At 60.3% G+C, this 115,343-nt stretch carries 99 protein-coding genes and 5 tRNA genes (1 of these 104 running past the window's edge); 28 read left to right on the top strand and 76 right to left on the bottom strand.

Annotation, left to right across the window (positions count from 1 at the left end):
• Positions 1-665, top strand: partial view of a thioredoxin-disulfide reductase gene (gene trxB / locus NPX02_RS02335; protein ID WP_260291563.1) — the 3' portion only. Its footprint begins 298 nt before the window's first position; 665 of the gene's 963 nt are visible here — the last part of the coding sequence; the start codon falls outside the window, past its left edge; the stop codon is at positions 663-665.
• 203 nt (positions 666-868) lie between these two features.
• Here trxB and NPX02_RS02330 read toward each other — a convergent pair whose 3' ends face one another.
• Positions 869-1,540, bottom strand: coding sequence for a flagellar brake protein (locus NPX02_RS02330; RefSeq protein ID WP_260291562.1), 672 nt, complete (start codon positions 1,538-1,540; stop codon positions 869-871).
• 70 nt (positions 1,541-1,610) lie between these two features.
• Here NPX02_RS02330 and aat point away from each other — a divergent pair, with 70 nt between their 5' ends.
• The 3 genes from aat (at position 1,611) to infA (ending at position 3,407) form a co-directional block, all read left to right on the top strand.
• Positions 1,611-2,315: a leucyl/phenylalanyl-tRNA--protein transferase gene (gene aat, locus NPX02_RS02325; RefSeq protein ID WP_260291561.1), complete on the top strand. Its 705-nt coding sequence runs from the start codon at positions 1,611-1,613 to the stop codon at positions 2,313-2,315.
• A complete protein-coding gene (locus tag NPX02_RS02320) occupies positions 2,305-3,045 on the top strand; it encodes an arginyltransferase (protein ID WP_260291560.1) in 741 nt (246 codons plus the stop codon). The genes aat and NPX02_RS02320 overlap by 11 nt, the downstream gene beginning before the upstream one ends.
• Before the next feature lie 143 nt (positions 3,046-3,188).
• Positions 3,189-3,407, top strand: a complete 219-nt coding sequence (gene infA, locus NPX02_RS02315) for a translation initiation factor IF-1 (protein ID WP_029134356.1) — start codon at positions 3,189-3,191, stop codon at positions 3,405-3,407.
• Between the two features lie 37 nt (positions 3,408-3,444).
• On the opposite strand, the gene clpA is transcribed toward infA, so the two are convergent.
• Both clpA and clpS read right to left on the bottom strand, forming a co-directional pair.
• Positions 3,445-5,703, bottom strand: a complete 2,259-nt coding sequence (clpA, locus tag NPX02_RS02310; RefSeq protein ID WP_260291557.1) for an ATP-dependent Clp protease ATP-binding subunit ClpA — start codon at positions 5,701-5,703, stop codon at positions 3,445-3,447.
• Between the two features lie 89 nt (positions 5,704-5,792).
• The gene (gene clpS / locus NPX02_RS02305; protein WP_029134354.1) at positions 5,793-6,113 is read right to left on the bottom strand and encodes an ATP-dependent Clp protease adapter ClpS; all 321 of its coding nucleotides are present in this window, start codon (positions 6,111-6,113) and stop codon (positions 5,793-5,795) included.
• 526 nt (positions 6,114-6,639) lie between these two features.
• On the opposite strand from clpS, the gene cspD reads away from it, so the two are divergent.
• A complete protein-coding gene (cspD, locus tag NPX02_RS02300; protein WP_260291556.1) occupies positions 6,640-6,852 on the top strand; it encodes a cold shock domain-containing protein CspD in 213 nt (70 codons plus the stop codon).
• A gap of 441 nt (positions 6,853-7,293) precedes the next feature.
• On the opposite strand, the gene icd is transcribed toward cspD, so the two are convergent.
• From icd to NPX02_RS02255, 9 genes are all read right to left on the bottom strand, one after another.
• The gene (gene icd, locus NPX02_RS02295) at positions 7,294-8,550 is read right to left on the bottom strand and encodes an NADP-dependent isocitrate dehydrogenase (RefSeq protein ID WP_260291555.1); all 1,257 of its coding nucleotides are present in this window, start codon (positions 8,548-8,550) and stop codon (positions 7,294-7,296) included.
• Positions 8,551-8,641: 91 nt separating this feature from the next.
• Positions 8,642-9,307 (bottom strand): endonuclease III domain-containing protein, encoded by a 666-nt coding sequence (locus NPX02_RS02290; RefSeq protein WP_260291553.1) that lies wholly within the window; start codon positions 9,305-9,307, stop codon positions 8,642-8,644.
• Entirely contained in the window at positions 9,304-10,143 is an 840-nt protein-coding gene (gene rluB, locus NPX02_RS02285; protein ID WP_260291552.1) for a 23S rRNA pseudouridine(2605) synthase RluB, read from the bottom strand. The genes NPX02_RS02290 and rluB overlap by 4 nt, the downstream gene beginning before the upstream one ends.
• A complete protein-coding gene (scpB, locus tag NPX02_RS02280; protein WP_335342503.1) occupies positions 10,133-10,942 on the bottom strand; it encodes an SMC-Scp complex subunit ScpB in 810 nt (269 codons plus the stop codon). Before scpB ends, rluB begins: the two co-directional genes overlap by 11 nt.
• Positions 10,943-11,034: 92 nt before the next feature.
• Positions 11,035-11,868 carry a segregation and condensation protein A gene (locus NPX02_RS02275; RefSeq protein WP_260291548.1) on the bottom strand — a complete coding sequence of 278 codons (834 nt, stop codon included), beginning with the start codon at positions 11,866-11,868 and terminating at the stop codon, positions 11,035-11,037.
• Positions 11,869-11,947: 79 nt separating this feature from the next.
• Positions 11,948-13,165 carry a tryptophan--tRNA ligase gene (locus NPX02_RS02270; protein ID WP_260291547.1) on the bottom strand — a complete coding sequence of 406 codons (1,218 nt, stop codon included), beginning with the start codon at positions 13,163-13,165 and terminating at the stop codon, positions 11,948-11,950.
• Between the two features lie 13 nt (positions 13,166-13,178).
• Positions 13,179-13,862: a site-2 protease family protein gene (locus tag NPX02_RS02265; RefSeq protein ID WP_260291546.1), complete on the bottom strand. Its 684-nt coding sequence runs from the start codon at positions 13,860-13,862 to the stop codon at positions 13,179-13,181.
• 38 nt (positions 13,863-13,900) lie between these two features.
• Complete coding sequence (locus NPX02_RS02260) at positions 13,901-14,524, bottom strand: L-threonylcarbamoyladenylate synthase (protein ID WP_260291545.1); 624 nt, start codon at positions 14,522-14,524, stop codon at positions 13,901-13,903.
• Positions 14,525-14,575: 51 nt separating this feature from the next.
• Entirely contained in the window at positions 14,576-15,433 is an 858-nt protein-coding gene (locus tag NPX02_RS02255) for a PHP domain-containing protein (RefSeq protein ID WP_260291544.1), read from the bottom strand.
• 379 nt (positions 15,434-15,812) lie between these two features.
• Here NPX02_RS02255 and NPX02_RS02250 point away from each other — a divergent pair, with 379 nt between their 5' ends.
• Both NPX02_RS02250 and NPX02_RS02245 read left to right on the top strand, forming a co-directional pair.
• Entirely contained in the window at positions 15,813-16,370 is a 558-nt protein-coding gene (locus NPX02_RS02250; protein ID WP_260291543.1) for a septation protein A, read from the top strand.
• Positions 16,371-16,670, top strand: coding sequence for a YciI family protein (locus NPX02_RS02245; protein WP_260291542.1), 300 nt, complete (start codon positions 16,371-16,373; stop codon positions 16,668-16,670).
• 128 nt (positions 16,671-16,798) lie between these two features.
• Here NPX02_RS02245 and moaA read toward each other — a convergent pair whose 3' ends face one another.
• The 8 genes from moaA to napF form a co-directional block, all read right to left on the bottom strand.
• A complete protein-coding gene (moaA, locus tag NPX02_RS02240) occupies positions 16,799-17,779 on the bottom strand; it encodes a GTP 3',8-cyclase MoaA (RefSeq protein ID WP_260291541.1) in 981 nt (326 codons plus the stop codon).
• Between the two features lie 211 nt (positions 17,780-17,990).
• Entirely contained in the window at positions 17,991-18,554 is a 564-nt protein-coding gene (locus NPX02_RS02235) for a NapC/NirT family cytochrome c (protein ID WP_260291540.1), read from the bottom strand.
• A 188-nt stretch (positions 18,555-18,742) separates the two neighbouring features.
• Positions 18,743-19,171 carry a nitrate reductase cytochrome c-type subunit gene (locus tag NPX02_RS02230; protein ID WP_260291539.1) on the bottom strand — a complete coding sequence of 143 codons (429 nt, stop codon included), beginning with the start codon at positions 19,169-19,171 and terminating at the stop codon, positions 18,743-18,745.
• Positions 19,172-19,228: 57 nt separating this feature from the next.
• Complete coding sequence (gene napH / locus NPX02_RS02225; protein WP_260291538.1) at positions 19,229-20,143, bottom strand: quinol dehydrogenase ferredoxin subunit NapH; 915 nt, start codon at positions 20,141-20,143, stop codon at positions 19,229-19,231.
• Positions 20,143-21,009, bottom strand: coding sequence for a ferredoxin-type protein NapG (napG, locus tag NPX02_RS02220; protein ID WP_260291537.1), 867 nt, complete (start codon positions 21,007-21,009; stop codon positions 20,143-20,145). Before napG ends, napH begins: the two co-directional genes overlap by 1 nt.
• An 89-nt stretch (positions 21,010-21,098) precedes the next feature.
• Positions 21,099-23,660 (bottom strand): nitrate reductase catalytic subunit NapA, encoded by a 2,562-nt coding sequence (napA, locus tag NPX02_RS02215; protein ID WP_260291536.1) that lies wholly within the window; start codon positions 23,658-23,660, stop codon positions 21,099-21,101.
• Positions 23,657-23,914: a chaperone NapD gene (locus NPX02_RS02210; protein WP_260291535.1), complete on the bottom strand. Its 258-nt coding sequence runs from the start codon at positions 23,912-23,914 to the stop codon at positions 23,657-23,659. Before NPX02_RS02210 ends, napA begins: the two co-directional genes overlap by 4 nt.
• 23 nt (positions 23,915-23,937) lie before the next feature.
• The gene (gene napF, locus NPX02_RS02205) at positions 23,938-24,456 is read right to left on the bottom strand and encodes a ferredoxin-type protein NapF (protein WP_260291534.1); all 519 of its coding nucleotides are present in this window, start codon (positions 24,454-24,456) and stop codon (positions 23,938-23,940) included.
• Between the two features lie 238 nt (positions 24,457-24,694).
• Here napF and mfd point away from each other — a divergent pair, with 238 nt between their 5' ends.
• The 4 genes from mfd to NPX02_RS02185 all read left to right on the top strand — a co-directional run bounded on the left by mfd (position 24,695) and on the right by NPX02_RS02185 (position 31,117).
• Entirely contained in the window at positions 24,695-28,186 is a 3,492-nt protein-coding gene (gene mfd / locus NPX02_RS02200) for a transcription-repair coupling factor (RefSeq protein WP_260291532.1), read from the top strand.
• Positions 28,187-28,271: 85 nt separating this feature from the next.
• Positions 28,272-29,021, top strand: coding sequence for a peptidoglycan binding protein CsiV (locus tag NPX02_RS02195; protein WP_260291531.1), 750 nt, complete (start codon positions 28,272-28,274; stop codon positions 29,019-29,021).
• A gap of 23 nt (positions 29,022-29,044) precedes the next feature.
• The gene (locus NPX02_RS02190; protein ID WP_260291529.1) at positions 29,045-29,986 is read left to right on the top strand and encodes a bile acid:sodium symporter; all 942 of its coding nucleotides are present in this window, start codon (positions 29,045-29,047) and stop codon (positions 29,984-29,986) included.
• A gap of 120 nt (positions 29,987-30,106) precedes the next feature.
• The gene (locus NPX02_RS02185) at positions 30,107-31,117 is read left to right on the top strand and encodes a DsbA family protein (RefSeq protein ID WP_260291528.1); all 1,011 of its coding nucleotides are present in this window, start codon (positions 30,107-30,109) and stop codon (positions 31,115-31,117) included.
• An 85-nt stretch (positions 31,118-31,202) separates the two neighbouring features.
• Here NPX02_RS02185 and NPX02_RS02180 read toward each other — a convergent pair whose 3' ends face one another.
• Complete coding sequence (locus tag NPX02_RS02180; protein ID WP_260291527.1) at positions 31,203-31,838, bottom strand: pyridoxamine 5'-phosphate oxidase family protein; 636 nt, start codon at positions 31,836-31,838, stop codon at positions 31,203-31,205.
• Between the two features lie 86 nt (positions 31,839-31,924).
• On the bottom strand, positions 31,925-33,445 hold the full coding sequence (exaC, locus tag NPX02_RS02175) for an acetaldehyde dehydrogenase ExaC (RefSeq protein WP_260291526.1): 1,521 nt from the start codon (positions 33,443-33,445) through the stop codon (positions 31,925-31,927).
• A 199-nt stretch (positions 33,446-33,644) separates the two neighbouring features.
• On the opposite strand from exaC, the gene NPX02_RS02170 reads away from it, so the two are divergent.
• Entirely contained in the window at positions 33,645-34,559 is a 915-nt protein-coding gene (locus NPX02_RS02170) for an AraC family transcriptional regulator (RefSeq protein WP_260291525.1), read from the top strand.
• Between the two features lie 115 nt (positions 34,560-34,674).
• On the opposite strand, the gene NPX02_RS02165 is transcribed toward NPX02_RS02170, so the two are convergent.
• A tRNA-Glu gene (locus NPX02_RS02165) sits at positions 34,675-34,750 on the bottom strand.
• Positions 34,751-34,815: 65 nt separating this feature from the next.
• A tRNA-Ala gene (locus NPX02_RS02160) sits at positions 34,816-34,891 on the bottom strand.
• Positions 34,892-35,224: 333 nt separating this feature from the next.
• On the opposite strand from NPX02_RS02160, the gene NPX02_RS02155 reads away from it, so the two are divergent.
• Entirely contained in the window at positions 35,225-37,855 is a 2,631-nt protein-coding gene (locus NPX02_RS02155) for a PAS-domain containing protein (RefSeq protein ID WP_260291524.1), read from the top strand.
• A gap of 119 nt (positions 37,856-37,974) precedes the next feature.
• Here NPX02_RS02155 and NPX02_RS02150 read toward each other — a convergent pair whose 3' ends face one another.
• The 11 genes from NPX02_RS02150 to gltX all read right to left on the bottom strand — a co-directional run bounded on the left by NPX02_RS02150 (position 37,975) and on the right by gltX (position 51,822).
• On the bottom strand, positions 37,975-40,509 hold the full coding sequence (locus tag NPX02_RS02150; RefSeq protein ID WP_260291523.1) for a molybdopterin-containing oxidoreductase family protein: 2,535 nt from the start codon (positions 40,507-40,509) through the stop codon (positions 37,975-37,977).
• Between the two features lie 18 nt (positions 40,510-40,527).
• Entirely contained in the window at positions 40,528-41,460 is a 933-nt protein-coding gene (nrfD, locus tag NPX02_RS02145; protein ID WP_260291522.1) for an NrfD/PsrC family molybdoenzyme membrane anchor subunit, read from the bottom strand.
• Positions 41,461-41,462: 2 nt separating this feature from the next.
• Positions 41,463-42,230: a sulfate reduction electron transfer complex DsrMKJOP subunit DsrO gene (dsrO, locus tag NPX02_RS02140; RefSeq protein WP_260291521.1), complete on the bottom strand. Its 768-nt coding sequence runs from the start codon at positions 42,228-42,230 to the stop codon at positions 41,463-41,465.
• 23 nt (positions 42,231-42,253) lie between these two features.
• Entirely contained in the window at positions 42,254-42,865 is a 612-nt protein-coding gene (locus tag NPX02_RS02135; RefSeq protein ID WP_260291520.1) for a NapC/NirT family cytochrome c, read from the bottom strand.
• Positions 42,866-42,950: 85 nt separating this feature from the next.
• Positions 42,951-44,252, bottom strand: coding sequence for an ethylbenzene dehydrogenase-related protein (locus tag NPX02_RS02130; RefSeq protein WP_260291519.1), 1,302 nt, complete (start codon positions 44,250-44,252; stop codon positions 42,951-42,953).
• Between the two features lie 380 nt (positions 44,253-44,632).
• Complete coding sequence (locus tag NPX02_RS02125; RefSeq protein ID WP_260291518.1) at positions 44,633-46,018, bottom strand: sigma-54-dependent transcriptional regulator; 1,386 nt, start codon at positions 46,016-46,018, stop codon at positions 44,633-44,635.
• Positions 46,015-47,778, bottom strand: a complete 1,764-nt coding sequence (locus NPX02_RS02120) for an ATP-binding protein (RefSeq protein WP_260291517.1) — start codon at positions 47,776-47,778, stop codon at positions 46,015-46,017. The genes NPX02_RS02125 and NPX02_RS02120 overlap by 4 nt, the downstream gene beginning before the upstream one ends.
• A 253-nt stretch (positions 47,779-48,031) precedes the next feature.
• Positions 48,032-48,107, bottom strand: a tRNA-Glu gene (locus NPX02_RS02115).
• 70 nt (positions 48,108-48,177) lie between these two features.
• Positions 48,178-48,253, bottom strand: a tRNA-Ala gene (locus tag NPX02_RS02110).
• A 416-nt stretch (positions 48,254-48,669) separates the two neighbouring features.
• Positions 48,670-50,358: a glutamine--tRNA ligase/YqeY domain fusion protein gene (locus NPX02_RS02105; protein WP_260291516.1), complete on the bottom strand. Its 1,689-nt coding sequence runs from the start codon at positions 50,356-50,358 to the stop codon at positions 48,670-48,672.
• A gap of 51 nt (positions 50,359-50,409) precedes the next feature.
• Positions 50,410-51,822: a glutamate--tRNA ligase gene (gltX, locus tag NPX02_RS02100; protein ID WP_260291515.1), complete on the bottom strand. Its 1,413-nt coding sequence runs from the start codon at positions 51,820-51,822 to the stop codon at positions 50,410-50,412.
• Between the two features lie 121 nt (positions 51,823-51,943).
• Between gltX and NPX02_RS02095 the strand changes: the two genes are divergently transcribed.
• Positions 51,944-52,018: transfer RNA gene (locus tag NPX02_RS02095), tRNA-Val, on the top strand.
• Between the two features lie 58 nt (positions 52,019-52,076).
• Here NPX02_RS02095 and NPX02_RS02090 read toward each other — a convergent pair.
• From NPX02_RS02090 to NPX02_RS02080, 3 genes are all read right to left on the bottom strand, one after another.
• Positions 52,077-53,183 (bottom strand): hypothetical protein, encoded by a 1,107-nt coding sequence (locus NPX02_RS02090; RefSeq protein ID WP_260291514.1) that lies wholly within the window; start codon positions 53,181-53,183, stop codon positions 52,077-52,079.
• A 188-nt stretch (positions 53,184-53,371) separates the two neighbouring features.
• Positions 53,372-53,617 carry a DUF2249 domain-containing protein gene (locus NPX02_RS02085; RefSeq protein WP_260291513.1) on the bottom strand — a complete coding sequence of 82 codons (246 nt, stop codon included), beginning with the start codon at positions 53,615-53,617 and terminating at the stop codon, positions 53,372-53,374.
• 29 nt (positions 53,618-53,646) lie between these two features.
• Positions 53,647-53,973, bottom strand: coding sequence for a metal-sulfur cluster assembly factor (locus NPX02_RS02080; protein WP_260291512.1), 327 nt, complete (start codon positions 53,971-53,973; stop codon positions 53,647-53,649).
• A 100-nt stretch (positions 53,974-54,073) separates the two neighbouring features.
• On the opposite strand from NPX02_RS02080, the gene NPX02_RS02075 reads away from it, so the two are divergent.
• Entirely contained in the window at positions 54,074-54,511 is a 438-nt protein-coding gene (locus NPX02_RS02075; protein ID WP_260291510.1) for an RrF2 family transcriptional regulator, read from the top strand.
• Positions 54,512-54,843: 332 nt separating this feature from the next.
• Complete coding sequence (gene efpL, locus NPX02_RS02070) at positions 54,844-55,410, top strand: elongation factor P-like protein EfpL (protein WP_260291508.1); 567 nt, start codon at positions 54,844-54,846, stop codon at positions 55,408-55,410.
• A 62-nt stretch (positions 55,411-55,472) separates the two neighbouring features.
• Here the strand turns inward: efpL and NPX02_RS02065 are convergent, their stop codons facing one another.
• From NPX02_RS02065 to NPX02_RS02005, 13 genes are all read right to left on the bottom strand, one after another.
• Positions 55,473-57,272 (bottom strand): DEAD/DEAH box helicase, encoded by a 1,800-nt coding sequence (locus NPX02_RS02065; RefSeq protein WP_260291507.1) that lies wholly within the window; start codon positions 57,270-57,272, stop codon positions 55,473-55,475.
• A 199-nt stretch (positions 57,273-57,471) separates the two neighbouring features.
• Positions 57,472-58,767 carry an adenylosuccinate synthase gene (locus NPX02_RS02060; RefSeq protein WP_260291505.1) on the bottom strand — a complete coding sequence of 432 codons (1,296 nt, stop codon included), beginning with the start codon at positions 58,765-58,767 and terminating at the stop codon, positions 57,472-57,474.
• Between the two features lie 44 nt (positions 58,768-58,811).
• On the bottom strand, positions 58,812-59,990 hold the full coding sequence (locus tag NPX02_RS02055) for an ATP phosphoribosyltransferase regulatory subunit (protein WP_260291504.1): 1,179 nt from the start codon (positions 59,988-59,990) through the stop codon (positions 58,812-58,814).
• Between the two features lie 12 nt (positions 59,991-60,002).
• The gene (locus NPX02_RS02050) at positions 60,003-60,188 is read right to left on the bottom strand and encodes a DUF2065 domain-containing protein (RefSeq protein ID WP_260291503.1); all 186 of its coding nucleotides are present in this window, start codon (positions 60,186-60,188) and stop codon (positions 60,003-60,005) included.
• Positions 60,189-60,421: 233 nt separating this feature from the next.
• On the bottom strand, positions 60,422-61,306 hold the full coding sequence (gene hflC / locus NPX02_RS02045; protein WP_260291502.1) for a protease modulator HflC: 885 nt from the start codon (positions 61,304-61,306) through the stop codon (positions 60,422-60,424).
• Complete coding sequence (gene hflK / locus NPX02_RS02040) at positions 61,306-62,454, bottom strand: FtsH protease activity modulator HflK (RefSeq protein WP_260291501.1); 1,149 nt, start codon at positions 62,452-62,454, stop codon at positions 61,306-61,308. Before hflK ends, hflC begins: the two co-directional genes overlap by 1 nt.
• A 118-nt stretch (positions 62,455-62,572) precedes the next feature.
• Complete coding sequence (hflX, locus tag NPX02_RS02035; RefSeq protein WP_260291500.1) at positions 62,573-63,859, bottom strand: ribosome rescue GTPase HflX; 1,287 nt, start codon at positions 63,857-63,859, stop codon at positions 62,573-62,575.
• Between the two features lie 325 nt (positions 63,860-64,184).
• The gene (gene hfq / locus NPX02_RS02030; RefSeq protein WP_260291499.1) at positions 64,185-64,439 is read right to left on the bottom strand and encodes an RNA chaperone Hfq; all 255 of its coding nucleotides are present in this window, start codon (positions 64,437-64,439) and stop codon (positions 64,185-64,187) included.
• A gap of 115 nt (positions 64,440-64,554) precedes the next feature.
• The gene (miaA, locus tag NPX02_RS02025; RefSeq protein ID WP_260291662.1) at positions 64,555-65,466 is read right to left on the bottom strand and encodes a tRNA (adenosine(37)-N6)-dimethylallyltransferase MiaA; all 912 of its coding nucleotides are present in this window, start codon (positions 65,464-65,466) and stop codon (positions 64,555-64,557) included.
• Positions 65,467-65,513: 47 nt separating this feature from the next.
• Positions 65,514-67,319 (bottom strand): DNA mismatch repair endonuclease MutL, encoded by a 1,806-nt coding sequence (gene mutL, locus NPX02_RS02020; protein ID WP_260291498.1) that lies wholly within the window; start codon positions 67,317-67,319, stop codon positions 65,514-65,516.
• 367 nt (positions 67,320-67,686) lie between these two features.
• The gene (locus tag NPX02_RS02015) at positions 67,687-68,988 is read right to left on the bottom strand and encodes an N-acetylmuramoyl-L-alanine amidase (protein ID WP_260291497.1); all 1,302 of its coding nucleotides are present in this window, start codon (positions 68,986-68,988) and stop codon (positions 67,687-67,689) included.
• Positions 68,989-69,094: 106 nt separating this feature from the next.
• Positions 69,095-69,574, bottom strand: a complete 480-nt coding sequence (tsaE, locus tag NPX02_RS02010; RefSeq protein WP_260291496.1) for a tRNA (adenosine(37)-N6)-threonylcarbamoyltransferase complex ATPase subunit type 1 TsaE — start codon at positions 69,572-69,574, stop codon at positions 69,095-69,097.
• Positions 69,575-71,077 carry an NAD(P)H-hydrate dehydratase gene (locus tag NPX02_RS02005; protein WP_260291494.1) on the bottom strand — a complete coding sequence of 501 codons (1,503 nt, stop codon included), beginning with the start codon at positions 71,075-71,077 and terminating at the stop codon, positions 69,575-69,577.
• Positions 71,078-71,372: 295 nt separating this feature from the next.
• On the opposite strand from NPX02_RS02005, the gene queG reads away from it, so the two are divergent.
• Positions 71,373-72,434: a tRNA epoxyqueuosine(34) reductase QueG gene (queG, locus tag NPX02_RS02000; protein ID WP_260291493.1), complete on the top strand. Its 1,062-nt coding sequence runs from the start codon at positions 71,373-71,375 to the stop codon at positions 72,432-72,434.
• A gap of 88 nt (positions 72,435-72,522) precedes the next feature.
• On the opposite strand, the gene orn is transcribed toward queG, so the two are convergent.
• Positions 72,523-73,095, bottom strand: a complete 573-nt coding sequence (gene orn / locus NPX02_RS01995; RefSeq protein ID WP_260291491.1) for an oligoribonuclease — start codon at positions 73,093-73,095, stop codon at positions 72,523-72,525.
• Positions 73,096-73,377: 282 nt separating this feature from the next.
• Between orn and NPX02_RS01990 the strand changes: the two genes are divergently transcribed.
• Genes NPX02_RS01990 through rsgA form a run of 3 tightly spaced genes read left to right on the top strand, consistent with a single transcriptional unit; the run spans position 73,378 to position 75,963 of the window.
• The gene (locus NPX02_RS01990; RefSeq protein WP_260291490.1) at positions 73,378-74,652 is read left to right on the top strand and encodes a M48 family metallopeptidase; all 1,275 of its coding nucleotides are present in this window, start codon (positions 73,378-73,380) and stop codon (positions 74,650-74,652) included.
• Positions 74,649-74,936: a cytochrome c gene (locus NPX02_RS01985; protein WP_260291489.1), complete on the top strand. Its 288-nt coding sequence runs from the start codon at positions 74,649-74,651 to the stop codon at positions 74,934-74,936. The genes NPX02_RS01990 and NPX02_RS01985 overlap by 4 nt, the downstream gene beginning before the upstream one ends.
• A 10-nt stretch (positions 74,937-74,946) precedes the next feature.
• The gene (rsgA, locus tag NPX02_RS01980; protein WP_260291487.1) at positions 74,947-75,963 is read left to right on the top strand and encodes a small ribosomal subunit biogenesis GTPase RsgA; all 1,017 of its coding nucleotides are present in this window, start codon (positions 74,947-74,949) and stop codon (positions 75,961-75,963) included.
• A 195-nt stretch (positions 75,964-76,158) separates the two neighbouring features.
• Here the strand turns inward: rsgA and gorA are convergent, their stop codons facing one another.
• On the bottom strand, positions 76,159-77,511 hold the full coding sequence (gene gorA / locus NPX02_RS01975) for a glutathione-disulfide reductase (RefSeq protein WP_260291486.1): 1,353 nt from the start codon (positions 77,509-77,511) through the stop codon (positions 76,159-76,161).
• A gap of 155 nt (positions 77,512-77,666) precedes the next feature.
• Between gorA and NPX02_RS01970 the strand changes: the two genes are divergently transcribed.
• On the top strand, positions 77,667-78,731 hold the full coding sequence (locus tag NPX02_RS01970; RefSeq protein WP_260291485.1) for a DUF2333 family protein: 1,065 nt from the start codon (positions 77,667-77,669) through the stop codon (positions 78,729-78,731).
• A 160-nt stretch (positions 78,732-78,891) separates the two neighbouring features.
• Here the strand turns inward: NPX02_RS01970 and NPX02_RS01965 are convergent, their stop codons facing one another.
• The 13 genes from NPX02_RS01965 to NPX02_RS01905 form a co-directional block, all read right to left on the bottom strand.
• Positions 78,892-80,115, bottom strand: a complete 1,224-nt coding sequence (locus NPX02_RS01965) for a type II secretion system F family protein (RefSeq protein ID WP_260291484.1) — start codon at positions 80,113-80,115, stop codon at positions 78,892-78,894.
• A gap of 34 nt (positions 80,116-80,149) precedes the next feature.
• Positions 80,150-81,892 carry a GspE/PulE family protein gene (locus tag NPX02_RS01960; protein ID WP_305792712.1) on the bottom strand — a complete coding sequence of 581 codons (1,743 nt, stop codon included), beginning with the start codon at positions 81,890-81,892 and terminating at the stop codon, positions 80,150-80,152.
• 7 nt (positions 81,893-81,899) lie between these two features.
• A complete protein-coding gene (locus tag NPX02_RS01955) occupies positions 81,900-83,201 on the bottom strand; it encodes a tetratricopeptide repeat protein (RefSeq protein WP_260291483.1) in 1,302 nt (433 codons plus the stop codon).
• Complete coding sequence (locus NPX02_RS01950) at positions 83,198-84,091, bottom strand: ExeA family protein (protein ID WP_260291482.1); 894 nt, start codon at positions 84,089-84,091, stop codon at positions 83,198-83,200. Before NPX02_RS01950 ends, NPX02_RS01955 begins: the two co-directional genes overlap by 4 nt.
• Positions 84,092-84,094: 3 nt before the next feature.
• On the bottom strand, positions 84,095-85,744 hold the full coding sequence (mshL, locus tag NPX02_RS01945; protein ID WP_260291479.1) for a pilus (MSHA type) biogenesis protein MshL: 1,650 nt from the start codon (positions 85,742-85,744) through the stop codon (positions 84,095-84,097).
• 95 nt (positions 85,745-85,839) lie between these two features.
• On the bottom strand, positions 85,840-86,217 hold the full coding sequence (locus tag NPX02_RS01940) for a general secretion pathway protein GspB (RefSeq protein WP_260291476.1): 378 nt from the start codon (positions 86,215-86,217) through the stop codon (positions 85,840-85,842).
• Entirely contained in the window at positions 86,210-86,914 is a 705-nt protein-coding gene (gene gspM, locus NPX02_RS01935) for a type II secretion system protein GspM (RefSeq protein ID WP_260291474.1), read from the bottom strand. The genes NPX02_RS01940 and gspM overlap by 8 nt, the downstream gene beginning before the upstream one ends.
• Positions 86,911-87,525 (bottom strand): hypothetical protein, encoded by a 615-nt coding sequence (locus NPX02_RS01930; protein WP_260291473.1) that lies wholly within the window; start codon positions 87,523-87,525, stop codon positions 86,911-86,913. The genes gspM and NPX02_RS01930 overlap by 4 nt, the downstream gene beginning before the upstream one ends.
• Positions 87,526-87,528: 3 nt before the next feature.
• Entirely contained in the window at positions 87,529-88,374 is an 846-nt protein-coding gene (locus NPX02_RS01925; RefSeq protein WP_260291472.1) for a type IV pilus biogenesis protein PilM, read from the bottom strand.
• A 211-nt stretch (positions 88,375-88,585) separates the two neighbouring features.
• Positions 88,586-89,935 (bottom strand): ATP-binding protein, encoded by a 1,350-nt coding sequence (locus tag NPX02_RS01920; RefSeq protein WP_260291470.1) that lies wholly within the window; start codon positions 89,933-89,935, stop codon positions 88,586-88,588.
• A complete protein-coding gene (locus NPX02_RS01915; protein ID WP_260291469.1) occupies positions 89,935-90,618 on the bottom strand; it encodes a response regulator transcription factor in 684 nt (227 codons plus the stop codon). Before NPX02_RS01915 ends, NPX02_RS01920 begins: the two co-directional genes overlap by 1 nt.
• A 9-nt stretch (positions 90,619-90,627) precedes the next feature.
• Positions 90,628-90,936, bottom strand: a complete 309-nt coding sequence (locus tag NPX02_RS01910) for a PepSY domain-containing protein (RefSeq protein ID WP_260291468.1) — start codon at positions 90,934-90,936, stop codon at positions 90,628-90,630.
• 35 nt (positions 90,937-90,971) lie between these two features.
• Complete coding sequence (locus NPX02_RS01905) at positions 90,972-91,514, bottom strand: glycine zipper 2TM domain-containing protein (protein ID WP_260291467.1); 543 nt, start codon at positions 91,512-91,514, stop codon at positions 90,972-90,974.
• 369 nt (positions 91,515-91,883) lie between these two features.
• Here NPX02_RS01905 and NPX02_RS01900 point away from each other — a divergent pair, with 369 nt between their 5' ends.
• Both NPX02_RS01900 and NPX02_RS01895 read left to right on the top strand, forming a co-directional pair.
• Positions 91,884-94,214: a DUF1631 domain-containing protein gene (locus NPX02_RS01900; protein ID WP_260291466.1), complete on the top strand. Its 2,331-nt coding sequence runs from the start codon at positions 91,884-91,886 to the stop codon at positions 94,212-94,214.
• A gap of 21 nt (positions 94,215-94,235) precedes the next feature.
• The gene (locus NPX02_RS01895) at positions 94,236-94,574 is read left to right on the top strand and encodes a PilZ domain-containing protein (protein ID WP_260291464.1); all 339 of its coding nucleotides are present in this window, start codon (positions 94,236-94,238) and stop codon (positions 94,572-94,574) included.
• A 27-nt stretch (positions 94,575-94,601) separates the two neighbouring features.
• On the opposite strand, the gene NPX02_RS01890 is transcribed toward NPX02_RS01895, so the two are convergent.
• On the bottom strand, positions 94,602-95,354 hold the full coding sequence (locus tag NPX02_RS01890) for a lytic transglycosylase domain-containing protein (RefSeq protein WP_335342502.1): 753 nt from the start codon (positions 95,352-95,354) through the stop codon (positions 94,602-94,604).
• Between the two features lie 447 nt (positions 95,355-95,801).
• On the opposite strand from NPX02_RS01890, the gene NPX02_RS01885 reads away from it, so the two are divergent.
• The 5 genes from NPX02_RS01885 (at position 95,802) to NPX02_RS01865 (ending at position 100,386) form a co-directional block, all read left to right on the top strand.
• On the top strand, positions 95,802-96,248 hold the full coding sequence (locus NPX02_RS01885) for a GNAT family N-acetyltransferase (RefSeq protein ID WP_260291463.1): 447 nt from the start codon (positions 95,802-95,804) through the stop codon (positions 96,246-96,248).
• An 11-nt stretch (positions 96,249-96,259) separates the two neighbouring features.
• Complete coding sequence (locus NPX02_RS01880; RefSeq protein WP_260291462.1) at positions 96,260-96,787, top strand: DUF7931 domain-containing protein; 528 nt, start codon at positions 96,260-96,262, stop codon at positions 96,785-96,787.
• Between the two features lie 38 nt (positions 96,788-96,825).
• A complete protein-coding gene (locus tag NPX02_RS01875) occupies positions 96,826-97,647 on the top strand; it encodes a secretin N-terminal domain-containing protein (RefSeq protein ID WP_260291461.1) in 822 nt (273 codons plus the stop codon).
• A 505-nt stretch (positions 97,648-98,152) separates the two neighbouring features.
• A complete protein-coding gene (locus NPX02_RS01870; protein WP_260291460.1) occupies positions 98,153-99,004 on the top strand; it encodes a mechanosensitive ion channel family protein in 852 nt (283 codons plus the stop codon).
• Positions 99,005-99,111: 107 nt separating this feature from the next.
• Positions 99,112-100,386 carry a bifunctional O-acetylhomoserine aminocarboxypropyltransferase/cysteine synthase gene (locus NPX02_RS01865; RefSeq protein WP_260291459.1) on the top strand — a complete coding sequence of 425 codons (1,275 nt, stop codon included), beginning with the start codon at positions 99,112-99,114 and terminating at the stop codon, positions 100,384-100,386.
• Positions 100,387-100,486: 100 nt separating this feature from the next.
• Here the strand turns inward: NPX02_RS01865 and NPX02_RS01860 are convergent, their stop codons facing one another.
• From NPX02_RS01860 to NPX02_RS01820, 9 genes are all read right to left on the bottom strand, one after another.
• Positions 100,487-100,858: an SEL1-like repeat protein gene (locus NPX02_RS01860; protein WP_260291458.1), complete on the bottom strand. Its 372-nt coding sequence runs from the start codon at positions 100,856-100,858 to the stop codon at positions 100,487-100,489.
• 357 nt (positions 100,859-101,215) lie between these two features.
• A complete protein-coding gene (gene sat / locus NPX02_RS01855) occupies positions 101,216-102,403 on the bottom strand; it encodes a sulfate adenylyltransferase (protein WP_260291456.1) in 1,188 nt (395 codons plus the stop codon).
• Positions 102,404-102,922: 519 nt separating this feature from the next.
• Positions 102,923-103,654, bottom strand: coding sequence for a nucleotide-binding protein (locus NPX02_RS01850; protein ID WP_260291455.1), 732 nt, complete (start codon positions 103,652-103,654; stop codon positions 102,923-102,925).
• Positions 103,655-104,008: 354 nt separating this feature from the next.
• A complete protein-coding gene (gene recD, locus NPX02_RS01845) occupies positions 104,009-105,844 on the bottom strand; it encodes an exodeoxyribonuclease V subunit alpha (protein WP_260291454.1) in 1,836 nt (611 codons plus the stop codon).
• Complete coding sequence (gene recB / locus NPX02_RS01840; protein ID WP_260291453.1) at positions 105,841-109,488, bottom strand: exodeoxyribonuclease V subunit beta; 3,648 nt, start codon at positions 109,486-109,488, stop codon at positions 105,841-105,843. Before recB ends, recD begins: the two co-directional genes overlap by 4 nt.
• 1 nt (position 109,489) lies before the next feature.
• Positions 109,490-112,723: an exodeoxyribonuclease V subunit gamma gene (gene recC, locus NPX02_RS01835; protein WP_260291451.1), complete on the bottom strand. Its 3,234-nt coding sequence runs from the start codon at positions 112,721-112,723 to the stop codon at positions 109,490-109,492.
• 177 nt (positions 112,724-112,900) lie between these two features.
• Complete coding sequence (pyrF, locus tag NPX02_RS01830; protein WP_260291450.1) at positions 112,901-113,620, bottom strand: orotidine-5'-phosphate decarboxylase; 720 nt, start codon at positions 113,618-113,620, stop codon at positions 112,901-112,903.
• Positions 113,621-113,673: 53 nt separating this feature from the next.
• Positions 113,674-114,837 carry a lipopolysaccharide assembly protein LapB gene (gene lapB, locus NPX02_RS01825; protein WP_260291449.1) on the bottom strand — a complete coding sequence of 388 codons (1,164 nt, stop codon included), beginning with the start codon at positions 114,835-114,837 and terminating at the stop codon, positions 113,674-113,676.
• Positions 114,838-114,915: 78 nt separating this feature from the next.
• Positions 114,916-115,317, bottom strand: coding sequence for a LapA family protein (locus NPX02_RS01820; protein ID WP_260291448.1), 402 nt, complete (start codon positions 115,315-115,317; stop codon positions 114,916-114,918).
• Positions 115,318-115,343 lie beyond the last annotated feature (26 nt).

The raw sequence follows: 115,343 nt of genomic DNA, 5'->3' as shown, positions 1-115,343 counted from the left end.
ACCAGGGCAGCTACACCTGCGACGCGCTGATTATTGCCACCGGCGCATCGGCCCAGTACCTGGGGCTGGAATCGGAAGAGAATTTCAAGGGGCGCGGCGTCTCGGCCTGCGCCACCTGTGACGGTTTTTTCTACAGAAACCAGAAAGTGGCAGTCATTGGCGGCGGCAATACCGCGGTTGAAGAGGCGCTCTATCTCTCCCACATCGCCTCCGAGGTGGTGGTAGTTCACCGCCGGGACAAGTTCCGTTCCGAGAAGATCCTGTCTGACCAGCTGATCCAGAAGGCGGAAAACGGCAATGTCACCATCGAATGGGATCATGTACTGGATGAAGTCCTGGGTGACCAGAGCGGCGTGACCGGCATGCGAATCAAGAACGTCAAGGATGGCAGTACCCGGGAGATCGACCTGATGGGGGTCTTCATCGCCATCGGCCACAAACCCAATACCGACCTGTTCAAGGGGCAGCTGGAGATGCAGCACGGCTACATCATCATCAAGGGCGGACTGGAGGGCAATGCCACCCAAACCAGCCTGGAGGGCGTGTTCGCCGCCGGCGATGTGGCCGACCACGTCTACCGCCAGGCCATCACCTCGGCCGGCAGCGGCTGTATGGCGGCACTGGATGCGGAGCGTTACCTGGACGCGAAAGCGGCCGCAAAATAAGCGTGGCCGGACACCGGGCGGATTCACCGTCCGGTGTCCGGTTAGGGTCGCGGTGAAAATAAATCATCCCAAGATCGCACAGCCATCGGTCTGCTCACAAGGCGTGCAAAGGGGCGCATAGCGGGCCTATGTAACCCTTTGCACAACGCCGTGAGCGGGTCGAGGGCGAAGCGAGATGGGATGATTTATTTTTTCCGCGGCCCCTAATTACTCACCCCATTCTTCAACTGCAGTACACAGTTGTTGAGCAGTACTTCCTGAAGGCGGTTGACCTGCAGAAACGAGATTCCGCAGCAGTATCGGTTATCCTCGGGATCACCCTTGTGACTGACCACCGAACGGTTGCAGATCTCGGCCAGCACCCGGATCTGCTCGTTCTCCCCACACACATCGATATCCAGCTTCATCACCAGCCGCTCGCTGGTGCGACCGAGCGGCTCGATGCTCTCCAGCCGTGCCCCGGTCATACTGAGGTCCTTGACCAGCACCGGCTGCCAGGCATCATCGTTGTCCGGATGCCGGGTGTTTCTCACCACCGCCGGCAAATTGGTGCCGACCCGTTCGGCATTGCGTATGGCCAGACTCTCGATCTCTGACGGATAGCTCATATGCAGATGCGGATATGGCCGGGTGGCGGAGCGGGTCACGGTGGAGACGAACCCCAGCACCTTACTGCCGTGCAGCAGGCGGACCGCAAAACGTGCCCCCTCTTTGATAAACTGCACCTTATCCTGGACCTTTGGCGTGGTCACTATCACCCCCTGTCCCGGCAGAAAGCCGATCAACATGACAGTGTAGCGATCATTGTACTCGGGCGAGATGCGTTGCAACTGGAGCATCTTGCCAACATGCAGATTGAGGATATTTTCGGGCATGGAATTTATTTTAAGGTACCTATAATGTTCATATCGCAGAGATTAGGCAAAAAGGCAAGCACCCGTCACTATGATATCACTGCTTGATCCAGACAATCCGGAAGAGCACTTCCCACCGGTCGAGTTTGCGGAGCAGGAGCCGGACGGGCTCCTGGCAATCGGCGGCGACCTCTCCCCCACCCGGTTGCTGAATGCTTACCGGCAGGGGATCTTCCCCTGGTATTCCTCCGAACAACCGATACTCTGGTGGTCGCCAGACCCCAGAACGGTGCTGTTTCCGGAGCAGATCAAGATCTCCAGGAGTCTGGGAAAGAGTCTGCGCAACCGCAATTACCACTGCTCCTTCGACACCGCCTTCAGCGACGTGATCAACACCTGCGCCATGCCGCTACCGGGCCGTGAAGAGACCTGGATCACCGATGAGATGAAACAGGCCTACATTCATCTCCACCGACTCGGCTTCGCCCACTCGGTGGAGGTTCGGGAAGGCGAACGGTTAGTCGGCGGACTCTACGGTATCGCCATTGGACGGGCGTTTTTTGGTGAATCCATGTTCAGCCTGGCGCGCGATGCCTCGAAAATCGCCCTGGTGCATCTGGCGCGCACCCTGGCCGCCAGGGGATTCGGACTGATTGACTGCCAGGTGTATACCGCTCACCTGATCTCCCTGGGTGCCGAGGAGATGGAGCGAAAACGGTTCTGCGAACTCCTGCAACACTACTGCAACCAACCGGGAGTTACCGGCCGCTGGGACGGGGGTATCGATGCGCCCTGACACCCGGCAGTCCGGCACGATACAGCTCTACCAGTCGGCAGAACACCGCTGCGCCTATCTTGACGGCAAACGGGCAAGGAGCCTGTTTGTTGACCCCTATCGGGCCAAATCCATGCCGCTCTACGAAGCGCTGATCGACCAGGGGTTCCGGCGCAGCGGGGAGTTCATCTATCGCCCCAATTGCCCCGACTGCAGGCAATGTATCCCGCTACGGATCGCAGTGGATGAGTTCAAACCACGGCGCATTCAGCGGCGCATCTGGAACCGGCAGCAGGCCCTTTTCCGGGTGACCGAGCAAGCGGCCGGATTTGACCCGGCCCACTACGACCTGTTCAGACGCTACATCCAGTCACGTCACCCGAACGGGGAGATGGCCGCCACCACCGAGGACGGGTATGCACAGTTTATCTCCAGTAGCTGGTCCCTCAGCAGCAGCTTTGCCTTTTACCAGGACGACAAACTGATCGCCGTCGCGGTCACCGACATACTTCGACAGGGACTGTCCGCTGTCTATACCTTTTTTGATCCGGAACTCGCGCGGCTCAGCCTCGGCGTGTTCTGTCTGCTCTGGCAGATCGAGGAGTGCAAAAGACGCCGACTCCCCTGGCTGTATCTAGGTTACTGGGTCCCGGAGTGCCGGAAAATGTCATATAAGAGCCAGTATCTTCCTCACGAGATATTCATCAATGGGAAGTGGGTCAGGGTTCAGGAGACGGATAAGAGTGAATAGCCCGGCACCCGGGGTTAATAAACAGCCGACAATCGGGATAAAGTACTTGCCTTATACTGGTTTTCACTCATAATTGCCCGCTAAATTTGGCTGGCATTGTGCTATAATCCGCGGCCAGCAACTTAGGGTAACCAGGAAACCGAATGGCAAAAGAAGATTTTATTGAGATGGACGGCACGGTTATTGAGACCCTGCCCAACACCATGTTCCGCGTCGAGCTGGAAAACGGTCATGTCGTTACAGCCCATATCTCCGGCAAGATGCGCAAACACTATATCCGCATTCTCACCGGAGACACCGTCACTGTTCAGTTGACCCCTTACGACTTGAGCAAGGGCCGTATCACCTACCGCGCGCGCTGATCGGAAATCGAAATCGGCGCTGCGTCGTCAGTGGCCATCAGTGAATGGCGCAGCCCTCCATCTCCAGCACCAGCTCACCCTCGACCACCGTCACCCGTATGTGACCGCCCTCCGACAGGGATCCGAACAGCAGCTCCTCCGCCATCGGCTTTTTGATCTTCTCCTGGATCAGGCGTGCCATCGGCCGGGCGCCCATGGTTGCGTCATAGCCGTGTTGCGCCAGCCAGGCCTTGGCCTCGGCATCCAGGGTCAGGGTCACGTGCTTGTCTTCCAGCTGACCTTCGAGCTCGAAAATAAACTTGTCCACCACGTTGCTGATCACATCGAGCGGCAGTGACTTGAACTGGATGATGGCATCGAGCCGGTTGCGGAATTCCGGCGAGAACATCTTCTTGATCGACTCCATACCATCGGTGGTGTGATCCTGGGGGGTGAAGCCGATGGAGGCCCGGGCCATCTCGCCGGCACCGGCGTTGGTGGTCATCACAATCACCACATTCCTGAAATCGGCTTTCCTGCCGTTGTTATCCGTGAGTGTGCCGTGGTCCATCACCTGCAGCAACAGATTGAACACATCCGGATGCGCCTTCTCTATCTCGTCCAGCAACAGCACCGAGTGCGGGTGTTTGCTGATCTCCTCGGTCAATAGGCCGCCCTGGTCGTAACCGACATAGCCGGGAGGCGCACCGATCAGCCGCGAAACCGTGTGGCGCTCCATGTACTCGGACATGTCGAAGCGGATCAGTTCGATACCGAGGATCCGCGCCAACTGCCGGGTGACCTCGGTCTTGCCCACGCCGGTCGGCCCGGCAAACAGGAAAGAACCCACCGGCCGCTGCTCATTGCCGAGACCCGAACGGCTCATGCGAATGGCCGCGGTCAGGGTAGCAATGGCCTCGTCCTGACCATACACCACCATCTTGAGGTTTCGATCCAGGCTCTTCAATGCCTCGACATCGGAGACAGAGACACTCTTCGGCGGGATGCGTGCCATCTTGGCGATGATATTCTCGATATCCGCCACCTCGATCCGCTGCTTGCGATGGTCGGCATCCTGCAACTGCACGCTGGCACCGGCCTCATCGATCACGTCGATCGCCTTGTCCGGGAGATGCCGGTCGTTGATATAACGCTCCGAGAGTTCGGCCGCGGTCCGCAACGCCTCATTGGAGTAAGTGATGTGGTGATGCTCCTCAAAGCGACTCTTCAAGCCCTTGAGGATCTCAATGGTCTCTTCCACCGAGGGCTCTTCCACATCGATCTTCTGGAAGCGCCGGGCCAGGGCGCGGTCTTTCTCGAAAATACCGCGAAACTCCTGGTAGGTCGTCGAACCGATACAGCGCAGTTCGCCCGAAGCCAGTACCGGTTTGATCAGGTTCGAGGCATCCATTACCCCGCCGGATGCCGCACCCGCACCGATGACCGTGTGGATCTCATCGATAAAGAGTATGGTGTCCGGCTCCTTTTTCAGTTGCGCCAATACCGCCTTGAGCCTTTTCTCAAAGTCACCACGGTATTTGGTGCCCGCCACCAGACTGCCCAGATCGAGAGAATAGATGGTGCATTTGGAGAGGATCTCCGGGACTTCCCGGTCAACAATCTTCTTCGCCAGTCCTTCGGCGATGGCCGTTTTGCCGACACCGGCCTCACCCACCAGCAGCGGATTGTTTTTCCTGCGACGACAGAGAATCTGCACGGTCCGCTCGATCTCGAGGGCACGACCGATCAGTGGATCGATCTTGCCCAGCCGCGCCTGCTCGTTCAGATTGGTGGAGAAGTTATCCAGCGGATTGGAAGCCGGTGAATCAACCTCGATCTCCTCGCTGCTGCGGCTGATCTCATCCCGCTGCTCCGAATCGCCATGCACCTTGGAGATACCGTGGGAGATGTAGTTGACCACATCAAGCCGCGCGATATCCTGCTGATGCAGAAAGAAAACCGCCTGCGACTCCTGCTCGCTGAAAATCGCCACCAGGACATTGGCCCCGGTCACTTCGTCCCGCCCGGAGGACTGCACATGATAAACGGCACGCTGGAGTACCCGCTGAAAACCCAGGGTCGGCTGGGTCTCGTGTTCGGTGTCATCCGGCAAAAGCGGCGTGGTCTCCTCAATGAACTGGTCGATATCGCGCCGCAAAACCTCGGTATCCGCGCCACATGCCCGCAGAACATTGGCGGCGGTCGGATTATCCAACAGGGCCAGCAGCAGATGCTCTACCGTCATGTACTCATGATGCCTGTCACGGGCCTCCATAAAGGCCTGGTTCAGGGTGAATTCTAGCTCTTTACTTAACATGGCTGACTGGCTTCCTGGTAACAAGAGTGACTGAAATGGGTGCTACAGCAATTGACTACCGAACAATCTGACAGTTCGACCATAGGGCATCAGGCTTCCTCCAGGGCACAGAGTAACGGGTGCTGATGGCTTCGGGAAAATTCGTTTACCTGGGCCACTTTTGTCTCCGCCACATCCTTAGTGTAGACCCCACAAACCCCCACGCCACGGGTATGCACATTCAGCATAATCTGGGTGGCTTTCTCACGGTCCATCTTGAAAAACGACTCCAGCACCAGGACCACAAACTCCATCGGTGTGTAATCATCATTCAGCAGCAGGACCTTGAACATCGGTGGTCGCTTGAGTTTCGGCTTGGAAGTCTCAACCGCCAGTCCGCCATCATCATAAGGATTGGTTTTATCCGTCATAGCCTAATTCTAGTAAAAAAAATGTCCGTGAATAGCGTCCGGGCAGAAGATATGAGCGGAATTTTCATTCCTGCATTCTGGCTTCTCCCAAGCCGTGATTATCGCCTATTTCGCGACAAATTAATCCCTCGCAAATACCCTGTAATATTATCCGGGCACGGCTAAGGGCTCGCGCAAAAATAAGTTCCGGGATTCGGTCGCCATCGGGCTCCGCCGCCGGTGTTATGCTTTTTGGCAAGGGCGCGGCCCTTGCCTGCAAAACGTGCCTTGCCGGCGTGACCCGGTGACGCCCGCGGTACTACGGAGTTATTCTTGCGCGAGCCCTAAAATTTGACCAAATGTTCCGAATCGCTATACTAATTGGATTGAGGGGGGTAGAAATTTAATTTATGATCGCCTTGGGATTTCTACCCGCTTCATCTTCGTGATCTGCATGATCCACTGGGCACCAATTTTATAACAACAGCCCTGCCACCTATGCAGAGATGAACTGAGTCTGTACTGGAGTACTGGAGGAGTACGCGTTATGGCAACTGGCACCGTAAAATGGTTCAACAACGCTAAAGGTTATGGGTTTGTAACACCGGATCAGGGGGAACAGGATATTTTTATCCATTTCTCGGCCATCAGCATGGATGGCTACAAGACACTCAAAGAGGGCCAGAAGGTTCAGTTTGAACTTGAAGAAGGTCCGAAGGGTTTGCACGCCGCCAACCTGCAGTCCATCGCTGACGCCTGATTCCCTTTCCTGGTAAAGCACCGCACCGCCTGGAGCCTGTCAGTCAGGCGGTGCCGGTTCTGGATGAGCGCCACAAAGGCGCCGCAACACCCCGCACTACCCTGGCCCACCCACGGCGGCCGAATAACCTTCCGTACCCAAGGCGCCCTCCGGTCCCGGATCGGTAAAGGATCATTACTCTCGCCAAGACGCCAAGCACACGAAGTTTAAAGGCAGTGATTGGTATTTCCTGGCGTGCCTGGCGTCTTGGCGAGAGTTCATTTGCCACCTGTCAGTCAGGGGCACTCGACCGAAGCATTGGTCAAACTTGACGAGTCCCCCGCCGGAGCCGAGGGATTACCCAGGGGATTCGTGGCGCGCGATCACGCGCCTGACCGCCACAAAGTAAAAAAGCCCGAGGCGAATGCCGCCACGGGCTTTTGTAGGGGACGAATGCTTCGATCACATATTGTCGATCATGGCGTCACCGAACGCCGAACAGCTCAACAGAGTCGAACCCTCCATCAGACGCTCGAAGTCATAGGTCACGGTCTTCGCCTTGATCGCCCCGGACATGCCCTTGACCACCAGATCGGCCGCCTCGACCCAACCCAGATGACGCAGCATCATCTCCGCCGACAGGATCAGGGATCCCGGGTTCACCTTGTCCTGTCCCGCATACTTGGGCGCGGTACCATGGGTGGCCTCGAACATCGCTACGGTATCGGACAGGTTGGCGCCCGGTGCAATACCGATGCCGCCCACCTGTGCGGCCAGCGCATCGGAGATGTAATCGCCATTCAGGTTCAGCGTGGCGATCACGTCGTACTCGGCCGGACGCAGCAGGATCTGCTGCAGGAAGGCGTCCGCGATCGAGTCCTTGACGATGATCTCGTTGCCGGTCTTGGGATTCTTGACGCTGCACCAGGGGCCGCCATCGATCTCAACCGCGCCGAATTCCTCCCTGGCGATCTCATAACCCCATGTCTTGAAGGCACCTTCGGTGAACTTCATTATGTTGCCCTTGTGCACCAGGGTGACCGAGCTGCGATCGTTGTCGATGGCATACTGCAACGCCTTGCGCACCAGGCGCCGGGTGCCGTCACGTGAAACCGGCTTGATGCCGATGCCGGAGCACTCGGGGAAGCGGATCTTGGTCACGCCCATCTGACCCTGGAGGAAGTCGATCACCTTCTTGACGTCATCCGTGCCCTCTTCCCACTCGATACCGGCATAGATGTCTTCCGAGTTCTCGCGAAAGATCACCATGTCCGTCAGGTCGGGGCGCTTCAGCGGGCTTGGCGTACCTTCGTAGTAACGGATCGGACGCAGGCAGACGAACAGGTCCAGCACCTGACGCAACGCCACATTCAGCGAGCGCATGCCCCCGCCGACGGGGGTGGTCAGTGGTCCCTTGATGGATACCGTGAACTCCTTGACGGCCTCGAAGGTCTCTTCCGGCAACCAGGTATCACCGCCATAAAGATTATTGGCCTTTTCGCCGGCAAAGATCTCCATCCAGGCAATACTGCGTTCGCCACCATATGCCTTTTCCACCGCCGCATCGATCACCTTTACCATCACCGGGGTGATGTCGACACCAATACCATCGCCTTCAATGAAAGGGATGATCGGGCAATTGGGGACACTGAGGGAGAAATCGGGATTAACGGTAATTTTTTCGCCGTTGGCCGGAACTTTAGTCTTATCGTATGCCATACGTGTTTCCATCGTTGTCCAAAAAAAATAATTCTAGCATCGGCCCCTGAGTTAGGCGAAATTTTTTTTGTTTTTTTATAGGATATTCATACTATTTAGCCGCGTATGCACATCCGGCACCTAAAACACACTCGCTACAGGCCGGTTTTACCCGGCAAGCGCTCTTTGCATGCCGCACTATCAGGGCATGATATTCATTATAAATTGCTGCACTCGCGTCAACCGCCCCTTCAAAGCGCTGCCTCAGCGCTTCATAGCCCTCATTACCGGACACTAATCCAAATCTGGAAAAGATTCGGCGTGTATAGGCATCGATCACAAACACCGGCCGTTCAAAGGCATAGAGCAGAATGGAATCCGCGGTTTCCGGGCCCACGCCATTTACTGCCAGAAGCTGCCGGCGCAGCTCACCGGTAGGCAACTCCCGCAGCCGCTCGAATCCGGACGCCTGCAAGAAACGGCAGAAATTTTTAAGGCGCGTTGTCTTGATATTGAAATAGCCCGAGGGTCGCAGCAGTTGCGCCAGCTGCGCATCCGGGCAGTTGACTATCTTGTCGACGGCCAGGAGATTGTCCCCCTTCAGGTTATTGATCGCCGCCTCCACATTCCGCCAGGCGGTATTTTGGGTCAGGATCGCCCCGACCATCACCTCGAATGGCGTCTCGCCCGGCCACCAGTGTTGCGGTCCGTAGCGATCCAGCAGGCTATGGTAGATTTGACCGAAGGGGCATTCGGGAGAGATGGTACCGGCATTCATCGCTTGGGGGCTGCTTTTCTCCGTGGCGCTTTCCCCTTTCCTGAATGGCCGCGTTTTTTCGCTGCGGGTTTCGGCGCGGCGCCGGTGGCGCTCAGCAGATCACTCAATTCCTGTTCGGTCAGTTGCCGATGCCGCCCGACGGCCAGGCTGCTGTCCAGAAACAGTGGTCCGAAGCGCACTCTTTTGAGACGGTTCACCTTGAGTTCGACCGCCTCCCACAAGCGCCGCACCTCCCGGTTCCGGCCCTCCATGATCACCACGTGAAACCAGCGGTTGCGCCCCTCCCCACCTGATTCGACGAGATCCTCGAAGCGGGCAAAACCATCATCCAGTTCCACGCCCTTCACCAATTGCTGCAGCTTTTCGCTGGTGACTTCGCCGTTGACCCGGACCGCATATTCCCGCTCGATCTGTTGCGAGGGGTGCATCAGTTTGTTGGCCAGCTCGCCATCCGTGGTGAAGATCATCAGACCACTGGTATTGATATCCAGCCGGCCGACCGCTATCCAGCGACTGCCGACCAGCTTCGGCAACCGGGCAAATACCGTGGGGCGCCCCCCGGGGTCATCCCGGGTCACCAGTTCACCCTCGGGCTTGTTATAGAGGATGACCTGGGTCTCCTGCTTCTTGAGCCGCCAGGCCCCGACCTTGGTTCTACCGATATAGATGGTATCCGCCGGCGTCACCCGGTCGCCGAGTTTAGCCGTCGTGCCGTTGACCGAGACCTCACCCGCTTCAATCTGGCGCTCGATTTCACGGCGCGAACCGAACCCCGCGTTGGCCAGCACCTTCTGCAAACGTTCACCCGGTTCAGCAGGCTGTGGTTTATTCTTCATGTTTTATCTCATTTGCGGCGGTCTGTTCCAACGGGGACGCGGTATCCGGCCCGCCGGTTGATTCCTCCGCGTCAGTCATTTCATCCGGCACTTCATCCGGGTGGATTGCGATGACCTCCGCCAGGTGGGGGTCTGCCCGATCAGGTTCCTCCGCGTCATCTTCGTCGGACTGCTCGCCCACGACTGAAGCCGCCGATTGCGCCAGGCTGGCCAGCGCCTGATCAGCGACCGCCTCACTGCCGGGTTCCGCCAGCTCCAACTCCCGATTGATGGAGTCCAGATCGCGTATCTGTTGCAGGGTGGGGAGTTCATCCAGGCTTTTCAGGCCAAAATAGTTCAGGAACTCCCGGGTGGTGGCGTAGAGCGAGGGTTTTCCCGGCACATCGCGCGTACCCACGACACGGACCCATTCGCGCTCCAGCAGGCTCTTTACGATGTTGCTGCTGACACTGACACCACGGATATCCTCGATCTCGCCCCGGGTGATCGGTTGCCGGTAGGCAATCAGTGCCAGGGTCTCCATCAGCGCCCGGGAGTAGCGAGGCGCCCGCTCTTCCCACAGGCGGGAGACCCAGGGGGCATACTCCTCGCGCACATTGATGCGGAATCCGCCGGCTACTTCCGCAATCTCGATACCGCGGCCGGTATAATCCTCACCGAGCGCCGCGATCACCTTGCGCAGCTCCTGTTTGTCCGGTCGCTCCTCTTCCAGGAACAGCTCCTGCAGCCGTTCGATCGTCAAGGGACCACCGGCGGCCAGCAAGGCAGCCTCCACAATCTGTTTCAGTTTATCCATCATCGACATTTCAACCGATCTGATCTCGCTATGGGTTATCCGCTGATTTGTTGTAATTGGCGGCCACTGCCTGCTGATCGACAGCGGATGCCGGTTCAGTGTTCCGCCTGGGAGACAGCCTTGACATGGATCGGACCGAAGCTCTCCGCCTGAATGATATCGATCAGCGATCCCTTGATCAGCTCCAGGACTGCCAGGAAGGTCACCACCACCCCGAGGCGTCCCTCACTGGGGTCGAACAGCGAGGTGAACTCGGTAAAACTCTCGGCATTGATACGCCCCAGGATGCCGGACATCTTCTCCCGTACCGAGAGCGCCTCCATCTGCACCTGATGGTGGCTGAACATATCCACCCGGTGCATGACCTCTTTCAGGGCAAACAGGATCTCCCGCAGGTCCACATCGGGGGGCCGTCGCTGAATGATCCGCTCCGGCACATCGGCCTCGGCCTGGAACAGGTCGCGCCCCAGCCGTGGGAGATTATCGATGTCTTCGGCCGCCTGCTTGTAGCGCTCATACTCCTGCAGTCGCCTGATCAGCTCGGCCCGCGGATCGCCCTCCTCATCCTCCAGCTCCTCCTGCCGGGGCAGCAGCATCCGCGATTTGATCTCCGCCAGCATGGCCGCCATCACCAGATACTCGGCCGCCAGTTCCAGGCGGATATCCTTCATCAGATCGACATACTCCATGTACTGGCTCGTGATCTCCGCGATGGGGATTTCCAGAATATCCAGATTCTGTCGCTTGATCAGGTAGAGCAGCAGATCCAGCGGCCCTTCAAAGGCATCCAGGAACACCTCCAGCGCATCCGGCGGGATATAGAGATCCTTGGGGATGGTGGTCCAGGGGGCTCCCTGCACCACGGCAAAGGGCATCTCTTCCTGCGCGGGATGCGAATGCAGGGGCAGATTCAGTTCCTTATTGGGCATTTTGTTCCTGACCGTGGGATTTCCGACACTTATTCTTCATACCCCGGATCATACCCCGGGCTCATCCGAATATTAGCCGCTATCGGTAGTTGAGGCACATGGCATGGCGAACCTCGACCATGGTTGACTGGGCCATATCCCGCGCCGCTTCGACCCCTTCCGCAATGATATTACGCACCAGCTCCGGCTGGGCCTCGAACTCCCGGGCACGCTCCTGGATCGGCTTCAGCTCCTGCAGCACCGCATCGATCACCGGCTGCTTGCACTCGACACAGCCAATCCCGGCACTACGGCAGCCTTCCTGCACCCACACCTTGACGGGCTCGCTGGAGTAGATCTGATGGAACTCCCAGACGGGACAGCGAGCGGGATCACCGGGGTCCGTGCGGCGCACCCGGTTGGTATCGGTCTGCATGGTCCGCAACGCCTTTTCGATCACCTCGGGATCGTCCCGCAGGGCAATGGTGTTGCCATAGGATTTGGACATCTTCTGGCCATCCAATCCGGGCATTTTCGAGGCCCTGGTCAACAGCGGCTGGGGCTCCGGCAGAATCACCCGGCCACTCCCCTCCAGGTAACCGAACAGCCGATCCCGGTCATTGACGGTGATGTTCTGCTGGCTGTCGAGCAGCGCCCGGGCCGCAGCGAGGGCGTCCTGGTCACCCTGTTCCTGATAGGACTTTCGGTAACGGCTGTACAGCTTGGCGTTCTTTTTACCCATCTTTTTGATCGCCTGCTCCGCCATGTCTTCAAACCCCGCCTCCCGGCCATAGATGTGGTTGAAGCGGCGCGCCACTTCCCGGGTCAGTTCGACATGGGCCACCTGGTCCTCGCCCACCGGGACCAGGCCCGCCTTGTAGATCAGGATGTCGGCCGCCTGCAACAGCGGATAGCCGAGAAAACCATAGGTGGCCAGGTCCTTCTCCTTCAGTTTCTCCTGCTGATCCTTGTAGCTCGGTACGCGCTCCAGCCAGCCCAGCGGGGTGATCATGGAGAGCAGCAGGTGCAGTTCCGCATGCTCCGGCACCTGGGACTGGATAAAGATCTTGGCCTCCCCCTGATTGACCCCGGCGGCCAGCCAGTCGATCACCATCTCCGCGACGCTCCCGGGAATGATGGTGGGATCCTCGTAGTGGGTGGTCAGGGCATGCCAGTCGGCAACGAAGAAGAAGCACTCGTATTCATGCTGCAGCTCCACCCAGTTTTTCAGAACGCCATGATAGTGACCGAGGTGGAGACGGCCGGTCGGTCGCATACCGGAAAGTACACGCGCATGTTGCGCAGGAACAGAGTTCAAGATTTACCCCTTTTCATGAAACAAAAAGATCTCTAAAGACCAGATTAACGATATTGGATTCGGGTAGTAAGTTAATTGTGATAATAAACAACGGCCAAATAAGAAAACCCAAGACCCCACTTACCAGTAGGCCGACGAGAATAAAAAGCCCGAACGGCTCCAACCGTGCAAAGTAACTTGCATAAGGCGCTGGCAACAATGAATACATGATTCGCCCACCATCCAAAGGCAGTATCGGCATCAGATTCAGAGCCATCAGCAATACGTTAAACAGGACACCAGCACCTCCCATATATACAAGGAAGAACGCAGGCAACTCGGCGACACCAATAAGCAATACCCCTATCTTTATTATCAGGGTCCAAAAAATGGCCATGGTGAGATTTGCAGCAGGCCCTGCCAAAGCTACAAGAGCCATGTCACGGCGAGGATTACGGAGCTTGCGCCAATCAACAGGTACGGGCTTTGCCCATCCAAATATAAAACCACTCAATATGTAGGAAAGCACAGGAATTAATATCGTACCGATAAGATCTATATGTTTGAAAGGGTTAGCGGTAACCCTACCCAGTATAGAAGCCGTTTGGTCACCCAATCTCTTAGCGACCCATCCGTGTGCAGCCTCATGCAAAGTGATCGCGAATAACACGGGAATTATCGAAACCACCACCTTCTGAATTGTGTTCAGACTTTCCATCGAGCGATTATACCTGTCTCATCTCGGTTGACATCTTCTCAGGGCTCAAACAGGGAGATATCGCCCTTACCGGCACGTACCACCACCGGAATATCCTCCTCTATATCGACCACCGTCGAGTCCTCGATGCCGCAGTAACCGCCATCAATGACCAGATCCACCTGATGACTGAGGATATCCCGCATCTCATAGGGATCGGTCAGCGGCAGCTCATCGCCCGGCAGAATCAGGGTCGAACTCATCAACGGCTCATCCAACTCGGTCAGCAGCGCCTGGGCGATGGCATTATCCGGCACCCGAATCCCGATGGTCTTTTTTTTCGGATGCTGCAAGCGCCGCGGTACCTGCTTGGTGGCCATGAGAATGAAGGTGTAAGGTCCGGGGGTCAGGTTCTTCAGCATCCGGTAGTGGTGGTTCTCGACCTTGGCATAGACGGCGATCTCCGAGAGATCCCGGCAGACCAGGGTGAAATTGTGCTTGTCGTCCAGTCTGCGAATGGCGCGGATCCGCTCCATCGCCTCCTTATCGCCGATATGGCAACCCAATGCGTAACTGGAATCCGTGGGGTAAACCACCACGCCGCCCTGGCGAATGATCTCCACCGCGCTGCGTATCAGCCGCAACTGCGGATTGTCGGGATGAATTTGAAAAAACTGAGCCATGAATATGAATCGCGATAATAGATGGGTTATAGGATGGGTTGATGGGATAGATCAGGCGGAAGCCGCCGCGGCGAAGGCGGGCCAAGCGTGCCAAATGGGGACGGTGTTAGCCGGTAGCGGGGAGAGCCTGCCCAGTTCTGCCCAGGGGGTCTCGGGTCCGTGATAATCGGAACCCAGGGAGGCCCGCAGTGAGAAATCACGGGTATGCTTCGCCATGGTGAAGGCCTCGTCCTTGCTGTGACTGCCGGAGACCACCTCAAGGGCCTTGCCACCGGCCTCCCGGAACTCGCCGATCAGGCGTCTGAGCCGGGTCCGGGTCATGCCGTAGCGCGCCGGATGGGCAATGACCGCCTCCCCGCCGGCATCACGGATCCAGGCCACCGCCTGGCCCAGATCGGCCCACTCGCCGGCTACATGGCCCGGCTGTCCCCGAGTCAGATATTGCTTGAACACCTTGCGCATATCGGGGGAGTAGCCGCGCTCGACCAGAAAACGGGCGAAATGGGTGCGACTGATGAGATGCCCGTTGGAGTAGCCCCGGGCCCCTTCATAAGCACCTGATATCCCGTGCTTTTCCAACCGCCTGCCGATCTCCTCGGCACGCCATGCCCGAAAGCGCCGGAGACCGGCCAGGCCGCGCTGCAGATTCGCGTCCTCCGGCTCGAACCCCAGGCCCACGATATGCACCACCTGACCACCCCAGGTGACCGAGATCTCCACGCCGGCCACCAGGTGCAACCCGGCGCCCGCCGCCGTCACCGCGGCCTCCGCCAGACCCTCGGTGGTGTCATGGTCGGTCAACGCCAGCACATCCACCCCCGCGGCGGCGGCGCGGGTGACCAGCGCACCGGGGCTGAGGGTGCCGTCGGAAGCGGTCGAGTGGGTGTGGAGGTCATAACAGAGATTCATCCGGGTATTGTACCCCAAAGCCCTGTGGATTGTTTCACTGCGGATGTGACGATCACCACCATCCGGCGCGACCATGGCGGATGATCGAAGGTAACCACTCACGGGGTAAGGATGTAGGGTGGATAAGCCGGTAGGCGCATGCCATCCTCAGGTCCGTAAACGGTACATCCATGTACCACTCCTCGCCAATGCTCACGGGGTGATTGGCCTGCCTTGCCGGCCTCACACGATGGCTGGATCAAGATCGGCCAGCAAGGCAGGCCAATCACTTACAGACCGGGTGAGTAGTTACGATCGAAGAATGCGGTATCCCTGCCGGATCCGCGGAAACTTGTGCTATCCTGCAAGGAATATCGGCCGGGCCTTAGCTTAAAAAATCATGAAGTTTCTCAGCGATCTGTTTCCCGTCATACTCTTTTTTATCGCCTACAAGATGTATGACTTTTATGTGGCGACGGTAGTGATCATCGTCGCCACCCTTGCTCAAGTCGGATACAACTGGATCAGGCACCACAAGGTGGAGAAGATGCACCTGGTCACCCTGCTGCTGGTACTGCTGTTCGGTGGCCTGACGCTCTACCTGCAGGATCCGCTATTCCTCAAATGGAAACCGACCGTCGTCAACTGGTTGTTTGCCATAGCCTTTGTCGGCAGCCATTTCATCGGCAACCGGCCGCTGGTTGAACGGATGATGAGCAAAAGCGTGACCCTGCCCGCCCCCGTCTGGAGCAGGCTCAATGTGGCCTGGTCCCTGTTCTTCATCACCATGGGCGCGGTCAATCTGTATGTCGCGTTCAATTTCTCGGAAGCGGCCTGGGTCAACTTCAAACTCTTCGGCATGATGGGGATGACCTTCCTGTTCATCATCCTGCAGGCCTTCTACCTGGCCAAATACATTAGCGAAACAGAGCAGAAAACCACACCAGAGGAGAGTTGAGTGTTCTACGCAATCATGGGTACCGACCGCGAAGACAGCCTGGAGGCCCGCTTGCAGGCGCGCCCCGAGCATCTGGAGAGGATCAAGCAGTTACAGGGCGAAGGCCGGCTGTTGCTGGCCGGTCCGCATCCGGCCATCGACAGCGAGGACCCGGGGCCGGCAGGCTTCAGTGGCAGCCTGATCGTCGCCGAGTTCGCCAGCTTGGACGAAGCCAGGGCGTGGGCCGATGAGGACCCCTACACCCGTACCGGCGTCTACGCGCAGATATCGGTCAAACCCTTTAAGAAAGTGCTGCCCTAATTCTACTTTGTCAGATTCCGGTGCTGTGCGGATGGCTTCCGGGTGAAAGGATTCCAAGCCACGCCGTAAACCCTGGGGGCTCGGCGGTCCCGGGTTCGGGCGCCGTCACGGACAATCCGCCCGCCCGTTCAGCCGCCGGTCATGGACATGACGCGAACCACCTGATCGGGATTGGTATTGAATTCATGTTTCTCCGGTTTGCGCTGGATCGCCGCCAGGATCTCCTCCTTCAGCTGATCGTCGGAGAGTCCCTCGCGCAGCAGCGGTTTCAACTCCAGTTTGTCCTGCTGTCCCAGACAGAGGTAGAGCGTGCCCTCGGAGGAGAGCCGCACCCGGTTACAATCCTCGCAGAAGTGCTGGGACATGGGGGTGATGAAACCGAGTTTGATACGCTTGTCGACGATCTTGAAATATTTGGCGGGCCCGGCCCCTTTCATCCGGGCCGGCTCCAGTTTGAAGCGCTGCTCCAGGAGCTGCTTAACCTCGTCCAGCGGCACATAACGATCCCGCGCCTCCTGTCCGGCCGCCCCCACCGGCATGGTTTCGATAAAGCGCAGGGTGAAGCGGTTTTTGATACAGAAGTCCACCATATCGCCCACTTCATGGAGATTCAGATCCCGCATCACCACCATATTGATCTTGATCGGATAGAGATCGACCCGCTTCGCCTCCATCAGCCCGTCGATAACCTTGTTCAGGTCGCCCTGGGTAATCTGACGAAATACCTGCGGATCCAGGGAGTCCAGACTGACATTGATCCGCCCCACCCCGGTCTCCTTGAGCATCCGGGCATGTTGTGCCAGATGGGAGGCATTGGTACTCATGGAGAAGTCTTCGATACCCGGCAGCGCGGCGATGCCCCGCACCATCGCCTCGATGTCCTTGTGGATCAGCGGTTCCCCGCCGGTGAGCCGCACCTTGCTGACACCGAGTTCACTGAACACCCGGATCAGGCGGATGAACTCATCCAGTTTCAGCCGATCCTCCACCTCGGTAAACCCTTTAAATCCTTTCGGAATACAGTAGAAGCAACGGAAATCGCAGCGATCCGTCACGGAGAGCCGCAAATATTCTATTTTCCGGTTAAAACGATCGATGAGTGCAGTCATGCTATCAATCCCACGGGGGTGAGCCGCAATTGTTTCCTGTTATCGGTTAAAAGACAATAGCCCGTTGGTCTAATCCAACGGGCTATTGCTCAGGCCAAACCCTAACTGTGATCACATCGCCCGGGCACCGCCCCGACCAGGGGCACCGCTGGCGCCACGGCGGCGGAATCTTGGGGAAGCGGCTCCCTGCTGATTACCTGCCGCGCCGGGGTCAACCCTCGCCGGGCATGTCTTCCGCCGGGTCATAGCCTTCCGGCAACGCGTGGGCGATACCCTTATGACAGTCGATGCAGGTATAGCCCTTCTCGATGGCTTCGTCATGGGCGTCGGCACTGCGACTCTCCTGGCGACTGAAGTCCATGGAATCAAAATTATGACAGTTCCGGCACTCGCGGGAATCGGTATCCTTCATCGCCTTCCATACATTCTGCGCCAACTGCAGCCGCTTGGCCTCGAACTTTTCCGGTGTATCGATGGTACCCAGGAGTTTGTGATAGATCTCGTTACTCGCCTTTATCTTGCGGACCACCTTATGTACCCAATCCTTTGGCACATGGCAATCAGGACAGGTCGCGCGCACTCCGGTTCGGTTGGTAAAGTGAATGGTATCCTGTAGCTCCTGATAGACATTCTCTTCCATCTCGTGACAGGAGATACAGAACTGCTCCGTATTGGTTGCCTCCATGGCGGTATTGAAGCCACCCCAGAGGACAATACCCAGAACAATGCCGACCACCAGTAAACCGAGCACTCCGCGTTTGGCACCACTTTTCATTTTACGACTCCGCTAGCTTCTTTGTTATTGCTTGTCCCGCATCATATCGACACAGCACATTCAGGTAATTGCCTATGATCAAGAAATACTGTAACTACTCGCCCGGTCTGTAAGTGAGTAGTTACGAAATACCCCCGATTCAGCGTTGGCTGAATCGGGGGAACTGGTTCCACCGCCAGTGCAGCGGCTTACTTGGCACCTTCAAAACGATTTGTCACGATCGGTTCGGCATTCAGCTCAGGCGCATGACACTGATTACAGAAGTAACGCCGCGTTGAGACGGTTTCCAGTACCTTGCCATCCCGCGCAACGTAGTGTGAATCGCCAACCTTGGGCGCCTTCTTCTGCTCATAGGTCTTTTCAGAATGGCACTTCATGCAGGTATTGGTCTTCAGATTGATGGTCTCTTTGTCAATCTTATGCGGAATCACCGGTGGCTGGATCTTGTAACTGCGCTCCACGCCGCCCTCGGTGATGACCTGCTTGCGCATGGGATTTTCATCCGCATCCGCCGTCAGATCCTTATCCCCCCGAAGCGAGGTGACTCCAGAGAAGGCGCCCCCGGCGAACACGAGTGTCACCATGGCAACCAGCAGGGTTACGATTACTTTTTTCATCTCGATCTCCATAAAGCTCTAAATCATGATATCCGGATGCTTGACGGTTCAAGTCATCTAAGGCTGGACGGTATGTTGTTTTCCGTCATCAACTGATTTTCCGGATGCGTTCACCACCAGGTTGTTAAAACGGGTACCAAACTGGAATACATCTTTTGCACAGACATCGATACAGCGACCACAATTGGTGCAGTTGGCAGAGAGGATAACCGGCCCAATCCCCTTGTCCGCCCCTTTCAATGCGGGCCTGATCACCTGCTTCTCCGGGCAGACCACAAAGCAGTCCATGCAGTCGTTACAGCGTTCCCTCTCAGCCGCAACGATCCTGATTGCGCTCCCGACGCCCAGCAGACTGTAAAACGCGCCTACCGGACAGAGTCGTCCACACCATCCATTCTTGGCGATGAACAGATCGAACAGGAACACACCCACAATCAGAATCCATGCCATGCCCATTCCGAACACAATGCCACGAAACAGCATCGATACCGGATTGAACAACTCCCAGACCAGCGAACCGGTTACCAGAGGCAGGACCAAAGTCAGTCCCAACATCCAGTAACGGGTCGACAACGCCAGCTGTGAGGCGGATTTGATACCGAGTTTTCGACGTAACCAGGCGGCGGCATCGGTCACCATGTTCACCGGGCATACCCAGGAGCAGTAGACCCTTCCTCCTACCAGCAGATAGAAGGCAATCACAATGACCACACCGACAATAGCCGACAACTCCGGCACCACACCCGACAGCACCGACTGCAACAGGACATGGGGATCGGTCAGCGGCAGAAAATCCAGCGTCATACTGGCGGCCAGATTACCCTTCACTATCCACACCCCTGCCAACGGACCCAGCAGGAACAAGGCTAAAATAGACAACTGGCTTACACGACGCAGAATCAACCACTGATGTGCCTTCCACCAGCCCTTGCCGGCAATGGCGTCGGCGCCTGCAACTGATTTATCAGCCATTATTGATTCTCCAGTCCACGGTTGAGCCTATCCAGCGGATTGGAGGGAAGCGGCATCGGTTGCCCCCCCTCGGGTTCCACGATCAGGCCCTTACCCTGCAGGTCGTAGCGCACCCCTTCAGGAAGGTTGTAACGGTGCTCCACGTCCGGTGTTACCAGTGACTTTCCTGCCTTCTCCTTCTCTTTCCATCCGAGTCGATAATGTCCGCCCAGTTCTCCCTTCGCCAAATGGGTCGGAAAGACCTTGATCGCCGCCTCCTCGAGGATGCAGGCTTTCTCACAGAGTCCGCAGCCGGTACAGGCGTCGGAATGCACGATGGGTAGAAACCTCGCGTGTTTTCCCGAACGCACGTTGTGCTCGTACTCCAGTGAGATTGCCTTCCCCCGAATCGGACAGACATTGAAACAGACTTCACAGCGCAATCCCTGAAAGGCGATGCAGGTCTCCTGATCAACCAGCACGGCGAGACCCATCCGGGCATCGTTTATGTTGGTCAATCCATGGTCCAGGGCATTGGTCGGGCAGGCGACCACGCAGGGGATGTCCTCACACATCTCGCACGGGTCCGTCCGTGCATAAAAGTAAGGTGTGCCGGTAGCCACCTCATCCCCCAACTGCCCCAGCGACAGAATGTCGTACGGGCAATCCCGCACACACAGACCACAGCGAATGCAGGCACCGAGAAAATCCTTCTCCGACAGTGCCCCCGGTGGCCTGATCGCCATCGCCGGCAGGGACTCGGCCTGTTTGGCATAAAAGCCGAGTCCCATGCCCATAAGACCCACCCCGCAGGCCGTCTTGAGTGTTTGACTCAAAAACTGCCGGCGGTTTACGCCTTTGCCTTTGCCATCACCTGAATCTGACATCTCGTTACTGCTCTGTTATCGATCCGGTATTCCACTCTTCCAGTTTGTCGGTTCAACCGGTTGTTGCCGGCTGAACCTGCAACTACCTATTACGCCTTGATGATCTTCACCGCGCACTTCTTGTAGTCCGTTTCTTTGGACAGCGGATCGGTGGCATCCAGGGTCAACTTGTTGACTAGACGGCTCGCATCAAACCAGGGGATAAACACCAGCCCCTCGGGCGGACGGTTGCGTCCCCGGGTCTCGACACGTGCCAGCAGTTCACCCCGCCGGGTCTGCAGCTTGGCCATTTGACCGTCACGCAGTTTGCGTTTCTTGGCGTCCTTCTTATGCATGAACACCACCGCATCCGGCACCGCGCGGTGCAACTCCGGAACCCGCCGGGTCATGGAACCGGAGTGCCAGTGTTCCAGTACACGACCGGTACAGAGCCAGAGATCGAACTCCTTGTCCGGGCTCTCGGCTGCCGGCTCGAAAGGCGCGGTAATGATGTTGGCCCTGCCATCCGGCTTGCCGTAGAACTTGACGCCTTCACCCTTGGCCACATGCGGATCGTAACCTTCACGGAAACGCCACAGGGTCTCCTTGCCATCCACAACCGGCCAGCGCAGGCCACGCGCCTGATGGTAGGCCTCGAAGGGTGCCATCTCATGGCCTTTCTTGATGATGTTGTCGGCCGAATTGAACATCCGGTACTCTTCAAACAGACCCTTCTGCGGATAGAACCCGAAGTGCGCCATCTCGTCGTTGTCGTAGACGTTGCCCTGGCTGTCCTTGACCTCCTGAAGCGGGAATTTATCCACCTGGCCATTGACATAGAGCACATCGAACAGGGTCTTGCCTTTGTATTCGGGTACCTTGTCCAGCAGTTCGGCCGGCCACACCTCTTCCATCTGGAAGCGCTTGGCAAACTCCATCAGCTGCCACAGATCGGACCTGGAATCACCGGGTGCCTTCACCTGCTGACGCCAGAACTGGGTGCGCCGTTCGGCATTACCGTAGGCGCCCTCTTTCTCAGCCCACATGGCGGTCGGTAGAATCAGGTCAGCCGCCATGGCGGAGACCGTGGGATAGGGATCGGAGACGGTGATGAAGTTGGCCGGATTGCGCCAGCCGGGATAGGACTCCTCATTCAGATTGGCGGCCGCCTGCATGTTGTTGTTGCACATCACCCAGAAGGTGTTCAGCTTGCTGTCCTTGAGCATGCGATGCATCAGCACCGCGTGGTAGCCGACCTTGCCGTTGAGGGTCTCTTCCGGCAGTTTCCAGATCTGCTCGGAGAACTTGCGATGAGCCGGGTTGGCCACCACCAGGTCCGCCGGCAGGCGGTGACAGAAGGTACCCACTTCGCGGGCGGTACCACAGGCGGAGGGTTGGCCGGTGAGCGAAAACGGACTGTTGCCCGGCTCGGAGATCTTGCCCATCAGCAGGTGGATGTTGTAGACCAGACCGTTCATCCAGACACCGCGGGTGTGCTGGTTCATGCCCATGGTCCAGAACGAGGAGACCTTCTTGTTGGGATCAGCGTAGAGCTTGGCCAGACGTTCCAGATTCTTCGCCGGCACACCGGAAAGCTCGGAGGCCTTCTCCACGGTATAGGGTGCGACCGATGCGGCATACTCTTCGAAGCTGATCTTGGACAACTTGCCCTTGGCGGCATTTTTGGCCGCCTTCTCCAGCGGATGCTCGGGACGCAGACCGTAACCGATATCGGTCGGGGTCTTGGTGAAATTGACGTGTTTGCCGATGAACTCTTCGTTGTACGCCTTGTTCTGGATGATGTAGTTGGCGATGTAGTTGGCGATCGCCAGATCCGACTGCGGATGGAACACCATTCCGTTGTCGGCCAGCTCAAAACAGCGATGCTCGTAGGTGGAGAGCACATGCACTTCGCAATCCGCTCGGGTCAGGCGGGTATCCGTCAGACGCGACCAAAGAATCGGGTGCATCTCCGCCATATTGGCGCCCCAGAGCACAAACGCATCGGCATGTTCCAGGTCATCATAACAACCCATCGGCTCATCAATGCCGAAGGCACGAATGAAGGCACCCACCGCTGAAGCCATGCAGTGACGGGCGTTGGGGTCGAGGTTGTTGGAACGGAAACCGGCCTTCATCAGTTTGGAGGCGGCATAGCCTTCCCAGACCGTCCACTGCCCCGAACCGAACATGCCCACCGAGGAGATCATTTTGTCCACCGGCTGACCGGCATTTTTCTCCATGTCCTTCTTCAGTGCCACTTTCCACTTCTCGGCCATGACATCGAAGGCCTCATCCCAGGAGACAGGCTCAAACTTGCCGTCCTTGGCAAACTGCCCGCCTTTTTTGCGCAGCAGCGGCTGAGTCAGGCGATCTGCTCCGTAGAGGATCTTGGGCAGGAAGTAACCCTTGATGCAGTTCAGCCCCTTGTTGACGGGTGCATCCGGATCGCCCTGGCTGGCTACCATCTTGCCGCCCTTGGTGCCGACCAGGACAGAACAGCCGGTACCGCAGAAGCGGCAGGCTACCTTATCCCAACGAATACCGTCGGCATCCACGCCGTCGCCGGTGGCGGCATTGGCCACCTGGATGGCCGGCAGCGTCACACCCGCTGCCACGGCCGCCGCTGCAACCGCATTGTTCTTTACAAAGTCACGCCTGGTTAGTTTCACTTCATTACCTCCTTATCAGCAGGTTCTTCCCCGCAATAGTGATAGATCATCACCGTATTGATTACACCGGTTACTTCATTGAATTTGGCCATGGTGTCGGCCAGCGCGTCATCGCCCTGCCCCTCCAGGGTAACGATCAGCTTGCCGGCATCGGCTCCACCATGGACTTCGACACCCTCGAACGCTTCTAAACGTGCCTGCACGACGCTAGCCACCTCGGGTCTGGCGTGTACAATGGCGCTGCAAATATTCATCTTGGTTATTCGCTCCTTAAAATTTACGCGGCTTGATTGCGCGATTCGTTCGTTGAAGAAAGGGTTACTGCCTGAATGGGACAGACGGCAAAGCAGGCACCACAGCCGCTACACAGACCGGAATCCAGTAGCGGTATCGCGACACCACCGGTCGCCAGTTTGAAGCGAATGGCCCGCTCATCGCACACTTCGCCACAGGATCTGCAGATGATGGCATTCAGGGATAGGCAGGCCGGTTGGATGGTCGCCTTGATGCGCCAGGGAGACACGATTGAGGCCTCGCCCGGAACCAGCGCCCCGACTTTGCAGACGTCCACGCATGCCGCACAGAAATCGCAGCCGCCACGGACAAACTCCATCTGTGGCAGTCTGCCGCGCCCGGCAACAATCAGCCCATCGGGACAGGCGCTGATGCAATCCCCGCAGCCGTTGCATCGATCGACAAAATCCACCTCGGTCAGCGCCCAGGGAGGTCGAAAAGGGACCGACTCCCCTTCCAAGTCTCCGCTCAACAGTTGCGCACGACTGACGTTATGTTTCATAAGTTGAAGCTTGAGCTGATAATCACTTACTTGATTAAGGGGCTTTATAGACCTGCCCCCCGAGGCTATCGTTGACCTACATCAAGTTATTCCGGCACCCTCCGGTATTGTTGACCTACGTCAACAAATTCCTTTAATGGGAAAATAAGTGATTTTATATCTGCCTGGAAATATGCCTTCGATACCTTCGCCAGCTATGCGAAAATTGCCCACTTGGATTACCTGAACGACTGGTGACATGACCGATCCGCAATCCCCCGACACCGCCACGCGGTTTGAACCGCTGCAACCACCGCTGCCCGCCCGGCAAGATGAACGTATCCAGTGGGGGCGTCTCTATGGCATGAGTGATGCCTTGGCGATCTCAGCTGCCGCAAGGGCCTTTTCCGGCGTCACCATGGTGATCGCCGATGACGCCCAGGCGGCGGCAAAACTGGAGGACGGATTGCGGTTTTTCCTTCATGGCGAGGCAATTCCGGTCTTTGGTTTTCCCGACTGGGAAACCCTGCCGTACGATATCTTCTCGCCGCTGCCCGAACTGGTATCCCAGCGGCTGCTGACGCTCTACCAGCTGGAGCGGATGAACCGGGGCGTACTGATCGTTCCGGTCAGTACGCTGCTGCAACGACTGCCACCAAAGGGCTACCTGCAGGCCAACACCCTGATGCTGAAACCGGGGGATACCCTGTCACTGGAGCAGATGCGGCGTCAGTTCGAACAGACCGGTTACCGCGCTGTGTCACAGGTGGTGGAGCATGGGGAATACACCATTCGCGGTTCGCTCCTGGACATCTACCCCATGGGTAGCGGCATCCCCTACCGGATTGATCTATTTGATGAGGAGGTGGAGAGCATCCGGACCTTCGATCCGGAAACCCAGCGCACCCTGCAGCGTGTCGACGCCATCGAGATGCTGCCGGCGCGCGAGTATCCGCTGGACGAGGCCGGGATTGCCCATTTTCGCCAGGCTTATCGCAACACCTTTGAAGGCGACCCGCAACGTAGCCTCATCTACAGGGAGGTATCCAACGGCAACACGCCGGGCGGACTGGAGTACTATCTGCCGCTCTTCTTTGAGCAGACGGCCACCCTGTTCGACTTTTTACCCGACCAGTTGCTGACCATCCGCAGTGCGGAGACCCGGGATTACGCCACGCAGTTTCTGCAGCAGGTCCAGACGCGTTACGAGCAGCGCAGATATGACCCGGAACGCCCCCTGCTGGCACCCGAACGGCTCTATCTGGACAGCGATCACCTGCTGGCAAACCTGAATCGGGGGATGTCGATCTCACTGCGGCGGACAGAAATCGAAACCCGCAACAAGGGCTACAGCGACTTCTACAACTTTGCTACCCGCGCCCCCGAGCCGCTCAGTTTTCAGGCACGGGCCGAACGCCCCGCGGCGGCGTTGCAGGCGTTCATCGCGCGTGCCCCGGGGCGAATCCTGTTTATCGCGGAGAGTGCCGGGCGCCGGGAGATGCTGAAGGAGACCCTGGCCGGATACGGTATCCGTCCCAGCCCGGTGGAGGGCTGGCAGGGGTTTCTCGATGCCGATCAGCCGCTGATGCTGACCGTCGCCCCGCTGGAACAGGGGATCTGGCTGGATCACGCCGGGCTGGTGATCATCACCGAAAGCCAACTGCTGGGCGAACGGGTCCGCCAGGAACGGCGCCGCAAGTCCAGGCAACGCGATGCCGACCAGATTGTCCGCAACCTGACGGAATTGCATATCGGTGCACCCGTGGTCCATGAAGACCACGGCGTAGGCCGCTATCTCGGTCTGCAGGTGCTGGAGGTGGGCGGCATGACCACCGAGTTCCTGGCCCTGGAATATGCCCGGGGCGACAAACTCTATGTTCCGGTCTCGTCGCTGCACCTGATCAGCCGTTATGCCGGTGCGACCCCGGAAAATGCGCCGCTGCACCGCCTCGGCGGTGACCAGTGGGAGCGGGTCAAGCGCAAGGCGGCGGAGAAGGCACGCGATGTCGCGGCGGAACTGCTGGAGATCTATGCCCGCCGGGCGGCACATCAGGGTTACGCCTTCCCCCCGCCCGATGAGGAGTATGCAGCCTTTGCCGCCTCGTTCGAATTTGAGGAGACCCCGGATCAGCAGCAGACCATCGAATCGGTGATTGCCGACATGACCTCCCCCCACCCCATGGATCGGGTGGTGTGCGGCGACGTCGGCTTCGGCAAGACCGAGGTGGCCATGCGCGCGGCCTTCATGGCGGTACAGGGGGGAAAGCAGGTGGCGGTACTGGTGCCCACCACCCTGCTGGCACAACAACACTATGAGAATTTCTCCGACCGCTTCGCCGACTGGCCGGTCAAGGTGGAAAGCCTCTCGCGCTTCCGCAGCGCCAAACAACAGAAGACGATCACGGACGGCTTGGCGACCGGCCTCGTGGATATCGTGGTGGGGACCCACAAACTGCTGCAGGAGAGTATCTGCTATAAAAATCTCGGGCTGGTGGTGATTGACGAGGAGCACCGCTTTGGGGTGCGGCACAAGGAGCGACTCAAGGCGCTGCGCAGCGAGGTGGACATGCTGACGCTCACCGCCACCCCCATCCCCAGGACGCTGAACATGGCAATGTCGGGGATGCGCGATCTCTCCATCATCGCCACCCCGCCGGCCGCGCGGCACCCGATCAAGACCTTTATCAGCCAATGGAATGAGGCGCTGATCGTCGAGGCGTGCCAGCGCGAGATCAAACGCGGCGGCCAAGTCTATTTCCTGCACAACGAGGTCAGCACCATCGAGAACACCGCCCACAAGCTGGAGCAGCTGCTGCCCGGCATCCGGGTGCGGGTGGCCCATGGACAGATGCGCGAGCGCCAGCTGGAAGAGGTCATGCGCGACTTCTATCACCAGCGCTTCAACATCCTGGTCTGCACCACCATTATCGAAAGCGGTATCGATGTCCCCAGCGCCAATACCATGATCATCAACCGCGCCGACAAGCTGGGGCTGGCGCAGCTGCATCAGCTGCGGGGACGGGTCGGCCGCTCCCATCACCGGGCCTACGCCTATCTGATCACACCGCCGCCGAAGATGCTTACTACTGACGCGAAGAAACGCCTTGAAGCCATTGAATCACTTGAAGATCTAGGTGCAGGATTCACCCTGGCAACGCACGACCTCGAGATCCGCGGCGCGGGCGAATTGCTGGGCGAAGGTCAGAGCGGCCAGATACACGAGGTGGGCTTCAGCCTCTACAGCGATCTGCTGGAACGCGCCGTCAAGGCGCTCAAGGCCGGCGAACATCCCGACCTGGACCGCCCGCTGGACCACGGCGCCGAGATCGACCTTCAACTCCCGGCCCTGCTGCCGGAGGATTATCTGCCCGACGTCCATTCGCGCCTGGTACTCTATAAACGCATCGCCAGTGCCGGCTCCGATGCCGAGTTGCGTGAACTGCAGGTCGAGATGATCGACCGTTTCGGCCTGCTGCCGGAACCGACGCGGAATCTGTTCGGTATCACCGGCCTGAAGCTGAAGGCCAACCCGCTGGGCATCCGCAAGATCGAGGCCGGGCCGGCTGGCGGCCGCATCCTGTTTGACGGACAGCCGAAGATCGACCCGGGCCAGATCATCCGCTTGATCCAGACCCGGCCCCGGGTGTACAAGCTGGACGGCGGGGAGAAGCTGCGCTTCTTCAAGGATCTCAGCGATCAGCAGGGGCGTATCCAGCAGGTGGGGAATATCCTGGATGAGGTCTGTGGCTAATAACAAAATACCCCTATACATTTTTTCCCGTGAAAGGGACAATCACTGGCTGTTTATAAATGGTTCATCCGCACGTGTAATCTTTATGAAACTGGTCCGATACTTCGTGGCAATCGTATTGAGTCTCTCCGCCCTGGCACACCCCGTGCAGGCCGCGGAAGAGCCTCCCTGGTATGACATTGAACTGATTCTGTTCAAACAGGGCTCCTCCGGCGGCGCGGCGACAGAGGTGTGGTCGGAAGACCCGGGCAGCCCGGACTGGTCGGACACCGTGACACTGCTGCCGCCGGCGGATGCTCCGTTGCAGCCCTACGCCCTGCTGCCCAGCTCGAGCTGGCGACTGGCCGCGCAGTTCGATGCCCTGCAGCGGACGCGTGGCGCCATGGAGCCACTGTATCATCAGGCCTGGCGTCAACCGGTAGCCACCAACGCGGGGGCCGAGGCCATCTATCTGGGGCCGGGCCCACAGCACAGCGACGCGGGTCCGCTGCCCCTGTTCGAGGGGTTGATCAGGATCAGCGTCAACCGCTACCTGCATGTCGACCTGGATATCCTGTTGCGGGGCGCGAACAGCGCGCTCCCGCCGGCCAGCCCCGATGCGCTTCCCAGCCCCACCCGGGGCAGTATCCGGTTTCAGGCCAGCCGGCGTATGCGCAGCGGCGAACTGCACTATATCGATCACCCCCGGCTCGGGGCGCTGATCCTGATCAGCCGGGTCGAGCTGCCGGAACCGAAGACCGAGACGGCCGCTGAACCCGCGGTAACGGATGCCGTCGCCCCGCCAGCCGAGCCGATACCTCCGGTGACGGAAACAGCCTCCCCGGCGCCCAACTGAATCGGGCGCCGAGCTTTAGCCCCATGAACGGCTATTTTCTCCCGGTAGGCCTGTTGCTGGCGTTTCTCACGGCCTGGCTTGCCCCGGCGCCGGGTATGGCGCTTCAGGCGATGGGGATGATTCCGTGGATGGTGGTCACTATCTTTCTGATCAACGGCTACCAGACGGTACTGAGTCAGATGCCGCTGTCCGGAAAACTCTGGTCCACCGCGCTGATCGCCATCCTGATCAATCTGCTGATCAGCCCCTTTCTCGGACTGGCGACGGCTACCCTGCTGGCACTGCCTGCCGGCGCCGCCCTCGGCCTGATCGTGACCGCAACGGTCCCGGCCACCCTCTCCTCCGGGATTGTCATGACCCAGCTGGCGGAGGGCGACAGATTCAAGGCTCTGTTTCTGACCATCCTGCTCAATCTGCTCGGGGTCTTCACCATCCCGTTTCTGCTGCCGGTGGTACTGGAAAACGTCGGGGACCTCACCCTCTCCCCCTGGCCACTGCTTCAACAACTGCTGATCATCGTCCTGATCCCCTTTGTAACGGGGATGCTGGGCCGCCGGATCATACAACTCCCGCCACGCCACTGGCTGATCCGCTATCTGCCCTCCAGTTGCGTGGTTCTCACGGTCTGGATGTCGGTCTCGGCATCCAGTGACACCCTCAGGGAGATCAGCCTGTCGCTGATCGGCAGTATGATAGCCGCGGCGCTGTTGCTGCATGGCGCACTGTTGCTGCTCTGTCTTGGTTCACGCCGGATCAACCGGCCGGAGCGCGCTGAATGGATTGCCCTGCTGTTCACCGCCTCGCAGAAAACCCTGCCGGTTGCCGTCGGCGTGCTGGTGGCACTCAATCAGTCGGTCGGGGTGGCCCTGGTGGCCTGCATCCTGTTCCATTTTCTGCAGCTGTTTGTCGATTCGATGCTGGCGGCCAGGCTCGCCCGCTCCGCGGTCCGGCCGAATCCCGTATGATGAGGGACAACCAAAGGACCCGCAGGGGATGGCCGATCCCCCGGAACTCGCTTCGGGGCACGCTGTCCGAGCTATACAGACCAAAATGCCCAGCGGGCTTACCCTCACCAAGGATTATCAATGAAGCCAATCAAGTTGATCCCATTCACCCTGGCCCTGTTCGCGGGAGCGACCACCGTTCACGCCGCCGCCGACGCCCTGCTGACCGAGGGCAGTGTCGTCGGTACGGTGAGCGGCAAATCCATCCAGCTGTCGGATATCGAGAACCGCAAGATCAATGAACTGCGCATCCAGCTCCATGACGCACTGCAGGAAGCCTTCATCCAGCACGCCGTCACCCAACTGACCACCGATTCGTCGGATTATCCGGCAGCCGCGCCCGCCGCCATCAGCGAGGAGCAGATCGAGGCTTTCTATCTCAACAACAAGCTGCAGAGCCGCGGCCCCCTGGAGCAGTTGGCGCCGGCGATCCGGGAATACATGGAAGGCATGGCCAAGGCCCGGCACGACATCCAAATCTATCAGCGCGCGGCGATCAAGGGCGATATCACCTCCCGCCTGGTCAAGCCGAAGGAGTTGCTGCTTAAACTCGCCGTCGACAGCGCCTTTATGCGCGGAAACGACCAGGCCGGGGTGATGGTCATGGAGTTCTCCGATTACCAGTGCCCATTCTGTAAACGGGCCCAGGGCACGGTCAAGGAGCTGATCGGACAGTATGGTGAGCGGGTCGCTTTCGGTTACCGCCACTTCCCGCTCGCCTTTCATAAGGAAGCCGATGACGCCGCCATAGCGGTCGAGTGTGCCCGCGACCAGGGGAGCTTCGAGGCGATGCACGAGGTCCTGTTCAATCAGCCGGACAACCTGTTCAGACCCGAGCTGAAAGCGATCGCCCAACGCATCAATATCAAGGACCTGGAGCGGTTCAACAGTTGCCTGGATAACGACACCTATGCCGGCCGGGTGGCCAACGACATGGCAGCCGGCCAGTCCGCTGGGATCACCGGGACGCCCGGGTTTATTATCGGCTACCACGACCCGGACAAGGGCACCGTTGAGGGCGAACTCATCTCCGGTGCACAGCCCGCCAATGTCTTTGTCAGCGCCATCGAAAAGTACCTGAAAGGCCGTTAAGACACCCGCCTATTCTTTAACATCGCTTATAAAGGAAGATGCCCGGTCGATTGACCGGGCATCCTGGTATTTCTTGTGTCTGACACTACCGGCGCAGTTTATCGCACTCCTCCTTGAGCGAGGCATTTTCACTCTCCAGTTCCTCGATCCGTGTCTCAAATCGCTTGCATAGCTTGGATACCTCTTCCATGGGGACCATGGTCGGTATATGCCTGGGACAGTTGACATCCCACGCCTTTACAGTGAACAAGACCACCTGCTCCGCATCGGCGGGGTAACTTTTTATCAAAAGACGGTCACTGAGGGCCAGGTCGTTCTCCACAATGCGAGCCGTGCCCCAGAGTTTCACCCGACGATTGCGGGTATAGTCCATTAGAAAAAGGAAGGCGCGGGGATTTTCATCAAGGTTACCGGTGGTCACGTATTGCCGGTTCCCCCTGAAATCGGCGAAGCCCAGGGTATGGGGGTCCAGCACTTGCAGAAAGCCCGGAGCCCCACCCCTGTGTTGCACATAGGGTTGGCCCTCCGCCGTGGCCGTTGCCAGATAGCATGTTCTGACTTGTGAAATAAACTCAGCCAGACTGGGTGTAATGGTCGTGGCCCAGCCCCCCTCCGCTTCCTGGTCGAGAAATTCGATACGTGAACCCTTGCGTTTTTGCACCGCCTTGACCGACGGGGTAAATGCGATATCACTTGATGGTTGATCCTGCTTTTTAGTCATCTGAACCTCCTAATTGGCATCAGGGAGCGACCTGCCATTATCGTAATGGCAGGTCGCTCCCTGAATCGTTTAGAACTAATCAGTGATTAAAAGAAGCCCAGCGGGTTGATATCGTAGCTGACCAGCAGGTTTTTGGTCTGTTGATAGTGATCGAGCATCATCTTGTGGTTCTCACGGCCGATGCCCGACTTCTTATAACCACCAAAGGCGGCATGAGCCGGATAGAGGTGGTAGCAGTTGGTCCAGACACGACCGGCCTCGATACCTCGACCCATGCGATAGGAGGTATTCATGTCACGGGTCCAGACGCCGGCACCCAGGCCGTACTCGGTGTCGTTGGCGATAGCCAGCGCCTCGGCCTCATCCTTGAAGGTGGTAACGGAAACAACCGGACCGAAGATCTCTTCCTGGAAGACGCGCATCTTGTTGGTGCCCTTGAGCAGGGTCGGCTGAATGTAATACCCCTCACCCAAGCCCTCTTCAACATTCTCAATACCGCCGCCGATGAGTACCTCGGCGCCTTCGTTCCTGCCGATCTCCATGTAGCTGAGGATCTTGTCGTACTGTTGCTGGGAAGCCTGGGCACCGACCATGGTCTCGGTGTCCAGCGGATTGCCGCGTTTGATCTGCTTGGAGCGCTCAATTACCTTGGCGATAAACTCCTCGTAGATATCTTCCTGGATCATCAGGCGAGAGGGACAGGTGCAGACCTCACCCTGGTTGAAGAAGGCCAATACGGCACCCTCCACACACTTGCTGACAAACTCATCTTCCTGATCCAGCACATCCTTGAAGAAGATGTTGGGGGATTTACCGCCCAGTTCCACCGTGGAGGGGATCAGATTTTCCGCGGCACACTTCAGGATGTGTGTACCGACGGGGGTGGAGCCGGTGAAGGCCAGCTTGGCGATGCGGGTGCTATTAGCCAGCGCCTGGCCCGCTTCGCGACCGTAACCGTTAACAATGTTCAGCACGCCGGCGGGCAACAGGTCCTCGATCACTTCGATCAGTTTCAGGATCGATACCGGTGTCTGTTCGGCCGGCTTGAGCACAATGCAGTTGCCTGCTGCCAGCGCCGGTGCGATCTTCCAGGCCGCCATCAGCAGCGGGAAGTTCCAGGGAATGATCTGGCCCACCACACCCAGCGGCTCATGGAAATGATACGCCACGGTACCGTTGTCGATCTCACTTATCCCTCCCTCCTGGGCACGGATACAACCGGCAAAATAACGGAAATGGTCAACGGACAGAGGGACATCAGCCGCCATGGTTTCACGTACTGCCTTACCATTGTCCCAGGTCTCGGCAACCGCCAGCATCTCAAGATTCTGCTCGATACGGTCGGCGATCTTCAGCAGCAGGTTGGAGCGTTCGGTCACCGAGGTCTTGCCCCAGGCCGCCTTGGCAGCATGCGCTGCATCCAGCGCCAGTTCAATATCCTCGACGCCGGAACGGGGAATCTCACAGAATTTCGCTCCCGTAACGGGGGTAAGGTTATCGAAATAGTTACCTTTGACCGGCGCGACCCACTCACCGCCGATAAAGTTTTCATAGCGGGATTTAAATGAGACCACAGCGCCTTCTTTACCCGGTTGTGCAAATATCATACTTCCTCCTAGGGTGTTTTCGAGTAATAGTTCGGACGCTTAGGCTAACTCCACACCAAAGGGAAAACTTGACTGAAATTCCACATCACTTGACTCAGCATCCAGTCCCAACGCATGCTATCGGGTACAAAAGGGGCGTAAGACCTCTGAATTTAAGTTAATTAAATTCCTTATAACACATAGGAGCGAGGAGCCGAAGATGCGTTCTGCGGAGTTGAGTGCACTCAGAAAACCACAAAGGCTGGTGGAAAACCGCGTCAGTTTCGCGGGTCCGGAGGCGGAGCTGAGTATCTATGACACTTACCAGGCCGCCTCTCGCGTGGGACTGGATGCCGATCAGTTGCTCTACTGCGGCATGATCCAGGGCCGCAAGATCATGCATGATGCCCATCACCCGAGAGAGCAGATCTTCCTGCCCCATGAGTCCTTTGTGATGGCGCCCGGCGAACATGTCGACATCGATTTTCCCGATGCCACGACCCAATCCCCCACCACCTGCCTGACGATAGAAATCTCCAAGGAGAAGGTGGCAAAAATCTCCGAACGCCTGAGTGATCTCAATCCGATCGAGTCCGGGCTGGAGGGATGGCAACACAGCAGCACCATACTGCACACCCACCACACCACGGCCACCCAGCACCTGTTGACGCGGCTGGTCTCCTGTTTCACCGAAAATCACCCGGACCGTGACGTGCTGGTGGATCTCGGCGTCTCCGAACTGATCATACGGATGCTGCGTCATCAGGAGCGCGAGTTGCTGCTCAGCTACTGCCGTGATGAGCCGAATTCAAGTGGCATCACGGCGGCCCTGAACCATCTGGAAAAGCATCTTGCAGAACCGCTCGATATCGACCAACTCTCGCGTGTTGCCTGTATGAGCCGCAGCCGGTTGTATGCCGAGTTCAAGACCCAAATTGGCTGCTCTCCCAGTGAACTGCAGCAACAGCTTCGCCTGAAGCTGGCATCCCGGAGACTCCGGCGCGGTGAGCCGGTCACCCGCGTCTGCTATGACCTGGGTTTCAACAACCCCAGTCACTTCAGTCGACGCTTCCGTGACTTTTTCGGCTGCTCACCGCGGGAGTACCATAAGCGGGGCGTGGCCGGCATGCAGTGATACCGGCTATTTTTCAATACAGGCGCTCCCCCGCCAACGTCGCTCCCAATCACCCGTGAGTAGTTACCCTGGACAAAAAAAGCCCGACCGGTGACCCGGCCGGGCTTTTTTGGATTGGCGTCCCCTAGGGGGTTCGAACCCCTGTTACCGCCGTGAAAGGGCGGTGTCCTAGGCCTCTAGACGAAGGGGACTTGGACTCTATCCATTGCATGACTGTGCTGGTGTCAGTCACTCAGGCCTCCTGCCCTGGAGTGTTTGGTGGAGCCAGGCGGGATCGAACCGCCGACCTCTACACTGCCAGTGTAGCGCTCTCCCAGCTGAGCTATGGCCCCGTAACAAGGCGCGCATGGTAAGGTATCCGCTCGCATTTGTCTAGGAGTCTGTGGGGCTTGATCGGTCGTAGCGGCAGTAGATCAGTGTTTGGTCCGACACACGCCATACCGATGGCAAATCCTGGATTTCCGGCGTCGCCTGACGGGCACCCCGGACCGCACCGATACACTCCCCGGATCCACAGCGACAAGGGACATTGCCGGCGGACGATTTTACCTCTTGTGAAACTATCGCTACACTGGAGCCATGGAGCGCCCGGGTCGCGGGTGACCCCGCGAGGGTGTGCAGATGGCGCGACTCTATTAATAACCAGAAACACCTTGTGACGGCGAATGACTACATTAATCACGCTCGTTTTGCTGGTCGCCCTCGCTGCCGCCCTGTGGCGCCTGCGCCAGCTGCAGCGCCATATTCAACGGCAGCGGGATAACACCGCAACAAGCGCGGCCGACAGCCTCCCGGCGGCCATTCCGCAAGCCCAGGCGGCCACCGCCCGGCACCAGGTCCACTACCTGCAATCCATTGTCGATCACATGCCTCAGGGCATCTCGGTGTTTGATGATCAACTGCACCTGCGCTGCTGGAATGCGGTACTGGCGGATGTACTGGAACTGCCCCCGGAAAGCCTCTATGACGGCGTGCCGTTCGAAGATCTGATCATGTACCCCGCCAGGCGGGGAGAGTATGGACCGGGCGACCCGAAAGCGCTGGTGGCGGCACGGCGGGACCTGGCACTCAAGTTCCTGCCGCACCGTTTTGAGCGCACCCGGCCAAACGGCAGAACACACCTGGTGGAAGGCAAGCCGATGCTGCTGAACGGCGAGGTGGTGGGATTTGTCACCAGCTATACCGACATAACCGATCGCAAGCATGCCGAAGAGGCGATGCAGAGCAAAAACGCCCTATTGCAGACCCTGGTGGACAACATGCCCGGCGGGGTCACTGTGTTCGGGCCCGACCTGCGGATGATCCTGTATAACAACGAGGTGCTGCGTCTGCTCGACTTCCCCGCCGAGTTGGCCGGGCAGCATCCCCATTTTTCCGAGGTCATCCGAACGAACGCGGAACGTGGCGAATATGGTGATGTGGACGTAGAAAGCAAGGTGGCGGAAATGCTCCACCTGGCACAGAATCCCAAGCATCACCGCGTGGAGCGCATCCGCCCGGACGGCACCGCCATCGAGATCCGCGGCGCACCCATTCCGGGGGGCGGCTTCGTCACCATCTATTCCGACATAACCGAACGCATTGAAAAAGAGCGCGAACTGACCAAGCGTAATCAGATCTTCAGCACCCTGATCGACAACATACCGGGCGGGGTCACCCTGTTCGACAGCGAATTCCGGCTGGTTACCAGCAACAGGGAGTACCGCCGCCTGCTTGACTTTCCGGATCATCTGTTCGAAGACACGCCCACCCTGGAACGTTTCTTCCGCTTCAATGTGGAACGCAGCGAATATGGTGATTGCGATGACCGGGAGGCCAAGGTCGAGGCCCTGATGGAGACCGCGCGACAGTCCGTTCCCCACGTATTCGAGCGCACTCGGCCCGACGGCACGGTGTTGGAAATCCGCGGCATGCCACTGCCGGATGGTGGCTTCGTCACCATCTATAGTGACATAACGGAACATAAAAGGGCTGCCGAGGCAATCGAGAAACTGGCCCATGAAGACGCCCTCACCGGCCTGGCGAACCGCTATACCCTGGAGGCGCGCCTGGATCAATCGCTGGCCGATATGCAACGCCACCACAAACGGCTGGCTCTGATTTTCATCGACATGGACAACTTCAAGGCGATCAACGACTCCCTCGGGCATGCCGTGGGTGATGAGTTCCTGATCGAGATTGCCCAGCGTCTGTTGCAATGCGTGCGCGGCAACGACATTGTCGGTCGGCCCGGGGGGGATGAGTTTGTCATCGCCATCACCGATCTCGAGGAGAGTACCAGAGCCGCCATCCTGGCCAGCGAAATACTCCAGGCCCTGGCGTTACCGCTGCAGCTCGGACCGCATCAGGTGGTGCCTTCCGCCTCACTCGGCATCAGCATCTATCCCGATGACGGCAGAGAGCGGGTCACCCTGATGAAGAACGCCGACATCGCCATGTATTCTGCGAAATCGGCCGGACGCAACCGTTTCCGTTTCTTTGATGCCCGAATGACCCAATCGGCGGAAACGCGGCTGCGGCTGGAGGGTGAGTTGCGCCAGGCGCTGGAGAGAAAGGAGTTGGTACTCCACTATCAGCCGCAGATCCGCGCGAGTAACGGCCGGATTATCGGCTTCGAGGCGCTGGTGCGCTGGCAGAAAGCGGATGGTGAGCTGGTGGCGCCCATGAAGTTCATCCCCCTGGCCGAGGAGACCGGGCTGATCGTGCCGATCGGCCAATGGGTCCTCAGAACCGCCTGCCTGACCCTGGCCGCCTGGCACAAAATCGAGTGCATGCAGGAGCTCTCCATTTCGGTCAACCTCTCCGCCCGCCAGCTTATAGACGAGACATTCATCGATCAGGTGGATGATATTCTGACCCAAACCGGCATCCACCCGCACCTGCTGGAACTGGAGATCACCGAGAGCGTGGCGATGGAGAATCCGGTTGCCACGGTGGAGACACTGTTGGAGCTGAAGGCGCTGGGGGTGAAGCTCTCGATTGACGATTTCGGTACCGGCTACTCCTCCCTCGCCTACCTCAAGTTGCTGCCGATCGACAGGCTGAAGCTGGACCGTGCCTTTGTCATGGATATCGAAACCGATCCCAATGACGCCGCCATCTGCACCGCCACCATCGGCCTGGCACATAATCTGGGACTTGAGGTGATCGCCGAGGGGGTCGAGAGCCGGGCTCAGTCGGACTACCTCTCGGCGCTTGATTGCGACTACATGCAGGGCTACTACTTCAGCCCGCCCCTGACCAGCGGCGATGCGGCGGCATTCGCCACCACCTATGACGGGATCATCAGGAGATAGCCGTATTCAGAGCGCGGCAGCACAAGGAGTATCAGCCAAAAACAGACCCGGTTGTCACCCTGACAACCGGGTCGTCACATGACGCCGCATGGGTGAAATTCACTCCCGGCCCTCAGCCGTTACCCGGACTTTGGCGAGAGACTGACCACGGTATCCATCCAGCACTGTTGCCCCGCCACCGGCTCGGTGCTGTCAGCGATCAGATAATTGGGATGCACCCCCACGCCCTGCCACCACTTGTAGGCATCATGATGCCGGTCATCAATGGCTTGCGGCGCCCGCTGGTCGCTCGCATAGCGTCCGCCTTCCCAGCGCCCCGAGTGGATCGAGATGGCAATCGCACCGGGCATAATCCCCTGGGTCAGGCGGGCAACCGCCTCCACTTCACCCACTGACGATTTCAGGCTGATCCTGGCGCCCTCTGTCACCCCCTGCGCGGCCGCACTCAGCGGATTGATCCACACTTCGCTGTCGTGATGAATCTCACTCAGCCAGGCGGCATTGCCCGTAGCGCTGCTTGCCTGCACATTGACCTTGAAGGTACTGAGCATGAACTGCCCCGGTTCGAGCTGCTGGTGCGAGGGAATCGCCTGATAGCTCGGGAGTCCGGGCAGCCCCGCGGCCGCCAGAATCGGCGAGTAGAGTTCCAGATAACCGCTCTTGTCCAGTTGGCCGGGGGCAAAACCGCGATAGACCTTGTCACCGATCCGCTGTCCAAGATACCCCCTGCCGGCACCCGCGGTGCCGCTATAGCCCTGGCGTTCCGCCGCTGCGGGATCCGTAACGCCGGCCAGACGCCAATCCCAGTAGACCCCGGTCGTCTCATCGAACAGCACCGTTTCACCCTGCAGCAGATCACCCGGCACCTCCACCTGGTGAGCATTAAATTGCGGCTGGAGTTTCTTGTCATGCCAGACGCCGCCCTTGGTCAAACCGCGAAATCCCCGAGCCTTGCGCTTGACCACGGGCGTCTCCTTGCAGGCCGCCTCGACAAACGCCTCATGGCTGCTGAAACCGATATTCAATCCCAGCTTCTCCCCCAGCTCGCAGCATACATCGACAAAATCCCTGGCCTCACCCTGTGGCGCGACCATCGGCTGACGCAGACCGTATTCAGCGATCCGGCTGGGCGAAATCCCCAGTTCAATCCCGTAACACTCGAGCGGTGTGGTATCCGGCAGGATCAGGTCGGCCAGGGCGGCCGACTCATCATATACGGAGGTGACCGCGACCGTGAAGGGTAGCAGCGACTCATCTTTCAGAATCTTGCGCATCGCCCCGGTATCGGCATTGGCGAAGAGCGGATTGTGATGATACCAGAGATAGAGTTCAGGCCGCTCCCCCACCTCCTTGATCCGTTTCAGCACGTTATCCCCGGCACCGAACATCTGCAGCCTGGCACCCCGTTCCGCGTTGCCAAGGAAGCCCAGCCGCCGCGCCGGTTGCCCGCCTTCGGGGCCTTGCGGAAACTGCCACTCCGGCAGGACCGCCTCGGAGCGTCCCCCCGGGTTATTGATATTGCCGCTCAAGGCGGCCAGCAACATCAGCGCCCGCTCGGTCTCCACGCCATTGTAACGGGCGGTGGCGCCGCGCGAACTGAGGAAACAGGTCGGTCCGGAATCCACGATCTCGGCGGCCAAGCGGCGAATCAGCTCCGCATCCACACCACTGATCTGTTGCGCCCACTCGGGGGTGTAGGACTCGAGATGCGCACGCAGATGGGCAATCTTCTCCTCCACCGTGGCGGTAGCCTGCTCACTCACCTGGCAGAACTCCAGGAAACGCTCACCCGCCCCCCGATAGCCCTTCTCGGCGACCAGTTGATGACACATCGCCAGTATCACCGCCAGGTCGGTCCCCGGTTTGACCGGCACCCACTGATCCGATTTTGCCGCCGTATTCGACAACCGCACATCGAAGGTAACCATCTTCATGCGTCGATCAACCTGCGACAGGGCCAAGCGCCTGGCCAGAGCGACCATATTGGTATCGGCCTCCAGCAGATTGCTGCCAAAATTCACCACCAGACGTGCACGTTCCAGATCCGGGCCATCGAGAGCCCCACCCCAGGTCAGTTGCTGGGCGACGCGTCTGGCGCTGAGGCTGTTGCATCGCTGGTCCAGGATTGAGGCACTGCCGAAGGCCGGCATGAAGATACCGTCGATCAGCTTTTCGGCACTGCTGGATATCCAGCCGTGCTGGAACAGGAAGCGTTCCGGTTTTCCCTGATCACGCAGACGCGCCAGGCGCTCGCGAATCTGCTCGATTGCGGCCTCCCAGGAGATCGTCTGCCACTTCCCCTCACCACGCTTACCGGTCCGATGCATCGGCTGCAACAGCCGATCCGGATCGTACACCTTGGTCATGCCGGCCTGGCCCTTGGAACAGATCCGGCCCAGATTGCGGATGGAGCTGGGGTTCCCCTCAACCTTGACCAGTTGGCCCTCGTCACGATAGCCGATAATGGCGCAATGACTGGGACACTCCCCACAAATTCCGGGCACCGCCTCCAGTTCGGCACCGCTGAAGGTGGAGTATTCCACGCCCCCTTCGGTCATGGGAGGGCTTTTTTCCGCCGCCTCGGCCGTCGCCGGCAGCAGCGGCGCCGAGATGGCCGCAGTGGCGGAGAGCAGGAATTTTCTGCGGTTAATCATATCAGCCTCCAATCAAACCTATAGGGTGGTCGGACCGGTGACTTGACCCGCGACCACAATGATGTAGCGCAGGGCGAATCCACCCGCCAGGACCGATAAAGCGACAGCCACCTCAAGCACCAGACTACTCCTGAAGGTCCGTCCATAAAGCAGTTTCGGTACCACCTGAAACAACTCCATAACAAAGGGGAACAGGATCCCGATCAGTACCACACCCCACCAAAAGAGCGACGCCAGGGAGCCGCCGGGCAGGATCACCTCAACCGCATGGCGTACATCACCGATGGTCAGGTGGGCAAACATCAGGAACAGGAAGATCACCAACATCTCCCCACCCAGCAGGAGGGCGTCCGATGAAACCAGCAGATACTGATCATTTTCACGGCCTTCCCGATGTTCGGCACTCTTTTCCCCGAACAGCGCCACCGTCAACATGATCGCCGCAGTTCCGGTAGAGAGCGCCGACAATACGAACAGCCCGGCCAGGATAGGTGAATTCCAGAACGGCCGCGCCGGCATGGCCCCGAGCAACACCCCGGTATAGATCGCCACACTGATACCCAAGGGCACGCAGAGCCACGCCAGCACACGGCGGGCCTTGCCGAGCCATGGCCAGGTGGCCTGGCGTGGAATGAAGCAGATGGCATAAAGTCCGCTCAGGATGATAAACAGCGCCAGTGCCCAGGTGCCGATAGACATCGGTGAGAGGTTGATCATCTTGAACAAGTTCAGGGCGCGAAACGGCTGCCCCAGTTCAAAGACAATCAGGAAGGTGCCCAGCATTACTGGTATCGGCCCGATCAGTGCGCCATAGCGGGCAATGTCCATGCGGCTGTCATGGAAGCCCCCTTTGCGCAGCAACACCGAGCCACTGACAGTGACGGCACCGGCACCCAGACCGGCGAGAAACAGGTATAAGATGACCGGCAAACCCCAGTTGAGTTCATGCATGACTATCGCCTCTCCTTGATTGATCGGTGAGTGGTGACGCGTACCCGGTAGCTGCCATCGCTGTTCTCGGCCTGCTCGGTGATATCCGCCTCGATATAGTAGACATTGGGTTCGGTCCCCTTGCCTGGCCGTAATACGGTCACCGCATTGGCGGCGATCTGACGGGAGATCTCACTCTCGGGGTCATTCACATCACCGAAGATCCGTGCGCCACCGATACAGGAGTTGACGCAGGAGGGCAGCAGCCCCTTGGATACGCGATGGATACAGAAGTCGCACTTGTCGGCAAAATTGGTCACCGGATTGAGGAAGCGCGCATCGTAGGGACAGGCCTGGATGCAATATTTGCAGCCGATGCAGAGCCCGCTGTCGACCACCACGATGCCATCCTGCGGGCGCTTGTAAGTGGCCCCGGTAGGACAGACGGCCACACATTGTGGTTCGCTGCAGTGATTGCACAGGCGTGGCAGAAAGTGGCGGTTAACATTGGGGAAGGTACCCTTCTCGGTATACTCAACCCAGGATTTGTTGACGCCCAGCGGCACATCAAACTCCGCCTTGCAGGCCACCGAACAGCTGTGGCAACCGATGCAGCGCCGGGTATCGATCAGCATTCCGTACTGTATCCTGGATTGCTTTGCGGTTGATTCCGCGCCGCCGGCCGGGGCCAGGCTGCCTAACGCAGAGGCCGCGGTCGCAGCCACCGCACCGCCGGCCAGCAGCTGGACGAATCCCCTGCGGCTGGTGTCCGGTTTTTCTTGATCATTCATAACGAACTCCCACTGACTCTGGTTCAACCCTTGGGCGCGTCTGAGACGTCCGCCTTCTTGAATGCATCCTTGCGCGGTTCTACATAGCGATGCACCAGGCTGGTGTGGCACTCAATACAGGTCTTGTCCTCGTCCTTGGCCAGCTTGTGTGCATTCACGCCACGTGCCCGTTTGGGTTTGATCTCGTCCTCGATATGGCAGCCCCGACAGGTGTTGCTGTCATACTCAAACAGGCGATCGCGAACCCGGTAGGCGGTGGCCGCGCGCGCTGGTATCCAGTCTCCCGCCCGTTCCCCGTCGCGGTCACGAAAGTGGCCAAACAGGTCGGTGATACTGAGAAAATGGGTATAGGCGTATGTGGTATTCCACCACCCTTCTGGCAGGTGGCACTCGACACAACGGGCCTGGGCCTGTTGCTCCTGCTCCTTCGAGGCGGCCGGGTGGGGTCGTGTCGCGGTCAACCGCTCGTCGGGATTGAACTCCCAGGGCAGATGGCAGTAGTTGCACAAGCCATCACTGGCAATCAGGTTGCGTGTCACCGGTTCGTAGGCGATTACCCAGGCCAGCATCACCACCAGTACCAGGATGCCGGCGGCGGAAACCAGCGGGTGCTTCTTTAAAAGGGAGATGTTCACCAGCCCCTCCACTCTGTGACGTTACTCGGAGATGATCCCGGATCATATCGGCATTGGTCGATATGATCCGGGTAGCTGTTACCGATCAGTTAAGCTTGGTCGCCTTGATGGTTGCATCGGCGCCAAAGCCCACCGTCACCGGGAAGGAGACGAAGTGACCACGCGTGGTGATGTTGTCATCGTGCGTGGCGAAGCCGAAGTTGTAACTCTTACCGGCGCTCAACGCCTTGTCATCGGGGTTAGCCAGGTTGAGTTTGCGTGCCCAGACCACGGTCCACATGCCATCCTTCCATTCACCCTTCGCCTGGCTGTTATCGGCGGCCGAACCCTTGGCATCCTCACGACTGACCACGTACTCGGGAATCAGATCCCCCTCCTGCCAGCCGGCATTCGGATCGAAGGGCATGGCGTTCTGCTCACGGATCAGCGTCGTCGGCATCTTGCGGATGTCCTCGAACTTGACCGACTTGTTGCCGAACTTGGCCGGGTCGTACATGTATTTCGGCTGCTTGGCCTCCTTGTCCCAGTTCTTGGCGAAGGGATTCTTGCCCGCGTCGCCGAGGCGATACTCCATGACGTTGAAATCATCCGCCATGCCGACCGGGTTGGAGCGATGACCGCGCCACTGCATCAGATCGAGGAATACGCCATCCGCCTTCAACTGGGCGATCTCTTCCGGGGTCTTGCCCATGTCCCAGGAGGCGTCCTCGTCGGTACGGCTGGAGGGTATATACTTGCGCACGTCTTTTTTCTTCAGGTGCTTGAACAGCGGATTGTCCTTGACGTCGGCGGTTTCCGGCAGGTCGGGATTGTCGCGCTCGCCATTGTGGCAGGTCAGCCAGCAGCCCTGCTCCTTGAACATCGGCACCTTGCCGTCATCGATAATGATGGACATGCGGTCCTCGTAGATCCCCGGCTGCTCACCGTTCTGCACCACCTCGTCGAGCTTCGGGTGTCCAAAAACTTTCCACTCCTTGCCGTCATAACGCCAGTAGGGATGGGCGGTTCCCGCATAGTTGTTCAGGGTCTTCCACTGGAAACGGAAATAGGCGTTTTCATCGTCGTAGGCCACCTGGAAATTCAGATCGATCGAGCCGTTCTTACCCTCCACGGGGGTCGGTTCCAGACGCCCCTCCTTGACCAGTGTATCGCCCAATACCTTCTCTTCATTCAGATGGCAAGCGACACAGGCCTGGCCGTCCTGGGTTTGCATGAAGGCGCGCTTGTGATCTTTTGAGCGCAGCCATTGATAGGTCGACTGACCGGGGTAGAACAGGACCAGCTCATTGGCCGGAACCTTGCTCCAGTCTACATCGGCCGGTTCCATGGCGAATACCGGGGCGGCGGTCAGCAGCGAGACGGCCATTGCAATTGCGGTTTTTTTCATGATTCCCCTCCAACGATTAACGAACTTGATTGACGATACACCAGGACAGGTGCAGTACCCGTGCCAATTAAATGGTTATTGGCACTAAGCCTGTTGATTCAATTGATTGAGATCACTGAAAGGTTAGACCATGGGTATGATCGGTTGGGATAGCGGCAGATCTTCCTAAGTCCAGGAAAACTTATCCTAAAAATGGGAATTCCCCCGTTAGGGTATTTTAAACTTATTTTTCAAAGCGATAGATGTGTTTTTCGACACGCTTCCGGGACGTCAGCGGGGAACGACAGCCGGTACCGGAATCAGCGGTTCGGTCAAGGATTGGCCTTGCCGGGTGCCGGGACCTGTGAAAGTGTCATAAAAATACGACAACTGTCTGGTTTTTACGACTCTCCCCAGCGTTTCATCCGCACATAGAGGTTCTGTCGTGGTATGCCGCTCAGCCGAGCCGCTTCAGAGACATTGCCTTTGGCCTGCTCCATCAGCCGTTCCAGGTAGTCCCGCTCAAAGTTCTCCCGGGCCTTCTGATAGGAGAGCAGCGCATCCTCCGTCCCCTCCCCCGCATCGGCTATATCCTCTGCCAGGCAGGCCAGGTCGGCAGCGCTGATCGGGCCGTCGCCGTGCAGCGCCACCACCCGCTCAATGGCGTGCTGCAGCTGCCGTACATTGCCGGGCCAGGAGAAGTGCTCCAGCACGTAGAGAGCCTCGGGGGTCAAGGGGCCGGCCCGCTTGCCAAACTTCGCATTGAAATGGTCGAGAAAGTGGACCGTCAAGGGCACGATATCCTCACGCCGTTCACGCAACGGCATCGGCTCCAGGGAGACCACATTGATGCGGTAGAACAGGTCTTCCCTGAAGCGGCCGGCGCGCACCTCATCGCTCAGCCGCTTGTTGGTGGCACAGACCAGGCGGAAATCGCTGGAACGCAGCTCGGTACTGCCGATGCGTGAAAAGGTGTGCTCCTGCAGTACCCGCAACAGGCTGCTCTGCAGCTTGGTGCTCATATCGGCGATCTCGTCGAGGAACAGGGTGCCGCCGTCGGCCTCTTCCAGGTAGCCCCGGGTCATCTTCACCGCGCCGGTGAAAGCCCCCTTTTCATAACCGAACAGGGTACTTTCCAGCAGCTGCTCGGAAAGCGCACCGCAGTTGATCTCCATGAAGCGGCCACTTTCGTTCCTTGGGCTCTGGGCGTGCAGGCTTTTCGCCACCAACTCCTTACCGGTACCGCTGTCACCCTCGATCAACACGGTGACATCCAGTGCAGCCACTTGGCTGATCTGTTTCTGCAAGGCGATAGTCGACGGCGATTGTCCGATATAGACGGGCTGAGACGAGCGGCTATCCAGCGTCTGCTTGAGATCGTTGATCTCCCGATAGGCCCGATCCAGTTCCAGTGCCTTGGCAACCACCGCCTCCAGCTCTTCCAGGTTCTCAAACGGCTTGGTCAGGTAGTCGAACAGTCCCTCGCGTACGGCGCGCAACGCGTCACGCACATCGGCATAACCGGTGATCAGGATGGCCATCTGCTGCGGTTGGATCTGGCGTATCTCACGCAGCAGGTCCAGTCCGTTACCATCGGGCAGGCGCTGGTCCATGATGATCAGGTTGAAATCCTCGTGTTCGAAATACTCCCGTGCCGTGGCAGCATCCTCCGCCACCGTCACCTCAACCGGCCCCTCGGAAAACAGCTCCTGGAGCAGGGTACGTACATAATGATCGTCATCGACAATCAGGATCCTCGAACGCTTCAACAGATCATTTGTGCTCATTCCGTAACTCCACCTGTTTGCGGTAGCCAGAGGTGGAAGACCGCCCCGCCCTCCTCGGCGTTTTCAGCCCAGACCTCTCCCTCGTGCAATATGGCCACATGCTGCACTACCGGTAAACCCAACCCTGTGCCATCAGGCCGGGTGGTAAAAAACGGCGTGAATATCTTCTCAAACAACCCCTGGTCGATCCCGGAACCCTGATCACGGACGGCTAGACACCAGCCCGGCAACCCTCCCTGCGTGTGAGGAAACAGACCCATCTTCACCACGCTGCCGGCCGGGCTTGCCTGAATCGCATTGGCCAGCAGGTTGAACAGCGCGTGCCGGATCAATACCGGATCCACGGTGAGGATTGTTGGGCTTTCCGGCAACTCGGCCTCCAGTTTCACCTGACGGCCAATGCTGCGCTGACTCAATAACAGGGTCTCGTTCACCAGGTTGTTCAGGTCACTCTCCTTGAGTTCAAAACAGGAGATCTTGGTAAAATCCAGCATCCGTCGCACAAAGGCGTGGCAATCCTTGCCGGCCCGGCCGATTTCCCCGAGCAACCCCCTGAGCTGATCCGGGGCATCAAGCTTGCGCTCAGCCAGTTGGGCCATGTTGACCACCCCCACCAGGGGATTGTTCAGCTGATGGGCGATCTCCCCGACCATCAACCCCATAGCGGACAACTTTTCTATCTGTACCACCTTCTGATGTTCGGTGTTCATCCGGGTCAGTTTCAGCTCCACCTCCCGCTGGCGCAAGGCGTCCCTCTCGACCCGCCCCAGGATGATATAGAAGATTATAAACACCACCCCACTGGCCGCCACCGAGAGCAGCGTCACCATCCCCAGTGCCTGATAGAGGTTGTCCTGGACGCCGGATACATCGTGGACCACCACCAGTCGGCCCACCACCCGCTGGGAGATATCGGAGAATGGGAGCAGGGTGACATGGAACTCCTTGTCCTCTTCCACAATCCGCAGGGTCTCGTGGTCCTTGGCAGCGCCGTCACGTAATCGCTGCAACAGCGCCTCGGGCATCTGTTCGATCGATTTTGCCACTATTACCGAACTACCAATCCGCTCGGGGATATTGAAGTGTCCCTTGATTCTCTTCGTCGGGTCGCGTAGGGGCGGTCCCAGCAACTCACTGTCCACCATCACCAGCACCCCGACCCCCAGAATACGGCGGATTTCGTCGGTGATATTTTCTATCTCCTCACCCAGTTCCAGATAGCCGATCAACTGATCGCCGCGGTACCAGGGAAGCACCACACGCAGGGTCAGCGTTCCCAGGGGACCGAGTTCAACCCCCCGGACCGCGGTGCGTTGCGCGGCGGCCTGGCGCGTGGTCGCCCGGTCGATGGTGTCACCAAACTGGTCCGGTTGATGGACGCGCAGAAAATTGACCCGGTCCGGTTCGGTGATATAGAAATGGGTGACGTTATTAGTCTCTCGCAAGGTGTCGAACAGCGGCCAGGTTTGCTGCAGCAGCGCCTCCCGGTCGCGACGCATGAAGGAACGCTGAATAGCCTCATTACGCGAGATGGCGATCAACGCCGCCTGCATCATCGACGCGTTGCTCTCAATCTGGCGAGCGAGCAGCTTCTCCATGTCCCCGACCCGATTTGCCAGCTCCGCCTCCTGTTCACGCCCCCCCACCACGTAGGTGGCAAGGACAAAGGCCCCGATCACAAACAGCAACACCAGGGTGAATGGCAGCAGGATACGCGCACGCACACGCTCGCCCTGTTTCAATGATCTGACCGCCTGCATACTGCTCCGCCTCACCCCAATGAAATCTCCAGACTCAAGGGTACGGTCTTGAAACGAATCATTCCATAGGATTTTCAGGACACGGGATACTCGCCCACCCGCGCTGCTGTGAATGCCGAAGCCTCCATGGGGGATCCGGAATCACCGTAGCAAGTCGAGAACGCCGTTCCCTGCCGTCCGACGCCTCAGCGGCATAAGTCCATCCCCGATCGACAAAAAAGCCCGATCAGTCACCTGATCGGGCTTTTTTACATGGCGTCCCCTAGGGGGTTCGAACCCCTGTTACCGCCGTGAAAGGGCGGTGTCCTAGGCCTCTAGACGAAGGGGACTTGAATCGTCTCCATTACATGACCGGGCTGCTGGCTGCCGGTCCGATGGGCTCCCTGCCCCCGCGTTGTTTGGTGGAGCCAGGCGGGATCGAACCGCCGACCTCGACACTGCCAGTGTAGCGCTCTCCCAGCTGAGCTATGGCCCCAAACGAGGCGCGAATATTAAGGTAACAGATGCCTTTTGTCCAGTACTGACTCTCCGGGCAATTTTTCCCCTTTAGGGCTCGCGCAAGAATAATTTCGCAGTACCGAGGGCGTCACTGGGCCACGCTGGCAAGGCACGTTTTGCAGGCAATGGCCGTTCCCTTGCCAAAAAGCGTAACGCCGGCGGAGGGGTCCAGTGGCGACCGAATACCGGAACTTATTTTTGCGCGAGCCCTTAGGGCGTGGAAAGAAACAACTGCTACGTATTGCGCCGGATTCGAGGAGAAAAGCGATCGTGTGAGGCCGGCAAGGCAGGCCAATCACCCCGTGAGTAGTTACGTTCTATGTAAGTCTTGCCGAAACGCCGAAGGCGGACGAAAAGGCCAGCAAGACGTTGTAGTTATTTATTGACAGGCCCTTAGCTATCCTGCTCGGCAATTTTCGCCCAGGTATCGCGCAGGCCGACCGTGCGGTTAAAGATCATCCGCTCACGGCTGCTCGCCGGATCGACACAGAAATAGCCCTCCCGCTCGAACTGGAAGCGGTCGCCCGCGACCGCCTGGCCCAGGCTTGGCTCGACCACCGCCTCGACCACCCGCAGGGAGTCGGGGTTGAGGTGCTCCAGGAACGAGCCGACCGTCTTGTCGCTGTCCGGCGCCGGGTGATTGAACAGCCGGTCATAGAGGCGCACCTCGGCGCGCACGCCGTGGCTGACCGAGGCCCAGTGGATCACCCCGCGCACCTTGCGCCCCACCGGGTTGGCGCCCAGGGTCTGTGAATCGTAGCTGCAGCGCAGCTCGACGATCTCGCCTGAATCATCCTTGATCACCTGCTCGCACTTGATCACGTAGGCGTTGCGCAGCCGCACCTCGCCCCCGCTCACCAGGCGTTTGTACTTCTTGTTGGCCGCCTCGCGGAAATCGGCCCGGTCGATGTAGAGCTCGCGGGTGAAGGCGAGCTGACGGCTGCCCATGGTCTCATCCTTGGGATGGTAGGGGGCGTCAAGCATCTCCACCCGATCCTGGGGATAGTTCTCGATCACCACCTTGAGCGGGTCCAGCACCGCCAGGGCGCGACGGGCGTGCTGGTCCAGATCCTCGCGGATACAGGCCTCCAGCATGCCCATCTCCACCGAGTTGGCGGATTTGGTCACCCCGATGCGCTCACAGAAGGTGCGGATCGCGGCCGGTGTGTAACCGCGCCGGCGCAGTCCCGCGATGGTCGGCAGGCGCGGGTCATCCCAACCCGCCATCAGCCCCTCGTCCACCAGTTGGGTCAGCTTGCGCTTGCTCATCACGGTGTATTCGAGATTGAGCCGGGAGAACTCGATCTGCTGCGGATGGCAGTCGATGCTGATGTTGTCCAGCACCCAGTCGTAGAGCGGCCGGTGGTCCTCGAACTCGAGGGTGCAGAGGGAGTGGGTGATCCCCTCCAGGGCGTCCGAGATCGGGTGGGTGTAGTCATACATCGGGTAGATGCACCACTCCTCGCCGGTCTGATGATGAATCACCCCGTGGCGAATGCGGTAGAGGGTGGGATCACGCATATTGATGTTGGGCGAGGCCATGTCGATCCTAGCCCGCAGCACCCGGCTGCCGTCGGCGAACTCGCCGGCGCGGATGCGCCGGAACAGGTCCAGGTTCTCCTCCACGGAACGAGTGCGATAGGGGCTCTCCCGGCCCGGTTCGGTCAGGGTACCCCGATACTCGCGGATCTGTTCGGCATTCAGGTCGCAAACGTAGGCCTTGCCCGCCTCGATCAGCTCCACGGCGTAGCCGTAGAGCTTCTCGAAATAGTCCGAGGCGTAGTAGAGCCGCTCCTCCCAGTCGAAGCCCAGCCAGCGTACATCCTCCTGGATGGCGTTGACATAGTCCTCGTTCTCCTTGTGCGGGTTGGTATCGTCGAAACGCAGGTTGCACAGCCCCTGATAGTCCCGGGCAACGCCGAAGTTGAGGCAGATCGACTTGGCGTGCCCGATATGCAGATAGCCGTTGGGTTCGGGCGGGAACCGGGTATGTACCCGGCCCTGGTTCTTGCCCGCCGCCAGGTCGCGCTCGATGATCTGGCGGATGAAGTGAGTCGGTGCCGTCGTTTCGTTGTTGCTCATAACCTGTTGCGCCAAAGAGTTGCTGTTGTTCTGGTGATCATAACGCCCGGATCAGGCGTTCGCTTCCCGTTTACCGATGTAATCCAGCGCCCGGTCGATACGTCGCAGGCAGGCTGCCTGCCCCACCAGACTGAGGGTGATATCGATACCGGGCGAGGCGGCACGTCCCACCACCGCCACCCGCAGCGGCTGGGCCACCTTGCCCATCTTCAGGTCGAGGTCGGCGGAGACGTCCATCACCAGCTGATGCAGCACCTCCGGCGACCAGTCCGCCTGGGACTCCAGGGCGGCGCGCATCCGCTCCAGCGGTTCCCGCGCCACCGGGCGCAGGTGTTTCTTTGCCGCATCCTCGTCGAATTCATCGAAATCCCGGTAGAAGAAGGCGCTGATCTCGGCCATCTCCACCAGGGTGCGCGCCCGCTCCTGCTGCGCCTTGACCACCTCGACCAGATCCGGGCCCTGGGATGGATCGATCCCCAGGTTACCCATATGGTAGCTCAGCAGATGGGCCAGATGGGCCGGATCCCCCGCCTTGATATAGTGCTGGTTCAACCACAGCAGCTTTTCCGTGTTGAAGGTGGAGGCGGCCTTGTTCACATCCTCGATATCGAACAGCTGGATCAACTCATCCACCGAGAAGATCTCCTGGTCGCCATGAGACCAACCCAGGCGCACCAGGTAATTGAGCAGCGCCTCCGGCAAAAAGCCGTCCTCCTTGTACTGCATGACGCTGACCGCACCGTGCCGTTTGGAGAGTTTGGCTCCATCGTCACCCATGATCAGTGCGACGTGGGCATACCGGGGGATGTCCCAGCCCAGCGCCTTGAAGATATTGATCTGCCGCGAGGCGTTGCGCTTGTGGTCGTCGCCGCGGATCACGTGAGTGATCCCCATGTCGTGATCGTCCACCACCACGCTCAGATTGTAGGTGGGGGCGCCGTCACTGCGGCGGATGATCAGGTCATCCAGCTCCGAATTGTTGACCAGCACCTTGCCGTGGACCTGGTCATCGAATGCCACCACACCGATCTCCGGGTTGCGGAAACGCACCACGTGGGGCTCATCGGGGCTAACAAACTTGTCCCGGCAGTGGCCGTCATAGCCGCGCATGCCGCCGCTCTTTTCGGCCGCGGCGCGCAGGGCATCCAGCCGTGCCTTGCTGCAATTGCAGCGATAGGCGTGGCCGCTCACCAGCAGTTCGTCGATCACCTCGTTATAGCGTTCGAAACGGTGCGTCTGGTAGAAGGGCCCCTCCTCGTACTCCAGTCCCAGCCAGGTCATCCCTTCCAGGATGGCATTGACCGCCGCCTCCGTTGAGCGTTCCAGATCGGTATCTTCGATGCGCAGGACAAAGGCGCCGCCGTGATGCCGGGCATAGAGCCAGGAGAAGAGCGCGGTGCGGGCACCTCCCAGGTGGAGGTAACCTGTCGGGCTGGGGGCAAAACGGGTACGGATGGTGGTCATAACTCACTACCAGGCGGCCAATATCGGAAAGAGGCGCATTCTAGCAGATGTGTATGGATCTGCGTATGGAGCATTTGACCTGGCGGCGACAAATCTCTAGAATTGCGCTCCTCCACTCAGGGGGCGCGTAGCTCAGCGGGAGAGCACTACCTTCACACGGTAGGGGTCCCTGGTTCGATCCCAGGCGCGCCCACCAATTCCCACCGCAATTCATACCCGCCGCCGGCGGAACGGTCCCGCCGTGCCGGACCGCTTCAGGAACCGGCGACCCGCCGACCCCGCCGACCCCACTGTCCCCGCAATATACTCCCCACCAGGGTGAGGATAAACAGGCCCAGGGTGAGCGCATTCAGGTGACCGCCGTGGATCAGCAGGCCGGCATGACCGCCGAGTCCGCCAGCGACGCGCAGCAGCAGCGACAGCTGCAGCAGCAACAGGGGCAGGTAGAACAGCGGCGAGTAGGGAATCTTCAGGCGCGTCACCGCGGGGAAGATGATCAGGGCATGCCCGATCACCATGGAGAAGACGAAACCGAGGAAAATGGCGTGCAGCGCCGCATCCCGGCCGACACCACTCTCGCCCAGGGCCAGACCCAGGAACAGCAGCGCGGAGAGCAGCAACCAGCCGTAGCCGGCCAGCATGCAGACCGCGGTGAAGCGGGTCAGCCCGTCGAGGCGCACGGTACGCCGGGCGATATCGAACAGCAGCAGCCAGACCCCGATACCCGCCAGCCCCAGGGCAAAAAGGAGCAGCCCGATCGAGGGGCTGAGCGTGCCGATGGCGGCACCGGCCAGCGGGATCGCCGAGAGCAGCGCGAGCCCCAGGCGTTTGCGTGGGTCCCGAATCACCAGGCGACTCAGCTCCAGCCGCTCGCCGGCAATGGTCAAGACCAGGAAGGCGATCCACCAGTACAACAGCTGGCTCACCGCCTGGCCATTCAGCAGCAGCAGATTGCCGATGAACAGACCACTTGCACCACCAAGCAGGATCCAGTTATGGACTGCCTGCTGAATCCGCAGCACCTTGATCGAGGCGATTAAAAACACCAGACTGCCGAAGGTCAACAGGGCAATCGCCATAGCGGGTGGCGCACCCAACAACAGCACCACACCGCCGACACCGGTCAGCAACGGCGCCGCATAGGCCCAGCGCTGGCCAATCGCCACCGCCCGCTCCAGCCCGATCACCGTGCCGAAGAAGGCGGGAATCATCAGCACCCCATGCTGGGCGGCCTGCTGCAGGGCAATCTCGGGCACCAGCGATCCCAGCCGGGCCAGGCCGGCGAGCGTACCGATTACCAGTGACAGCATGCCGAGTATCAGGATCGGATAACGATAAACAGGCTTGAGATCACTCCACATCGTACTTTCCCCGAGCACCGGCGCCACTTTGTCAGCCGATGTTTTAAATTCTATTACAAAGCTTGCGCCCCCCCTTGCTTACGTCCCTGTAAGCAAATACAACAGGGCGGTGAAGGAGATCCGCAGCATGCCGCTCCGTCGCCCCTGCCCCGCCCTCGCGTGCCCAGGCCCGGGTAAATCCGGATTCGCTAGGCGGCCTTCTTGGTGATATGCACCTGCCACACTTCGGGCCCTTGCTCGATATATTCCCAGTCGAACTGGTTGGCCCGTTCCGCCTCGAACTGATAGCGCAGGGGGGCCGGATCGTGGTCATTCACCAGCAGCAGAAACTCTCCCGGCTGCAGGTCCTCAAAGGTGTTGAAAATCATCGGATGGCGAAATCTCGGCTCAATGGTGCGGACGTCCACCGTGCTCTTTGCGGTTTGGGTACTCATATCATCGGTCTCCAGTCAGATTAAACAGTTCAATTCCAGCCCAATAGCCTTTTGGCCTCATCCGACATCATTTCCGGATTCCAGGCCGGCTCCCAGGCCAGCCTGACATCCACACCGACCCCCGCCGGCACCATGCCCTGAATCGCCTGCCGGCCCTCCTCGGCGAGATGTGCGCCCATCGGGCAGGCGGGAGACGTCAGGGTCATGGTCACGGCAACCCGGTCGGCCTCGGTGACCACGTCATAGACCAGTCCCAGCTCCACGATATTGATCCCGACCTCGGGATCAATGACACCTCGCAAGGCATCATAGACGGCCTCACGGGAAACGCCTTCGCGGCTGGGGTTGTCGTTCATGTCGGATATTTCCATAAGCTATATTTTATTTGCATGTTTAATCTAGCATGGCGATCTGAGATAATCAATATACTAAATACATATTAATGGACGGGCCACAATGCGGCTGACCACCTTCACAGATTACACCATCCGGGTGCTTGTTTATCTCGCGCTGGATCGGGAAAAACTGGCGACAGCGGGCGAACTGGCAAACAGCTACGGCATCTCCCACAATCACCTGACCAAGGTAGTCCATTACCTGGGTCAACAGGGTTATATCGAGACGATCCGCGGTAAAGGCGGCGGCATGCGCCTCGCCCTGAGCCCCGAGGTGGTCAATATCGGGGTGTTGATCAGGCAGACGGAGCAGAACAGCATCCTGGTGGAGTGCTTCAGCCCGGAGAGCAGTCAGTGCCGGATACTGCCCGCCTGCCGCCTGGCAGGCGTGCTGGGCGAGGCCCAGGAGGCGTTCTTCAAGGTGCTGGAAAAATACACGCTGGCCGATCTGATCAGTAACGCCAGCGCCCTGGATCACCTGCTTTCCGGCCACGCCTGATCAGGCATTTATCTCTTCACGGATCACATGCAAATAGAACGATTTATCCTGTTGGGGGAATAGCGGCTTCATCCGGGCGATGGTGCTTGCCGGCAAGGTAGGATGCCGGTGAGCTTGCGAACCGCATCATTCGCGGCAAGGCTTGATGCGGTTCGTGCCTCACCGGCATCCTACCCCGGGCATCCTGGTCTGGAGCCCTTTGGGTTGAGCCTGCGAACCCAAAGGGCTTATTCGTGTTCATTTTTGGCTACTGATTTCCAACAGTAAAACCGATCCCACAGACCTGCCGTCTGATATAATCGCCGCCCCGAATCTATTTGCGGAGCCGTGCCGTGCCGAAAGCCTGTGATTTAAAACGAGGCGTCATTGTCGAGATCAATGGCGCGCCCCATGTGGTGAAACAGGTGGAGGCGAAAAGTCCCTCATCGCGGGGTGCCGCGACCCTGTACAAGATCCGCTTCACCAATCTGCAGACCCATCAAAAGCTGGACGAGTCCTTCAAGGGAGATGATATGCTGCAGAGTATCGACTGCCTGCGGCCGCAGGTGCAGTACTCCTATCTGGATGGGGATCAGTATGTCTTCATGGATACCGGGGACTACAGCCAGTACGCCATCAACCGGGAGGATATCGAGGATCAGACCGGCTACCTGACCGAAGGGCTGGAGGGCATCACCGCCTTGATCGTGGACGGGAAACTGCTGGGCATCGAACTGCCCCAGTCGGTCTCCCTCACCATCACCTACACCACCCCCGGGATCAAGGGCGCCACGGCCACCGGGCGCACCAAACCGGCCACCCTGACCACCGGCCTGGAGATCCAGGTGCCCGAGTACCTGGAACCTGGCGAGACGGTCAAGATCAATACCGGGACCGGCAAGTTTATCTCCCGCGCCTGATCCGACACCGATGCTGCTGGAAGGCCGTGCCCGCCGACGGCGCCCATGGGGCGCCCTATTAATTAGCCTTCGGCGGCCGGCGGCATGGCCTTTTTGTGCTTCGGTTTCTTATCGCGCTTCTTGACCATTTTGGCCTTGTCCGGCTGAGATTTCGCCCCCGCCTGATGCGGCTTCACCGGTTTAAGTCGCAACGGCTGGTTACAGACATAGACCCGCTGCAGGTGCTTATAGACATCATCCGGCATCCCCTCCGGCAGATCCACCAGGGTATGATCCTCGGCAATCTGAATCTGGCCGATATGGGCTCCGTCCAGCCCCGCCTCATTGGCCAGTGCACCGACCACTTCACGGGGCGTCACCCCATGCTTCGAGCCCACCTGCAAGCGATAGGTCTCCATGGGGACATCGCTCTTGCGGGGACCGCGCTCGGTCTTGGCCTTGGGTTTATGTTTTGTCTTATCCTGCGAACCTTCAGCCCGATAGGTCCCTGGCTCATTTTTGCTCTTGGCCCTGGCGCGTTTGGCACCGGAATCGGCCACCTCCCGGACAATAAACGGCCGCTCCTTCTGTCCCAGATAGGTGAGCGCCGCGGCAATATCCAGCTCGCTCATCTCCTGTTCCTGAGCCATACGCTGGACCAGCTGATAGTAGTAATCCAGGTCCTGTTGAGTCAGGGTTTCCCGGATCAGGGTGGTGAAACGGTCAATCCGGTGCTCGCTTAGGTCACCGGCGGAGGGCAGCTCCACGGCCGGAATCTGTTGTCGGATCGAACGCTCAATGGCCTTCAGCAGGCGATTTTCCCGGGGCTGCACGAACAGCAGCGCCTTGCCCTTGCGGCCCGCCCGCCCGGTTCGCCCGATACGGTGCACGTAGGACTCCGGGTCATTCGGGATATCGTAATTGACCACATGGCTGATGCGCTCCACATCCAGTCCGCGGGCCGCCACATCGGTAGCCACCACGATATCCAACTTGCCCTGCTTCAACCGGTCCACGGTGCGCTCGCGCATCGCCTGGTTCATGTCGCCGTTGAGCGCCTCGGCGGCAAAGCCGTGCGCTTCCAGCTTATCCGCCACCTCGACCGTGGCCAGCTTGGTGCGGACGAACACGAGCATGCCGTCAAACTCTTCCACCTCCAGAATGCGCGTCATCGCATCCATTTTATGGTCACGACTGACCACGTAGTGCACCTGGTCGATCGCCGTCACCGTCTCGGTTTTCGATTTGATCTTGATCTCGACCGGATCACGCAGATATTTCTTCGCCACCTTGCGAATCGCGTCCGGCATGGTGGCGGAGAAGAGCGCGACCTGGCGCTGTTCCGGGGCCTGCTCGAAGATCCATTCGACCTCCTCGCTGAAGCCCATCTTGAGCATCTCGTCCGCCTCGTCCAACACCAGGCATTTGATGTTCTCAAGCTTCAGGGTGCCCCTTTTCAGGTGATCGATCACCCGCCCCGGCGTGCCCACGATCACATGGGCCCCGCGCTGCAACTGGCGCAGCTGCAGACTCATCCCCTGACCGCCGTAGACCGGCAGGACATGGAATCCGCCCATATGCCGGGCGTAACTCTTACACGCCTCGGCCACCTGCAGCGCCAGTTCCCGGGTTGGGGTGATAATCAGGATTTGTGGATCCCGGGAACCGAGGGTGAGCTTGCTCAACAGCGGCAAGGCAAAGGCGGCGGTCTTCCCGGTTCCGGTCTGGGCCTGTCCGAGCAGGTCACGACCGGCCAGCAGTTCGGGAATACAGGCCGCCTGGATCGGCGTCGGGGTCTCATACCCCTGATCCTGAATCGCCTTGAGTACGGCCGGCGACAGGCCAAATGTGTCGAAACCTGCGGTAACGGGTACGGAGTCCATGGAGATTACCTCTGGCGGGTGTTGGATCCACCGAAGAAGCTCAATGGAGTCAGGATATGAGGAAGGCGCGGGATTGTACAGGCTAAACGGCAGGATAGATAGCTTTATCGCAGCCACGACCTCGCCGTGGTCCTTCCAGGAAGCGAACGGCAAACGGGGCCCACGCGAGCCCCGTTGCGCACGCTAGGAGTCTGTCACCTCAGGCATCGAAGGGGTGACGCACCACCACGGTCTCTTTACGATCCGGGCCGGTGGAGATCACGTCGATCGGCACACCGGTCAACTCTTCGATCTTGTGAAGATAAAGGCGGGCGTTCTCTGGCAACTGCTCGATACCGGCAACCCCGATGGTGGATTCGCTCCAGCCCGGCATCTCCATATAGACCGGCTGGCACTTTTCGAAGCCGTCCGCGCCGACCGGCGGAACGCTGACTTCGCTGCCGTTGAGTTTATAGGCGACACAGATCTTCAGGGTCTCCAGCTCATCCAGGACATCCAGCTTGGTGATACACATGCCGGTGACACTATTGATCTCCAGGGAGCGCTTCAGCGCCACGGCATCGAGCCAGCCACAGCGGCGCTTGCGCCCGGTGGTGGCACCGAACTCATGCCCTTTCTCCCCCAGACGGTCGCCCACGGCGTCAAACAGCTCGGTGGGAAACGGTCCCGCGCCGACCCGGGTGGTGTAGGCCTTGACGATGCCCAGCACGTAATCGATATGGCAGGGTCCCACACCGGTGCCGCTGGCCGCGCCCCCGGCGGTGGTATTGGAGGAGGTCACGTAGGGGTAGGTGCCGTGATCGATATCCAGCAGTGCCCCCTGGGCCCCCTCGAACATGACGTTGCGGCCTTCGGCCCGCATCTGGTGCAGGGTACCGGTCACATCCTCGATCAACGGGGTGAGGATCTCCGCCTGGGCCAACGACTCATCCAGCACCTGGTGATAATCGACCGCATCCGCCTTGAAGTAGTTGACCAGGATGAAGTTATGGTACTCCATCACCTCGCGCAGCCGCTCCTTGTAGAGCTCCACGTCACACAGCTCGCCGAAGCGGATACCCCGACGGGAGACCTTATCCTCATAGGCGGGTCCGATGCCGCGCCCGGTAGTGCCGATCGCTTTCGAACCGCGCGCGGACTCACGGGCCTGATCCAGGGCGATGTGGTAGGGCAGGATCAGGGGACAGGACTCGCTGATCCCCAGCCGCGCCAGGACCGGCACCCCGTTCTGCTTCAGCACCTCCATCTCTTCCAGCAGTGCGGTGGGACAGAGCACAACACCATTGCCGATGAGACAGCGGACATTCTCCCGCAGAATCCCGGAGGGAATCAGATGCAAAACCGTTTTTTTGCCGTCAATAACCAGGGTATGGCCGGCGTTGTGCCCCCCCTGGAACCTGACAACAGCCTCGGCCCGGTCGGTCAGCAGATCGACGATTTTACCCTTGCCTTCATCACCCCATTGGGTGCCGATTACTACTACATTTTTACCCATGTTCGTACTCATCAATACGTGATTCCACGAGTCTGCCAGAGGCCTCAGAGCGTCTTGACAACCCAGTTATCACCCTGCTTTACCAGGGCCTCCCCACAACACATTGTGCCCGCATCGCCCGTCTGTCCAGGCAACGCAACAACCACCCGGCGCCCTTCGGCGCGCAGTTCATCCACCCGCTGCCGCAAGGCCGGGTCATCCTCTGCCGGGGCAAATACCCCGGTTGTCTGTTTCAGGTTTTCGGCCTTGCCCAGCCGCATCAGCATCTTCAGGTCGGCGCTGAAACCACAGGCCGGACGTGCCCGGCCAAACAGCTGGCCGATGTCATCATAGCGCCCGCCACGGGCAATCTCCTGCCCGAGCCCGGGCACAAAAGCCGCAAATACAACCCCGGTATGATAGTGGTAACCGCGCAGTTCGGCCAGATCAAAATGCACCGGCACGTCCGGTCGCTGTTCCACCAGCAGCGCCGCCAGCCGTTCCAGCTGGGCCAGGGCCGACTGTACCGCCGGGCCGGCACCGGCCAACAAGTGCCGCGCCCGCTCCAGGGCATCGTCGCCGCTCAGGCTGGCCAGCGAGGTGAGGCGCCGATGCGCGTCGGCGCCCAATCCATAGCTGTCCAGCAGTGCATCGATCTCCGACACCGCCTTGCGTTGCAGGGCATCGAACAGGGCCAGCTCCTGCTGCTTGTCCAGACCACTCTCCTGTGCCAGGGCGCGAAAAATTCCCACATGGCCGAGATCGAGATAGACGTTGTCGATACCGGCCCGCTCCAGGGTCTTCAGCATCAGACAGAGGATCTCGTGGTCACTCTCCTCGCCCGCATGGCCGTAGAGTTCGGCACCGATCTGCACGGGTGAACGGGAACCGGCAAAACCGTCATTGCGGGTATTCAGCACTGTCCCGACATAACAGAGGCGCGTAGGCCCTTCCCGCCGCAACTGGTGGGCATCGATGCGTGCGGCCTGGGGGGTGATATCCGCCCGGATGCCCAGGGTTCTGCCGGTAATCTGATCCGTCAGTTTGAAGGTGCGCAGATCCAGATCCCCGCCGGTCCCGGTCAGCAGCGATTCCAGATATTCAATAAAGGGGGGTGATACCAGGTCGTATCCCCAGCTATTGAACTGGTCGAGAAGATCCCGGCGCAGCATTTCCAGCTGGAGTGCCCTGGGGGGAAGCAGTTCATCAATTCCCTCCGGCAACAACCAATGTGCATTGTTCATGGTTTTCTCAATCTAATTCACAAGATAGAGTGTCAACACGCCCAGGATCATACTGACCAAGCCGCTGATCCGTAGGGATTTGTCGTCCATCTTGGCAATAGTCAACATCATGCCCTTGGTTGCACCGGGACTGAGAAAGGGAACAATCCCTTCGATCACCATCACCAGCGCCAAGGCAATCAACAAGTCGTGCCACATATCACTGTCCGCATACGCTCCCGCGCAATATCGTGCTTCGCGTTATAAGTCCATCCCTGGCAAAGCCGCTCCCGGCCATCCATGGCCTCCGCGGCATAAGTCCATCCCTGGACAAAAAAAGGCCGGGGGAATAACCCGGCCGGAATATTCTGGTTTGTTTGGACAGGGGGGCTGATTCTGCCAAACCAGGCCCCACTTGTCCATTTCTGCCGCGAGCGGCAGGTGGATACACCTCAGTTTTCTATTTTTCTACCTTCCGCGTTTTTGAAGTAGCGGAAGAATTCCGACTCCGGATCCAGCACCATCATATTGCCGCTGTTGTTGAAGGTCTTGTCATAGGCGTTGAGACTGCGATAGAAGGAATAGAACTCCTCATTTTCGGTAAATGCCCCGGCATAGATTTCCGCCGACAGGCCATCCCCCTCACCACGGGTCTCTTCCGACTCCTTGTAGGCGTTGGCCAGGATCACGATCCGCTCGGCGTCGGCGTTGGCACGAATCTTCTCCGCCTCCTCGGCACCCTGGGCACGCAGCTCTGAAGCGACCCGCTCGCGCTCGGCGCGCATGCGGTCATAGACCGACTGACTCACCTCTTTGGGCAGATCGATCTGCTTTACCCGCACGTCCAGGACTTCAATTCCCAGCTCCGCGGCCTTTTCATCGGCGTCCTTGGTCAGCAGGGCCATGATCTCGGCACGTTCGCCCGATACCACCTCCTGGATGGTGCGCTTGCCGAATTCATCACGCAAACTGGTATTGATCCGTTCCGACAACAAGCGTGTGGCATTGGCCTCATTGTCACCGGTGGCGCGGAAATACTGCGCCGGATTGATAATGCGCCACTTGGCGTACGAGTTGACGATCACATCCTTCTTCTCGTTGGTCAGGAATCGCTCCGGATTTGAGTCCATGGTTTGGATGCGGCCATCAAACTTCTTCACGTTCTGAATAAAGGGAATCTTGAAATGGAGTCCGGGTGAATAGTCGGAATCGACAATCCGGCCAAACTGCAGCTTGATTGCCATCTCCCACTGATTCACCACAAACAGGGTTGAGAGGGCCAGCCCGATCAGCAGGACAACGCCGACAAAAAAGATACCAATCTTTCCACTGTTCATTAGCGAACCCTCCTGCTGCGGCTATCATCAAGCCGCGAGGTATCCACGGACTCGCTCACAGACGGTGTCTGTGCGCGGGTGTTGCTTCTGCTGGTCTCCGGCCTTGCCTCGATCAGTTTGTCGATAGGCAGATACATCAGGCTGTTCCCGGCCTTCACATCCATAATCACCTTGTTGGTACTTCCCATAACCTGCTCTATTGTCTCCAGGTAGAGGCGTTGCCGGGTGACTTCCGGCGCCTTCTCGTACTCTTTCAGCACTGCCAGAAAACGTGAGGTTTCACCCTCGGCCTCTGCGATCACCTGCTGCTTATAAGCCTTTGCCGCAGCGACCACACGTGCAGCGGCACCGCGCGCGCGCGGCACCACATCGTTGGCGTAGGCCTCAGCCTGGTTCTCCTGCCGGGTCTTGTCCTCGCGCGCCTTGATCGCGTCGTCAAACGCACTCTTTACCGGCTCGGGCGGTTTTGCCGGCTGGGTATTCACACTGGTCACGACGAGGCCGGTTTTGTAAAAGCTGATCAAATCCTGGGTACGCTGTTTGATATCGTTGGCGATCGAACCACGCCCCTCGGTGAGGATGAAATCGAGCTTGCTCTTGCCGATGGTTTCACGCAGTGCCGTCTCGGTTGCGTCACGAATGGTCTTGTCCGGTTCACGATCCTGGAACAGGTATTCCACCGGGTCCTGCACCCGGAACTGTACCGTCAGTTCGATATCGACAATATTCTCGTCCCGGGTCAGCATGGTGTCTTTCAACGGAAACGTGGAGATCCGATCCACGTTCACCTTGATGACGTCGTCCACCACCGGAACAAGGAAGTTGAGACCCGGCTGAGTCACGTCATGATAGGCACCGAAACGCAGCACCACCCCGCGCTCGGCCGGGGCAACAGTATAGAAGCTCTTGAAACCGAGCAGCACGATCAGACCCAGCAGCACCAGACCGATGATCCCTTTGGTGCCCGCGGGACCGCCCATCGACCCCCCGCCGGAACGGTTACCACCGTTTCCGCCCTTGCCGCCGAACAGCCCGCCCAGCTTGTCCTGCATCTTCTTGACCACTTCATCCAGATCAGGCGGGCCTTGATCACCACCCTTGCCACTCCAGGGATCTTTATTGTCTCCCCCGGGTTCATTCCAGGCCATTGATAACTCCACTCTTCTCGTATCAAACAATACACCCGGAGGATACTTCACAAACATCCGGGCAGCGAATTTCTCTTAACTTAACATTCCCAGGGCCAACAGCGAATCATTTTATCGCTTATCTGATCACCAGGCGGCTTTCCAGGGCCGACTCCTGCTGCAGCAGACGGTCATAGGCGACTTTCGGCAGATCGATTTCCATATCCCAGCCGCCCGTATCGGTAACCTGTTCCGAGATGACCCCGCCCAGCTCGAAAAGTCGCGCGCGAAGGCGGCCATCGGCTGGTTGCAGTTGCAGCAACCTGTGCACATGCTCCTGATGATAAAACTCGGCCAATGCCTCCAACAGCAGTTCCACGCCTGCGCCACTGAGCGCCGACAACCAGACTCGTTTGACCAGACCATCTTCACTGCGTTCGATTCGCGGCACCTCCGTGTCCAGGAGGTCTATTTTATTGTAGATTTCGATCTGCGGGATCCTCGCCGCACCGATCTGTTTCAGTACGTCATTCACCTCCGCGACACAGACCGCCCGCTGCGGGCTGGCCGCGTCGATCACATGCAGCAACAGTGAGGCTTCGGAGGTCTCCTGCAGGGTCGACTTGAAGGCGGCAACCAGTTCATGGGGAAGGTGGGAGATGAAGCCTACCGTATCCGCCAGGATGCAGCCACCCTCGCCCGGCAGGTCCAGGCGGCGCAGGGTCGGATCCAGGGTAGCAAACAGCTGATCCTGCGCATAGACCTCGGCGTCGGTCAGCATGTTGAACAGGGTCGATTTACCGGCGTTGGTGTAGCCGACCAGTGAAACTGTCGGGATCTCGGCCTTGCTGCGGGCCTTACGGCCCTGATTCCGCTGGCTATCCACTTTTTCCAGTCGCCTGCGGATCTGGGCGATGCGGTGATTGAGCAGGCGCCGGTCGGTTTCCAGCTGGGTTTCACCTGGACCACGCAGCCCGATACCGCCCTTCTGTCGTTCAAGGTGAGTCCAGCCGCGCACCAGACGGGTGGAGAGGTGCCGCAACTGTGCCAGTTCCACCTGCAGCTTGCCCTCGAAAGAGCGGGCACGCTGGGCAAAAATATCCAGGATCAGTCCCGTTCTGTCGACCACCCGACACTTGAATTCCCGTTCCAGGTTACGCTCCTGGCTTGGCGAGAGCTGATGGTTGAAAATCACCAGCTCCGCCTCCTCGGCCTGGATCAGATCCCTGATCTCATCCGCCTTACCACTCCCTACAAACAGACGCGGGTCCGGCGACCGCCTGCTGCCGGTGATCAGGGCGGCGGGCGTCGCTCCGGCGGAAACCACCAGTTCACGGAACTCGTCGAGCTCCTCAGGATCGGCCTTGACCTGCATGTCCAAGTGCACAAGGATCGCCTTCTCGCCTACTTTTGGACGTTCAAACACGGCAAACCTCACACGAACCTGGAGCTATGAACCGATCGGCCCTGCAGCCGGGCGAACACTTTTTTAAACCTGGGGAACAAATGATCAAGGGCATAATGTCTGAGGACGATAGATGGGCGCTTTCTTGAAGAGCTGAAGACCGGCATCTGTTCTGAACAGGGCTTGGACCGCATCGCCTTTAACCACAGAACGAGATGGAGAAAATGGCATCACAAATTATAACTGAAATTCAGCGGCGGCGGTTGGATTCGGCGCGGGTGTGTTGCGACGCCTGCCGTTGACGCCTTCGCCAAAACGGCAGGTCATCGTCGCTTTGCCAGGTTGATCAGCTGTTACCAGGTTCTACCGGTTCATCACCTGTCGGCATCTGCAAACGCACATTCCTGGCGGGAACCACCGTCGAGATGGCATGTTTATACACCATCTGGCTGACGGTGTTCTTCAACAAGACCACAAACTGATCAAATGATTCAATCTGCCCCTGTAGCTTGATTCCATTCACCAGGAAGATCGAAACGGGTATACGCTCTTTTCGCAGCGTGTTGAGGAAAGGGTCTTGTAGACTTTGCCCCTTGGACATCGGAATTCTCCTTATTGTAATATCGCGTCGGTATTTAAAAAATAGCTTATGGTACAAGCTTGTACCAGAAAAAAGTCCAATAATTCGCCAGTATTTTCACACACAGCTCACACTGTTAGCCCAAACTGAGGCCTGAACGGACTATTTTCAAGGCCTGCTGTAAAATATTCCCCGCCTCTTCATCCAGCCAGTGCACATCCGGATAGGAGCGCAACCAGGTGAATTGGCGCTTGGCCAGCTGGCGGGTGGCGATAATGCCCCGCTCGATCATGGTTTCCCGGTCCCACTCCCCTTGCAGGTAGCGGATCATCTGGCGGTATCCCACCGAACGCAGGGAGGACATCTCCGGCCGCAGGTCATCCCTTTGCAGTAGCTGCCGCACCTCTGCCTCGAACCCCTCGGCAAGCATCTTGTTGAAGCGTTCGGCAATCCGTTGATGCAGCACCGCCCGCGATTGGGGCGCCCGAACCAGTTTGACCAACCGATAGGGCAATACGTTCCGCTCCGCCTGCCCCTGCAACCGGGACAGGGGCTGCCCGGTCAGACGATAGACCTCCAGTGCCCGCTGGATTCTCTGCGGATCGTTGGGATGGATCCGCGCCGCCGCCGCGGGGTCAACCCGCATCAGCTGGGTATGCAACGCCTCCCATCCCGATTCCCCCGCCTCCCGCTCCAGGTCGGCGCGGATGCCAGGATCCGCTTCCGGCAGTCGCGAGAGTCCGTACTCCAACGCCCTAAAATAGAGCATGGTGCCCCCCACCAGCAGGGGAATGCGCCCACTGGCGCTGATTTCGGCCATTTCGGCCAGTGCATCCTCGCGAAAGCGGGCCGCCGAGTAGGCCTCGGCGGGATCGCAGATATCGATCAGGCGGTGTGGGGCCTGGGCCAGCTCGGCGGCGTCCGGCTTGGCCGTGCCGATATCCATGCCGCGATAGACCAGCGCCGAATCGACACTGATGATCTCACAGGGCAGATGCCGGACCAGCTCGATGGCCAACGCGGTCTTGCCGGACGCCGTGGGGCCCATCAGGAAGATGGCCGGCGGTAGTGGCCGGTCGGTGGTCCGATCGGTCACTATTGGCCCCGCAGAAACAGCTTATCGAGCCGGGCCATATCCAGTTGCACCCAGGTGGGACGCCCGTGATTGCACTGATCGCTGCGCTCGGTGCGCTCCATGTCCCGCAGCAGGGCGTTCATCTCCTCGACGGTCAGGCGTCTGTTGGCCCGGATCGAACCGTGACAGGCCATGGTGGCCAGCACCTGGTTGATCTCGTCGCGGATGCGCTCGCTGCTGCCGTGCACCACAAGGTCCGAGAGGATATCCCGCAACAACTTCTCCGCGTCCGCCCCCTGCAGCAGCACCGGTATGGCGCGCACCACCAGGGTCTCGGCGCCGAGCCGATCGACCTCCATGCCCAGTTCACTGAACAACGACCGATGGGTCTCCGCCAAGTCGCCCTCCCGGGCACTCACCGCGACCGAGACAGGCACCAGCAGCGGCTGGCGACTGATACCCCCTTCGAGCACCGCCCGCTTGAAGCGTTCATAGGTGATCCGCTCGTGTGCGGCATGCATGTCCACCAATATAAGGCCAGTGGCGTTCTCGGCGAGGATATATATTCCCTTCAGCTGCGCCAGGGCGAAACCGAGGGGAGGGACTTCATCGGCCGACTCCTCCACCGCGGCCAGCGATGCCGGGGACGGCCGCTGCATTTCAAAACTGGACTGATAGCCCGGCTGATAACCGGCCTGGCGCTCCTGTACCTGAAAACCCAGCGGGCGCTGGTAGGCCACCGGAGCGGTGCCGGATACCGGGGTCGCCGACCGCTCCACCTCCAGCAGGCGGATCTCCCCGGTGGTCCGGTCGACCTCCTGTCCCGGTCGGGTATCCGCCAGCACCTGGTGCAGCGTGCGATAGATAAAGCCATGCACCATTCGGCCGTCACGGAAACGCACCTCATGTTTGGCCGGGTGCACATTCACGTCCACCTGCAGTGGATCGAGATCGAGATAGAGCACATAGGCCGGGTGGCGACCATGAAACAGCACATCCTGAAACGCCTGACGTACGGCATGGGTCACCAGCTTGTCCCTGACCATGCGTCCGTTGACATAGAAATACTGCATATCGGCCTGGCTGCGGGAAAAGACCGGACGGGCCACCCAGCCACGCAGGGCAAGTCCGGCCTGATCCCGTTCGAGATGAATCACCTGTTCCAGGAACGCACCCCCCAGCAGACCGGCAAGCCGCCGCTCCTGTTCCTGCAGCTGCGCGGCCAGCGGGAGGGTAAACAGCTCTTTGCGGTTGTGCGAGAGCGTGAACGAGACATCGAACCGGCTCAGGGCGAGCCGCTTCAGCTGGGTCTCGATGTGACTGAACTCGGTCTTCTCCGCACGCATGAACTTGCGCCGTGCCGGGGTGTTGTAGAAGAGATCCCTGACCTCCACCGTGGTGCCCTGGGGGTGGGCGCTCGGCACCGGGTCGGCGATCCGCTCCCCGCCATCGCCGCTGACACTCCAACCGCTCTCCTGCCCGCTGGCCCGGGAGGCGATGGTGAGGCGCGAGACGGAGGCGATGCTCGGCAGTGCCTCCCCCCGGAACCCCATGCTGCTGACCCGTTCCAGCTCTTCCAGTGTGCCGATCTTGCTGGTGGCATGGCGCGACAACGCCAGCCGCAGATCTTCGGGATGGATCCCGCCGCCGTTGTCACGTACCCGGATCAGTTTCCCCCCGCCCTGTTCGATATCCACCTCGATCCGGGTGGCACCGGCATCCAGACTGTTCTCCACCAGCTCCTTGATCACGGAGGCGGGACGCTCCACCACCTCACCGGCGGCGATCTGGTTGATTAATTGTGCGGGGAGTGCCTGTATGCGCATATGAACCTTGTCGATTGGCCGGGACGCGACGCCTGCAGCGGCCAACCGCATCCCGGACCTGATGTACGGATTGAATACTGGATTATAACCAGTAATAAGAAGCGGGCGTGAGGTGTCGGGACGTTTATCGGATAGTTAGAGGTAATCCCCGGCATTACCGGGATATCGTTCAGGTTTGATCCATGCATTGATCGAGCGCCGCTGAATGAAGGTGGCAGATGGAATCTCGCCAAGACGCCAAGAACGCAAAATTTTAAAGGCAAGGATTGGCGTTCCTTGGCGTACTTGGCGAGAGTAAAAATTCTTTGCCGATTCGGGGCTGGAAAGAAACCGTGAATAAGGAAGGTTGTTCGGCCGCGCTGGGCGCTCAGGTACCCGGAATCATCAGCACCTGACCGACCTGGATCACATCGCCGGCGATGCCGTTGGCGGATTTCAGATTGGCCAGGCTGATGTTATAGCGATCGGCGATCGCCCCCAGGGTATCGCCCCGGGCAATGGTATGCTGCCTGGATTTCAACTGGGCCAGCAGCGTGCCCGGCGGCGGGCTGTCGTGGAAGTAACCGCGCAGACCGTCCATGACGGCGCCCGCCACCTTCTGCTGATGCCTCGGGTCCAGCAGCTTGCGCTCCTCTTCCGGATTGGAGATGAAGGCCGTTTCCACCAGAATCGAAGGCACATCGGGCGATCTCAGGACCGCAAACCCGGCCTGCTGCACCGTCGGTTTGTGGGTTCTGCCAACCCGTCTCAACCGGCCCAGGACCTTGCCGGCCACCTCATGGCTGGCCTGGCCGGTACCGGTCTGGGAGAGGTCCAGCAGCACCGAGGCGAGCACATCATCCTTGTCTTCCAGCTTGACGCCACCGATCAAATCGGCACTGTTTTCACTCTCGGCCAGCCAGCGCGCCGCCTCGCTCGACGCCCCACGCTTGGAGAGGGTATAGACCGACGAGCCGCGCGCCTTGGGATCACGGAAGGAATCGGCGTGAATGGAAACGAACAGATCCGCGCGATGCGAACGGGCCAGGTCCATCCGCTTGCGCAGGCCGAGATAATAGTCACCATCCCGGATCATCACCGCCTTCATACCGCGCTCTTTTTCGATCAGTCCGGCCAGTTTGCGGGCAATGGCGAGCACCACCTGCTTTTCATAGGTTCCGCGTCGCCCAATGGCACCCGGATCTTCACCGCCGTGTCCCGCGTCAATGGCCACGATGACATCCCGCATGCCGTTGTTATCCAACTGCTTTACCGGTTTCTGTACGGTGTCACCCGGCTTACGCGCCGTTTCGCCATACAGATCCACCACCAGACGATGCCCGTACTGGCTGTTTGGCCGGAGGACAAAGCTCTTTGGATGAATCTGGGTATCGAGATCCAGCACCACCCGCAGGGTGCCATCCTTGCGTTGGGCACTGCGCAACTGCTTGATCAGGGGATTGTCGCTCACCGCCGGCATGGGGCCGGTCAGTCGGGCGCCATTGATATCGATCACCAGTCGGTCGGGTTTTTTCAGGGTGAAGAGTTTGTGATTGACCGGATGGCTGGTATCGAACACCAGTCGGGTATGGTCCGGTGCCGCCCAGATACGCAGATTATTGACCACAGTCTGGCCCGCCAACAGCGGCCAGCAGACCAACATCAGCAGGATTGCGGCTATCTTCCTCATGTTCTTGTCGTTGGTTCCCGTGCCAAGTGACCTGATGCAGGGAAAAGATAGCATGTGAAATTAATAAATACCAGTAATATCTATAGGATAGGAAGCTAACCTACATTCAACTCTTAGCTTTCAACTCCAGCACCCCGCGTAACTTTTCCAGGGTTTCCGCACCGGCCCCGGTCTCCGCCTCGAAGGTCAGTTCCCGCCCCCCCTGACGATAGCGGATGCGCACCATCAGATCCGGCGGCGGCAGCGCGCCCCGCCCCTGCTCGGGCCACTCCACCAGTATCACCGCATCCTCCTGCAACATATCCCGCAGGCCCAGATACTCGATCTCGTCCGGATCGGCGAGTCGATAGAGATCCAGGTGATAACAGCGTCGCGCGCCGATCTCGTAGGGCTCGATCAGGGTGTAGGTCGGACTCTTGACCGATCCCTTGTACCCGAGACCACGCAAAAAGCCCCGTGTCAGGGTGGTCTTGCCCGCACCCAGGTCCCCGGTCAGATAGATCAGACAGGCGGTCGGCGCCACCCGGGAGAGCGCCGCCCCGAGCGCCTCCTGCTCCTGCTCGGTATCGGCCGTGATCCGCAACATTCAGCCGGCCTCCGGATTCATCAGGCGGCGGATCGCGGGCAGCAGATCGGTCGCCAGCATCCCCCGCTCACCACCCCCGGCCGCCAGATCGGCCGCCGCCCCATGCAGGCAGGTGCCCATCTCCGCCGCCATTTCGATCGGTTCACCCTGGACGATCAGGGACCCGATCACACCGGTCAACAGATCGCCCATCCCGCCGCTGGCCATGCCCGGATTGCCTTCACGGCAGAGCCCGGTGAGCGCTTCCGCCTCACTCGCGATCAGGGTGCCGGCCCCCTTCAACAACACCACCCCACCATAACGCCGCCGCAGCCGCGAAACCGCGCCGAACCGGTCGGACTGTATCTCCCGGGCCGAGCACCCGAGCAGCCGTCCGGCCTCGCCGGGATGGGGCGTCAGCACCCAGCCGTCGCGCCGTTCCGGCTCCTGGGCCAACAGGTTCAATCCATCCGCGTCCACCACCAGGGGCAGATCACACTGCAGTACCCGGCGCAGCATGCGCTGCCCCCAGCCCCCCTGCCCCAGACCCGGCCCGACCGCCACCGCATCGGCCCGCGCCAGCAGCGGCAGCAGCTCCTCCGGCTGCACCACTCCGTGACACATCAGTTCCGGGCGCTGGCTGGCGATCAGTGCCGCATGCTCGGGGCGGGTGGCGATAGAGACCAGGCCGGCCCCGGTGCGCAACGCCGCCTCCCCCGCCATGCGGATGGCACCGAGAAGACCCCTCTCCCCCCCCACCAGCAGGAGATGGCCGCAATCACCCTTGTGCAGGGAACGGGCACGCGGCTCCAGACGCTCGGCAAAGGCCTGCCAGCGCAGCAGGCGGGCACTCCCCTCCACCGCCCGATACACCTCGGGCGGCACCTCCAGGTCGGCAAAGGCGATCGCCCCGCAACAGGCCGGGCCTTCCGCGGTGAACATGCCCTGCTTGAGGCCGATAAAACTGATGGTCGCCTGCGCCTGGATGGCGCAGCCAAGGATCCGGCCGCTATCCGCGTGGAGACCTGACGGGATATCCAGGGCAAGCAGCGGCGCCGGATGCCGGTTGGCGGCCATCAGGGCCTCTGCCCAAGGCCCGCTGACGGCACGCTCCAGGCCAGTACCCAGTACCGCATCCACAATCAAGTCGACGGGGAAATCCAGATCGGCATAGGGTTCGATGGTGCCACCGGCCTGGCGAAACCGCTCGGCGCTGGTCAATGCGTCGCCCCGCAGTTTTGCGCTGTCCCCCAGCTGCAGCAGGCGCACCGTCAGCCCGGCCTGCAGCGCCAGCCGCGCCACCACGAAACCGTCGCCGCCATTATTGCCGGTACCGCACAATACGGTAATCGAGCGCGCTTCCGGCCAGCGTGCCCGCAGCAGCTCGAAGGCGGCGGCACCGGCCCGCTCCATCAGGATCAGGCCGGGGATGCCGTGCTGCTCGATGGCACAACGGTCCAGGGCGCGGACCTGTTCCGCCAGGTAGAGTCTTGCGGGAAGCTGTGATGGGTCGGTGATCAGCATGCTGAAATGAATCCGGCGTGGCTTTTTGCCTATTGTAGGGTTTCCAGCGGGCTTTTGTCTCACCTGGGTCACATCATCTGAACGCGCAAATGCTTGAACGAGGGGATCTGACTGCTTGCTTGACGGGTGTCCGCGGCCATGGATGGCCGTGGCAAGCCCCCAGGGATGGGTTTACGGCGTCCCGGCAAGCAAGCAGGCAGATCCTCGCCCCGCCCGAAGCTAGATGGCGTCGTCCTGTTTGTCTCACCCGGCGGATGCTATTCTCAGCGCTATCGATGCTACGATAACCCCCACCATGTCAGACCCGTATTACACAAACTACCAGCTCCTCGCCGAACAGATCCGCGACTGGGGGGCCGCGCTCGGCTTTCAGCAGGTCGGCATTGCCGACACCGACCTGACCCTGGCCGAGCGGCACCTCCATCAGTGGCTGGAGCGTGGCATGCACGGCAACATGGCGTACATGGCCAGCCATGGCCTGAAGCGGTCACGTCCGGCCGAACTGGTGCCCGGCACCCTGCGCATCATCTCGGTACGTATGGACTACCTGCCGCCCGGCGATGATCCGGAGGCCGTTCTGGCGAACTCCGGGCGCGCCTTTATCTCCCGTTACGCCCTCGGCCGCGACTACCACAAGCTGATGCGCAGCCGCCTGCAGAAATTGGCCGACCAAATCGAGGCCGCCGTCGGCCCCTTCGGCTATCGTGCCTTCGTCGATTCGGCACCGGTACTGGAGCGGGCGTTGGCGGAGAAGGCGGGACTGGGCTGGACCGGCAAGCACAGCAACCTTGTCAACCGCCAGGCCGGCTCCTGGTTTTTTCTCGGCGAACTCTACACCACCCTGCCGCTGCCGGCGGACCGGGCGGAAGCGGACCACTGCGGCCGCTGCAGCGCCTGTATCGACATCTGCCCCACCCGGGCCATCGTCGCCCCCTACCAGGTGGACGCGCGCCGCTGCATCTCCTACCTGACCATCGAGCTGGACGGGGCGATCCCGGAGGCGTTGCGGCCGCTTATGGGCAACCGTATCTACGGCTGTGACGACTGCCTGATGGCCTGCCCCTGGAACCGCTTCGCCACCCCGGCGGCCGAGGCCGATTTCAGCCCCCGCAACTGCCTGGACAGTGCCAGCCTGTGCGACCTGTTCGCCTGGGATGAGGCCATGTTCCTGAAGCGCCTCGAAGGCTCACCCATCCGCCGCATCGGCCATCAACGCTGGCTGCGCAACATCGCCGTCGCCCTGGGCAATGCCGAGACCACGCCGGAGATCCTCACCGCCCTCAACAGCCGGTGCGATGACCCGTCGGAACTGGTCCGGGAGCATGTGCGCTGGGCGCTGGCACGACACAGGGGGTAGCGGCCAGGCGTGAGGGCGGCGTTGTCTCTGAACTGCCGCCATCTGAAGAGGAACCCGGGGATACGGGAGGCCCGCCCCGGACCGGCCGCTACTGCTCCGTGGGCTCGGTGGCCGGCGGAATCCTCAGGAAGTGTTCACGGTAGTGCCGCAGTTCGTTGATGGAATCGCGGATGTCGTCCATCGCCAGGTGCCGGCCGCTCTTCACCACGCCCTTGGCGATGGCCGGCGCCCAACGCTTGGCCAGCTCCTTGAGGGTGCTCACATCCAGATTGCGATAGTGGAAGTAGTCCTCCAGCTCGGGCATGCAGCGGGCCAGAAACCGGCGGTCCTGGCAGATGCTGTTGCCGCAGATGGGCGAGGCCCCCTTGGGCACATATTGACGTAGAAAGTCGAGGGTCTCCCGCTCCGCCTGCGCCTCGCTGTGATCACTCGCCAGCACCCGCTCGGTGAGGCCCGATTTGGCGTGCTGATTGGTGTTCCACTCGTCCATCGCCGCCATCACCTCCCGCGGCTGACGGATGGCGATCACCGGCCCTTCGGCAACGGTATTGAGATCGGCATCGGTGACAATGGTGGCGATCTCGATAATGTGGTCGTTCTGGGGATCGAGACCGGTCATCTCCAGATCAATCCAGATCAAGTTTGTCGAATCCTGCGCCATCTCATCTCCCGCGGTTAATTATATGCTGGGCGAATGGCACTAAGGTTAATGCAGGAATCCATTTTTTCGTCATTCCGGCGCAGGCCGGAATCCATGAATTCACCGCGGATGCGGGTTCTGGATGCCATCCTTAGGTCCGTAAACGGTGCATCCCTGCACCACTCCTCCGGCATTCGCCGGGATGACGGGGCTCTGGGCTTAACTTAGTGCCATGCATATGTTGGGCTGGTCTGCTGGACTGGCATTCTAGCAGAAGCGCCGCTATCTCTGTATCCTGTGGGGATGCACCTATTCACCCTCCTGTTCATTTCCGCCATTGCCATTGGCGTGCTGCTGCAACTCTGGTTGATGCAGCGGCAGCAGCGGCATGTGGCGACCCATCGCGCCCAGGTACCGTCCGCCTTCGCCGACCGCGTGACCCTGGAAGAGCACCAGAAAGCCGCCGACTACATCCGCGCAAAACTCGCCATCGGCCATATCGGCCTGCTGATCGGGACCGGCCTGCTGCTGTACTGGACCCTGGGTGGCGGCATCGATCTGCTCCATCGGCAGTGGCAGCAGTGGCCGGTTGACCCTGTCTGGGGCGGCATCGGCCTGATCTTCTCGGTGTCGCTTGTCTCGGCGTTGCTGGAGCTCCCCCTGGGCATCTGGAACACCTTTGTGCTGGAGACGCGCTTCGGCTTCAACCGGACCACGCCGCGGCGTTTCATCACCGACCTGCTGCTGCAGCTGCTGTTGGCGCTGTTGCTCGGCATCCCCCTGCTGTGGGCGATCCTCTGGCTGATGGAGCGGGCCGGCGACAGTTGGTGGCTCGCCGCCTGGGCGGTGTGGATGGGCTTCATGCTGTTGATGATCTGGGTCTACCCCACCCTGATCGCGCCGCTGTTCAACAAGTTTACCCCCCTGGAAGAGGGGCCGCTGAAACAGCGCATCCAGGGCCTGCTGGAGCGCTGCGGCTTCACCAGCAAGGGCATCTTCATCATGGACGGCTCGAAACGTTCGGGGCACGGCAACGCCTACTTTACCGGCTTCGGCAAACACAAGCGCATCGTTTTCTTCGACACCCTGGCGGAGAGCCTGGACGGCGACGAGATGGAGGCGGTACTGGCCCATGAGCTGGGCCATTTCAAGCGCCGCCATATCCTCAAGCATCTGCTGCTCTCAACCGCCATGTCGCTGCTCGGGTTTGCCCTGCTCGGCTGGCTGGTCGGCCAACCCTGGTTCTACCAGGCGCTGGGGGTGAGTGGTCAGAGCAGCGCCCTGGCGCTGCTGCTGTTCATGCTCGCGCTGCCGGTCTTCACCCAGTTTCTGCACCCGCTGATGGCGATCCTGTCGCGGCGCCACGAGTTTGAGGCGGACGAGTTTGCCGTGGCCCAGGCGGGCGCGGAGCCGATGATCCGGGCCCTGGTCAAGCTCTACCGGGAAAACGCCAGCACCCTGACGCCCGACCCACTGTACTCGGCATTCCACGACAGCCACCCCCCGGCGCCGGTACGGGTGGCCCATTTGTCAGCTAAAATTCCCCCTGGTTCGACACCGGATAAGGAGACCACATGAGACCGTTAACCACGCTGATCGGCACCATCTGCCTGACAGGGCTGACCCTGGGTCAGGCCAACGCCCTCGACCTTGCGGCGGGCAAGGCACAGGTAGAGGAAAACTGCACCGCCTGCCATGGCAGCGAGGTCTACACCCGCAAAGAGCGGCGGGTAACCGGCCGCCAGGAACTCTCAAGCCAGGTGCAACGCTGTCAACTGTCGCTCAATCTCAACTGGTTTGAAGACGAGGTGGAAAACAGCGCCGAACACCTGAATCAAACCTACTACCACTTCAGCGAGTAACCGCTTTCGCATGGCAAAACGGCGATTGACCGAGCGGCAGCGTGAGCGCATCAAGGCGATCCAGGAGCGACGCCGAGACAAGCTGGAGCAGCAGACGGATCTGGCGCTCAGCGAGGCCGACGAGGGTCAGTCCCGGGAAGGATTGGTGGTGACGCGTCACGGTCAGAACCTGGTGGTGACCGATGACTCGGGCCGCTACACCCACTGCCTCTCCAGACAGAATATCGGCCAGGTTGTCTGCGGTGACCGGGTGGTCTGGCAGGCGACCGGTGACAACCAGGGAGTGGTCACCGCCATCCTGCCACGCGCGACGGCCTTGATCCGCCCCAACTTCAGCGGTGAGGATCGTGCCCTGGCGGCCAACATCAGCCAGCTGGTCGTCGTGCTGGCCCCCGAGCCCGCCCCCACCCCCTATCTGGTGGACCAGTACCTGGTGGCGGCGGAACAGATCGGGGTGAACACCCTGATCGCACTCAACAAACGCGACCTGATGGACCGGGACGCCCTGCACCGGTTCGAGCAGCAGTTCGGCCACTATACCGGAATCGGCTATCCGCTGATCGAGATCAGCGCCAAATACGAGCATGGACTGGACCCGCTGATCGCGCAGTTGAAAGACCAGACCAGCATCCTGGTGGGGCAATCCGGCGTCGGCAAGTCCTCCCTGGTCATGGCACTGCTGCCGGATATCGAGATCCAGATCGGCCGCCTCTCCGTGGCCTCCGGCCTAGGCCGCCACACCACCTCCGCCACCACCCTCTACCACCTGCCCACGGGCGGTCAGCTGATCGACTCCCCGGGGGTGCGCAGTTTCCGGCTGGGGCAGTTGAGCCTGGATGCGCTGGCCGGCGGCTTCATCGAATTCCACGACTTTCTGGGCCACTGCCGGTTCAGTAATTGCAGCCACCAGCACGAACCCGGCTGCGCCCTGCAAGCAGCGGTGGCGAGCGGAAAGATCGCCCCCCAGCGTCTGGCCAACTACCTGCACATGGCCGCGGGAATGAATGCCCATCATGGCCAGGGGTGATTGATCCACCCGGGTAAACAGCCACCGGAAAGCGGAACGTCCCCGGGTAGGATGCCGGTGAGGCACGAACCGCATCAACCCTTATCGCGAGGAGTGGTGCACGGATGCACCGTTTACGGACCCGAGGATGGAATGATGCGGTTCGCAAGCTCACCAGCATCCTACCGGTCACATGTAATACCTGAATCCGTAACCTCAGCGCATGGTCACCAGCTCTTCCGCCGCGGTGGGATGGATGGCGATGGTGTCGTCGAAGTCCCGCTTGGTGGCCCCCATGCGGATGGCCACGGCGAAGCCCTGCAACATCTCATCGGCACCGAAGCCAATGATATGACAGCCGACGATCTTCTCCTGGGCACCGACACAGACCAGCTTCATCGCCACCTTGCTCTGACGCTCGGTAAAGGCGTGATACATGGGGGTGAAACGTGTCTGGTACACCTTGACCGCCTCGCCATGGGAGGCCCTGGCCTCATTCTCGGTCAGACCGACGGTGGCGATAGGCGGGTGCGAGAACACCACGCTGGGAACCAGCGAATAATCGAGCCGACGCTCCGCCATGCCACCAAACAGCCGATCGGAGAGGCGTCGCGCCGCCGCGATGGCCACCGGGGTCAACTGTGGCGCGTTGGTCACATCCCCGAGGGCATAGACACCGGATACCGCCGTATTCTGGAAGGCATCCACGTCGATGTAGCCCGCGCTGTCGCGGACGATTTCGGTATTTTCCAGCGCCAGTCCGGCCGATGCCGGGCGGCGTCCGATGGCCCAGATGAGCTGATCAAAGCCACCCTGCAGCTGGCCACTGCCGTTGCAATAGAGATCGAGAGTGCCATCATCGGCCCGCGCCACCCGCTCGATACGGGAAGAGGAGATGATATTGACCCCGTCATTGAGCATCTCCTCCATCAGGCTTTCGCGCAGCATGTCATCGAAGCGGCGCAGCAGATGTTCGCCGCGCAGGAACATGGTCACCTCACAGCCGACCGCATTGAGCATGCCCGCCAACTCCACAGCGATATAACCACTGCCCACCACCGCGACCCGGCGGGGCTGTTGCGCGAGCCCGAAAAAGCCGTCCGAGGTGATCCCCAGCTCCGCCCCTTCGATCTCCGGCACCACCGGGGAGGAGCCCGGGGCGATCACTATGTGCTCGGCCTGATAGCGTTCACCGTCCACCTCCAGGGTGTGGTTGTCGACAAACCGTGCAAAGCCATTGATCTCATCAATATTGGAATCGGCCAGATAGGTGTGGTACCAGTTGTTGATATTGGCCACGTAACGGTTGCGTTCGGCCACCAGCCGGCCCCAGTCGAATCCCTCCCGCTTCAGGGCAAATCCGTAGGCCGCGGCATCCTCCAGGGTGTGGGCGATGGATGCGCCGTACCACATGATTTTTTTCGGCACACAGCCCAGGTTGACGCAGGTCCCGCCCAGCCTGCCCGCCTCCACCACCGCCGTGCGCGCCCCGTATTTCGCCGCCCGTTCGGCCGCGGAGAGCCCGCCGCTTCCGCCACCAATGGCGATCAGATCATAGGTTTTGGCCATACATCACTCCTTCAGATATGGGATACTTGGCAGCCTGGCGGACCGATACCGGTCCGTGGCGGCAGCGTCGACAGGCTGCCGGGTGCTGCATCCGGGCCCATTGTCCCAAGATGCGCCGCCGTTGGACAACTATTTATACGGAACTATCACTAGTGATGAATTTTTTCAGCTCCCTGGGATCAAGATCGGGCGACCTGGTGCGTCGCATTACGCTGCTATACCATCCGCGGACTATGCGCGAAAAAGGCTGGCTCTGGTCCAGTGGACTGGCGACCGTCACGTTGCTGATTATCCTCTACGCATTCAGCATCTACTGGAGCCAGGAGCCGGAGAGCTTCGACATCCTGGAGAACACCCGCTGGGAGCTGAGCGGATCGGAGCGGGTCACCGGGGCACATACCACGGCGGCGCTGATTCGGGTAATGGAGACCCTTCTGGATAAACCGGGCGGCTACCTGAGCAACGATGTCATGCCGCCCAGCGTGCTACTGGACAACATCCCCAACTGGGAGTTCGGCGCCCTGGTGCAGTCACGTGACCTGGCCCGTGTCCTGCGCAACGACATCAGCCGCTCCCAGTCACAGTCCACGGAAAACCTGGACCTGTCCATCGCCGAACCGCAGTTCAACTTCAGTAACGACTCCTGGATACTCCCCTCAACCGAAGGTGAGTACCGTGAAGGCCTGAAGGCGCTGCGCCGCTACCTCTCGGAACTGGCGAAAAACGACGCCCAGAACACCCAGTTCTACGCCCGCGCCGACAACCTGAGGGTATGGCTCTCGGTGGTGGAGAAGCGTCTCGGCAGTCTATCCCAGCGCCTCAGCGCCAGCGTCGGACAGGAGCGGCTCAACACCGACCTGGCCGGTGATCCGAATGCCGCCCAATCCACCCAGACGCCGGCCCGGATTGGTGTGCGCACGCCCTGGCTGGAGATCGACGACGTGTTTTACGAGGCGCGGGGATCGACCTGGGCGCTGGTCCATTTTCTGCGCGCCGTGGAGCTGGATTTCCGCGACATCCTGGTGAAGAAGAACGCCCTGGTGAGCCTGCGTCAGATCATCCGCGAGCTGGAGGCGAGCCAGCAATCGGTGATGAGTCCGATGGTGCTCAACGGCGGCGGTTTCGGTCTGGTCACCAACTACTCGCTGGTCATGACCTCCTACATCTCGCGGGCCAATGCCGCCGTGATCGACCTGCGCAACCTGTTGAGCGAGGGCTAGGAGCCTGCCGGATTTAACGCTGTTTGGCTGCAAATCCCTGGATGGCGATCCACTCAGCTTATCGAACTCGTTAAATAGGCCCACTATTCTCCTCGTTCGATAAACTGATTTGATTCGCCCCCAGTGATTTTCGCTTCAAACGGATAAACCCGACAGACTCCTAGTGCTTGTTCACCGCCGAGGAGAGATCCCACATCGGCAGAAACACGCCCAGTGCCAGCACCAGGACCATGGCGCCGATGATGACGATGATCACCGGCTCGATCGCATCCGAGAGCCGGGCCAGGTCGTATTTCACCTCCCGCTCATAATGCTCGGCGGTCTCCAGTAGCAGGTCATCCACCGAGCCGGACTCTTCGCCGATGGCGATCATCTGCAACACCATGGGGGTGAACATGCCGGTGGCCGCGGCGGTGCGGGCGATGCTGTCACCACTCTCGATGCCGTCCCGCATACTGAGGACGCGCTCGCTGATAAAGGCATTGTTGACCACCCCGGATATGACCGAGAGGGCCTGCACCAGGGGGACACCGGAGCGCATGGCCAGGGCCAGGGAACGGCAGAAGCGGCCCAGTATGGCCTTCTTGAGTATGTACCCGACCAGCGGTATCCGCAGCAGGGCGCGCGCCCAGATATAGCCCCCCTCCTCGCTGCGAATCCAGGCACCCAGGGCCAGTAACAGCGCAATGGTCCCCGCCAGCAAGTGGGGCCACCAGTTGAGGGTGAAGTGGGAGATGCCCAGCAGGATCCGGGTCGCCAGGGGCAGTTCGGCATCGAAGCGGGCAAAGGCGTCGGCGAAGGCCGGGATCACCCAGATATTGATAATCACCATGGCGATGACGATCGCCAGCAGCACCGTCAACGGGTAGCGGGTGGCGCTCTTGATGCGATTGCGGGTCTCCTTCTCCAGCTCCAGATAACCCGCCAGCTGCAGGAAGGTGTCATCCAGGCGGCCGGTATTTTCACCCACCTTGATCATGCTGATGAACAGCGGCGAGAAAATGGCCGGGTAACGGGCCAGCGCCATGTGCAGTTCGCGCCCTGACTGGATATCATCCACAATGCCTTTCAGGGCGGCGGCCAGGGTCGGATTGCGGGTGGTCTCGATCAGGCTGCTGAAGCCGCGCAAGATCGGCACGCCGGCCTTCTGCAGGGTATAGAGCTGACGACACAGCAGCACCAGTTCATCCAGCTTGACACCTTGCTGGAACCAGGCCGGTTTGATCTCCTTGCTGGTGCCACGCCGCTCAACCGGCATGATGTCAATGGGGGTCAGCCTGGAACGAAACAACTGCTCGGCGACCGCCTCCGGGGTCTCGGCCTCCAGGGTACCGGTCAATGCCTCACCGCGGCGGTTTCGCGCCTTGTATTGATATGCCCGCATCAGTCACCACCCGCCCGATCGCTCACTAACCGTTTCACCCGGTGGCCTCCACATCGCCCGAGATCCGAATCGCCTCGCTCAGCGTGGTGACACCCTGGGAGGCAAAACGCAACACCGATTGCCAGAGCGGTTCGAAGCGCTCGCTGGCCAGGGCAATGCGGGCGAAGGCCTCATGGTCGTCACGCCGCAAGGCCGAGGCCATCTCGCCATTGAGTTCCAGCAGTTCATAGACCCCGACCCGTCCCTGATAGCCGGTGTTACCGCAACGATTGCAGCCCCGGCCACGGCGCAGGCCACTCAGATCATAACTATGGCGCACCCCTTCCAGCCAGGCCAGTTCGATCTGATCCGGCTCATAAGGTACCGCACAATGGCCGCAGACCCGCCTGACCAGCCGTTGCGCCACGATCGCCAGCAGCGACGAGGCCATCAGATAGCCCGGCGCGCCCATGTCCAGCAGGCGGGCGACGGTACCGATGGCGCTGTTGGTGTGGACCGTGGAGAGGACGAAGTGGCCGGTGATCGCCGCGCGCAGGCCGATCTGCGCCGTCTCCAGGTCGCGCATCTCCCCCACCAGCAGGATATCGGGGTCCTGACGCATGGCGGTGCGCAGTACCCGAGCGAAACTGAGCCCGATCTGCTCGTGCACCTGGACCTGATTGATCCGCGGCAACCGGTACTCGACCGGGTCCTCCACCGTGATGATCTTCTTCTCGGCGGAGTTCAGTTCATTCAGGGCGGAGTAGAGGGTGGTGGTCTTGCCGCTGCCGGTCGGGCCGGTGACCAGCACCATGCCGTGGGGCTTTCTGATCAGCGCCCGCAGTCGCCGCAACAGCTCCGGCTCGAACCCCAGATCGTCCAGGCTGAGGATGCCCGAGCTCTGATCCAGCAGCCGCATCACCACCGCCTCGCCATGCTGCACCGGCATGGTGGAGAGCCGGACATCGATGGAGTGACGCTTCACCTTGATCTGGAAACGCCCATCCTGGGGCAGGCGCTTCTCCGAAATATCCAGGCTGGCCAGCAGCTTCAACCGCTGCACCAGCGCCGGCGCGATTCGCCGTTCATTCATCACCTGCTCGTGCAGCACCCCGTCGACCCGTTGGCGGATTCGCAACACCTCCTCGTCCGGTTCGATATGGATATCCGAGGCCTTGGCCTGCAGGGCATCCTCGAACAGCGTCTGCAACAGGCGGATCACCGGCGCGTCCCCCGCCTCCACCGTCTGCATCAGCTGGCCGAGATCGAAATCCCCCTGGGTCAGGTCCTCATGCAGTTCACCGGCCAGCGAGGTCAACTCATCCGACCGCCGGTACATGCGGTCCAGCGCCTCCAGCAGATCTCCCTCCCGGACCACCGCCTGGCGCACCCGCTTCTTCAGGTGGTGTCCCAGTTCGTCGTAGGCAAACAGGTCGGTGGGATCGGCCATGCCCACCAGCACATCCTTGTCACCGAGTTCGAGCGCAATCACCCGATAGCGCCGCGCCATGGTCTCCGGGACGTTTTTCACCACCTCCGGCTGCAGCGGAAAGGAGGTCAGATCGATGTAGGGGATCTGCAGCTGTTGCGAAAGGAAGTCGAGCAGCCGCTGTTCATCGATAAAACCGAGCTCGATCAGGGTATAGCCGAGCTTGTGTCCCGAGCGCTTCTGCTCGGCCAGCGCGGCCTGCAGCTGACCTTCCGAGATCACCTTGTTGTCGACCAGCAGATCGCCGATACGGATGCGCTTGCGGCTGCGTATCACCTCCGTCGGATTTGTTTCCACCACTTCAACCATACTGTTATCACTCCACCGATAATGCCGAGACCCGCTGCCGGGCATACTCATTGACCGCCGCGGGCAGCGTGTCGAGGGCGAGCGCCGTGCGATACAGCGGCAACGCCTCGCCAGGGGCGCCCGTGGCCTCCAGCGCGATGGCCAGACCGGCCAGGGCGCGCGCATTGTCCGGTTGCCGTTCGGTGATGCGGCGATAAATCCCCACCGCCGCGGCAAACCGGCGGGCCTGCTGATAGACCGAACCCAACAGTGACAGCAGCTCCATATCGTCACCCACCTCCGCGCGCTGCCGCTCAAGCAGCCGGATGGCCCGGGACAGATCGCCATCCTCCAGCAGCAGCCGGCCGCGCAAAGTGGCCAGCGCCGTGGCGTCGGGGGCCAGATCGAGGCCCTCGTCCAGCAGGGCGATGGCCGGGAGCCGCTCCCCACCGTTCAGCAGCAACATCACCAGCAGCCGGCGCGCCTCGCCATGGGTGCGGTCCAGTGCGAGGGCATGGCGCAACGACGCCTCCGCCTCCTGCAGCTGCCCCTCGTTGAGATGCATCAGGGCCGTGGCGTAGACATCCGCCGCCGATTCCCGCACCGCTTTCGCGGCGACCTTTCGTACCCGGACCACCGGAGCTGCGACCGGCGCGGCTACCGAGGCAACAGGCGGCGCCTCCCGCATCGGTCGATTTACCGGCAACGCGCCGGCGGCGGGATCCGCCACCCCGCCCCGCGACGTGGACAGGGGGAGATCCGCCGCCAGGGCCGGTGCGTCGGACCGCCCGGTTGCCTTCCCCGCCTGGATCGCTGGCGGTGCACTCCGGCCGACCGCCTCTCCTTGGCTGTTCTCGTGAATGCGCGACGACTCAGAAAGGGCCGATGGGGAAAGGGCCGATGCGGAAAGAACCGATGCGATCACCCCGGGATCGCTGTCGACGGCGCGGTCATCAGCGACGGATGGAGCCGCGTCCACCGCACTCCGCGCCAGCGCGGGATCCGCCGGGACGGTCCGGCCTGCCGCTTCGGCCGGCAACGGGGGCAGGGCCTGGGGAATGACGGCGCTGGCGCTGTCCCTCTCCGCCTGACGGCCGTGGGCCTCGACGGCATCCTCGGCGGTCAGGGTGACCAGCATCGGCGCTATCCGCGGTGACACATAGACCACCGCCAGCAGTGCGGCGATGAGCGTCAGGGACCAGAGTGCCAGGCGCCGTGTGCGGCCGCTGGCCGGCCCTGGCGGTACCGGCTGGGGAGTATTGTGCTGCCGCGGACCCGCCGCGGCTTCGCGTTGGTCCAGGTCGCGCAGCATCTGATTGATCAGGCTCACCCCCGGCCTCGCACGACAACCGGTGTCTGGCGATTGAACAGGGATTGCCACAGGCGCATCAGGCCGTTGCGCTGCCGCGATACCCCCTCCGTATCCGCGATGGCCCTTCTGACATGGCCCTTATCGACTTGGGGCCGGCCCTCGCCATAGGCGGCCAGCAGCGACTTGTGGGCGAGGATATTGATCAGCCGGGGTATGCCGCGACTGCCGCGGCAGAGCCACTCCAGCGCTTGGTCGCTGAACAGGGTATCGCCGTTGTGCCCGGCGATCCGGGTCCGATGCCGCACATAGCCACGGCACCCCTCACGGTTCAGCGGATGAATGGCGTGGGAAAAGGTGATGCGCTGCCTGAGCTGGCGAACCGAGGGGCGTTCCAGGTGCCGGTCCAGTTCCGGCTGACCGAACAGCACCACCTGGAGCAGCTTGCTCTTCTCCGTCTCCAGATTGGTCAGCAGGCGGATCGCCTCCAGGGTTTCCTCGGGCAGGGCCTGGGCCTCATCCAGCAACAGCACCACCTGCCGCCCCTCCGCCTTCAACGCCATGAGCCGGCCGTAGATCCGCTGCAGGGCCCGATGCCCGCCGATATTCAGCGGGTAATCCACCCCCAGCTCTTCCGCCAGGGAATGGCGCAGCGCCGAGGGTGTCAGGTAGGGGTTGGGGATATAGGCGGTGACCATCCCCTCGTCCGCCAGGGTGTTGAGCAGTTTGCGACAGATCAGGGTTTTGCCGGTGCCGACTTCACCGGTAATCTTCAGGAATCCCTCGCCCATGCGCAAGGCCACCAGCAGGACATTCAGCGCCTCCTGGTGGTCGCTATAGGAGAAGTAATAATCCGTATCCGGGGTCAGACTGAAGGGGGATGCGTTGAGTCCAAAGTGTCTCTCGTACATGACTCACTCAGTCTTTTCACCGAGATTGCCGAACACCTCGGGCTGGCTGCCGTAGTGAAAACCGCGATCCAGTTGGCGGAAACGCTCCGCCGTATCCGATATCCGCGCCCGCCAGGTCTCGGCGCTCTCCACCACGGTGGGGCGCAATACAATCACCAGTTCGCTCTTTTTCGCCGCCTGCCGGGTGTGCCGGAACAGCTGACCGAACAGCGGCAGATCGCCGAGCAGCGGGGTGGAGGCGACCTCTTCGCTGCGGGTGTCCTGCATCAGTCCGCCGATCACCACCAGTTGGCCGCTCTGGGCGTAGACCAGGCTGTCCGACTCGCGCACCGTGCTCTTGGCCAGCGGCAGGTTCTGGCTCTCGTTGCCCACCTGGATCACCTTCTGCTGATCGGTCACCTGGCTGACCGAGGGGTGGATATGCAGGGTCACCCGGCCGTGCCGGTCGATCTGCGGGGTGACGTCCAGGGCGATACCGGAGAAGAACGGGGTCAGGGTGATATCCGGCGTGGTGGTGGTGGTGGTGCCGGTGGTGGTGGTACTGGAGACGTCGGTGACAAAGAACTCATCACTGCCGACCTTGATCACCGCCTTCTGGTTGTTCAGGGTGGAGATGCGCGGACTGGAGAGCACCTGCACATTGCCCTGCGACTCCAGCAACTCGATGAAGGCCATAAAACTGCCGGTATTGAGCGCGGCGCCGAACAGACCACCGAAGGCGGAGAAACTGGTGAAGCTGACCGGCGAGTCCTCGGTCGGCGATCCGATGCCGCCCTGCGGCAATTCCACCCCGGCGCCCCCCGGATTACTGAACAGCGTCGCGCCGCCACTCTGGCCGAGGCTCAGGCTGTCGCCATTCACGCTCATCATTTTGGCCCAGTTGATACCCGCCTGGTAGCCGTCGTTCAGCTCCACCTCGATCACCTTGGCCTCCAGGATCACCTGGCGGTGCATCGCCTCGTTGGTGGTCTCCAGGAACGCCTCCACCTCGCGCAGCTCATGGGGCATGGCGCGCACCACCACCAGACCGGACTGGGGAGAGACCACCACCGAACGCTCTGCACCGCTGCCGACGATGGATTGAACCGCACCGGAGAGCTCACTCCAGAAGTCCGCCTCCGAAGTGGTATTGATCTCGCTGCCCGAGGTGACGCCACTGGCGCCGCTGTCGGAACCGGAGCTTCCGCCATCACCGTCACTGCTACCCGAGACCTGCCCCGAGCTGACCCGGGTCTGCGAGCTGCCGTTGCGTTTCAGGTTGAGATAATTGACCTGGAAGATGCGTGACTGCAGGCGTGCCGGCAACACCTGGAACCCGCTGCGCACCCGCTGGTACTCATAACCGTACACATCCCTGAGCACCTCCATCACATCGGGGATGGTGACCTGCTTGAGACTGAGCGAGAGGCTGCCCTCCACCTGGGGGTGCACCACCATGTTGTACGGGGTACCCTCCACCAACCCCATCAGGAAGGCACGCACCGGCACTTCACTGACATTGACGTCGAAACGCGCCTCCTGGGCGCGCTTGTCTGCTTTGGGGAACCGCATATCCACCGGCGGTAACAGCGCCGCGGTAACGGCCGGCGGCGGCAGGGAAGCCGGCTTCACCTCGGCGGGTAGTGTTTTAAGATCGCCCTGGATCTGTTCCATGGTGCCGCCACCTTGTGGAGCCATACTCTGACAGCCGCCCAGCAGCAACAGAGACAGGACCAGCAAAGGTGATCGGATCGCACAACCAGACACACTCATTCTCCCCCTCCAGATAAACGCCTTGCCGGTGTTTTAACGGTTATCGGCAACAATTCGATTTTGAATCTATCCCCGTCAAGGTCGAGTTCGACCGCGTGGGATTCTATACGCACCAACTGCGCACCCGTAACCTCATCGCCGACCCGTAGCCGCCGGCCATTGATGACTGCACTGGCGCCATCCGGCCCTACGAATATACCTGAAAGCCGTAAGGAATTCGCATCGAACATCGCACCCCGCGTCTCCGCGGAGACTCCCGGGCTCACCGGGCGGAAGCCATAGGGCTCCAGGGGATCGCGCAACTCGCCCGCCGCCGCCGGCATCAATGCGAGCAGGAGTACACCGGCGATAGCGTATCGGAGCCGTTTAGACACCTATCCACCCCTCTGACAGACTCAGGGTGTGCAGCTGCAGCTTGACCCGGGCGCTCGGATAGTCGGTCACCTTCAGCTCGATACCGTCCCAGAAAAACCGTCCCGGCAGCGCTTCCAGCGCCTTGAGATATTTGAGCACCGCCAGATACCCCCCCTCGAATTCGATAATAAAGGTATGGCGATAGACATTCTTTTCCGCCACCCGGGCCGGATCATCAAAGACCGGCGCGTTCTCTTGCCCGGAGTCTGCCCGCTTGCCACCCATCAGCGCTTCGGTTTTCAACGTGCCTAACCGCACCAGCTGCAGTGACTCGTTGCTAAGCAGCATCCGCTCCAGCAGTTGTGCCATCTCCCGTGGCTCGATCAGTGCGGCGGTGGTCCCCTTGATCTGCCCCTCCATCTCGGCAATAAACCGCTTCAGCTGCTCCAGCTCCTGACGGATCTTCTCATTGGGATCCTGCTCCGCCCGCTTCACCAACCCGGCCAACTGGACGTCCAGCTGTTTGATCTGAGCGTCAAGCGCGTCGATGTTGTCACCGATCTGCCGCTGCTGCATGCTCTGTGGGTACCAGAGCAGATTGAACCAGCCACCCACCAGCGCCGCGACCACCAGCACCAGGATCATCACCCGTTCCCGTCCGCTGAGCGTATCGAAACGCTCCGGCAACCGTCTTACCTTTTCCAACAGCGCACTCATGGTTCCTCACCCCTGCCGTCGGTCAGCAAACGGAAATTCAACACCGGGACAGGCCCATCCTGACGCGCCAGCTCGACAATCTGAAAATGCTTTCCGGTGAAGGCCGGTTCCTGATCAAGATTTTTCAACAGCAGCGGCAACCACTCCGGTTGCATGACCTGGCCCTTCAGGGAGAGGAAGTTGCCGGCTTCGGTAATGGCGATGTGGCTGAACCAGAGCTCAGGAAAGGATTGTCGCGCCAGCCCCTCGAAGATCCCCGAGAAGCCGTCGCGATTGGCGGCAATCCGCGATTTCAGCGTATTCAGCAGGGCAAATCCGCTTTTCCGCTTCTCGATCAGTTGCTGCAATTCACTCTCCAGCATCTTGTTCACCGTGGGCCGGGGGAGCCGTTCGGCCATGCGCGCCAGGCTCGCCTCCAGCGCATCGTGTTGTGCCTGGGTGGATCTGAGCCGGTCGGCCAGCTGGGCACTCTGCCACTCCCCTAGCCCCTGGAGGCTCGCCATGGCGAGGATTGAGACCATCACCAGTATCAGCAACATGTTGAATGAGAAGGCGACCGGCTGCTTGCGAAAAATCGGCTGATAAAGATTGATCTGCTGCTTGCTGCGCATCGCTCAGTCCCTCCTCAGGGCCGCACCGATGGCCGGCAGGCAACGATAGAGCACGGCAGGATCGACCGCATCCAGCCCCTCCAGCGAAGCGCTGAGATCGAGCAGTCGAACTTTTGCCGCCAGACTCTGATCCGCCTGGGACTGCAGCTGCTGTTTTCTTGCTTCGGGTGCAATCACCGAGATTGTCGGTACCGCCCCGAGGCCAAACTGGCTTTCGTGATAGTCCAGGGAGCGCTGCAGCTCGAGCACCAGCGAATCGAGCAGTTCCTGAAGTCCGAAACCGCCCTGATCCACCAGGTCGTTGCCGCTGATCTCGATGCGCCGATTGAGGTAGAGCGTATCGCCGCGGACGATCTCGATCATGCCGTAATGGGGGGGCAGATAGAGCAGCGCCTGCAGACTTTCGGGCTCCCCGGCGAGCGCCAGCACATTGCGCAACGCCAGTTCGGTGATATCGATGGCGGCAATCTCCAGTCCGAGTGATTCTAGCTGATCGACATACTGCTGAATCAGGTTTCGCTTCACTACCACCACGTACATCATGCGTGGGCCGCTGCGGCGTTGCGAGACCGGAAGGTCGAAAATATCCAGGACCGCGTCATCGATATGGTAATCGAGCAGATCCTTGATGCGCCAGCGGATGGCGCTTTTCAACTCTTCATGTTCAACCTCGGGGGTTTCCACCTGGAACAGGGAATAGGCGTACGGTGCCAGTACCGCCACCACCGGCGCGCCACGCAAACCATTCGACTTGATCGCCTGAACCAGATCGGGTGGGCTACCCGCATCGGCCGGATAGAAGCCACAGCTCTCCAGACGACAGGCACTACCCGACAGATCTATTGACACCAAAGAGAGGCCGTCGGAATGAAATCCCACCCCCACCTGGAGCGGCGTTCGCGCGCGCTTTTTGAACAATAACATCGAATTTTTTGACCCTATCCTCGACACGGACAGCGAAGGCGCTGCCCGGCACTGCGTACAATCCGATATAACGGCTGATAATTCAATGGCTTTAGCGTTTTTTTTATTAATTTGGATCAACTAAGGCGGGCAACCCCTATCCCGGCATCCGGATGCCGATCAAGGCCCCGCCCAGGGTGCTATCCCCGATTTCGAGCTCCCCCCCATACAGTTGTACGATCTCACCGGCCACGGAGAGTCCAATGCCCTGGCCGGGGATCCGCTGGTCCACGCGCTCGCCCCGATGCAGCACCCGCTCCCTCACCTCGGGAGGAATGCCGGGTCCGTCATCGGCCACGCAGAGACGGACGCCCGCCGCCTTTGCGCCTGTCTGGTCCGCTTCCACATAGATGGCGACCGTTGTATGGGTATACTTGAAGGCATTCTCCAAAATATTTCCCAGACACTCCAACAGATCACCCGACTCCCCGGGGAACAGCAGATCCGCCGCCACCTCGCAGCGGCAGTGGATCGATTTCTCCCGATAGACCTTCTGCAAGGTCCTCACCAGCCTGTCCAGGATGGGACGTAACGCCGTCTTCTGGCCAAGCCCCGCCCCGCGCCCGGCCGCCGCGGCGGATTTCAGCTGATACTGTACGATCTCGTTCATCCGCGGCACCTGCTCGGCGACCGCCTCCCGCAACAACCGGGGATCTTCGCCCTCGGCCGCCCCTTGAAGCACCGCCAGCGGTGTCTTGAGGCTGTGGGCCAGATCGCCCAAACGGTTTCTGTAGCGGTCCCGACTGGCGACGCTGTGACGGATCATGGAGTTGATCCCGTCGGTGAGCCGACGCAACTCCCGGGGATACTCCCCCTCCAGACGCTCACGGGCGCCGCTTTCGATCATGCGCAGATCGGCCGCCACCGCCCGTAGCGGTTTGAGTCCCCAGCGCAACACGGCGCCCTGTACCAGCAGCAGAATGAGCGCCGCACCTCCCAACCAGAGCAGTATGGTCTGGCGGAAGGCGGCAACGCGCTGCTGCAGACCGACTGCGCTCTCGGCCACCACCAGCAGATAGCCGATCTCGGCACCGCTATCGTCCTCCCAGAGCAGGGAGTAGCTGAGCAGATAGAGGGGTTCATCGGCCGGCAGGAGCTGAAACAGGGGACTCCCCGGCGGAATATCGGTGCGCATGGGAAACTGGCGACCTACCGCTGAAGGGGAGTGCCACTGGTACTGCCCCTGCTCGCCCCTGACCTGGGCATAGAGTCCGGAGGCGGGATTGGCAAAGCGCGGATCAGGCAGGTCTTCCGGAAGCCGCATGCGTCCCCGCGCATCGGTATCGGCGGCCCCGAGCAGGGAGTAGATCTGCCCCATCAGCTGGGCTTGCATGGCACTCTCCGCACTGTCCCGGAAGGCGCGATCAAGTGCCAATGCGCCAAGCCCCAGAAACGCCGCCAGCACCACCGATGCCGCCAGCAACAGTCGGCCATGGATCGAACGCATCAGGCGGTGGGGAATTTCTGGGTGAAGCGGTAACCGCGGCCACGCAACGTCTCTATCGGCTGCAACAGGCCATCCGGATCAAACTTTTTTCGTAACCGGCGGATAAACACTTCGAGTACGTTGGAGTCGCGGTCAAAGTCCTGATCGTAGATATGCTCCGTCAACTCACTCTTGGAAACCACCTTACCCGCATGCAGCATCAGATACTCCAGTACCTTGTATTCATAGGCGGTCAACGCCACCTCCTGGCCATTGAGGGTGGCCACCTGGTGCAGGGTGTTGAGTTCAATCGGTCCCCAGGCAATCTGCGGTGAGGCAAACCCGGCCGAGCGGCGCAACAAGGCATTGAGTCGCGCCAGCAGCTCCTGCATATTGAACGGCTTCACCAGGTAATCATCGGCCCCTACCTCCAGTCCCTCGACCTTGTCCTGCCAGTTATCCCGCGCGGTCAGGATCAATATCGGGAAAGCCACCTGGCGCTGACGCAATCCGCGGATCAGTTCTATGCCGGAGAGCTTGGGAAGACCCAGATCGATGACGGCCAGATCAAAGGGATACTCCTCGCCGAAATAGCGCCCCTCTTCGCCATCTTCCGCCACATCCACCGAATACCCCTCGGCCACCAGCCGCTGCTGCAACTGATGTCTCAGCGGGGCTTCATCTTCCACTACCAGAATACGCATGGCGACTCCTCAGCGCCGCCGCTGCCCGGGGGACTCTTCCTTTCCGGAACCGGCATCCACCCGATAACGCCGCACCTTGCCCCGGTCGTCAATGATCCTCACCCGATGTTCCCGGTTGCCCTGATTTTCCAGCGTCTCGGCATGCAGCACCCGACCGCCGGTTTCCTTGCGAATCCGTTCCACCGTCGTGTCAAGATCGACGCCGTTCCGGTCTCCCCGGTCACCCGGGCCGCCGTGCTGGGCCGCCAGCGGCAGGCTGAAAAGCATGCCGGCGAGCAACAGCCCCCCCAGCAACCGGCGCTGTCGTATCGAAACCATACAATCCTCCTGCAGGACGGCTGTTAATCGTACCTTCAGTCATATTCCCGAAAATCGTGGTCGTAACCACCGGCCGGGACCACTGAAACGCGCACCTCGATGAATTTCCCCGGATCCCGGTCGGTACGCGTATGGAACACCTGACCTTTATATTTGTATTTTACATCATAACCGACCAACTCCTCATGCTCCCGGTAGTGATCCACCACCTCGCAACGCCGCTCGCTGGTGACATAGCCGTGGGTCGGCCGCTTCCCCAGGTCATTGCCGACCGAGGCCCCTAACAGCGCACCCGCTATGGTCATGGCATCCCTGCCGCTGCCCTTACCGAACTGATTACCCACCACGCCACCGACAATGGCACCGGCGATGCCCGGGGTGTAGGAGTCACCGCGGTAACCGCCGCGGTGGCGGACCCGTTCATTCCAGCAGCGCTCCTCGGGTTGATTGACCCGTACGACCTCATAGAGCGGCTGGCTGCTGATTACCCGAGCCTTGTCGTGGAAACCATTATCCGCCAGCACCAGGCCGGGGGCGGCGATGATACTCATGGCTAGAAAAACAGTGCTCTTTTTCATGATTGCATCCTTTTGGTCATCAGGGGCGAGAGCCCAATCCCTCACCGTTGAACTCAGGATAGGGGGGGCTTCCTGAACCGCGCCTGAACATGAACCATCTACATTTTTCATGAAAAGGTCATGGCGGAGCAGGCCTGACCGAGAGGCATTTATTCCACACCGGTGCTCTTTTTCGTCCGATTCCACGACACGGGGACCATCATGGCACTATATTAAGGGAAACGACCTGCCCTTTTATCCGTTTTCTTGCCAAGAAAAAGCAATACGGGTAAAGATAGACAGTGGCAGGTATAACTAAAGCGCTCCAACACCTGGTCGCTACGCTATTTAGCACATGCCACCGTCTAGTTGAAGTCAAGGAAGTCGCCTATGGAAGAGTTATCCGAGAAACCGCAGCCCGCCCAGTCGGAAATAAAACATCAACAACTGCTGGGCGAGTGCAGGGACATGGTGATGGTCTACCTCACCACCCAGCTGAACGAGCTTTTTCAACAGATCGAACCGGTTTTTCTCGATTTTGCCAAAAAGGCGGAGACCAACGCCTCTCAAGCGCGATTTTTTGAAGCCATCAACCACATCCTCTCTCTCAGGGATGCCATCGAACACGATTTCAGAGAGTCCATCGAACAGGGATTCAAGCTTTTCATCCAGGGAAAGCCCATTGTCTATCCCAACTCCCCGGCTGAAGAGGCCACTGAAATTGAACTCGAGGTGGTCGATAACGAGGCGCTGGAGAAGCATATCGCCATCCAGAGCATGATTTCCAAGGCCCAGTCCGACTGCTATCAGGAGTTATACTCCCTGGGCAAACGGCTGGCGGTACTGCGCGGCGGCAAAAAACTGGCCGAAGACGACATACCCGCCTGCCCCGCCCACACCGCAATCGCCTTTCAGCAGGCGGCAGAGGTACTGGATACGGATAAGCAGATCCAGCTGATCGTCTACTTCCTGTTCGGGAAATATGTCCTGGGTGACGCCAAAAGCATCTACAACAACCTCAATGACAAGCTGATCGAAGCCGGTATCTTCCCCAATCTGAAACTGAGCTCGATTATTCCGCCGCCCTCCCGGCAGGCCCCGGCGGACGCCGCTGCCAGGCATCCGATGGAACCGACCCGCGTCGGGCCGTTCGATGCCGGACCGGCGCATGCCACCACCGGGCAGGCGGCACCCGCGGGTGGCAGCGCAGTGTTGGGCGAGGAGCTGTTTCAGTCGATTCACGATCTGCTGACCGCCCGGCGAGCGGCCGATCCCGACTACAGCAACCATCCCGATCAGGTTCCCGGCGGCAATACCGCCCAGCTGAAGAGCGCCTCTGCCATCGCGCAGGCGATTGAGCAGGTGCAACCACACTCCCAGGCTGATTATCTTCCGGTACCGGAGAGCGATGGAGGCATACCACAATCCATCGAACTGGATACCAATCTGATCCAGAACGTCCGCAGGACCCTGGAATCCGAAAGAACCAAACTACTCAACGAACTGGACAGGAGTACCATCCCTTCAGCGGACCTGGATACCATTGAACTGGTTGGCATGCTGTTTGAACAAGTGCTCGACGAGGAGGGATTGGCCAATATCGCCAAGGCCCTGATCAGTCATCTGCACACTCCCTACCTGAAGATTGCCATTCTTGACCACACTTTTCTGACCGATGAAGCGCACACCGCCAGAAAACTCCTTAATCTGATGGTCGATGCCGGCAAGCGCTGGATCGATGAAGAGGACCTGCGACGCGGCATCTACTACCCGATGCAGGGGCTGGTCAAGACCATTCTGACGGAGTTCAAGAACGAACTCTCGATCTTTGACGAAATGCTCTACAAGCTCGAAAGACAGACCGATGAGCTGGAATCCCGGGCAAAAATACTGGAAGAGCGGAATCAGGAGGCCGCCAAAGGTCGGGAACGACTGGAGACGGCCAGAAAGCGGGCCCGGGAGGAGATCGAGCGCAGGACCAGGGGACGCCATCTGCATCCGGTACTTGAGCGCTTTCTCAACCATGCCTGGTTGGACCGGATGATCCTGATGTTGCTGCGCGACGCGGAGGCGGAATCAAGCAAGGAGTGGACCTCCGTGCTGGCGGTTATCGACAGCCTGGTCCAGGTGATCGATGCACGACACAATCCCAGGGCACGGGAGTGGCTGATCAAAAACCAGAAAAACCTGGTTCAGCATATCAAGACCGGCCTGGACTCACTGGGAAACTATCATCATCCCGATAGCAATGCCCTGTTCAAACTGCTCGCCTCGATAGTTTCTGAGCAGCCGGCCGCCCCCGAAGTCAAGCAGAAACCCGAAGGGGAAGTCGAGATATCGCAACCGATCATCAAGCCCATCAGCAATGAAAAAAAGCCCATGCCGGCGCATCCGGCCACCCCCTTGCCGAACGACGAAGAGGAGCAGATGTTGGTCAAATTACGCGAGGTCAGATTCGGCACCTGGTTTGAACTGGTGGATGAACATGATAAGCTGCGCCGCCTGAAGCTCTCCTGGTTCAGCCCAATCACCCATAAATATATGTTCGTGGACCGGTTTGGCATCCAGGCCTACATCACGCCTTCCGAAGAGCTGGCAAAGCAGCTCTGCTCGGGTAAGGCGAGGATGATTGAACCCACTGGCATCCCCTTTGTCAGTAAGGCCCTGAAAGCGATCCACTCCATTCTACAAAAATCGATCGGCATCCACCCTGCCGGTTAGGCGCAAACAAGGAAAACGGTAATGCCCGAGAAACGTTCCCACCCAAGAAAAATCTGCAATAGCCGAATTGATATTCTTGATGTTGAGTCGAATGAGTTCATCGGCACCCTGGTGAATATTTCCACCAGCGGATTCATGATGATCACCGAGAAGGCCTTGCCGGAAAATTATGTGTTCCAGTTTCAGATTGTCTTTGCACCCGGCAGCACCGAGTCGCATAGCATTCAGCTGGGGGCGGAGAGTCTCTGGGTCCAGGAGATGGAGGGATCGGACCAGCGCTGGATAGGTTTCCATGTCATCGATATATCAGACAGGGACAAGGCGACCATCAGTAGCCTGATCGGCGACTGGCGCGTGTAAAATGGCTACCCCGGTTCAGTTTCAGTTTCAGTTCAGGGCGGTCACACGGCCCGACGCCCGGTTCTCCCTGTAGAGATCAAGCACGCGGGCTACGTAGGCCTCGGTCTCAGGGTAAGGCGGGATCCTGTTGCCAAACCTTTTCACTGCATTTTCACCCGCATTATAGGCCGCCAGGGCCAGATGCAGATCATTGTCGAACATCAGCAGCAGATCCCGCAGATAGGTGGCTCCCCCGATCAGATTGGACTTGGGATCCCAGCTGTCATACACACCATACCGCTTTGCCGTCCCCGGCATCAATTGCATCAATCCCCTGGCCCCGGTTCGGGAAAGCGCGCGGGGATCGTAAGCGGATTCCGCCTTGATCACGGCATGCAACAGCTCGGGCTTGAGCCGGACCTTGCGCGCGACCTCCTCAATTATGGGGGCGTAGCGGCGGCGATTGCGCTCACTCGACGCCGTATCGATTCTTGAGGCGGCGGAGTTTTTCTTTTCGCTTGTCGAGTGCCAGAGCAGACGATAGCCACTCCCCTTCATGGGATGATCGGTAAAATAGAGCTTGCCGTGACGATCCTCGTACTTATAGATATCAGCGCCCACTGAGACGGAAAAAACCAGTAATCCCGCCCCCATCACCGCGCTGACCCGCCGTTTAAGTATCACGCCCAAGCTTGCTCCCCTTGCCCCATCGACCGACCAACGGCGCAACAGCGCCCCGATATAGCGCTTTGCCGAGCGCAATGGGAGACGTGTGCCGAACAAATTGTTGTCATCTTTCACTGCCGGCCTGCAACTCCAATCATAGCCTGTCCAGGCAGTCCGGGACAGTTTCCCGCCATCAGTCGCCCCACAGGGCAGTTCGGTGGTAACCCATTGGTACGCGGATTCCATTTTCACCGTGCAGGGCGCACAAATCGGGCGCTCCCACAACGGGCGGAGGAACCAAGCACATTTTTTGTGAACATCAACACAACCATCCGTCGCCTACTCGGCCAGTATTGAATCCGAAGATTGATGACAACGGCCACCCTCCCGCAAAATCCTTACCCGGGCCGTTGTCGTTAATCCTCACCTCGCGGCACATCCAAAACGACAAACATCCAACGCCCACAGCGCATCCATCGGCCATGAACCGGGAAACTTGAGTCCATCGGGCGACCAGCGGTTCAGCTTGGTCGCTGTGTCCTCTATACTTGAGGGGCCTTGGGAGATTCAACGGGAGCTCATATGCCCACGCGTGACTTCACCATCAGCCAGGTCGACTGGGAACAGTGTAAATCCCTGTTGCGCGCCATCCGGGAATCGGTGTTCATCGTGGAACAGGGGGTACCGAAGGCGCTGGAATGGGATGACGAGGACGCGTCCGCGCTGCACGTGCTGGCCACGGACAGTGACGGCAACGGTATCGGCACCGGACGCATCACCCAGGTGGGACAGATCGGCAGAATGGCTGTCGTGGCGGAGTGGCGCAATCTGGGTGTCGGCAGCGCCCTGCTGACCCAACTGTTGCGAACGGCCCACGCCGATGGACGGAACCCCCTGTTCCTCAATGCCCAGAAAGCGGCGATTGCATTCTACCTCCGGCATGGATTTCACTGTGTGGGTGAAGAGTTTATGGAAGCCGGCATAGTCCATCAACGCATGGAACAGGACCCGCGCCGGAGCCGGGCCTGACAGGAGTCACAATGAACGACCAGACGAAGCGTGACATTGAGTCCCTGGTGCTGGGGGCAAGCGGGGAGCGTATGCGCCTGCAGGGCCGTGACCAGTTCAGAGAGGCAAGCGAGCAGATGGCGCAGCAGGCGAAATACTACCTCGACATCTTTACCTATGACCTGGACAACCCCCTGTATGACCAGATCGGGTTTCTTGAGGCGGTGAAGCGGCTCGCCATCGAGTGCCGCGGAACCGGCATTCGCATCCTGCTCCAGGACAGCGAACGCGTGCGCCGTGAGGGACATCGGATAATCGACCTTGCCAGGAGACTCACCAGCAAAATGGAGATCCGCCGCCCCCATGCCGATTATATCGACCACCCGGAGAATTTCCTGATCGCGGACCGGGTCGGTTATATCCGGCGGCGTATAGCCGATCGCTATGAAGGCGAGGCAAACTTTTGCAATCCGCTCGAATCAAAACTGTTGACCGAATTCTTTACCGAGGTGTGGGATAGAAGCGAACAGGACAGCAGCCTGCGCCGGCTCTATATCTGATCCTGGCCGAGGCGCTACCCGACCCTCAAGGCGACCCCATGAAAAATTTCATACTTCCGCTCTTATTGCTCATCGGTAGCGGCCAGGTTCTGGCCGACTATCCGCTGGAAATCATCCAGCTAAAAAGCCGTCCCGTCGCCGAGATGATCCCGCTACTCCAACCCTTCATAGCGCGTGATGGCTCGATTGCCGGCATGCGTGATCAACTGATCATCCGCACCTCTCCAGACAACCTGGCGGAGATAAAGAAGATCCTGCGGCGCCTCGATCAGCCCCCCAGGAGGCTGCGGATCTCCGTCCGACAGTCCGCAGGCAACCAGGTATCACAGCGCTCGACTCAAGCGGACGTGAACAGCATGATCGGAAAACGTGCCAAGGTCATCGTCGGAAATCCTCAAGACAGCGACCTGCGCCTGCGGATCAAAGAGGCGCGAACCCGGAGCCACCTGGATGCCACCCACACCCTGCAGGTGCTGGAGGGCCATCCCGCCTTCATCGCCACCGGGCAGTCGGTGCCGATTACCGAGCAGACCACCATTATCAATGACGACACCGTGCATCAACAGCTGACCACCCGTTACAAGGATGTGACCAGCGGCTTCTACGTGGTCCCGAGAATCAACGGATCGATGGTAACGCTTGAGATCAGCCCGCACCTGACCCGTCCCGGTAGCCAGCAGGGCCGTTATGAGATTCAGCAGGCACACACCGTGGTATCCGGCCGGCTGGGTGAGTGGGTCACCATCGGCGGGGTCTCCCGGGCAGCGGCGCGCAACGGCGATGACATTCTCAAACATGCCCAAACCGCAAGCAGTGATGACAGGTCGATCGAGCTGTTGGTCGAAGAACTCGCCCCCTGAGACCGCTGCACTTAGCCCACCATAACTTTACCTGATTACCCATCTAACTCAGCCATCATCAAGAAAAATCTTAGCCGCGAATAAACGCAAATGAACGCGAATAAGCTTGTTGAGGTTCGCGGGCTCACCCCAGCGGGCTACAAACCACGCTGCCCAGGGTAGGATGCCGGTGAGGCACGAACCGCATCAAGCCATTCCGCGAGGAGTGGTGCAGGGATGCACCGTTTACGGACCCGAGGACGGAATGATGCGGTTCGCAAGCTCACCTGCATCCTACGTCGCCGGCAAGCACCGTAGCCTGGATGAAGCCGCTATTCCCCCAAACAGGATAAATCGCGCTATTTGCGTTTATTCGCGTTCATTCGCGGCTTTATAACCGGTATCTGACCTTAGTGGAGTCTGGTAGGTAATCAGGTAAGTTTATCTGTGTGACCTTCACTGACAATTGTCTGCTATATTTCGAACGGACAACAAATCAAGCAAAATAAGTCACTGGGAGTCTGACATGCCGGAATTCATCGATCTTGAGAAACTGATGTCGAACTTCGCCATCCCCTGGGGCATCAACATCATCCTGGCACTGGGCACCTTCTTCGTCGGTCGCTGGGTCGCCAACATTCTGCTCAGGATAGTCAAGAAGTTGCTGGGCAGGAGCAAAATGGACGTCATCCTGGTCAATTTTGTCGTCCCCATTCTTCACACCGTGCTGCTGCTGTTCATCGTCGTCGCCGCGCTGGACCAGTTGGGTGTGGATACCACCTCGCTGATCGCCCTGCTGGCTGCCGCCGGCCTGGCCGTCGGCCTGGCCATGAAGGACTCTTTACAGAACTTTGCCGCCGGGGTGATGCTGATCATCTTCCGCCCCTTCACAGCGGGCGATTTTGTCGAGGCGGGCGGCACCGCCGGTGTGGTGGAGACCATCAGCATTTTCAGCACCATCATGCGTACCGGAGACAATCGCGAAGTCATCGTGCCGAATGGGGCCATCTACAACGGCACCATCACCAACTATTCCGCCCGGGAGACGCGGCGTATCGATATGGTCTTCGGTATCGGCTATGGCGACGATATCCGCAAAGCCAAGCAGCTGCTTGGCGATATCCTTGCAGCAGATGAGCGCGTGCTGAAGGAGCCCGCGGCGCAGGTGGTGGTTGGCGAGCTGGCGGACAGCAGTGTCAACTTCAATGTCCGGCCCTGGGTCAAGAGCGGCGACTACTGGGATGTGAGGTTCGATCTGACCGAACGGATCAAGCTGGCCTTTGACGATAACGGGATCTCTATCCCTTATCCACAGATGGATGTCCACCTCGACAAGACGTCCACCTCAACAAGCGCGACCGACCAGGCACCCGGGTAAGCCATGCCGCGCTGGGCGCTCCAGCTATTCGACAGTGTCATATTTCTGCAGTTAAGATGCAGGACATTTTTGACCGGTAATGGCAAAAGAACAGGAGGAGTGCGTAGATGAAGATTGAAACAATCGCAATACACGGGGGCTTTGAACCGGATCCGACCACCAAGGCGGTCGCGGTGCCGATTTATCAGACCACCTCATACGCCTTTGACGATACCCAGCATGGCGCCGATCTGTTTGATCTGAAAGTCCAGGGGAATATCTATACCCGTATCATGAATCCGACCACCGATGTGCTGGAGAAGCGGGTGGCGGCCATGGAGGGTGGCATCGGAGCCTTGGGGCTGGCCTCCGGCATGGCGGCGATCACCGACACGATCTTCACCCTGTGCGAGGCCGGTGACAATATCGTCACCACCACCACCCTCTACGGTGGCACCTACAACCTGTTTGCCCACACCCTGCCGCAGCTGGGGATCGATGCCAGGTTTGCCGATCCCAAGGACGTGGATGGCATGGCGGCACTGATCGATGACCGCACCAAACTGGTGTTCTGCGAGTCCATCGGCAATCCGGCCGGCAACGTGGTGGACATTGGCGCCATGGCGGATATGGCCCACGCTCACGGCGTGCCGCTGGTAGTGGACAACACCGTCCCGTCCCCTTATCTCTGTCGTCCGTTTGAGCACGGCGCGGATATCGTGGTACACGCCCTGACCAAGTACATGGGCGGTCACGGCACCACCATCGGTGGGGTGATTGTCGATTCAGGGAATTTCCCCTGGGCCGAGCATGCCGACCGTTTCCCGCGCCTGAACCAGCCGGATGTCTCCTATCATGGCGTGGTTTATACCGAGGCCCTGGGGCCGGCCGCCTTCATCGGCCGGGCGCGGGTGGTACCGTTGCGCAATATGGGCGCGGCGATCTCACCGTTCAACAGCTTCCTGGTGCTGCAGGGGATTGAGACGCTGCCGGTGAGAATGGATCGGCATTGCGAAAATGCCCTGGCGGTCGCCAACTATCTGCAGTCCCATCCCCAGGTGGAGTGGGTGCGCTACGCAGGGCTGGAGGGAAGCCCGGACAAACCCCTGGTGGACCGATACATGGGGGGCAGGGCGTCCGGTATCCTCTCCTTCGGAATAACCGGCGGCAAGGAGGCGGGCGGGCGCTTTATCGATGCACTGGATCTGGTGGTTCGACTGGTGAATATCGGCGATGCCAAGAGTCTGGCCTGCCATCCGGCCACCACCACCCATCGTCAGCTGAATCCGGAGGAGCTGGCCAGGGCGGGGGTGAGCGAGGATCTGGTGCGGTTGTCAATCGGTATCGAGCATATCGACGATATCATCGCCGATCTGGATCAGGCGTTGGCGGCCTCGCGCTGAGTCGGTGCCCGGTGGGCCGGCTTCGGCCGGCCCACCGGTATTCGATAGCCGAGAGCTCCGGGAGGTGATGCCTGTAAGCGCTCATCCAGTCCTGACGGCACTACTCCTCAAGGCGTTTTATACGCTCCGCGAGGATCTCCTCGGCTTGCTTCACTTGTTCCAGGGTCATGACGGAGGAGGCGGTCAACTTGAATTTTTCCGCATATTTATCGCCGCCATGTTGCGCCAAACCAAACCAGATATAGGCCTTGGTGTAGTCCTTCTCGGTGCCCACGCCGTAGAGATAGAGCCCGGCCAGCTTGCCGTAGGCATCCACATCACCCGCTTCGGCCGCTTGTTCATATTGGCTGAAGGCTTCTGCGTAGTCGCCTTTCTCATAGGCGGCGATGCCCGCTTCCAGGTCGGCGTGGAGCGGGGTGGAAACGAGCGCAAACAAGGCGGCGCCAAGGAGATAAGTTCGGTATGGTTTCATGATGTCGTCTTGCGTGGTAAGAAGCGCCCATTCTAATCCAATCAGGCCGCCGTTAGAAGGAGTAGCCATCACGCTGAGTGCTCAATCGGGGAGATCATTGCAGCCTGAAGGGCCCCGCCCTTCGGGGATCCGACAGGTACACAGCCTCAGGGGGGAAATCCGGGCTACGCTGGGTGGATGATGCCGGGTTGAGATTCCGCAGGCGATGCGCGTGCACTTACTGAGCAGGGCAGGTATTGATTGAGGGGGTACGGGGATAGTGTGGGTCAAAGCCGCTTCCGGCCACCCTTGGCCTTCGCGGTATAAGGACCAGCGGTCCCCCTCCGACGCTGCCGCGCCAGAGGGGGGTGGCGACCCTCAGTTCAGCGACTGATAATAATTCATCAGGATTTCAGCCACTTCCGGCCGGGAGAATTCGGGCGGCGGTGCCATGCCCTGTCCCAGCATCTCACGCACCTTGGTGCCGGAGAGCAGCACGAAGTCCTCCTTGCCGTGATCGGGTGCATCGCACATCATCACCACCCGATTGAGCTTCTTCGAGTACGCGGTGTGATCGGCGCGGAAGATTTCGATTTCCAACGCACCCGCCGGGACTTCGCTATCGAAGATGGTCTGGGCATCGAAGGCACCGTAATAGTCGCCCACACCGGCGTGATCACGACCGATAATAAAGTGGGTCGCGCCCATATTCTGGCGGAAGTAGGCGTGCAGCACCGCTTCACGGGGACCGGCATAGAGCATGTCGAAACCGTAGCCGGTGATGCAGACGGTGTTGGGCGGAAAGTAGAGCTCCGCCATCTTGCGAATCGCCGCGTCGCGCACCGGTGCCGGGATATCGCCCGGCTTCAGCTTGCCCAGCAGCATGTGGATCACCACGCCATCGGCCTTGACCGCATCCATGGCCATCTTGCACAGCTCCTCGTGGGCGCGATGCATCGGGTTGCGGGTCTGGAAGGCGACAATCTTCTTCCAGCCGTGCTCCTGAATCTCATTACGGATCTCGACCGCGGTACGGAAGGTGTCCGGGAAATCGGTCTGGAAATAGCTGAAGTTCAGCACCTGGATCGGGCCCGAGATGGCCCGGCGGCCCTGGCTGTTGAAGGCGTCCACCCCGGGGTGTTCGGGATCGGTGGTGCCATAAACCCGCCGGGTCATCACCTCCATCTGCACATCCGATACCTCCTCGACGGCATTGATGTCCATTACCGCCAGGACCGGATTGCCTTCCACATTCGGATCGCGCAGGGCGACACGCCGGGCACCCTGGATGGCGTCCACACTCTCCAGCAGGCAGAGCACGGGCACCGGGAAGAAGCTGCCGTCGGTCATTTTCATCTGCTCGGCACAGCCCATGGCGTCGTTGACGGTCATGTAGCCCTTCAAGGGATTGAAATAGCCGGCACCCAGCATCACCGCATTACCCGCGGCCTGGGAGCTGATAATCACCGAGGGCAAAGACTCGGCCTCATGCATCAGCGCATGGTGTTTATCGGTGTCGTAGACAAAGAGCGGCTGAAGGGCATCGGATCCGACAGGCTTGATCATCTCTCTAGATCTCCTTAGAACAATTTATCGTTAATATTTTCTTCACCCGCCTACACCGGAAATCATGCAATTGGGTAAGTATAGAAACCGGCGGGATGGGCCTTTGGCCCGGTCATGGAACCCCTCTCTGGTTCCACCAGACCGGGACTTTGACCGAACAACGGGCAACGGCATCGCATCCAGTATAAGGGTCGCGGTGAAAATAAATCATCCCAAGATCGCACAGCCATCGGTCTGCTCACAAGGCGTGCAAAGGGGCGCATAGCTGGCCTATGTAACCCTTTGCACAACGCCGTGAGCGGGCCGAGGGCGAAGCGAGATGGGATGCTTTATTTTTTCCGCGGCCCTAGATTCAGGGCATACCCTACCACATGGATGAATGGGTTATCCCAAATTTATATTTATAAGGGCAGTAGAAAAAATACTGTATGAAATCTGAAAGGAAACTATCCTGCCTGGAACGATTGTTCCAGGGCGGCGCTGTAATATCAGGGCAGTATCAGGAAAATCAGGGCAATATCAGGATAGCGCGACGCTTTTGGCCTCTGGCTGCCACCCTGGCGACTCACCGAAACTCGATGGCTGCACCGGTTCCTTGCCGGGAATGGCTTCGTGCAGCCAGTTGATTATCGGCTGCCACTGTTTGCGGTCCTTGGAGGTAACCCCGTTCTTCATTTCGCAAATGCCCATGCCGGTTTCCATGGCGATGGCGTAATTGTGGGTATCGCGCAGCGATCCGATCAACGGTATCCCCAACCTGGCGGACAGTGCCTCGATTTTCTCGTAGGTCGCGGTCTTGAAACGCACCCGGTTGATGACCATGGCGACCCGCTTGCCATGCAGCCGGTTTTTGGCAAAATGCATCAGTTCGGTAAGAAATCCTTCCACTGCCTGCAGATCGATGACGGTGGGCATGACCGGTATCAGGATGCTGTCCGCCTTGTTGAACAGGTCCACCAGTCGTCCTCCGGTGACGCCGGCCGGGGTGTCTATGACCACCACTTCGGTTTCCACTCCGCTATGGAGCTGCCAGGTGCGGGTCATTCCGCTACGTGGGCGGGCGGCATCGATGGAACGAATCTGAGGTTGGGAGGGCTTGCGCATATCCAGCCAGTGATGGCTGGAGTTCTGGGGATCGTAATCCATGAGGGCCGTTTTGTAGCCCTGCCCGGCAAAGTAACAGGCCAGCGTGGTGGATATTGTGGTTTTCCCACAGCCGCCTTTTGCGTTGAGCACCATAATGTTGTGCATCGAACCCTATCCCCAATTATTCAATTTCGGAGACAGCCGTTCCCTCGACCCGCGCCCCCTGAAGTTCGACCACCTGGATTCTACGATCCATCCCTCTGTGTGTGGCCGCTGAAAACCCTCTTGCCAATCCGGACTCAGAGGACTACTACCCCTCTTCTTCTTCTGGAAAGTTATAACTTTCTTAAATAGGCGCATGAGTATCTTCCGAATTAGCATGAAAGGCAAGTAATCAGAATCTGAAAGCTGATCTTCGTCAGTTTTTGCTCTTTTTGCGGTGATAAGACTCACAAATCCCCCCATCACCGGGAATATTTACCGGTAAGGGTGATTGCCGTCACACTCACGATCACTACTTTATTTACTACCCCAAAGTTTCTCCCCCAATCCGGAGGCCCTCCTGGTGCGTCTGGCTATCGCCGGGACAAGCAGGCCATGCGCGTCCGAGAGAATAAATTCGCGCCGGCTTCGCGTGAGTCCGGTATAGATCAGCTCACGCGTGAGCAGCGGACTATCCCGCCCCGGCAGAATCAGCAGCACCCGCGCAAACTCCGACCCCTGACTCTTGTGCACCGTCATGGCGAAGGCGGTTTCATGGGGCGGCAGCCGGGCGGGACTCACCCGGCGCACGCCATCCGAGGTCCGAAAACAGACCTGCATCTCCCCCGCCTCACCCGCCAACAGGATGCCGACATCGCCATTGTAGAGTTTCAGATTATGGTCGTTACGGGTGATCAGTACCGGGCGCCCGGGATACCATGCCACCCCAGGGTCAATCAGGCCGACCGTCTCCAGGCGCTGCCGGATCTGCTGATTCAGCTCCGCCACGCCGGCAGGTCCCGAACGCAGGGCGCAGAGTACCCGGAAGCTGTCGAAGGCGGCAAACACCTCTCCCGCCGCGGCACCTGCGGCAATGCGCTTCAGGTAATGGCTGTAGGCCGACGCCGCGATCGCCAGCGGGTCGCTCGACCCGGCGAGCAGGCGGATATCCCCCGGCCCCTCCCGCTCCGGCCCCTCCCCCTCCAACAGTTGCCGCGCGGACTCGCCGTCGCCCCGGTTCACCGCCTCTGCGAGCCGCCCGATGCCGCTGTGCCCGCCAAAACGGTAGCTGTGCCGCAGCTGTACCACGGCATCGGCCAGTGGCTGGTGCGCCGCCGTCTCTGCGGCCAGCGCCTGATCGGTCAGCCATGCGAGCTGTTGTTGAAAATCGGCGCTAAAACCGGGGTCATCCCCACAGATATCGCCCAGCACCGCGCCGGCCTCCACCGAGGCGAGCTGGTTGCGGTCACCCAGCAGGATCAGGCGCGCCTCGGCCGGAAGGGCGGCCACCACCTTGGACATCAGGGCTACATCGACCATCGACGCCTCATCGATCACCAGCACATCCACCGGCAGTGGATTGTCGGCGTCATGCCTGAACTGCACGCTGTCCTGGCGACTCCCCATCAGCCGATGCATGGTCATCGCCTGTGCCGGGATGGTGGCGAGCAGCCCGGGGGCAACCGGCAGATGCGCCCGTGCCTGCTGGATGGACTCCTGCAGGCGGGCAGCGGCCTTTCCGGTAGGCGCGGCGAGGGCGATCACCAGCGGCCGCTCACCGGCCTGCTGCTGCAGCAGGGCGAGAATGCGCACCACTGTGCTGGTCTTTCCGGTGCCCGGCCCCCCCGAGATCACGCTGAAGCGCTTCTGTACCGCCACAGCCGCGGCGACCTTCTGCCAGTCGGTCCCCAGCACCGGTTGTGGTGGAAACAGCTGTCCAAGCCCCAGCCGCAGGCGTTCCGGGTCAACCGTGGCGACCTCGGCCCGACTGCGCGCCAGGAGCAGATCAGCCAGCTGCTGCTCATACGCCCAATAGCGCTGCAGATAGAGTCTCCCCGCTGTATCCAGGATCAGCGGCCGATAGTCGCCGGGCGATCCCACCACCGCGGTCTCCAGCAGCAGGCGCCGCCACGTTGCACTGTCTGGGAGCCGAATCCGCCCTTCCGGCCCGCCGACCATACGGCCGCTCCACTCGGCAAGCGGCAGACAGACATCGCCCGCACCGGTCCGGTAGCTGGTGAATGCGGCCGCCAGCAGCAGCTCGGGACGCTGGTCGGCGGCCAGCCGGCCGATGAGGGTGGCGAAATGCAGATCCAGATCGGTCACCAGGCCCTGTGCCTTCAACTCCCGGAGTAGTTCCAGCGCCTGACTCATACCGGCACCTCCTCCCCGGTGAAATAGCGATCCAGGGCCTCGATCAGGCGCTTCGCCGGGCGCTCCCGATAGACACCGAATTCCGTTCCGTCGGCCGGGGACATGCCGCGCAGAAACAGATAGTAGACCGAGCCGAAATGGCACTCATAGTCATAATCCGGCAGCCGCCGTGCGAGATAACGGTGCAACGCCACGCTGTAGAGCAGGTACTGCAGGAAGTAGCCGTTGCCCGCCATTGCGGTGACGAGATGGGTCTGGCTGTAGTCGGCCGGCTGGTCGCCCAGCCAGTTGGACTTGTAATCGAGCAAGTGGTAGCGCCCCTCATGGACAAAAATCAGATCGATAAAGCCCTTCAGGTAGCCGCTGATGTCGCTGAAGGCGAGCCGGTGGATCGCCTGGGCCATCACCTCTGACTCCGCGAAACCCTGTTCGGTCAGCAGCGCGGCCAGACGCGGCGCCTGCAGCTGTGCAACCGGGTAGTTGAACTCCATCTCCACCAGACAGTGCGCCTTGGGGATGTGGCGGAGGCAACGCTCGCTGTTCGGCTCCAGCGGGGTATCGAGCACATCGCTGACCATATCGCGGACCACGTCCCGCCAGACCGGGTCAATACCATAGGCGGCGAGCTGCTGCTGCACCAGCCGGCTCAGTTCAGCGGGGCTGTGGCGGCTGAAATCGAGCTGCTCGAAAATGGCATGCAGGCAGCTGCCGGGATTGGCGCCCCGTGGAAAACTGAACCGGGAACGGGTGGCCGGTAGCTCAGCCGGGGCCTCCGTCGGTACCTGGACCGAAACAGGGACCAGCACAGGGATTTCGTCGTGATCCGGTCGATCAAAATGGTCGCTGCCGACCGTCAGCGCGGAGAAGCTGGTCACGGCGGCACCCCGGCCCAGCCGGCGGGTGAACTGTTCCGCGCGTAGCCCCTCGGCAGCGTGGCGTTGCCGGGGAGCCGAAGCGGGCAGGCCGGCACCGCTCTCCCCCTCCAAGTCCGCTGCAGCCTCCGCTTCGGCCGCTTCACAGGGGGTAATCCGCACCTGCCCGGACAGCGGCTCGGCCCACTGTTGCAGGCGTGCCAGCAGTTGGGATTGATCCAGCGAGCGGAAATGGGCCGCCAGGGCCTCGAGCTGATCCCCGGAACGGGGTGATGGCGGCGGATGCAGCAGCCAGGCGAGGGGTGACTCCGCGGCCCCGTTCACCTCGCCCCAGGTGATGTAGCAGCGCTGCCGGGCGCGGGTCAACGCCACATACAGCAGGCGCAGACTCTCCGCCAGGGTCTCGGTCCGGTTCACCCGCCGGGCCTCCGGCCAGGCGGGTGAACCGAGATCCAGCACCGCCCGATCCTGCTGTTGCGGATCGTGAAAACGGCACCCCTCCCCCTCCCGGATGGCACGCAGACCACCGTCCCAGACAAAGGGACAGAACACCACCGGATACTGTAACCCCTTGCTTTTGTGGATGGTGACGATCTGTACCAGGTTGTCGTCACTCTCCAGCCGCAGCTGGCGCTGCTCGTCTTCCGGCAGATCACCCAGGCGCAACCGGCTCAGCCAGCCGATGAGCGCCTCCATGCCGGCGCCGCTGTCACGCTCCTGCTGGTGAATCAGCTCGCTCAGGTGCAGGGTATTGGTCATGCGCCGTTCACCATCCGGGAGCGCCAACAGCCGCCCGGTCACCCGCTGCTCGCGCATCAGATGACGGAACATGCGCATGAAGCCCTGGGCCAGCCAGAGCCGATGGTAGTGCTGGAACTGCTCCAGGTAGGTGGTCAGTTGCCCCTCATCCGTGGCCAATCCGGCAATCGCGTCCCCCGATACCCCCAGCAGATCACTGCCGAGGGCGGCGAAGACCAGACCCTCCCGCTGCGGTTCCAGCACCGCCCGCAGCAGCCGTTCCAGCTCGCTCGCCTCGTGGGTCTGGAACACATCCTGCTGAGCACGCTGGACACTGTGTATCCCGCGTGCGGCCAGGGCGTGGCGGATCAGCTCCCCCTGCCGGTGGGTCCTCACCAGCACGGCGATATCGCCCCCCGCCAGGGATCGCTCACCGAGACGGATCGGGCCCTCCGTTCCCGATTCCGGCCCTACTCCGGTAAGCCGGGCGATCTCCCGCGCGGTCCAGTCGACGGCGATCTGCGAAGCCTGCTCCTTGCTCTGCTTGCCGGAGATGAAGCCGACCCGGAAACAGGCGTCATCCCCGTCCTGCTCCAGCAGCCGTTGCTGTTCCGTCTCGGCCGGCCGCGAGGGTTGGAACGGTATCTGGGGAAACAGGAATCCCCCCTGGGGTTGATCGAACAGGCGGTTGACCGCCTCGATCAGCGGTGGCACGGAGCGCCAGTTCACATCCAGGGTGTAACCCTTCCCGGCATCGGCGCCGGCCCGCAGATAGGCAAAGATATCGGCGCCGCGAAAGCTGTAGATGGCCTGCTTCGGGTCCCCGACCAGAAACAGCAGCCCGGGCTGTTGTACAAACAGCCGGTGAAAAATCCTGTACTGGACCGGATCGGTGTCCTGAAACTCATCAATCAACGCGGCACTGTAGCCGAGGCGCACGCGCTCCACCAGGGCCGCCCCCCGCTCCCCGTCCAGGGCGGTTTGCAGGTTCAGCAGCAGATCGTCATAGGATTGCACCCGGAGCCGCTGCTTGCGCATCCGCAGCTGCTCATTGGCGTACTGGATCAACTCCCCGAGCAGGGCCACGCGCGCCTGCTCGTACTGCCGGTCCAGCCGGTCGATGGCGTGCAGCAACGACTCGCAGCGATCGAACAAGGGGTGATCCGGGGCACGTCCCGACTTGTTCAGCGCCGCCGCCAGTGCCGTGCTGGAAAACTTTTCCAGCTCGCTGAAGCGGGGTCCGGGGGTGGGCTGCAGATAGAGATCCATCGCCAGCGCCCATTTATCAATAGAGGCCGAGCGATACTTGTTCCGGTTCAGACCGTCGCAACGCTTGAGCTGATCCAGCACCGCGTCGCGTTGCGCGAGCCAGAGCTGGCGCAGCTCGTCGAAGCGGGCGGAGAACTCCGCTTCTGCAGCGCTCAGATCGGCCGGCATGGCCTGGCCCCGGATCTCCAGGTAGGGCTTGTTGATATTGCCGCGCAGGGCCAGGGTCAGCAGGTCGGGACTCAGCCCCTGGTCGAGCAGATAGCCGAGCAGGCCGGGCGGGATATCCTGGATCCGGCTGCGCCAGTAATCATCCACCACCTCCTGCATCAGGGGCCGCTCATCCAGCAGCAGCTCGGTATGAAACGGCATACCGCTCTCAAAGGCGTTTTCCGCCAACAGCCGCTGACAGAAGCCGTGAATGGTAAAGATGGCGGCCTTGTCGAAGCTGAGAATGGCCAGCGTCAGGCGCTGCAAGCGCAGCTCGGCGGTGTCCGGATCGCGCATCAGGGCGTCGCGGAACCCGTCCTCCCGATCGCCCTCCACGGCCCGCTTGAGTTGGACCATTCTGCTGCGGATTCGCTCCCGCAGCTCGGCCGTCGCCGCCTTGGTATAGGTGACCACCAGGATCTGTTCCACCGTCAGGCCCTGCTCCAGGATCAGGCGGATATAGAGCCCGGTGATGGTGTAGGTCTTGCCCGTCCCGGCGCTGGCCTCGATCAGGTTCATGCCGTCGAGGGGGGTCTCAAACAGGTCGAGTCGCCGCATGTCAGCCGACCTCCATGGCCGCGAGCAGCGGCACGAAGACCTGCTCACTCAGCGATTCAAACGTCTCATCCAGCACTTCACCGTCGGGAAAGGCGAGCCGGTAATAGGGATTGTCATATTCGGCAAACCCCTGATAGCCGCCGAACCACTTGTCCCGCGCCCGCTTCAGGCAGAACTCGCGCGGTTTGCCCTCGTGTAACGCTCGCGCGTAACTGTGAGCGCTGCGGGCAAACAGCGGCAACGGCCGCTGCAGGCCCTGCCAGTAGAGATCCAGCAGCTCCGCCAGCCGTGCCTGCGCATCGGCGACGGGGTGCAGGGTCACCAGCCCCTCGCGGCTGAGCCAGCGGGTGACCGGCGTCACCGCCGCCGGGGCGGCGACGTTGAGCAGCAGGTGCCTGATCCACAGCGCCAGCAGTTGCGGATCGGGTATTTTCTCCAGGGAATAACCGAGCAGGCCGGCGCTGGGGACCCTTTCCAGGCGTCCCATCAGGCGCAGACTGCCGTGGGAAATATCCACCGCCAGGGCCAGGGTATCATCCCCCGGATAGAACGGCTGCAGCCGCTTGGCAAACTGTCGGGCGCTCTCTGCCAGGCGTTCGAACAGCACCACCCCGCCGGTCCCGTGGGGCAGCATGCCGCGGGCACGTTCCAGCGCCAGCCATTGCGCCGGATCGTCCCCCTGCAGCGACGCCTGCACCAGCCGCTGAAACAGCTCGCTGCGCTGAAAATAGTCCAGCTCGAAGGGGTCGCGACTCTCCATCTGCGCCTGTTCGTAGGCGATGGTGATGCCCAATCGTGCCGCCAGCAGATAACGGACCGGATTGGTGTAAAAACGGATCAGGTGGGCCAGTTCGACCTGTCGCCAGTGGTCCTCCGGCGGTGTCAGTGGCTGCCGGATAAACCGGGCTGGCGCGGCGGACGGGGACAGCAGGGCCTTTGCCCCCTGGCAATTGGTCTCGGCATAGCTGAACAACCCCGTATCCGGCAAAAAATAGCGCGGATTGAAGGCCTGCAGCGGATGGCGCACGCTCAGTTGCTCCGAGGCGGCCTGCCCGGACAGAGTGGTGTAGCGATCATCCAGATAGTCGATCACCTCGCTCAGCAGGACCGAGGGCGGCAGCGGACTGTTGTCCCGTATATCCTGGGCGACATAGCTGAAATAGAGCTGCTCCCGGGCGGAGATCAGGGTCTCCAGAAACAGGTAGCGGTCATCGGCACGGCGCGACCGGTCGCCCGGGCGGTGCTGGCCCGCCAGCAGGTTGAAGCCGACCGGGCGCCGCTCGCGGGGGAAACTGCCGTCATTCAAGCCGATCATGCAGATCACCCGGAACGGCAGGGCCCGCATCGGGGTGAGGGCACAGAAGTTGACCCCGCCGCCGAGAAACCGGCCGCCAGAGGGTGTGGCGAACTGATCCTGCAGTTGGGATATAACCAGCTCCCGCGAGATGGTCCCCCGAAAACCGGCCAGTGCGGTCGTCCCGGCCAGGCGGGCAATACTGTCGCGCAGCGCCTGAACCGACCGGGCCTCGGCCTCATCGGGGGCGAAGAAACGGTCGATCAGCTCATTCAGACGGACCTCCCAGTCCGCGGCTGAACAGGCCTCGAGGATCCTCCCCTCCAGTTCAAACAGCGCCGTGACAAAGCTGTACAGCCCCGCCAGGATCTGCGCGTCCGCGCCCTCCACTTCTGGGCAGGGCAGCAGCCCCTGAAACAGTTGCTCGGTTGTAGCAGGGACGGGGGCCGGCAAGGCATAGCCCAGCAGCAGCCGGTCCAGACCCTGCTGCCAGCTGTTCTGCCCGGTCAGGGGCAGGCCCAGCGCCGCCCGCTCGGAGCCATCCCGTCCCCAGCGAATGGCCACGCTTTCCAGCCAGCGGCGGATGTGCGGCAGGTCCCCTGACGAGAGACCGAAGCGACGATGCAGCAGCGGCTGCTCCAGCAGGGAGAAGATCTCGTCCGCCGGGTAGCGCCCCCCGGGCTGACTGAGCAGGTGGAGGAACAGGGAGACGCTGGGTGTCTCCGAAATCTGGCTGCGATCCGACAGCGTATAGGGGATGTGGTTGCGCCCGGTCGACTCGCCGAAGACGGCCTCAATGTAGGGGGCATAGCTGTCCATATCCGGGGTCATCACCAGGATATCGCTCGGCTGCAGGCGCTCATCCACGGCAAGACGGTAGAGTAGCTGGTCGTGCAGCACCTCCACCTCGCGCATCGGACTGTGGCAGAGATGAAACTGCAGCGATCGGTCCACCGGATCGACCCGGCGGGGCTCCCGCGGCGTTTGTGGCTCATCCGACTCACAGGCGCGCAGGATATCCCGCTGCAGCTGATGCAGCAGGCAGCCCTCACCTGAGTCAAAGAACGCCTCCGCGGCACCGGTATCGTGATTCAGCAGGGACGCCAGGAAATCACTCCCCTGCCCCCCCATGGAGGCCAGCAGGGGATTGCCCACCTGCAGATAGAGCGCCTGCTCGGCGCCCTCCAGGCTACGCCGCTCCCGTTCAGATTCGGAGACCAGGTCCATCCAGTAACCTTCCGCCGGATTCAGCAGGAAGAGATGGATATCGATCCAGCGGGCAGCGAGATCGAGCACCTCCAGGTAACCGGGCGAGAGGGCGTTCAGGGCAAACAGGCAGATTCGCTCGGGCAGATGATCGGGTTCGATGCGCCCGTCCGCGGCCGCGCGGACCAGCCGCTGCCGCAGATCGACCCAGTGCTCCAGCCGCTGGCCGGCCACCAGGTCGCGCCACAGCGCGGCCTGCCAATGATCGCCCGCCACCGCACTGCGTCCCTGTTGCCAACGGTCGATCCAGTCAGGGCGATAGACCAGATATTGGTCGAAGCAGTTGGCAATCTCACCGGCCAGTTGAAAGCGCGTGAGTTCATCATCACGCGCCAGATAACGCTGCAACGGCTCGAAGCCCCGCCCCGGCAGCGGTTTGGCCAACCGCTCAAACAGCCGCCACTGCATCAGCTCCGGCCTGAAGCTGTCGTTCTCCGGCACATCGACCAGCAGTTGCCGAAGCAGCTGCCAGATGAAACCGGCCGGCAACGGGAACACCGTATTGGCGCAAATGGAGAGGCGTCGGGCAAGTTGCAGGGAGAGCCAGCGCCCCATCCCGGGGTGCTGGACCACGATGGTCTCCGGCGCCAGCGGATCGGCCGCCGGTCGGCGCAGGGTGTCGGCCAGTTGGTCAGCCAGCCGCTCCAGTCGATTGCTATGGTAAAGATGCAGCATAGGGGGCGCTTTAATTGTCGTTTGGGCCTGTAGGGTGCCGCTGACGCACGAACCGCATCCTACTGCAAAAACCAGTCAAAGGGCGCCCCATGGACACCCTCGACGGGCACGGCCCGATGGTTCCCGGGGCCAGGCGACTCGGAGTCCGTCGGGCTCCTGGGCTGCCGACGTACGCCCTCAGACTCTAGCGAATCCGGCAATCTCCTGCTGGATGCGGTCGAGGCTCGCCTGGGGATCATCGGCCGCGGTGATCGGCCGGCCGATGACCAGCAGGTCGGCGCCATTATTCAGCGCCGCCAGCGGCGTCATCACCCGTTTCTGGTCGTCCTGGGCCGCGCTGGCCGGGCGCACGCCGGGAGTCACCAGGAGAAAATCCTGTCCCACCAGCGGCCGCACCTCCCCTGCCTCCAGGGGCGAACAGACGACACCATCCAGACCGGATTGGGACGCCAGCCGGGCGAGACGGATCACGTTATCCACCGGTGCCCCGGAAAATCCGACCTCGGCGATATCCTTTTCGCCGAGACTGGTGAGGATGGTGACGGCGATCAGCAGCGGTCGATGGGACAGCGATTCCAGCCGCTCCCGCGCCGTCGTCATCATCGTACGTCCACCGGAGGCGTGCAGATTCACCATCCAGACGCCCAGGTCGGCCGCCGCCTCGCAGGCCGCCGCCACGGTGTTGGGGATATCATGGAATTTCAGATCGAGAAAAACATCGAAGCCCTCGCCCACCAGCTTCTCAACGAAGGCCGGCCCCAGACGGGTGAACATCTCTTTTCCTACCTTGAGCCGGCAGGCGGCCGGGTCGAGGCCGGATATCAGGTCCAGAGCCGGAGCAGCGGAGGGATAATCGAGGGCGACGATGATGCGGGGATGCTTCGATACGGCGGTCATGGATTCTGCCTTGTTGGTTCTGGGTTCAGTTCAGGATTCAGGAGAGAGCAGGGTCATATTTCATCAAACTCGTCACGCGGCTTGATGCTGCTCCAGGATTTGCAGCTGGGACACTGCCAGTGCAGGGTCTTGGCCGTGAACCCGCAACTGACGCACTGATAGGCCGGCCGGTTTTCCAATAGTTTGTTCAGGATCTGCTGCAGTATCGGCAGGCTCTCCAGGCCATCGCTCTTCGCCGCCTTCAGCGAGAGGCCGACCAGCCGGTCCAGACCTCCGAGATTGGGATGGGCCTGCAGATAACCGGCCAAAAACCGGATCGCCGCCTCCTCACCCTCGTCGTCCTGAATAAAATCGGTCAACGCCAGGACACTGCTCACGGTGTGGTGCTTTTCATAGAGTTGGCGCAGGTACCTGCCCAGCTCGGTACGATTGCCCAGCTCGCGATAGCATTCGAGTATCGCGGGAAGCACTTCCGACAGATAGGCCGGGTCCTGCTTCTCCACATGTCGTAATGTGCGAAGGGCACTTTTGGGCGAGCCGCCGGCCGCTTCGATCTCGCCCTGCAGAATGGTGGCCCTGACACACCCGTCATCCGAGAGCTGCGCCTTCCTTAGCAGTTGCGCGGCCCGCGCCAGGTCGTTACGGTGGCGCGCCTCTTCCGCCAACTCACAATAGTAGTGCGCGCACTCCTTGCGGCGCGCTTTACCGGTCCGCTGTCCCAGGCGCCTGGCCACCTGCAGACACTTATCCCAATCCTTCTCCTGCTGATAGATGGTCAACAGGTTTTCCAGCGCCTGAGCCTGGAACATGTTCATCTCGCCCAGCTCATTGAACAGGCTCTCGGCGCGATCGAACAGACCGGCCTTCATGTAGTCCTGCCCCAGCTCCAGCAACGCCTGACCACGCTGTTCACGATTCAGCATGGGCCGGGCGATCAGGTTCTGATGGATGCGGATGGCGCGATCCACCTCACCGCGGCGGCGGAACAGGTTCCCCAGCGCCAAATGGGTTTCCACCGTATCACTGTCAACCTCAAGCATCTTGATAAAGACGTCGATGGCCTTGTCCGGCTGTTCATTCAACAGGTAGTTCAGACCACTGAAATAACCCGGGGAACGCTCGGCCACGGCCACCACCTGGCGGGAGGCGCTGCGTTTTGCGGCCCACCAGCCGGAGGCGGCGGCTACAGGCAGGAGTAACCAGAACAGTTCCATCATCCGGGTTCAGTGGGTGACTTGCAGTGGAGCGGTAAGACAGAAAATCCGAACGGCATCATCCCTTTCCGTAGCATGGTCTCAGTTGTCCTTTATCGGAATTGAGCGGAGGTTGTTCACTTCCTGGCGCGCCAGTCGCGCCTTGTGCCTGAGACTGATGTTCTCCCGGCGCAACCGGAGTGATCCGCTCAACATGGCAAGTACGCCCAGTATAGCCCCCAGGGCGAGGGCAGCGACCAGTATCACTGACAGCGGCAGCTCTTCCGCCCCAAAATAGTAGTTGAGTCGCACAGCCTCGGCATTCATGACTGCAAACGCAGCGCCGATCATCATGATCAGTAGAATGAAAATCAGCTTCAAAAATCGCACAGTCTCGTCTCTCCCATCATCACTCGGGTTCGGGTAGCGGGTATAATAACCAAGATTCAGCTGGAACCGTACCGGGAAATTGCCGTGGCAGGAAATAATGGTGCGAGAACTCATTCTTGCGCGAGCCCTTACTCAGGCAT

Source organism: Sedimenticola hydrogenitrophicus, from assembly GCF_025175675.1.
GTDB lineage: Bacteria > Pseudomonadota > Gammaproteobacteria > Chromatiales > Chromatiaceae > Sedimenticola > Sedimenticola hydrogenitrophicus.
Note: the sequence above shows the minus strand (reverse complement) of the source record. Positions and strands in the feature narration are given on the sequence as shown.

Excerpts from the sequence above, each read along its gene's own strand:
- NPX02_RS02330 (WP_260291562.1), bottom strand. The coding sequence starts at position 1,540 with ATGCCCGAAAATATCCTCAATCTGCATGTTGGCAAGATGCTCCAGTTG.
- aat (WP_260291561.1), top strand. The coding sequence starts at position 1,611 with ATGATATCACTGCTTGATCCAGACAATCCGGAAGAGCACTTCCCACCG.
- NPX02_RS02320 (WP_260291560.1), top strand. The coding sequence starts at position 2,305 with ATGCGCCCTGACACCCGGCAGTCCGGCACGATACAGCTCTACCAGTCG.
- infA (WP_029134356.1), top strand. The coding sequence starts at position 3,189 with ATGGCAAAAGAAGATTTTATTGAGATGGACGGCACGGTTATTGAGACC.
- clpA (WP_260291557.1), bottom strand. The coding sequence starts at position 5,703 with ATGTTAAGTAAAGAGCTAGAATTCACCCTGAACCAGGCCTTTATGGAG.
- clpS (WP_029134354.1), bottom strand. The coding sequence starts at position 6,113 with ATGACGGATAAAACCAATCCTTATGATGATGGCGGACTGGCGGTTGAG.
- cspD (WP_260291556.1), top strand. The coding sequence starts at position 6,640 with ATGGCAACTGGCACCGTAAAATGGTTCAACAACGCTAAAGGTTATGGG.
- icd (WP_260291555.1), bottom strand. The coding sequence starts at position 8,550 with ATGGCATACGATAAGACTAAAGTTCCGGCCAACGGCGAAAAAATTACC.
- NPX02_RS02290 (WP_260291553.1), bottom strand. The coding sequence starts at position 9,307 with ATGAATGCCGGTACCATCTCTCCCGAATGCCCCTTCGGTCAAATCTAC.
- rluB (WP_260291552.1), bottom strand. The coding sequence starts at position 10,143 with ATGAAGAATAAACCACAGCCTGCTGAACCGGGTGAACGTTTGCAGAAG.
- scpB (WP_335342503.1), bottom strand. The coding sequence starts at position 10,942 with ATGATGGATAAACTGAAACAGATTGTGGAGGCTGCCTTGCTGGCCGCC.
- NPX02_RS02275 (WP_260291548.1), bottom strand. The coding sequence starts at position 11,868 with ATGCCCAATAAGGAACTGAATCTGCCCCTGCATTCGCATCCCGCGCAG.
- NPX02_RS02265 (WP_260291546.1), bottom strand. The coding sequence starts at position 13,862 with ATGGAAAGTCTGAACACAATTCAGAAGGTGGTGGTTTCGATAATTCCC.
- NPX02_RS02260 (WP_260291545.1), bottom strand. The coding sequence starts at position 14,524 with ATGGCTCAGTTTTTTCAAATTCATCCCGACAATCCGCAGTTGCGGCTG.
- NPX02_RS02255 (WP_260291544.1), bottom strand. The coding sequence starts at position 15,433 with ATGAATCTCTGTTATGACCTCCACACCCACTCGACCGCTTCCGACGGC.
- NPX02_RS02250 (WP_260291543.1), top strand. The coding sequence starts at position 15,813 with ATGAAGTTTCTCAGCGATCTGTTTCCCGTCATACTCTTTTTTATCGCC.
- moaA (WP_260291541.1), bottom strand. The coding sequence starts at position 17,779 with ATGACTGCACTCATCGATCGTTTTAACCGGAAAATAGAATATTTGCGG.
- NPX02_RS02235 (WP_260291540.1), bottom strand. The coding sequence starts at position 18,554 with ATGAAAAGTGGTGCCAAACGCGGAGTGCTCGGTTTACTGGTGGTCGGC.
- NPX02_RS02230 (WP_260291539.1), bottom strand. The coding sequence starts at position 19,171 with ATGAAAAAAGTAATCGTAACCCTGCTGGTTGCCATGGTGACACTCGTG.
- napH (WP_260291538.1), bottom strand. The coding sequence starts at position 20,143 with ATGGCTGATAAATCAGTTGCAGGCGCCGACGCCATTGCCGGCAAGGGC.
- napG (WP_260291537.1), bottom strand. The coding sequence starts at position 21,009 with ATGTCAGATTCAGGTGATGGCAAAGGCAAAGGCGTAAACCGCCGGCAG.
- NPX02_RS02210 (WP_260291535.1), bottom strand. The coding sequence starts at position 23,914 with ATGAATATTTGCAGCGCCATTGTACACGCCAGACCCGAGGTGGCTAGC.
- napF (WP_260291534.1), bottom strand. The coding sequence starts at position 24,456 with ATGAAACATAACGTCAGTCGTGCGCAACTGTTGAGCGGAGACTTGGAA.
- mfd (WP_260291532.1), top strand. The coding sequence starts at position 24,695 with ATGACCGATCCGCAATCCCCCGACACCGCCACGCGGTTTGAACCGCTG.
- NPX02_RS02195 (WP_260291531.1), top strand. The coding sequence starts at position 28,272 with ATGAAACTGGTCCGATACTTCGTGGCAATCGTATTGAGTCTCTCCGCC.
- NPX02_RS02190 (WP_260291529.1), top strand. The coding sequence starts at position 29,045 with ATGAACGGCTATTTTCTCCCGGTAGGCCTGTTGCTGGCGTTTCTCACG.
- NPX02_RS02185 (WP_260291528.1), top strand. The coding sequence starts at position 30,107 with ATGAAGCCAATCAAGTTGATCCCATTCACCCTGGCCCTGTTCGCGGGA.
- NPX02_RS02180 (WP_260291527.1), bottom strand. The coding sequence starts at position 31,838 with ATGACTAAAAAGCAGGATCAACCATCAAGTGATATCGCATTTACCCCG.
- exaC (WP_260291526.1), bottom strand. The coding sequence starts at position 33,445 with ATGATATTTGCACAACCGGGTAAAGAAGGCGCTGTGGTCTCATTTAAA.
- NPX02_RS02170 (WP_260291525.1), top strand. The coding sequence starts at position 33,645 with ATGCGTTCTGCGGAGTTGAGTGCACTCAGAAAACCACAAAGGCTGGTG.
- NPX02_RS02155 (WP_260291524.1), top strand. The coding sequence starts at position 35,225 with ATGACTACATTAATCACGCTCGTTTTGCTGGTCGCCCTCGCTGCCGCC.
- NPX02_RS02150 (WP_260291523.1), bottom strand. The coding sequence starts at position 40,509 with ATGATTAACCGCAGAAAATTCCTGCTCTCCGCCACTGCGGCCATCTCG.
- nrfD (WP_260291522.1), bottom strand. The coding sequence starts at position 41,460 with ATGCATGAACTCAACTGGGGTTTGCCGGTCATCTTATACCTGTTTCTC.
- dsrO (WP_260291521.1), bottom strand. The coding sequence starts at position 42,230 with ATGAATGATCAAGAAAAACCGGACACCAGCCGCAGGGGATTCGTCCAG.
- NPX02_RS02130 (WP_260291519.1), bottom strand. The coding sequence starts at position 44,252 with ATGAAAAAAACCGCAATTGCAATGGCCGTCTCGCTGCTGACCGCCGCC.
- NPX02_RS02125 (WP_260291518.1), bottom strand. The coding sequence starts at position 46,018 with ATGAGCACAAATGATCTGTTGAAGCGTTCGAGGATCCTGATTGTCGAT.
- NPX02_RS02120 (WP_260291517.1), bottom strand. The coding sequence starts at position 47,778 with ATGCAGGCGGTCAGATCATTGAAACAGGGCGAGCGTGTGCGTGCGCGT.
- NPX02_RS02105 (WP_260291516.1), bottom strand. The coding sequence starts at position 50,358 with ATGAGCAACAACGAAACGACGGCACCGACTCACTTCATCCGCCAGATC.
- gltX (WP_260291515.1), bottom strand. The coding sequence starts at position 51,822 with ATGACCACCATCCGTACCCGTTTTGCCCCCAGCCCGACAGGTTACCTC.
- NPX02_RS02090 (WP_260291514.1), bottom strand. The coding sequence starts at position 53,183 with ATGTGGAGTGATCTCAAGCCTGTTTATCGTTATCCGATCCTGATACTC.
- NPX02_RS02085 (WP_260291513.1), bottom strand. The coding sequence starts at position 53,617 with ATGAGTACCCAAACCGCAAAGAGCACGGTGGACGTCCGCACCATTGAG.
- NPX02_RS02080 (WP_260291512.1), bottom strand. The coding sequence starts at position 53,973 with ATGAACGACAACCCCAGCCGCGAAGGCGTTTCCCGTGAGGCCGTCTAT.
- NPX02_RS02075 (WP_260291510.1), top strand. The coding sequence starts at position 54,074 with ATGCGGCTGACCACCTTCACAGATTACACCATCCGGGTGCTTGTTTAT.
- NPX02_RS02065 (WP_260291507.1), bottom strand. The coding sequence starts at position 57,272 with ATGGACTCCGTACCCGTTACCGCAGGTTTCGACACATTTGGCCTGTCG.
- NPX02_RS02060 (WP_260291505.1), bottom strand. The coding sequence starts at position 58,767 with ATGGGTAAAAATGTAGTAGTAATCGGCACCCAATGGGGTGATGAAGGC.
- NPX02_RS02055 (WP_260291504.1), bottom strand. The coding sequence starts at position 59,990 with ATGAACAATGCACATTGGTTGTTGCCGGAGGGAATTGATGAACTGCTT.
- NPX02_RS02050 (WP_260291503.1), bottom strand. The coding sequence starts at position 60,188 with ATGTGGCACGACTTGTTGATTGCCTTGGCGCTGGTGATGGTGATCGAA.
- hflC (WP_260291502.1), bottom strand. The coding sequence starts at position 61,306 with ATGAACAGTGGAAAGATTGGTATCTTTTTTGTCGGCGTTGTCCTGCTG.
- hflK (WP_260291501.1), bottom strand. The coding sequence starts at position 62,454 with ATGGCCTGGAATGAACCCGGGGGAGACAATAAAGATCCCTGGAGTGGC.
- hfq (WP_260291499.1), bottom strand. The coding sequence starts at position 64,439 with ATGTCCAAGGGGCAAAGTCTACAAGACCCTTTCCTCAACACGCTGCGA.
- miaA (WP_260291662.1), bottom strand. The coding sequence starts at position 65,466 with ATGGGCCCCACGGCGTCCGGCAAGACCGCGTTGGCCATCGAGCTGGTC.
- mutL (WP_260291498.1), bottom strand. The coding sequence starts at position 67,319 with ATGCGCATACAGGCACTCCCCGCACAATTAATCAACCAGATCGCCGCC.
- NPX02_RS02015 (WP_260291497.1), bottom strand. The coding sequence starts at position 68,988 with ATGAGGAAGATAGCCGCAATCCTGCTGATGTTGGTCTGCTGGCCGCTG.
- tsaE (WP_260291496.1), bottom strand. The coding sequence starts at position 69,574 with ATGTTGCGGATCACGGCCGATACCGAGCAGGAGCAGGAGGCGCTCGGG.
- NPX02_RS02005 (WP_260291494.1), bottom strand. The coding sequence starts at position 71,077 with ATGCTGATCACCGACCCATCACAGCTTCCCGCAAGACTCTACCTGGCG.
- queG (WP_260291493.1), top strand. The coding sequence starts at position 71,373 with ATGTCAGACCCGTATTACACAAACTACCAGCTCCTCGCCGAACAGATC.
- orn (WP_260291491.1), bottom strand. The coding sequence starts at position 73,095 with ATGGCGCAGGATTCGACAAACTTGATCTGGATTGATCTGGAGATGACC.
- NPX02_RS01990 (WP_260291490.1), top strand. The coding sequence starts at position 73,378 with ATGCACCTATTCACCCTCCTGTTCATTTCCGCCATTGCCATTGGCGTG.
- NPX02_RS01985 (WP_260291489.1), top strand. The coding sequence starts at position 74,649 with ATGAGACCGTTAACCACGCTGATCGGCACCATCTGCCTGACAGGGCTG.
- rsgA (WP_260291487.1), top strand. The coding sequence starts at position 74,947 with ATGGCAAAACGGCGATTGACCGAGCGGCAGCGTGAGCGCATCAAGGCG.
- gorA (WP_260291486.1), bottom strand. The coding sequence starts at position 77,511 with ATGGCCAAAACCTATGATCTGATCGCCATTGGTGGCGGAAGCGGCGGG.
- NPX02_RS01970 (WP_260291485.1), top strand. The coding sequence starts at position 77,667 with ATGAATTTTTTCAGCTCCCTGGGATCAAGATCGGGCGACCTGGTGCGT.
- NPX02_RS01965 (WP_260291484.1), bottom strand. The coding sequence starts at position 80,115 with ATGCGGGCATATCAATACAAGGCGCGAAACCGCCGCGGTGAGGCATTG.
- NPX02_RS01960 (WP_305792712.1), bottom strand. The coding sequence starts at position 81,892 with ATGGTTGAAGTGGTGGAAACAAATCCGACGGAGGTGATACGCAGCCGC.
- NPX02_RS01950 (WP_260291482.1), bottom strand. The coding sequence starts at position 84,091 with ATGTACGAGAGACACTTTGGACTCAACGCATCCCCCTTCAGTCTGACC.
- mshL (WP_260291479.1), bottom strand. The coding sequence starts at position 85,744 with ATGGAACAGATCCAGGGCGATCTTAAAACACTACCCGCCGAGGTGAAG.
- gspM (WP_260291474.1), bottom strand. The coding sequence starts at position 86,914 with ATGAGTGCGCTGTTGGAAAAGGTAAGACGGTTGCCGGAGCGTTTCGAT.
- NPX02_RS01930 (WP_260291473.1), bottom strand. The coding sequence starts at position 87,525 with ATGCGCAGCAAGCAGCAGATCAATCTTTATCAGCCGATTTTTCGCAAG.
- NPX02_RS01920 (WP_260291470.1), bottom strand. The coding sequence starts at position 89,935 with ATGCGTTCGATCCATGGCCGACTGTTGCTGGCGGCATCGGTGGTGCTG.
- NPX02_RS01915 (WP_260291469.1), bottom strand. The coding sequence starts at position 90,618 with ATGCGTATTCTGGTAGTGGAAGATGAAGCCCCGCTGAGACATCAGTTG.
- NPX02_RS01910 (WP_260291468.1), bottom strand. The coding sequence starts at position 90,936 with ATGGTTTCGATACGACAGCGCCGGTTGCTGGGGGGGCTGTTGCTCGCC.
- NPX02_RS01905 (WP_260291467.1), bottom strand. The coding sequence starts at position 91,514 with ATGAAAAAGAGCACTGTTTTTCTAGCCATGAGTATCATCGCCGCCCCC.
- NPX02_RS01900 (WP_260291466.1), top strand. The coding sequence starts at position 91,884 with ATGGAAGAGTTATCCGAGAAACCGCAGCCCGCCCAGTCGGAAATAAAA.
- NPX02_RS01895 (WP_260291464.1), top strand. The coding sequence starts at position 94,236 with ATGCCCGAGAAACGTTCCCACCCAAGAAAAATCTGCAATAGCCGAATT.
- NPX02_RS01885 (WP_260291463.1), top strand. The coding sequence starts at position 95,802 with ATGCCCACGCGTGACTTCACCATCAGCCAGGTCGACTGGGAACAGTGT.
- NPX02_RS01880 (WP_260291462.1), top strand. The coding sequence starts at position 96,260 with ATGAACGACCAGACGAAGCGTGACATTGAGTCCCTGGTGCTGGGGGCA.
- NPX02_RS01875 (WP_260291461.1), top strand. The coding sequence starts at position 96,826 with ATGAAAAATTTCATACTTCCGCTCTTATTGCTCATCGGTAGCGGCCAG.
- NPX02_RS01870 (WP_260291460.1), top strand. The coding sequence starts at position 98,153 with ATGCCGGAATTCATCGATCTTGAGAAACTGATGTCGAACTTCGCCATC.
- NPX02_RS01865 (WP_260291459.1), top strand. The coding sequence starts at position 99,112 with ATGAAGATTGAAACAATCGCAATACACGGGGGCTTTGAACCGGATCCG.
- NPX02_RS01860 (WP_260291458.1), bottom strand. The coding sequence starts at position 100,858 with ATGAAACCATACCGAACTTATCTCCTTGGCGCCGCCTTGTTTGCGCTC.
- sat (WP_260291456.1), bottom strand. The coding sequence starts at position 102,403 with ATGATCAAGCCTGTCGGATCCGATGCCCTTCAGCCGCTCTTTGTCTAC.
- NPX02_RS01850 (WP_260291455.1), bottom strand. The coding sequence starts at position 103,654 with ATGCACAACATTATGGTGCTCAACGCAAAAGGCGGCTGTGGGAAAACC.
- recD (WP_260291454.1), bottom strand. The coding sequence starts at position 105,844 with ATGAGTCAGGCGCTGGAACTACTCCGGGAGTTGAAGGCACAGGGCCTG.
- recB (WP_260291453.1), bottom strand. The coding sequence starts at position 109,488 with ATGCGGCGACTCGACCTGTTTGAGACCCCCCTCGACGGCATGAACCTG.
- recC (WP_260291451.1), bottom strand. The coding sequence starts at position 112,723 with ATGCTGCATCTTTACCATAGCAATCGACTGGAGCGGCTGGCTGACCAA.
- pyrF (WP_260291450.1), bottom strand. The coding sequence starts at position 113,620 with ATGACCGCCGTATCGAAGCATCCCCGCATCATCGTCGCCCTCGATTAT.
- lapB (WP_260291449.1), bottom strand. The coding sequence starts at position 114,837 with ATGATGGAACTGTTCTGGTTACTCCTGCCTGTAGCCGCCGCCTCCGGC.
- NPX02_RS01820 (WP_260291448.1), bottom strand. The coding sequence starts at position 115,317 with ATGAGTTCTCGCACCATTATTTCCTGCCACGGCAATTTCCCGGTACGG.